The sequence below is a fragment of the Bacteroides sp. 14(A) genome (assembly GCF_000526555.1).
GTDB classification, from domain to species: Bacteria; Bacteroidota; Bacteroidia; order Bacteroidales; family Bacteroidaceae; genus Bacteroides; species Bacteroides cellulosilyticus.
On the sequence record NZ_JAGH01000004.1, the window covers coordinates 1 to 115,343 of the forward strand.

The window sequence follows — 115,343 nt, forward strand, 5'->3', positions numbered from 1 at the left end:
TGAAGACTTACAACCGGATGACCGGGAAGATAGAGGATTATAGCATCAATTCCGCACCGCTGGATTTTTCGGAAGGAAAGATACACGCTATCATGGAAGACCGGGACAAGAACCTGTGGGTAGGATTGTTTCAGAAAGGTATTGTACTGATGCCCAAGCAGGAGAATCCGTTTGAGTATTATGGCAACAGGTCCATTTATTATAATCCCATCGGACAAGGATGTGTAATGTCCATCTATCAGGATAGTAACCGTCACCTGTGGGTAGGGGCGGACAATGAGGGAATCTTTGAACTGGATGCGGAAGGAAAGAGGCTGCGGCATTATCAGCCCGGCAATAACCCGCGTTCGATGGCTAATACGATTATGTGTATGTACGAGGATACGAACGGAGATTTCTGGCTCGGCACGTACACCCGGGGACTGGCAAAACTAAACCGGAGAACCGGTGAGTGTGAATATCCGCTGCCGGTGGACAATGAGAAGATTTTCTCGATTACGGAAGATCGGCATAAGAACCTTTATATCGCTACTTTCGGTTCGGGTTTCTACCGCTATAATCTGGTGACAAGGGAGTTGAAACATTATGAGTCGTCTAAAGATGAGTCGGGCGACCTGACCCGGAATGAACTGGCAAATGATTGGGTGAACTACATCTTCTGTGATAGTGAGGGAATGATCTGGCTGGGACACTATAAAGGGATCAGTTGCTTCAATCCGGTGAATGAGAGTTTCATTAATTACCGCAATGTGAATACTCTGATTGAAGACCGGGTAGGGTATGTTTTGCAGGAAGACCATGCCGGAAATATTTGGGCAGGTACGACGGACGGACTTTATCGCTTCAATAAGAAGACCGAAGAACTGACCTGTTTTACGGTGGCGGATGGTTTGCCTAATAATGTAATCTGTGGAATTTGCGAAGACGAGGAACATAATATGTGGATCAGTACCTATATGGGTATCTGTAAGTATAATGTCGAGAACAACCGTTACATCAATTATTATGCGGGCGACGGATTGCAGGGAAACGAGTTCACGCACGGCGCATTCTATAAAGATCAGGCGGGAAAAGTCTATTTCGGCGGTATAAATGGTATTACCTATTTCCAGCCTTTATCCATAGGGAGTGTGCTGAAAGACACCAAGGTCTGGATTACGGACTTCTTTATCTTCAACCAGCCTGTGCGGAAAAATACGCGTTCGGGAAGGCATACCGTTATCTATACGTCTGTGCCGGATGCGAATATGTTCCAACTGGCTCATTACGATAATACGTTCAGTATCATCTTCTCCACGTTGCAGTATAACAATCCGGAGCAGATATCCTATCAGTATAAGATTGAGGAATTGAGCAACCAGTGGCTCAGCACCGAGCCGGGTGTGAACAGGGTGACTTACAATAATCTTCCGCCGGGCAAATATACTTTCCATGTGCGGGCACTGAGTCACGGCAATCTTTCGGAGATACGTACGGTTAAGATTCTGATTACTCCGCCTTGGTATGAGATGTGGTGGGCGTATTGCATTTATGTTTTTCTGCTCGGCTTGCTTGTATTGGGCATTGTGAATTACATCCTGTCGCGTATGCGCCATCGCCGTGAAATCATGAAGCGCGAACATGCCGAACAACTGAATGAAGCAAAGCTACAGTTCTTTATCAACATCTCGCATGAAATACGTACTCCGATGACGCTGATCATTAATCCCCTGGAGAAGTTGTTGGCCGAAAAGAAGGGAGGGGAAGTACAAAAGACTTATCTGATGATTTACCGGAATGCACAACGTATTCTTCGTCTGATAAATCAGTTGATGGACATCCGTAAACTGGATAAGGGACAGATGTTCATGAAGTTCCGTGAAACGGATATGGTTGGTTTCATTGATGATGTGATGCTTACCTTTGATTATATGGCGCGGAAGAAGAAGATACATTTCAGCTTCGAGCACGCTATGCCGCAGTTGAAGGTATGGGTGGATATGAATAACTTCGACAAGATATTGATGAATATCTTCTCCAATGCCTTCAAATATACACCGGAGCAGGGTGAAATTACGGTTTCGCTTTCTACCGGGCGCGATGCTACCCGTCGCGATCCTCTGAAGGAGTATTTTGAAATAACGGTCACGGATAGTGGTATCGGACTCGACCGGGAGAAGATAGAGCGCATATTCGAGCGTTTCTATCAGATAGATAATGATGTGACGAAATCGAATTTCGGTACGGGTATCGGTTTGCATTTGTCCCGTTCATTGGTGGAACTGCATCATGGCATTATCTTGGCAGAGAACAGGGAAGATGCTCCGGGCAGTCGTTTCGTGATCCGTATTCCTTTGGGTTCAGCACATCTGCGTACGGACGAACTGGAAGATGTGGAAGCACTCATCACCCCTCATGCCGTGCTGGTTAAACCGGAAAAGACGGACTTGGAGGAAGTTTTTGAAGAAGAAGAGGGTGAAGAGGATGAGGAAGGCAAGAAGATTGGTAAGGCAAAGAACCGTATGCGCATATTGATAGTGGAAGATGAGGAGGAGATTCTTTCTTATCTGAAAGAAGAATTGGAAGGGGACTATCGGATAATGACCCGGAAGAATGGCAGGGAGGCTTATGATACTATTCTTGCAGATACTCCTGATTTGGTAATCAGCGATATTATGATGCCGGAAATGGATGGTCTGTCACTTTGCCGGAAGATTAAGCAGAATACGAATGTCAATCATGTGCCTGTAATCTTATTGACTGCCAAGTCGAAACCCGAAGATACCATGGAGGGAATGGCAACCGGTGCGGATGCTTATATGGTGAAGCCTTTCAATACGGAGCTGCTGAAGAGTACGATTGCCAACTTGCTTGCTAACCGTAAACTGCTGAAGAGTAAATTCAGTGGTGCGCAACAGCAAGAGGACAAGGTGCAGAAGCTGAGCATGAAATCGGCGGATGAGATATTGATGAGCAAGATAATGAAGGTTATCAATGAAAACCTTTCCAATCCGGATCTGAATGTAGAGATGTTGGCGGCAAATGTCGGTCTAAGTCGCGTCCATGTACATCGGAAGCTGAAAGAACTGACAAACCTTTCGGCACGTGATTTTATCAAGAATATCCGTTTGCAACAGGCTGCCGCACTGCTGAAAGAGAAGAAACTGACAGTTTCCGAAGTAGCTTATGCTACGGGGTATACGAATCTGTCACATTTCTCCAGTTCTTTCAAAGAGGTGCATGGGATGTCGCCTAAGGAGTATATGTTGGCACATCAGGGGTAAGTTTTAGGAATTTATTTATTATGGATGGGTTATGAATTAATTCACCACAGAGTAACACAGAGTTTCACAGAGTTTAATCAATTTGAAATCAAAAGAATAGAACTCCGTGAAACTCTGTGTTACTCTGTGGTGAAAACTCATTACTTTCCCGTTTTGCTTTATTGCCAACTTTCACTGACGAAACTTGATTTAGCCACTCCTTTTAGTACCACATTATTAATATTTACCTGTGCCGCTTGTGCATCGGTTATCACTTCTTTCTTGGCTAATCTTTCCGCAATCAGGCGGAAGTAGCCTTCCTGGCTTTCTTGCAGCCGCCCATCTGCCGTAAATGAGTTTTTGAAGTGTTTCGGTTTAGGAACGATAGAAGCCAGGAAAATACTTTCTTCTAAACTTAACTGTGAGGGGCGTTTGTTAAAGTAGAAAGATGCCGCTTCGTGGATGCCGTAAACCATAGGCCCCCATTCCGCTATGTTCAGGTAAACTTCGTACATGCGTGCCTTCGGAGTGAGGTGCTCGGTTTCGATGAGCCAGACGATAAGCGCTTCTTCCAGTTTGCGGGCAATGTTTTTGTTACGGTTCAGGAAAACATTCTTCACCAATTGCATGGAAATCGTGCTACCTCCGCGGGCAAACTTGCGAACTTCCAGGTCATGAATCAGAGCTTCTCGCATGGCATCCGGCAGGAATCCCCGGTGATAGAAGAAAGCTCCGTCCTCACTCTGCATGACAGACATTTGCAGCAGAGGAGAGATACTGTCCAAGGGTGTGAAATTCTCCCATGACGGACCGACTGGGAAGGTGTATACGGGCTGTCCGTTCTCGTACGCTGTATAGATAAACTCATCGGACATCTTACCTAAATCCGTTTTTCCATAATGGAGAATACGGAAATCTTTTTCTTTCAGTTCCGACTCAAACTTCAAACTATCCAGTTGAGAGAAATCCACGTCCAATAGAAAGTGATAAGCTAATTGTCCGGTAGTGCCGAGACCTTCCAGGTTTTCGAAAAGTCCTTTGGGCAATGAACCGAACAACTCTTCCGAAGGGAACCAGGGTTTCCGGACAGAAGCTATAAAATGCCACTCTTTTTTGTCTGTACTTTTTCCGATACATTCTGCCTTTAAATAAGGATGGAAGGTCAGTGCATTGAAACGTACAAGGCTGGTACTGTCCAGTTCTACGGCTTGCGGACTGACATTTACGTGGAAATCCAGTTGTCCGCGATCCAGGTTGATCGTCTCGGGCGACAACCGCTTATGATATACCTGCAATCCCCGTACTTCCGACTGGCCAACCAGACATGTAAGCCCGTTGTTAGTTTTTTCCTGTGAGAAGTTGCACGTCAGACTGTCGAACTGTACTTCTGCACCGAATCGGCGGTGGATATAAGGAACAGCTAGTTGTGGAGCATGTAAAGTTGCATGCAATCGCCTTTCCGAAGGATTAAATTCTCCTTCGGTATTCCATTGTTGGTTCAGGCTATCTTCCAGAACTGTTATTTCTGATTGGAAATGATAGTCGTCAATCACAAAGCGGGGAATACGGAAACTGACGAAATTACGGTCTTTCCGCTCAGTGATTGTAAGATGGGTGAGTTCACCGTTTCCGGGTAACAGGCCGAAAAGGAGATTTAATGTTGTATTGATGCGACGGGTGTAATCGGTACTGGTATTGCTTTCATTGGAGGCAGTTACTTCGGAAGAGGGCAGGAAAAGGAAATCATAGTTGGCTGTAGAGTCTTTTTTTATGAAATTGAGTGAGAGTCCGTCCAGACGGACTTCTTTGATCTTGATATCTCCCCACAGCAGTTTCCAAAGACCGATACGGATATTGAGAGATTGAAGGGAAAGCAATGTATCTCTTTTCTGTGGAACCACATTCAGTCCGTCGATAGAGATCGTATTCAACCCCTTCATGTGGAGTTTGTTGTAACTGATGTCTAACCCGTAACGCTGTTCCAGTCTGACAATGCGTTTATCTGCGATATGGCGCAGTAGGCTTCCCCGGAAGATGAAAATACCTGTTGATAAAAGTAATAGCAGCATGAGACATGCTACTATTACTTTGGTTATTTTTCGTTTTATCATACTCTTTACTTTTCGGGCGCAAAGGTATGGATAAAAATGTAAGTTGCTACTCTTGGAGCCTAAAAACAGTAATCATTTATTTCCTTTCCAGATGGAGAGAACTTTCTTTCGTATCAGGAGGATGTTTAAAGCGGATACCACTAAAAATAAGATACTTCCGGCAAGGATACAGGGCAGAAGAGAGCCTGTTTCCAGTTGTGGAATAAGAGTTTGCAGGACTCCGGTGTAGTAAGATCTTAACCAGACTACACCAATGACGGCGAGGAGCAGTACCAGTAAATTCAGGCCTACGGTCAATACATGATAGGGCAATGCGACTTTAGAAGGACTGTAACCTATTAATAGCAGGTTTTCTAACTTTGCCGTATTCTTCTGAAGCAGCAAGAATACACTTAACATCAGGATATAAAAAGACAAGATACTGATAAATAGTCCTACTCCCGAAACAATGCCTGTGATGAGGCGGAGGAAATAGGTTGTTTTTCCGGCATCCAGATTGTCTCCTTCGGTTTCATAGTTCTTTTGTTGGAAGTAGTCGGTGATGGCTGTATCTGTGGGATTCTTCACTTCCACGATGAGGCGGGAGGGTTGCGCTTCCCGTTCGGGGGCGAAATTCTGATTTGCCCACTCCATAAAAGATTGAGGAACAAGGATGGTATTCAACCGGTTGGAGAAACCAACGATATTTCCTTTGTATTGTTCTACACGTCCGTTGCCACGCATGTTGATATCCATTTGTATCAGTCCCATCACACCTTCCGATAATTTCGGCAAGTTGCGGCTTTGCGCAAAACCAAAGTTGTAAAGGTTCAGATAATTGCGGGGAATGATGATAGGTATGGTTTGTGTACCTTCATCAAAGTGCCACTTGTCCAGGCTGACATCGACAAAAGCATCGGGAACAGATTCAAAAAACATATCCGTAGAAATACGGATACCGGCCTGTTGCATTCCCAACCCTGCCGACACTTTGAAAAGGGTAGGTGTGAAGGCGCCTACGCTGCGTGTAAAAGGTTGTGCTTCCAGTTCTTTGATTTCATCTTTGGAAAAAGTATTGCTTTGTCCGGTAATGCTGCCAAGAGTGCTGATCTTTTTGGTAGCGATGATATAATCTTTCTTCATGAAACTGTCTCCCTGCGTGAAGACGGGAAGAACATCCTTATAAAATTGCACGCTCAACAGTACAATCAGCATACCGAAGATGTTGGCGAGAAAAAAGCCACTTAATTGTCCGATGCTGATGTGCTGGCGAAGAAGTTTCCAAACAAGCTTGTTCATTGAAATTATATGTTTTTGTTAAATGATAATTTACCAGCGTAGCGCTGGAGCAAGGTTCTCCTTCGGCGTGCAAGTAATCTTTCAGACACGGATGACACGGATGACGCGGATTCTTTTTTCCTTCGGTGTGATATGCCGGTATGTATAGCGCAGCTTTAAAAATCCGCGTCATCCGTGTCATCCGCGTCTAAAAGATTAAAGTCCGCGTTCGTCCGCCTTATCCGCGTAGTCCGCGTACCCATTCCCTCGCCGCTAAATTATCATTTATAGTTTCATCACTTTATTATATTCTAATTCTATATGTTTTCCAATGGAAGTAACAATTATTCCTGCGCCTTGCCGTTCGGCTTCTTCGGTCAGCATGCGTCCCATAAGTGTGCCGTTATCATCATCCAGGTGGCTGATAGGTTCATCCAGAAAGATGAAATCGAACGGTTGGCAGAGGGCACGGATGAAGGCTACACGTTGCTGTTGTCCGAAAGATAACTTTCCGGCTTTCTCGTTTACTTTCTCAGCGATACCGAGTGTTTCAAAAAGCGCAAGGATTTCTTTTTTCTTCTTATAATTGGTGAGTCGGTTCTTCAACTGAACGTTTTCCAAAGCCGTCAGCTCCGGGAAGATGCGCAGCTCCTGGAACAGCATGCTCAGCGAATGTTTTCGCAGTTCCACCCACTCATGAATGGAGAGCGAGCGGATATTGCGTTCATCAAAGTTGATAATACCTTGGTAATCGCGACGATATCCGTAGATATAGCTGCACAGAGAAGATTTACCTGTGCCGGAAGCAGCTTCTATCAGATAACGCTCTCCTTTTCGTAGCACAAGGTCTTGATGCCACACGTCGGATGTGATGGCATCCCGGTCGGCAAACACTTGGGGAAGTGTTTGCCTTAGATGAATGATTTCCATTATTTATCGGGATTAGATGCCTGCAAACCCTTTGATGAAGTTTACGATCTGTTTCAATGCATTTACATTCTTGTCTTTCAGCTGAATGACCATGTCTGCATCATTATTGGAATTGCCGGTTGCTTCTACATAAGCTATCTTATCAACCAGAGCAAAAGCCGTTGCATATTGTGAACCACCGTATTCCGACAGCATTTTCACAATCGGCAAAGCGAGAACCGCTTCTGTATTAATAACGAAAGCACCATTCTTACCTTTGATATTAGATGCAAATTCGGTATCTTTGATTGAAGGATTAACTGTTTTATCTATGCTCTTGTACAACATCTCGTCATTCGTAGCATACAAACTATTATTGCGGACACCAAAGAATATATTCAGCATTCTGGACTTATATACATATTCGTTCTCACCCAGTTTCAGGATATCTTCTCCACGTTTCAAGCCCAGTTCATTCTTCTTTTCATACAGTAATTGTACGGGTGTCGCACTCTTTACGCTGGCGTACATCAGGAAAGTGGGAGCATTGTCCATTGTGAAGTTTATCAGTCCCATTGCCATATCTTTCTGGAATGTGCCGAACAACTCTTTTACTTCATTGGCCTTGGCAATGGAGAAGTTCTTTTGGAATTGCTCGTTCTCCAGTAGCAGGTTATAGAATTCCTCTCCGTTGATACCTGCGCTGATATACATCAGAGTCGATTTCGGGAAATATTTCAGGAAAGTATTCTCTATGGGGCAGGTTGCTTTCTTTTGCTTATCGAACAAGGCTTGCAGTTCAGGACTTTCAGTGAAGTTTTCATATTTCATGCTGATCTTACCTTTTTCGAAAGAAAGACTTCCCAACATCTTCAGATCCTTCATGTTAAAAGGCATATCACTTTCTTTGATCATATTGGCGTAAGGACCTATCAGACTTGCCGGAGAGAGCATAGCATCGATATCCCCACCCATTTTCTGCATTTTCTTGAAAACGGCAGTTGAAACAATACTGTTTTCATTGGTCTGTTTCAGCAGTGCAGGAATATCTTGCTTGATTTTTTCAAGTTGGGTAGTACCTTTGTAATTAGTTAGCATAAGTACTGAAGGAGTGTATGCCATGAATACCTGATTACCCATTTGCGTGAACTGAAAGCCATCTCCACTTGCCAGGGGCTGACAAACTTTCTCTTTCTCTAATGTTTCCAGCAGCGCGTGCAGGTCGTCCTCGTTGCTGACTTTTGCAATTACAGTAGTGGGAAATGTCTCAGTATTGAAAACGTATAAAGGTGCCGATACGTCGATTCCCGATTTCTTCGGATCTTTCATAATCATTTCCACTTGTTGGAATGTTGCGGCATTCATGCCACTCTTCATAGCATCCGTCAGCTTTTGCTGCGCTTCTTTGTTCTCCTTGTCATTGAGCCCTGCTTTATCAACCAATGATTTCATGTTGATACTGACTACCGTAGAGGCATTGGCAGGAATAACATTCGTATATTCGAACTTCTTCTCGGAACATGCGCTGACAAGAGCTACCACTACAGCCATCAACGCCAAACGGGGAAACAAACTTTTCTTCATACAATTCTTATTAAAATGTGATTATCATTGATTTTGCAAGTTCAGTGTATGGCAAGCCACCAGAGCAGCCGTCTCTGTGCGTAGCCTCGACTTACCCAGACTGATGGGAGTAAAGCCGTTTTCTATAGCCTTTTGTACTTCTTTTTCACTGAAATCCCCTTCCGGACCTATCAATACCAGTGCGTCTTCTCCTTTGCGGAACACATCTTTCAGCAGCGGCTTTTCTCCTTCGTAACAGTGCGCAATGAACTTTTGCCCTTTGAAGGGCTGTGTGATGAACTTATTGAAATCCGTCATCTCGTTCAGTTGTGGCAAACGTGCTTTGAGGGATTGTTTGATGGCAGATACCAAAATCTTGCTGATACGCTCTGTTTTGATGACTTTCCGTTCAGAGAAACGACAGTTCAGGAAAGTCAGTTCATCGAAGCCTATCTCAGTCGCTTTTTCTGCAAACCATTCTGTACGGTCCATATTCTTGGTAGGGGCCATTGCAATGTGCAGATGCCCGTTCCATAAAGGTTCCTGATAAATGGTTTCCAGGATGTTTACCATGCAACGTTTATTGGTGGCGGCACTGATTTCTGCGCGATAGAAATTACCTTTACCGTCCGTCAGCGTAATCTGATCACCGATATTAAGGCGCAGTACGCGGACACAGTGCTGGGCTTCTTCTTCGGGAAGTTCGGCACGGGTTTGTATGTCGGGTGTATAGAATACGTGCATAAGTTTATTACTGTTCTTTTCGTTTGGAAATTTCATCCCTGATGTGGGCGGCGCGTTCGTAATTCTCATTGGCTATAGCTTCCTGCAAAGCTTTTTGCAGCATTTCCATTGTATCTCCATGGAAGAATTCATCTTCGTGTGGAGAAGGATTCTCTCCCATGGGAGCTATGCTTCCCGCTTCGCTTTCCTTTCCGGTTTTAAGTTGTTCCGACTCCAGAATTTCTTCGTAGATAAAGATCGGAGCTTTCATCCGTAAAGCCATTGCGACTGCATCTGATGTACGGGCGTCCATACGAATGATAGCATCGTCTGCTTTCAGATAGATATAAGAATAGAATACACCGTTGTCTACCCTGTAGATAAGGGCACGCATCATGTTTACCCCTAATACTTCCAGACATGAAGCGAAAAGGTTGTGGGTCAACGGGCGTGGCGGAACAATTCCCTTCAGGCTGATTAACATCGCTTGTGCTTCTGCCGCACCGATGATAACCGGTAATTGACGGGCACCGTCCACTTCTCCCAATACGAGGGCATAAGCTCCTGCCTGTTCCTGACTGTTGGAGATGTTTAGTACTTCCAGTTCTATTTTTTTCTTTTTATCCATAATCTTTTTCCGAGTGGCGGCAACTGCCAACCACTTGCTTACTTACTTTTTATTTACTGCTTCTTCCGGTCGGTGCTTGTACTTGAACACCAAGGCGAACAATATACCGATGACCAGTGCGTAAGCAGCAAAAATAAGCCAAATCTCAGGCCACTCACGACTTACCAGTTTGCCGTCGGCGTATACTGAGAAAGCATCTACTACGGCACCGCTGGCGTATCCTCCAATAATGGCGCCCAAACCGTTGGTCATCATAAAGAATAATCCTTGGGCACTGGCGCGGATATTGGAACTGGTTTCTTGTTCAACAAACAACGAACCCGAAATGTTGAAGAAATCGAATGCCATGCCATAAACGATCATGGATAGGATTAACATCCACAAACCGGATCCCGGATCTCCAAAGCCGAACAATCCGAACCGGAATACCCATGCAAACATACTAATCAGCATTACCTGCTTGATTCCGAAATGTCTCAGGAAGAAAGGTATGGCAAGAATAAACAATGTTTCGGACATTTGTGAGATGGATAGCAGGATAACCGAATGTTTCACGCCAAAGGAATCTGCGTATTCCGGAATACTGGCAAAACTACCTAGGAAAAGGTCACCATACGTATTGGTAATCTGTAACGCTGCTCCCAGAAGCATGGAAAACAAGAAGAAAATAGCCATTTTCTTTCTTTTGAATAATACAAATGCATCCAGCCCTAAAGAAGAAAGCAGTGATTTGTTTCCGGTCTTGGCAGGTTTACATGCCGGCAGGGTGAAAGCATACAGGCCCAGCATTAATGCAGATGCACCACCTACATAAAGTTGGGCGCTTGAATTCTTGAATCCGGTAAGGTCTACTGCCCACATCGCACAGATAAATCCAATGGTTCCCCATACGCGAATGGGTGGAAAATCCTTGATCAGATCACACTTATATTGTTCAAGTGAATTGTATGAAACTGTATTGGCCAGTGATAAAGTAGGCATATATACCAATAAATTGAGTAACATTGCCCAATACATCTGGTCATATCCCGTAGCGGTAGAGGCATAGAAAAGGCATGCGGCTCCTATGATGTGGCAAAGTCCGTATAAACGTTCAGCATTGAACCATTTATCGGCAATGATACCAATGATGCCGGGCATAATTAGAGAGGCAATGCCCATGGTTGCGAAGATTGCGCCGATTTGGCCTCCTTCGAAGTGTAGTTCTCTACCCATGTAACCTCCTAATGAAATTAACCATGACCCCCATACGAAGAATTGCAGGAAGTTCATGATAATCAAACGAACTTTTATACTCATGACTTTTCTAATTTGTGTGTTTTCTTTTCACATTAAATAATAGATGCAAATATAATATTTTCGTTGATTGCGTGAGCAAGTTAATTAATAAAAAGCGCATAAAAGTGAAGAAAGGTGAAGAATAGATGATGAAAAGCGGAATGGCTAAGAGGTATATAAAAAAAAGAAGGCTATCTATCCCAGACAGCCAATCTTTATTAACCTTAAATCTAATACCATGAAAAACACAGTGCAAATGTAGAGGTTTTATGTTATACAACATAACGTTTTACTAATTTTCTTCTTTGGTTTAACATCTTTTAGATTATAGGGTAGCTTTTGTCCCATTTATGAGAGAGTAAAGTGCATTTTTGGCAAAGATAGTATTAGTTAATCTTCTATCCCTTGCTTACCTTTGCTTCATAAATCGAGAAATGATGAAAAACAGAATCTTATTGACTGCTGCGTTATGTATGAGCATGATGGCACAGATTACTGCACAAGGTTACACTTCTTTGCGGGAGCAAATCCAGTTAGCGGGAGAGTGGGAGAGTTCTTTAGGTACCTGTCGCCTGCCTGGTACGACAGATGAAAACCGACTGAGTGAAAGGAACCGGGATACGCTGGTGACGTATCAGTTAACACGTCTCTATCCTTATAGTGGTAAAGTGATTTATACCCGTGAAATAAATATCCCTGAGAGTTTCCGGGGTAAGAAACTGTTTTTGATGATGGAGCGTACCAAACCAAGTACTGTGTGGGTAGATGGTGACAGTATCGGTAGCTATGGTCATCTGTATGCGCCTCACCGGTATGAGCTGCCTGCCCTGGCAGTAGGGAAGCATCAGCTGAAAATCAGGATCGATAATTCACCGACTTCTGTCCCTAAAGAAATACAGGGCTCTCATGCCTGGACAGATGCTACGCAAACGAATTGGAACGGCATTCTGGGAGAATTTTATATCGAAGCAGTTCCGGTTTCTTATATCCAGTCGGTGCAGGTATATCCGGAAGTGGATAAGAAACAAGCATTAGTTATAGTGGAAGTCGATGCGGACAAAGACGGAAAAGCGATACTGGATGTCGATGGATATGCCTGGAATACTTCTGAAACACATACCTTGTCTCCCCAGCAACTTGCCGTGCGATTGAAGAAAGGACGAAATCGGATTGAGCTTCCTGTGAATATGGGTGATAAACCATTACTGTGGAGTGAATTTCATCCCGCACTTTACAAACTGAACATTACGCTCCGTGCCGGGAAAAACCGGGATAGCCGAATGGTAGATTTCGGTATGCGCAAGTTTGAAGTGGAGGGTACGCAATTTGTGATAAATGGTTATAAAACTTTTTTGCGTGGGAAACATGATGCCTGTGTTTTTCCCCTGACCGGTTACGGTCCGATGGATGTAGCGTCCTGGCAACGTGTATTCCGCGTGGCTAAACAATACGGTATTAATCATTATCGCTGTCATTCTTTCACTCCGCCGCGTGCTGCGCTGGAGGCTGCCGATATAGAAGGTATCTATTATCAGATTGAGTTGCCTTTGTGGGGGTATATCAAGCGTGAAAATACGGTCCTGAACGATTTTCTGAAAAGGGAAGGGGATATGTTGTTAGAACACTTTGGGAATCATCCTTCATTTATGATGCTGGGTTTGGGTAATGAACTGGATGCGGAGATAGATGTGGTGCGTGAATGGCTCGATGATTTCCGCAATCGGGATAATCGTCATTTGTATTGCTTCGGTTCCAATAATAACCTTGGTTGGAAAGGTCCGCAGGATGGAGAAGATTTCTTTGTGACCTGCCGTGTAGGTGGTGGAGACGGATATACGACTCATGTACGTACTTCCTTTGCGTACGTAGATGCTGAGAAGGGTGGTATTTTGAATAATACGCGTCCGGCTACGGATAAAGACTATTCCGGTGCCATTGCGCACTGTCCCCGTCCTGTAGTGGGGCATGAAAACTGTCAGTTTCAAATCTATCCCGATTACGGTCAGATAGAGAAATATACCGGGGTGCTTCATCCTTATAATCTTGAGATTTTTCGTGATCGTTTGAAAGAGAACCATCTTTCTTCTCAGGCAAAAACTTTTCACCAGGCTACCGGACACTTTTCCATTGAATGTTACAAGGCAGATATGGAATATGCTTTCCGTACTCCCGGTTTTGGTGGCTTCCAGTTGCTCGATTTGCAGGATTATCCCGGACAAGGTTCCGCATTAGTGGGGATTCTGGATGCTTTTATGGATAGTAAAGGTATCGTTGCCCCCGAAACTTTTTATGGTTTCTGTGCACCTCTTGTTTCTTTGGCATTGATGAAGGATCATTGTTGGCTGAATACTCAGCCGCTTCACATAGATGTTGCTCTTTCTAATTATGTGGAAGGCGATTGGAATGAGCCTGTTCGCTGGAGTTTAGTATCTGATAATGGGGTATGGAAACGTGATGGAGTACTCATGGCCTCCATTCCTCAGGGCAAAGTAGGAAAGGCGGGCAGTATTGATCTTTCACTTTCCGGACTGAAAGAAGCCCAACGCCTGACACTGACATTGACCACCGGTAAGTATCGCAACTATTATCATCTTTGGGTATATCCTGATGAAACTGCCGAGTCGGAAGGTTCTGTTCATGTGGCTTCTTTCCTGAACGATGATCTGCGAAAAAGGTTGGAAAGCGGAGCGTCCGTTCTGTTGATCCCCGATCATGATAGTATCGTAGCACAGAGTGTTGGAGGAATGTTTACCCCTGATTACTGGAATTACTCTATGTTTAAGACTATTTCGGAAAATGCCGGAAAAGAAGTTTCTCCCGGTACACTTTCCATATTGACTGATCCCGGACATCCGTTATTGAAATACTTTCCGACTGAATGTCACAGTGATTGGCAATGGTGGAGTATTACCCGTAATTCCCGTCCCATGATACTGAATGCAACCCGTGGTGAGTATCGTCCGCTTATTCAGGTGGTCGATAACATTGAGCGCAACCATAAACTGGGACTGGTCTTTGAATTTGCTGTAGGAAAGGGAAAGCTGTTAGTTTGCATGACCGATCTGCAAGCCATTGCAGGGACACCTGAAGGCAATCAGTTTCGTACATCCTTGCTTCGGTATATGAAGTCTGATGCTTTTCACCCTACCGAACAGTTGGCCTGGAAAGAACTGGACGCACTCTTCCATACCGATATCAATCAAAGACAGATTATTGGGGTGAAGAATGAGTCGGATTATACAGTAGGAGGGGAATAGAACGAAGAGTTCTGAAAATAAAATGTTCGCAATTTAGTGAACATTTTGTTTTAAATCTCTATCTTTGCAACGAACAAACTACTGCTTATGTTAGTTACATTTGATAAAGAATATCTCAAGGAACTCTATGTTTCCGGTAAATGTAGTGATAAGAAACATCGTTTTCAGCCGGATGTGATAAAACGATATAAAAGGTGTATTGATACACTGATTGCATCGAAGAATGCTGAATCCTTATATAAGCACAACTCTTTGAATTATGAGATTTTGGTGGGAGACAAGGAAGGGCTTTCTTCAATACGGGTAACTTCAAAATACCGCATAGAGTTTACTGTGAGAGTTGTAGCAGATGCTGAAACGATTATAAGTATATGTAATGTTATAGAATTGTCTAACCATTATAAATAAGTAGAGTATGACTATGCTTGCAAATGAACTCACTCCGTTTTGCCCTACGCATCCCGGTGAAATATTAAAAGACGAAGTTGAATACCGGAAGATTTCTCAGCGCGCCTTGGCACGCCAGATGGGAATTTCGTATTCACAGTTGAATGAGGTGCTGAACGGTAAGCGCCCGGTTAATACGGAACTTGCTTTGCTTTTTGAAGCAGCTTTGGGGCTTGATCCTGAGATGTTGCTCAATATGCAGACGCGATATAATATGCAGGTGGCGCGTGCCGATCAGCGCACGCAAGATCGCTGGAATGAAGTACGTAAGTTGTGTGCATCGTTCCTTTGATGCACACAACTGTATTATCTGTTATCAGAAGATTTATTCCACATACAGCACCAACCCTTTCAGGTATTCTCCTTCGGGGTGGTAAATACTTACCGGATGGTCAGCCGGTTGCGTCAGTTGGTGCAGAATACGCACACTGCGACCTGACATTGCGGCAGCCGTAAAGACCGCCGTACGGAAGTTTTCTTTGCTGACAGCTTGTGAGCAGGAGAAGGTGAATAGAATGCCGCCCGGTTTGATCTTTTCAAAAGCTTTCACATTCAGCTTGCGGTAACCTTGCAGCGCATTGCGCAGGGCATCGCGATGTTTGGCAAATGCGGGTGGATCCAGAACTATCAAGTCGTACTGGTCGCCCATACGATCCAGGTATTTGAAAGCATCTTCGGCAAAAGCGGCATGGCGGGTGTCACCGGGGAAATTCAGTTCTACATTCTTGTTCGTGAGGTCAATAGCCTTGGCGGAACTGTCTACAGAATGTACCAGTTCGGCATTACCACGCATACCATAAACAGAGAAGCCACCGGTATAACAGAACATATTCAGCACAGAACGTCCGTTAGCATAGCGTTCCAGCAGTGCGCGGTTCTCGCGTTGATCCACGAAGAAGCCCGTCTTTTGTCCTTTCAGCCAGTCGATATGGAATTTTAAGCCATATTCCATTGCCACATTGTCTGTGCTACCACCTTTCAGGAAGCCATTCTCAGGGTAGAGGTCGGCTTTGAAGGGGAGAGTCGTTTCTGATTTATAATAGATATTCTCTATTTTATCACCCATCACTTCACTCAGGGCATTGGCTATTTCCATACGGTCGAGGTGCATACCGGCAGAGTGTGCTTGCATTACGGCCGTGCGGGCATAAATATCAATGATCAAGCCGGGAAGGTTATCTCCCTCGCCATGTACCAGTCTGTAAGTGTTGTTAGTCGGATTTTCAGCAATACCAATGCTGCGACGCATCTCATAGGCAATACTGAGTTTGCGTTTCCAAAAATCAGAATCAATAGCTTCATCCTGATGAAAAGAAAGCACGCGCACGGCGATGCTGCCTATTTGGAAATGTCCCTTGGCTATGAATTCCTTCTTGGAAGTGTAGATTTCAACTACTTCACCTTCTTCGGGTTCACCGTCGAAATGAGCGATGGCACCTGAAAATACCCAGGGATGGAAACGTTTTAATGACTCTTCTTTGCCGGATTTGAGATATACTTTGTACATGCGATTAGTGATTAGCGATTATGGGTTAGTGATTAATGATTCTTGGTTGGTAAGCGGTTCATCCGGTTCCAATTCATAGTCACCGGTAACTTTTAATTCCTGTAATCGGTTATATATGTTGAGGCATGCCCATGCATCGGTGGCTGCATACTGCTTTTGAGGTTCGGTCAGATGCTCAGCTTCCCAGTTGGAGAGACGTTGTGATTTGGATATTTTCTCACCGAACAGGATACCATAGATTTTTTGCAGACTCTTGTCCTGTATGCCGAACATACGGACATATTCTTGCAACTCGATGCAGGAATGTTGTTCAAAAGGAGCGCGCTTGTGCAGCATCATAAAGTCGTCACGCAGCGAAAGGCCGACTTTGGTAACTGACGGACTTTCCAGCAATGAAATAATCGGAAGCGTCAGGCCGGTAAGGTTCAGGCGGAAAAGGAAGCAGTCTTCTTCAGAGGATACTTGCAGTAAGGCTACCTTATGTGATTGCCCTTTGGTGAATGACGGGCGGGTTTCGCTGTCAATTCCCAACAGAGAATACTTCTTAAGATAAGTCACTGCTTTTTCCGCTTCCCAGGGGGTTTGTACAAGATGTATTCGTCCCGGAAAGAGTACTTTGGGCATCTCTTTGATATCTTCCTTTTTAATCGTTTTTTTAATAACCATAATTTAAGTCTTTAGTCGTGATGGTGATGTCCATGACAGTGGCAATCATCATCATCGCAGTCATCTTCTTCCGGTTCGTCTTCTTCAGACTGGCGGTATTTTACGTCGTGCAATGCGCGAAGTGTGTTTACAAGGGTTTGCCCCCAGTATTCTTTGAACTGTTCCTGACAGATAGCCAGGGAGTCGTTCATTGTTTCGTTCAATCCCAACTGGAAGACGAAAATGAAATCTTTGATGGCCTGGTAAATATCTGCCAGGTCTTCGGAAATATTCTTCTTGATGGGCTGGTCGCTATAAACCATATCTTGTATGAACACGTCCAGATAGTCATCTTTTTCGGCAAGAATCCCGGCAAGGTTGATGCGGAGCACTTCATACGTTTCTTCCGTTACGTAGCTTTCAGGAGCGTCGTCGCCTATTATTTCTGTTTCGGGCAACATGGCTGCCTTGAGGTAGAGCAACGGAAGTATCTTTAATGAGGTATCGACAAATGTGTCACGTTTCATCGTTTCCGCCTGCTCCAGGAATTTGCAGAATTCAGCAGCTACGGTGACGAATTCCACTACATTACGGTCGAATATCACTTGGCTTTCTTTTTTCATATATACTCAGTTTGAAACGCAAAGATAGTGTAAACCGAGTGCAGTAGCAAATTTATTTGCATTTTACTGAAATGCCGTTTCATTTATTATTACGTGATATTCCGTTCCCCGGTTTCTTCTCCGGCTACTGATTCCAAGTTTGCGAAGTGCACGCCCGAAGTACGCGACTTTGCTGATGGCTAATCGGTCTTTGGTCTTTTTCTGGAGAAAAGAAAGTATTTCCATCGGTGTCATCCACGTTCCTTCGTCTTCTGTTTGTGCCGCCTGGAAGTGGCATAGGAAGAGTTGTTCCAATGGAGTAGGTTGTTCAAACTCTTGATTGCTCTGCTTCAGAATGGCTTCGTCGGTGTCGTCCAGCCAGTAGCGTTCACCTTGCGAAATGGCAGTCATGGCCTGGGCATAGAGTTGGCGGTAGTTGATGGTGACGTTGGTGTTGATGGGACCGGTTACTTCGATACAGATGAAGCGGCGACTGCCGCTGGGATCGGTCAGCAAGTCTTTTTGATTGCTGGTGCCTATGAAGGAGGCGTAGCGGCGTATCTCCTGAATGGCGGTTCCATAAGGTTTTCGCAGGTTGGCTACGGGTTTTTGCAACAGATGTTTCAGGAAACCTTGCTGGCTGACGCTGATCTGGTCGAACTCGTCGATGTTGATCAGAAAGAAACGTCCCAGGCTTCGTTCGGCATCCTGTTTGCTTTTGAAGTCGATGCTGTCTGTGTAGCCGAAACGCAGTTCCGGTGGTAAAAGAATGCGGCAAAACGTGGATTTTCGATACCCTTGGGCGCCTACCAGTAGGGGCGATGTACTGTTGCCGTGCTGCCGGTCAAGTCCACGCCAATGAGCCGTCATACTGAGAAACCAGCGGTAGAATAATTCCCGCCAATGCGGATTTTCGCAGGGAACGAGGTCGGCCAGGGCACGGATGCGGTCTTTTCCGTCCCAGCGCCCGGTGTCGTTGAGGTATTCTTCTACCGGATTATGTAGGGGGATATAGTCGGAAGTAAGGTAGCGTGCTATGTCGCGGTCCCATACCCGGATACCTTCTTTCAGGGCATTGAGCGCTATGCTGCTTCGTATCCGCTGGTCGGCGGGGCGGAATTGGAAGTGTATGGAGTCGCGCTGGCGGTATTCCAGCTCGCCCAACACGGTGTTGTAGCGGAATTCGTAGCGGCGGTTCATGAACTCTTCCAGGCGGAAGGCTGTGTCCTGTTCGGCGGTCATGCTGTTGCGGGTGCCGAAACCTTTACATTCACGGTAAATATTATGTATGGCGGCACGTATTACGGGCTCGTCCGCTTCGCGATAATAATGCATCAGGGTTTGCCGGACTACCTCTTCCTCGGGGATGCCTGCTTTGTAACAGTGCTCGGCAAGCCGTGTCAGTAACGGGCGTAGGTCGTCACCCCGCTTCCAGTTTGTCAGTCCGTCGAATGAACGGTTTAGTGCCGCTTCAAAGAGCATGGAAAAGGTGTCCGATGAACTATAACCGGGCTGCATACGCAATAGGGGATTGGTTTCCGCTTGCTTTTGTTCCTTGAAGGTGGTTTCGCCGGGTATGGCAAAGGGCTGTTCCAGGCAGAAGGTGGTGGCGGCAGGGTTGTAGTAAGGTTGCTCGTCCAGCGTCATGCGGCAACTTTGGTTGAGCGACGGTTCCTTCAGGGTGATGGAGTAGGGCAACAGAGGTTGGTAACAGTTCACTGCGAGGCGGTAGGCGTGGGCATGAAACAGGACCATTTCACTTTCGCGCTTGGGCAGTGAGCCGTCGGGCAGGGCGAAGAGTACCCATATTTTGACGCTACGTCCGCTGCTTCCGCAGAAGGCGGCAAAAGTCTGGGGTAATAGGGAGACTTGCTGTTTTATTTGTTCCACTTCGGTGCTACCTGTCAGGTGGTTGACTTCAATCTGCACCAGTCCGTTGTAAATCTTCACCCGATGTTCTCCGTCTTTGGTACGGGCATATTCCACGGCGGGGTAGATGCGAGGCAACTTGTCTATGTTCTGGTAGTGATTATTGGTTCCTTGCAGTATGGGGATGAGATGGCGCAGGGCTGATACATGCGCTGCTTTATTCTCTTTCTTTATTTTTGCTATCAAGTTTTCAGCTTCAAGGGTACTGAAAGATTCTTTACCGGTTTCACGGTCGGTGCGTATAAGGGTTAGTTTCATCGTGGTTATTTTTAGTTACTGTTTTCAAAAGACGGCGCAAGTTACGGCAAAAAGCCGGGGACACAAAGTCTTTCTTTATTTTTTATGTCTCTTACAAAAATACGGTTTCTTTTTTATCTGCAAACTACTTCTCTCCATTTATATTCTTCCATCTTCATCCTTCGCTTCATTCATTAAATACAAGGATGCAGAAGTACAGAAAAATAGATGAGTATAAACGCAGAAAACTTAGTTTCTTTGTATACAAACCTGTAGTATTAAATATTCTCTAGCTCTTTCTTTATTAAAACATCACCCTTTCCTTGCTTTTGCATTGCTTTTTCTTTATCTTTGCATTTGATATTTTGGCTTGTCCACAGCTGTGAATCGCGTGCTTCACAGTCGTGAAGCAGCAACACCACAGTTGTGAAGCACAAGATTCACAGCTGTGGGCAAGCCAAAAACATTGCTTGCCAATGAAAGAAACATAGGCAGTTAGCGAAAGAAACATAAGAGATTAACATAAGCAATCCCTGCTCTGAATATCACTGAAAGCGGGGAATGCAATAACAAAAGAACAATGGCGATATTATTTGATTGGTACGAGAATCCAAAAAACAAAGAGCGTCAGAACGAAGAACTGACCCTGCATCCGCGCATCCGGCTGAACGGCTCCACGGACACTGCCGCGTTGCGAAGGTTCATACAGGAATATTGTTCGCTGACCGAAACTGATGTTTTGGCCGTGCTCGATGCCCTGTCGCACTTTATGGGACGGGAATTGGGTGAAGGACGCCAGGTGCACCTGGATGGCATCGGCTATTTTCGCCCTACGCTGACCTGCACTGAACCGGTGAAGGTGGATACCAAACGGAAAAGCACCAAGGTAAAGCTGAAAAGCATCACCTTTCGTCCCGACATGGCACTGCGAAGCGAGGTAGGCAACATTAAAGTCCTACCGCTGAAACAACGGAATGTATTGCAAAAGCCACTGACCCCGGAAGAGATTGACAAACGGCTGGAGAAATTCTTCACTACGCACGACTTTATGACGAAAGGCGACTTCTATTCTCTCACCGGAATGACGAGAACTACAGCCACCCGGCATATTAGGCGTCTTTGTGATGAAGGAAAACTGGAAAATAAAGGGTTGCAGAAACAACCGATTTATGTGCAGAAAAAGGCGTAATAGGAAGATTATTAGCGGAATATGCGTGTTTGTATGGAGTGTAGGCAAATTGCTTGCACTTTATTTATATTTGCTGCCACCACCGCTGTGTTGCCGATGAATAGGGAGATGCGAAGCATGAGTGCAAGCGTGCAAGTAAAAGTGCATATAAACTTTTTGTACGCTGCACCTGGCTGATGCCTCTCTCCATTCAGAGAATCTTTAGAAGACTAAGGTTATAAAGAGAGCAATATTTTTATTACTTTTGCACCAATCTATCATTCATTTACTAAGGAATTCTATTTCATGGCTAAGAAAAATTCTACAAAAGATACAGAACAATCCCTTTCCCTGTTTGGTAAAATAAGGGCGATCTTCAAAAATGAAACCATTCACTTTGTTATTGGCTTGGTACTGGTCATTTTCTCTGTGTACTTGCTACTGGCCTTTTCTTCGTTTTTCTTTACGGGAGCGGCGGATCAAAGTATCATTGATTCGGGTAATGCACAGGAATTGGCTTCTACCAATAATGGGGTGAAGAATTATGCCGGTTCGCGCGGCGCTCAATTGGCAAGTTATCTGATTAATGACTGCTTCGGTATTTCCTCTTTCTTCATCCTTGTATTCCTTGCAGTGGCGGGGTTGAAATTGATGCGTGTACGGGTGGTTCGCCTCTGGAAGTGGTTTATCGGTTGTTCGTTGTTGTTGGTTTGGTTCTCTGTCTTCTTCGGCTTTGCCTTTGTGGAGCAGTATAAAGACTCTTTCCTGTATCTGGGCGGTATGCACGGATATAATGTCAGCAACTGGTTGGTATCGCAGGTAGGTGTTCCGGGCGTTTGGATGATTCTGTTGGTGACTGCTATCTGCTTCCTTATCTACCTCAGCGCACGTACAGTTATCTGGTTGCGCAGATTGTTCAGTCTTAGCTTCCTGAAGCGCAAACAGAAAGAGGAAGAAGAGAAAGGAGAAACACCGGAAGAGTTTACAGACTCCTGGACGGCAAAAGGCAAGAAAAAGCCGGTTTCTGTTCCTGATGTGGCAGATATAAAAGAAGAAGAGGCTCCCGTTGAAATTCCCGAACCTATAAAAGAACCGGAAAATGAAATTACATTGGATTTGGGTGGCGTTACGGAAACACAGCCTGCCAAGGTATCGGGTGAAGAAGTGTCTATGACTATTGAAACGCCTGTTCCTGACCCTGTACCTCCTTTCCATGAAAAAGCGGCGGAACCCGTATTCGAAATAGAAGCTACTGAAAATGATGACGAATATAAAGGTCCGGAAAAGGAACCCTATAATCCCCGTCTCGATCTGGAAAACTATCGTTATCCTACTGTCGACCTGATGAAGCATTATGATAATGCCGAGCCTACTATCGACATGGCGGAGCAGAATGCCAATAAAGATAAGATTATAAATACACTGCGCAGTTTCGGTATTGAAATCAGTACGATAAAGGCGACGGTGGGACCTACGGTGACGCTGTATGAAATTACCCCCGAGCAAGGGGTTCGTATTTCCAAGATTCGTGGTTTGGAAGATGATATCGCTCTCAGCCTTTCGGCATTGGGTATTCGTATCATTGCACCGATTCCGGGAAAAGGAACAATCGGTATTGAAGTACCGAACTCCAATCCGAAGATTGTTTCCGGACAGAGTATCATCGGTAGCAAGAAGTTCCAGGAGTCTACTTATGACTTGCCGGTAGCTTTGGGTAAGACGATTACCAATGAGGTTTTCATGGTTGATTTGTGCAAGATGCCGCATATGCTGGTGGCCGGTGCCACCGGTCAGGGTAAATCTGTCGGACTGAATGCCATCATCACTTCTTTGCTTTATAAGAAGCATCCGGCTGAACTGAAGTTTGTGCTGGTAGACCCTAAGAAAGTTGAATTCAGTATTTATTCGGTGATTGAACATCACTTCCTTGCCAAACTGCCCGATGGGGAAGATGCTATCATTACGGATGTAACCAAGGTAGTGCAGACGCTGAATTCTATCTGTGTGGAAATGGATACCCGTTACGACTTATTGAAAGCCGCGCATGTGCGCAATATTAAGGAGTATAACGAGAAGTTTATTAATCGTCAGCTGAATCCTGAAAAGGGACATAAGTTTATGCCTTACATTGTGGTGGTGATTGACGAGTTCGGTGACTTGATTATGACGGCGGGCAAAGAGGTAGAGCTGCCTATTGCCCGTATCGCTCAGTTGGCGCGTGCAGTGGGTATCCACATGATTATCGCTACGCAGCGTCCGACAACGAATATCATTACCGGTACAATCAAGGCGAACTTCCCGGCTCGTGTTGCCTTCCGTGTATCTGCCATGATAGACTCGCGTACTATTCTCGACCGTCCCGGAGCTAATCAGCTGATCGGACGTGGTGATATGTTGTTCCTGCAAGGGGCAGATCCTGTACGCGTGCAATGTGCCTTTATCGATACACCGGAGGTAGCGGAGATTACTAAGTTTATTGCCAAGCAACAAGGGTATCCTACCGCATTCTATTTGCCGGAGTATGTAGGTGAAGATGGTGGCGGAAACGATTTGGGAGATGTGGATATGGGACGTCTGGATCCATTGTTCGAAGATGCTGCCCGCCTGATTGTCATCCATCAGCAAGGTTCTACATCGTTGATCCAACGCAAGTTCGCTATCGGTTATAACCGTGCCGGGCGATTGATGGACCAATTGGAAAAAGCCGGTATTGTGGGACCTGCACAAGGCAGCAAAGCGCGCGAGGTGCTTTGTGTCGATGACAATGACCTGCAAATGCGCCTGAACAATTTACTATAAATCGTGTTAAACTAATGATGAAGAATCTTCTTTTTGTTTATATCTGCCTGTTCGGTCTGGCATTACCGCTTTCGGCACAGAAACTGGATGCCCAAGATATATTGGACCGTACAGCTACTGCCTTCCGTCAGGCGGGAGGTATTCAAGCGGATTTTACGGTTCAGACGTATGCGAAAGGTGTTTTGCAGGGGAGTTCTGTCGGGACTATCCGTCTGAAAGGAGAAAAGTTCCTGTTGGATGCCGACGGGGTGAAAACCTGGTTTGATGGTCGTACGCAATGGAGCTATCTCACTAACAGTGACGAAGTGAACGTTTCCGAACCTACTCCTGAAGAGTTGCAAAGTATCAATCCTTATGCCCTGCTGTCTATTTACAAGCAAGGGTATCACATGAAATTGGGCAAAACTGATGTTTATGGCGGTAAACCTGCTTATGAGGTGATATTAACTGCTTCTGATAGAAAGAAGGATTTGCAGTGCGTTATTATTTATGTAACGAAAGACACCTTTCAACCTTTATGTATCAGCATGACGCAAAAGGGTGGAAATAGCGTGGCTATTCGTATTACATCTTATAAAGCGGGAGAATCATACAACGATCATCTTTTCACTTTTGACAAGAAGGCGTATCCGACTGCTGAAGTGATTGATCTGAGATAGATAATAACTAAATATATAAATAACGATTATGGAAACAGAAAAAGTAAAATGTCTGATTATAGGTTCTGGTCCTGCCGGTTATACTGCTGCTATTTATGCAGGTCGTGCCAACCTTTCTCCGGTACTTTATGAAGGATTACAGCCGGGTGGTCAGTTGACAACAACTACAGATGTGGAGAACTTTCCCGGTTATCCGGAAGGTGTCAGTGGCCAGCAATTGATGGATGATTTACGCAAACAGGCAGAGCGTTTCGGTGCAGACCTGCGTTTTGGTATTGCAACCGCTTCTGACCTGAGTGCGGCTCCATACAAAGTAACGATTGACGAAGAGAAGGTGATTGAAACTGATACGTTGATAATTGCTACGGGCGCTACAGCCAAATATTTGGGATTGGATGATGAAAAGAAATATGCCGGTATGGGTGTCAGTGCTTGCGCTACTTGTGATGGTTTTTTCTATCGCAAGAAGGTGGTAGCAGTGGTCGGCGGCGGTGATACGGCTTGTGAAGAGGCTGTTTACCTGGCCGGACTGGCTAAGAAGGTTTATCTGATTGTGCGGAAGCCTTTCCTGCGTGCTTCCAAAATCATGCAGGAGCGTGTGATGAAGCATGAGAATATAGATGTGCTATTTGAGCACAATGCCGTGGGCTTGTTCGGAGAGAATGGTGTGGAAGGTGTTCATCTGGTGAAGCGTATGGGTGAATCGGATGAAGAACGCTACGACCTGGCTATTGATGGTTTCTTCCTGGCTATCGGTCATCAACCGAACTCAGATATCTTCAAGCCCTATCTGGATACAGACGAGACTGGTTATATCATTACAGAAGGCGACAGTCCTCGTACGAAAGTGCCGGGTGTGTTTGCCGCCGGTGACATTGCCGATCCGCATTATCGTCAGGCTATTACGGCAGCAGGAAGCGGCTGTAAGGCAGCACTTGAAGCGGAAAGGTATCTTTCATCCAAGTGCTTGATCTAAAATTGTGAGTAAAAGAGTATAAAAAGAAAACTCCGGATTGTGAATCATAATCCGGAGTTTTCTTTTTATTATTAATGTGAATCCGGAGTTGAATTTGCCTCATATTGGGAAAGAAAAGAACAAAAGTGATTAGTGTTTGGTGATAAGTGATTGGCGCCATTCGGTATATTATTTTTTAGACGCGGATGACACGGATAACGCGGATTTAAAAGGCTGCGCTATAAACGTGGATAAAAAAAAGATCCGCGTCATCCGTGTCATCCGCGTCTAAAAGATTATTTATCATTTAACTCATAACCGAAAAGAAAGGAACTTCTTTCAACCCCTGATTTGCATTATTAATATACTTCTATTTCATCTACATATAAGTCCGAAGGAATAATATCTCCCGGTGAATCTTTCCGGCAGTCAATGCCATTGCGCAATGTACCACCACTTTTTAAAGTCACTTTGATATAGCGCGCTTCGGTTGGCGTAAATTCCAGTACATCAGTGAACATCTTCCTGCCATGTTCAGGATATTCGCGGGTATAGGAGGTCTGAGCTACTTCCTTGAATTCTTTGCCATTAGTGGACACTTCCACACGAGCTGCGCTTGCGGGCAGTACACGGAAAGCGGGATTATAGAGTGTACCGAATATCACCTTACTGATAGTGGCCGGTTTTTCCAGATCAACGGAAAATACGAGTTCATTGTTATTCTTTTCATTTAGGCTGAAGGCTACCCATGGTGTGAAGGAAGCGATATTACCGCGTTTTCCATTGGTCAATCCCAACGTAGTGGTATCTGCGCCTAATATATCATTCTCTCCGAAAATGTCACCGCTCATCCAACCCCAATGAGGAGTGGTGGTGTATTGCTTTCCACTTATCAGGTTTGCATACAGTTTCTTGCCGTTCACTTTCCCCAGCATTTTACCGTTTTTGAAAGCTGCTGCCTGCAAATCAATGTAACCTTTCCAAGTGAATGGCTGAGTGTAAAGTTCAGACTTTGCAGTCGGTGCACTTCCATCTGTGGTATATCTGATTTCGGCATCCGGATAGAATGTTTCCAACACGGCTTTCAATGTGCCGTCGTACACGTGCGTATTGATATTGACATCGAAGAAATTGCGGCATGCTTTTACGTTCATGGCATCCATACGCTCAAAATCTTCTACCATGCGACTCCGGAAGCTGTTCCAGTTCTTTCGGTTGTTCTGTGTCCAGCCCGTCTCTGCCAGGGCGACGGCACGGGGGAATGCCTGATAGTCACGACGTTCATCACTTTGCATGTATTCGTTCCATATATTACCTTGCACACCGATGATATGTTTTTTCACCAGTTCGTCAGCGTCATCGGGAACAGGATTATAACTATAGGTCTTTTTCAGTGTCTGATATCCGCCGATGGTAGTCGGTGCGGTTTCGGGTTCTTCCTGATACTGGTCCAGGTAAGCATACGGGCTGGGAGTCATAATTGCGTCGTGTCCCGCTTTGGCGGCAGTGATACCGCCTTCCACACCACGCCAGGACATCACAGTTGCATTGGGTGCGAGTCCGCCTTCCAGGATTTCATCCCAACCGATGATATTCCGTCCTTTGCTGTTGAGATATTTCTCCATGCGGGTGATGAAGTAGCTTTGCAGCTTTTCTTCCTTTGTATGTTTCTTACCGTCAATGGCATTCGGAGTGGTATCATCTTTCAGACCTAATTTCTTAATCAGTCCTTGGCAATGTGCACACTTCATCCATGCATCTTTGGGACATTCGTCACCACCGATGTGAATGTATGAACTGGGGAATAATTCCATCACCTCATCCAGTACACCTTCCAGGAATTGGAACGTTTCTTCTTTGGGGCAGAAGACTTCTTCGAATACTCCCCATGTACCGGTAACTTCATACGTCGTATCCGGTCTGCAAGATAGTTCAGGGTAGGAGGCAAGTGCGGCAATGGCATGTCCCGGCATCTCTATTTCCGGAATTACGGTAATGTATTTGCTTGCTGCATAAGCCACTATATCTTTAATCTCTTCCTGTGTATAGTATCCTCCATGTTCTTTGCCGTCAAATATTTGCGGCCAGTTGACAAAATAGTAATCTATCAACGTTTCTTTCCGCTTCGAACCGACTTCCTGTAATTTCGGGTATTTCTTGATTTCTATCCTCCATCCCTGGTCATCAGTCAGGTGAAAGTGGAAGGTGTTCATCTTATGCATGGCAAGCATATCGATGAATTTATAAATGTAATCGGTCGTAGAGAAATGACGGCAGACATCCAGCATCAGGCCTCGGTAAGGAAAACGGGGAGCGTCTTCTACTTCAACAGCAGGCAGAGACCAGTTGGCACGTTTCACTGTTGCCTTTCCGTAGATGGCGGGTGGCAGCAGTTGGTACATGGTCTGTACTCCATAAAAGAAACCGTTGGGATGTGATGCCGAAAGGGTGATCTCATTCGGTGCGATGGAAAGCTTGTATCCTTCCTTGGGCATACCTTCTTCCGTAACGAAGCGTATGTCTGGTTGTTCCGGATTCTCCTGTGAACTGGTTTTCAGAGAAATACCGGAGGTCAACTGAATTTGCGCAATCAAGCTGTCCGCAATGGCTTCTACTTCCGGAGTGCAACCGGCTGTGACGACAGATACTTTATTGCTCAGTAAGAAACGTCCCTCTTGGGGGGTCATCTGATTAGGCATCGGAACGATGTTGTACTCGTTCACCACTTCTTTTTGATTTTGCTGACAGCCGGAAGAGGCACACAGCAGGCTTGCTAATAGCAAAGCACTTAATCCTTTTTTCATGACATAAATGTGTGTTAAGTTTATAAATCGGGCAAAACAGGGAAAAAGGGGGTAGCTGTCGTCAAGGGGGGGAGACGCTACTATTCTTTATCCTATTTTACTTATCTTTTTCAGCTTTTCTTCGTCGATGATCTTTATTTTTCGTCCGTCGATAGTGATTAAACGTTCAGTAGAGAATTGTGATAGCGTACGAATGGCATTGGAGGTTGTCATATTCGACAAATTTGCCAGATCTTCCCGCGAAAGGTATATACTGAGAGTTGAGCCATCTTCTTCCAATCCATAACTTTCTTTGAGGAAGAGCAGTGATTCTGCCAATCTGCCACGAATATGTTTCTGCGTCAGGTTGACAGTGCGCTCGTCAGCAACTCCCAGATCGAAGGATAGTTGCTTGATAAAGAACATGGCAAGATCATTGTTCTGCGTCACCAATGTAGTGATAGCACTCATCGGTATCAGGCAGATCAGAGAAGGTTCGAAAGCGGCGGCAGCAGTGACGTAGTCTTCTTTGGCGAAATAAGCACGGTAACCGAAATACTCGACGGGTTTAATCATGCGGATAATCTGGCTTCTGCCACCGACACCATCCTTATAAATCTTGACTTTTCCATTTAGAAGGCACATAAGGTATTTAGGGGTTTCACCTTCGCAATGAATGACTTCATTTTTCTTATAATTCTGGAGCGTAAAATGGTTAGCGAGAAATTCCCGCTGTTCTTCATTCAGGGGCTCCCACATATCGGCTATCAGCTCCGGAACATTCACGTCTGACAAATTCATTTTTACCATAACTGCTGCAAAACTGTGTTATACAGCACAAATGTAAAAAGAAAAAATTAAATATTGCACAAAAGACACGAAAAGATGCAGTCTGGGGGCAGGAAAATGATAATTTACCAGCGTAGCGCTGGAGCAAGGTTCTCCTTCGGCGTGCAAGTAATCTTTCAGACACGGATGACGCGGATTCTTTTTTCCTTCGGTGTGATATGCCGGTATGTATAGCGCAGCTTTAAAAATCCGCGTCATCCGTGTCATCCGCGTCTAAAAGATTAAAGTCCGCGTTCGTCCGCCTTATCCGCGTAGTCCGCGTACCCATTCCCTCGCCGCTAAATTATCATTTCGTGAACAGCAATTCCCTATATTTCGGCAACGGCCAGATCTCGTCGTCAACTTCCATTTCGAGGTGATCGATGTGGTCACGTATCTTTTCCAGATAAGGGCGGACATTTTCTTCGTAGGCGAAAGCCTTGTCCTTGTAGCTATCCATGTGATTGGCAACTTTACGGGCTTCGGTCATTTCGCGTACCAGAACCTTGATGGACGTTACTCGTTTGGATATTTCACGTATCAGTTCCTTGCGGTCAGCACTCAGTACTTCGTATTCTTCGGGAGAGAAGATTTCCTTGAGGCCACGTAAATTCTCTAACAGACGGTTTTGGTAGCTGACCGCAATGGGGACAATGTGATTGATGGCCAGATCACCCAGTACACGGCTTTCTATTTGCACTTTCATCGTGTACTTTTCCAGTTCCACTTCCAGGCGGCAGGCAAGCTCTGTTTCATTGAAGATGCGTTCACCTATCAGTACGGAACGAGACTGGTTATCCATATAATGCATCAGAGCTTCGGGGACGTGGCAGATGTTCGTCAATCCGCGACGGGCAGCTTCCTTTTTCCATTGATCTGAATAGCCGTCACCTTCGAATCGGATAGCTTCGGAAGCAATAATGGTTTCTTTCAAAACACGGAAGATGGCTTCATCTTTACCGATTCCTTCTTCCATCAACTTGTCGATAGAGGCTTTGAATTCATTTAACTGGTTTGCCATAGCTGCATTTATGGCAATCATGGCAGCGGCACAGTTGGAAGAAGAACCGGCAGCACGGAATTCAAAACGATTTCCGGTGAAAGCAAACGGAGAAGTACGGTTGCGGTCTGTCGTGTCGAGAAGGATTTCAGGAATACGTCCGATTCCTAATTTAAGGGTTGTCTTCTCTTCAGCCGTCATCTTGTCATCGCCTACCTGACGTACGATATCATCCAGAGTAGCTGATAATTGTCTGCCCAGGAATATGGATAGAATAGCGGGCGGTGCTTCATTGGCACCCAGACGGTGACTGTTGCCGGCACTCATGATAGAGGCGCGCAGCAAATTCTGATTCTTATAGACCATCATCAGTACATTCACCAGGAAAGTCAGGAAGAGCATGTTGCCTTTAGGATTCTTGCCGGGTGCAAAAAGATTGATGCCGGTATCAGTGCAGAGTGACCAGTTGTTGTGTTTTCCCGAACCGTTTACACCGCTGTATGGCTTTTCATGCAGCAATACGGCAAAGTTATGCTTACGGGCGATACGTTTCATCAGGTCCATTACTAACTGGTTATGATCGTTGGCAAGGTTGGCATTCTCAAAGATGGGAGCCAGTTCAAACTGGTTGGGTGCAACCTCGTTATGGCGTGTTTTTGCCGGAATACCCAGTTTGTGACATTCTATTTCCAGTTCTTTCATAAAGGCTGTTACCCGTGGCGGAATAGAACCGAAATAGTGGTCTTCCAACTGTTGGTCTTTGGCGGAAGAATGTCCCATTAGCGTGCGTCCGGTCAGGCAAAGGTCGGGGCGGGCGTTGTATAGGGCAGAGTCTACCAGGAAGTATTCCTGTTCCCAGCCTAAATTAGTGAACACGCGGGTTACATTTTTATCGAATAACTGGCATACTTCCGTGGCAGCTTTGTCTACGGCACCGAGTGCTTTCAGCAATGGAGTTTTGTAGTCCAGCGCTTCGCCGGTATATGAGATGAAGATTGTAGGGATACACAGAGTTGTATCTACCACGAAGGCGGGAGAGGAAACATCCCATGCTGTATATCCGCGTGCTTCAAATGTATTACGGATGCCTCCATTGGGGAAAGAAGAAGCGTCCGGTTCCTGTTGGATGAGCAATTTGCCGGAGAAGCGTTCAATTACATTTGAATTTTCTCCGAATTCGATGAATCCATCATGTTTCTCAGCTGTACCATCCGTTAGCGGTTGAAACCAGTGAGTGTAATGAGTAACGTTCAGGGATTTGGCCCAACTTTTCATGCCGTTTGCTATCAGGTCAGCTATCTCTCTACTGATGGGAGTTCCTTTTTCGATAGCATCTGTTACAGCTTTGTAAGCTTCTCTGGGTAGATATTCCTGCATTTTCTTGCGGTCGAACACGTGGCTTCCGTAGTAATCGGATAATTTGTTCGAAGGGGTTGTAACTTCAAGAGGGCGCCGGTTGGCAAGCTCTTGCAAGGCGTAAAATCTCATTTTTGACATATTTGTCCTTCTTTTGTTGGTTGTTGGGCGCAAAATTATATGTTTTTTTCGGAAGTACCCCTATTTTTTAGGGGGTATTATTGAAAATAATGTGTTTTTTATGCGGATACCCCCTAAAATATTCGGGGATGTTACAGAAAAAACTCTTTTAGGGGATTTTATCTCCGCTCTTTTCTATATTGAAGTTATATCTGGGCTGTAATGAAGAATCTTTCATCAGGTTTCTTAAAAAGAGAGGTATTTCGTCGTTTTACAACCTTTTTTTCTATATTTGTCCCTATATATTTGGAGGTATTGCCGTTGAAACGCGTCTTTTGTATAGGAACCTTGCTATGTCTTTTGCTTTCAGCTTGTCCGAAAGTGCAGGCAGCTTCTATCCCTGATCCTTACGATGCGAGCTTGCTTTCTGCGGACTCTATAATGAAGAAAGTCATCTTCTTTGCTCCTTTTTATGAAAGTATTATCGACGACTATAGAGCCGATCTTTATATTAAGGGAAAAGTGAATCTTCGCAAGAAAAATCACATCTTACGCTTTATTCCTACCATGTTCCGTATCCGGAAAGGAGTGAGGGAGTATATGATGGAAACTTATAGTGACTTGCATTTTACTGCTCCCGACATTTATGATCAGAAAGTAAAAGCCAGTGTCGGTACCACTTCCGAGTTTTGGGAACTGGACGGAAGGTTGCCGGAATATTTCCATGTTAATATCTACGCTTCTACCTTATTATATGATAAGCTTCTTTCGCCTCTGGCTCCAAATGCGATGAAATATTATTCTTATCATGTCGATTCGGTAATGGGTAAAGTGCATGATTTGCAATATAAGATTAGTTTCAAACCGAAAAGCAAAAGCTTTCAGTTGGTCAGCGGTCACATGGTGGTCAGTGAGAATGTCTGGAGTGTGCGTGAGATGCATTTTAGCGGACGTTCTGAAATGTTGCGTTTCAACAATATGATACGTATGGGAGATGTGGGTGAATCGGATGAGTTTTTGCCTGTACATTATGATGTGGATGCCACTTTCCGCTTTCTGGGCAATGTGGTCGATGCCAATTATATTGCTGCTCTCGATTATAAAACCATTATTCAGAAAGACCCTTCACGGATGGACCGGAAAAGATTGAAGAGCAAGTATGATCTGTCGGAGTCCTACACATTGCGCAGTGATACGAATGCCTACAAGAAGGATAGTTCTTATTTTGAGAGTATACGTCCCATTCCGTTGACTGTACATGAACAGGACTTATATAAAGATTTCTTTTTAAGCCGTGATACTTCATATCGATATAAGAAACCCAAAAATAAGAATCTGGAATTCTGGGGACAGATAGGTGATGCGCTTATCAGCCGCTATACAGTAGATCTTTCGAAACTGGGCAGTGTGCGCTGTTCACCGCTTATCAATCCATTCTTGTTGAGTTATAGCGGGAAGAATGGTTTTTCTTACCGGCAGGAATTTAAGTATAACCGTATTTTTACGGGCGACCGTTTGTTACGTATCGTTCCCAGATTGGGTTATAACTTCAAGTATAATGAGTTTTATTGGTCGATAAAGTCAGATTTTGATTACTGGCCACGTAAGCGCGCGGCCCTTCACGTTAACCTGGGTAACGGCCACCGCATTTATAGTAGTAGGATGCTGGATGAATTGAAAAACATTCCGGATAGTGTTTTCGATTTTGATCAGATACAACTGGATTACTTTAATGACTTATACTTGCAGGTGCGCCATAGCTGGGAGGTTGTGAACGGTCTGTCACTGGATGTCGGTTTCTCCATGCATAAGCGTACGGAGGCCAATCGTTCGATGTATGTATCCACGAGGGCGACTTCGCGAAGTGTAGGCTCTTCTTCAGAAGTTTATCCTGATTGGACAGAGAAAATGCGTCATTCTTACAATAGTTTTGCTCCGCGTGTACGTCTGACGTGGACGCCCGGTCAGTATTACTATATGAATGGGGATCGTAAAGTGAACTTACATTCCAAATATCCCAGTTTTTCAGTGGACTGGGAGCGGGGCATCAATGGGGTTTTTAAAAGTACCGGTACGTATGAGCGTGTAGAGGTGGATATTCAGCACTCCATTCCCTTGGGGTTGATGCGTGATTTTTATCTCCGCTTTGGATGGGGTGCTTTTACTAATCAAAAAGATATATACTTTGTGGATTTTGCCAATTTTACCCGTTCCAATCTTCCCGTGGGATGGAATGATGAAATTGGCGGTGTATTCCAGTTGCTTGACGGGCGGTGGTATAATTCCTCCCGTAAATATCTCCGTGGGCATTTGACGTATGAATCTCCCTTCCTGATGTTGCGTCATTTGGTGAAGTATACACAGCATGTGCTCAATGAGCGTCTTTATCTGAATGCTTTGGTTGTTCCGCATCTGAACCCTTATGTTGAGGTTGGTTATGGCATCGGCACCAATATTTTTGATTTCGGAGTCTTTGGCAGCTTTGCCAATTGGAAGTTTAAGGAGATAGGTTGCAAATTCACTTTTGAGTTATTCAACCGATAATCTTTAAGTTTTTCCTATATTTCTGTTATTAACTTCCTTTATAAATTACCCGGCTTTCGTGTTATTGTAGTTTAGAAAAACAGTGTTCTATGTTCTATAACATGCAATGACGTATTCGATGAAAGTATAGTGTTTTCTCTGATTATCAATTGTTTATTTGTTTTTGACGTATTGATAACGTATTCTGAATTTTGAATTGACGTATTTAAGAATGGGTACTTAGGGCTTCTTTTATTGCATTTTACTCTATGTTTGCAGTGTTCAATTGAGAACGAAACCGAGAATTGTTAATCTTAATTTAGTAAAACTTATGAAAAAGTTATTATCAGTTTTATTTTTACTGAGCTTTACCTTAGCTTCTGCTGTATATGCACAAGATATACAGATAAAAGGTACGGTGGTAAGTGGTGCGGACAATGAACCCTTACCTGGAGTAAATGTGGTGGTGAAAGGTAATGCCACTACGGGAACAATCACCGGTATAGACGGTGAATTCACCTTGTCGGTACCTTCCGGCGCAACCCTTTCCATTTCTTATATAGGATTTAAGTCACAGGATATTCCGGTGAACGGCAGACGTGAACTGAAAATTGTTCTACAAGAAGACTCTGAAGCGTTGGACGAAGTAGTGGTAGTAGGTTATGGTGTGCAAAAGAAGAGTGTGGTAACCGCTTCTATTGCCAAGGTAAGCAGCGAAGACATTGCCGGAAAAGCTCCCGTCCGCATGGATAATGCACTGAAAGGACTGGCTGCTGGTGTAGATGTAACTTCTGCTTCAGGACAACCGGGTGATTCTCCTCGCGTACGTATACGTGGTATCGGTACTATTAATAATAGTGATCCGCTATACATCGTAGACGGTATGCCTATTGGAGGTGGCCTTGACTTTGTGAATCCTAATGATATCGAATCCATTGAGGTTCTGAAAGATGCTGCATCCGGAGCTATCTATGGTGCACGTGCCGCCAATGGTGTTATCCTCGTTACTACTAAGAAGGGTAAAATGGGTAAAACTCAGATCAATTACAACTTCTCCTATGGCTGGCAGAGCGCATGGAAGCAACGTGACGTGACAAGCGCTACGGACTATGCTGTCTTGCAGAATGAGAGTCGTGTGAACGGCGGGCAGGCTCCGGCTTATGCTGACCCTTACAATTTGATAGATGGCAATGGACAGGCAATCAAGGGATTCGGTACAGATTGGCAGGATCTAGTGTTCAATGATAATGCGCCGGTGGTGAATCATGATGTAACTATCAGTGGAGCATCTGAGAAGATAAACTACTATCTCTCATTGGGATATTATACACAAGATGGTATTGTTGGCGGTAACTACGGACAATCTAATTATGACCGTCTGACCATTCGTTCTAACACACAGTACAATCTGATTGACGCTTCCAAGGAGCGCAGCTTCCTTAATAAACTAGATTTGGGCGTAAATATCGCTTATATGCGCACACACGCCACCGGTATCTCCACCAACTCAGAATTCGGTTCTGCTCTGGGATCCGCCTTGTATCTGTCTCCTATCTTGACACCTACATTGACCGGTGATGCGGCAACTGATATGATTGACTATTATAAGACTTATGACTTGCCTCGTGATGCAAACGGAAATCCCTATACTGTGCCCGGTTATGGTGGCGCTTATCAGGAGATGAATAATCCGCTGGCTATGATGACGTTGAGCCCTCAGAAAAACTGGTCGCATAAGTTTGTACCCAAGTTTTCTCTTGACTTGCAGTTATGGGATAATCTGAAATATCACTTCAGTTACAGTGCCGACATGGGCTTCTGGGGATATGACAAAGCCACGACTTCTCGCTTCTATCTTTCCGGCAATAATAATGCCTCACATACCAGTGTAGAAGCCAATAAGGAGCAGAATGTTACTTGGCAGTTGGAAAATACCTTGACTTATGATAAGACTATTGGCAAGCATACCTTTGGTGTGGTGTTGGGACAGTCTGCTTTAAAGTACAAGGGTGACTATTTGAAGGGTAATCGCTGGAATCTGGTGAATCCGGATAAACCTTCCATTGACTATGCTACGGGAAACATCGAATATACCTACAAGACAGATGGAAACGGTGACTATATATTGGATAAAGATGGAAACAAAATCATATCCTCTACTACTGTTCAGTATGGCACATCAGGTGCTCCCCGTGTGGAACACACAATGTCGTCCATGTTTGCACGCTTTAGTTATAACTACGACGAACGCTATATGATTCAGGCTACGATACGTCGTGATGGTTCAAGCCGTTTTGGTCCTAACAATAAGTATGGTACATTCCCTTCCGTATCGGCAGGCTGGAATGTGACGAATGAGGCATTTATGGAAAATACGCGCGCTTGGCTTACTAACTTAAAAATTCGTGCCAGTTGGGGTAAGAACGGTAATGATAATATTGCAGAGTTTGCTTATACTTCGCTTACGGCTATGGGTAATAATGTGCTTCTTGGTAAAGATGCCGTCAAGTATATCGGATCTAAGGCTCAACGACTGGCCAATCCTGATTTGAAGTGGGAAGAAAGTGAACAGACTGACTTTGGTATCGATATGGGATTCTTTAACAATGCATTGACATTCAGTGCCGATTATTATATAAAGAAGACCAATGGTATGATTATGGAGATGCCTATTCCGAGTTATGTAGGTGAAAGCAAGCCTTTGGGTAACGTGGGTGACATGGAAAATAGCGGCTTCGAGTTTGAACTTGGTTACAAATGGAATATTTCGGATGCCAAATTTGCTGTCAAGGGTAATGCCACTTATCTTAAAAACACATTGAAGAACTTAGGTAATGACACCGGTTATATGGATTTTGATGGTATTCAGGGATTGTCCGGCGGTGGTACACGTGGTTCAAACGGACAGCCTTTCCCGTACTTCTTCGGTTATAAGACTGATGGCGTGTTCCAAAATATGGATGAAGTCCGTGCTTACGTTAATAAGGATGGAGAGATGATAATGCCGAATGCGGTTCCTGGTGATACACGTTTTGTGGATGTGAATGGTGACGGAAGTATTTCTGCCGATGACCGTACCAATATCGGTAACGGTACGCCCGACTGGACTTATGGCTTGAACTTCAATGCCGACTGGAAGGGTTTCGACTTCAATATTTTCTTTCAGGGTGTAGCCGGTGCCGATGTTTTCGATGCCACTTATCGTACGGATGTTTCTTCCGGTAACTATCCTTCTTGGATGTTGGGTCGCTGGACCGGTGAGGGAACTTCCAACAAGTACCCCCGTCTGGCAGTGGGTGATGCCACAAACTGGATGGTATCCGACCTTTATGTATGCGATGGCTCTTACCTGCGTCTCAAGAATATCACTTTGGGTTATACATTACCCAAGGCTCTTACCCGTAAACTTACTATTGAACGTTTGCGCTTTTATGTGCAAGCTGAGAATCTTGTGACTTGGACGAAATATTGGGGTTTTGATCCTGAAATATCTTCCGGTCCCGACGGTATTAAATCTCTTGGTATCGATCGTGGTGTTTATCCGCAGGCTCGTACCTTTACAGTAGGTGTAAACGTTTCTTTCTAATCTAAAAATCAAGAAATATATGAAAACAAATAAGATATTAGCAATAGGCTTACTTTCTGTCGCCACGGTGCTGGCTACCGGTTGTAGTGACAGTTTCCTTGAAGTGGATAATCCCACAGGTGAACCATTGGAAGATTATTATACTACGGATGCGCATATTCAGGAGGCTCTGATTGCTGCTTATGATCCTATTCATTGGGCCGACTGGGGATTGGACCAGTACAATGCCCTGAACATTGATGCTGAAATCATGGGTGATAATTTCTGGGTAGGCGGTTCCACTAAAACGGATATGCAGAACTGGCACATGCTCTTCAATTATGAAGGCAATGAAAATTATACGCTTAGTTCTCTCTGGACAGTGGACTACTCGGGCGTCAAGCGTTGCAATGACTTGCTGAAATATCTGGATTGGGCTACTGATGTTACGGCGGAAAATCGCAAGAGCTATGAGATGCAAGCGCGTTGCCTGCGTGTGTTCTACTATAATATGTTGTGGCATTACTTCGGCAATGTTCCTTTCTATCTGGAGAATCTTTCCAAGCCTCCTTATACGGCTCCGCAATACACGGCCGATGATGTTTACAACGAGCTGATTGTGGAATTGGAAGCTGTGATAGATTCAAAAGTGCTGCCTTTGAAGTACTATAAGACTGCTAAGGGAGAAAATGATGACAGTCAATTGGGGCGCGTCACTCAGGCTATGGCTTATATGATGTATGCTGAAATGGTGATGTATCAGAACGACGAAGCTCGTTTTGCAAAGGCTCTCGGCTATATGAAAGAGATTATAGCAGACTCCAACTTTCAATTGGTGACCGATTATGCCTCCATCTGGGAAACAAACGGTGAATGGTGCAATGAGTCCATTTGGGAAATCAATTACGAACAGACTAACTCTGAACGTGGTTGGGGAAGTCCGTTGGCTGTTGGTGGTACTGTGCTTCCTACATTGATTTCGCCCAATACATTTACTGCTGATTCGGAATGGACCGGTGAAGGTTGGGGATTTTTACCTATGCGCCTCGAAACTTATGAGATGTTTAGCAGTACGGACAAACGTCGCGATGCTACTTGCTGGGACGTGCGCGGAACGACGTATAAAGACCGCTATCAGGATACCCATATCTGGTTGCAGAAATATCGTCCGTATGACCGGAACTTTAAGAGTGCCCCATTCGACCAGAACTTGAACTACAATAATAATTACCGTTATTATCGTTATGCTGAAACGTTGCTCAATGCAGCTGAATTATCTCTCCGCACCGGTGGCAGTGCAACTGGTGAAGCCAAGACGTGGCTGAATGCAGTCCGCACTCGTGCCGGACTGGCAGAACTCTCCACAGCTACCGTGGACGATATACTAACCGAACGTCGCCTTGAGTTTGTGGGTGAAGGTAAACGCTACTTTGACTTGGTACGTGCCGAGAACATCAGTGGAGTTTCATCCAAGAATAAGGCTACTACGGCACTTGTTCCCGATCAATATGGTTATCGCACCAATTCGTGGACTCTGAAGAAAAAGCATATTCCTATCGCGCAAGGTGAGTTGGATTCCGATCCGGCCTTGATTCAGAACGATTATAAATAGTTTCCCATAACTTTATTAAAGAATAAACGATATGAAAAATATTTTTAAATATATGGCAGGGGTGTTGATTGCAGGTTTTGCAATGACTGCATGTTCGCCCGAGGACTTTTCCGGTGCATCACAGGACGGTCTACCGAAATTGGCTGATTATAAGGCTGCTGTGACAGTTGACCAGGAAACCAATAGAGTAACATTCAATATTGTAGATGCCCAAGGTCAGAATCCTAAAGGTGTGTATCCTATATGGGTTATAAATATCTCTCCCATTGTCAAGACAACGGTTAACGGTTATCAGACTGGCTTAGTACCCCTTGCAGGCGAGTATTCTTACTCATTGCAGGTGGGAAATAAAAATGGTATCAGCGATGGTACTATAGAGGGAACATTCACTATTAATACAACCAGATACGATTTCTCTGATGTAGTTTCTAAACTAACCAATAAGGCTACAAAGGAATGGCGCGTTTACAGTGCCAAGGCTGGACACCTGGGTTGTGGCGAATCTCCAAAAGACCCGGCGGGATGGTGGTCTGCACCTGCTGAAGATAAAGTAAGTGAAGGTATTTATGATGATCGGATTACTTTCACGGCAGGCGAGAAACTTGCTGAAGGTGCTTATAAGTATAGTGCGGGTGAAGATGGACTCACATTCTGTAATAAAGGTGTTACCACTTTGGGTGTAACGGCCGCAGAAGCTGATTATAGCACTGCTTGTGTGGGTGTAAACGGTGCTTTGAGTGAGGCTACTTACAACTTGGGCTACAATGCCGAACTGGATTGCGTGACCATTACATTACCGGCTAAGACTTTGTTCCCGTATATGGCTGATGATGCGCAGATGAATGGGGCAATGACGTACATTATAACTGATCTGAACAGCAAGACCATGACTTTGGTTATTGAACTTTCCGGAATTTCCTGGCAGATTATTCTGGTGAACGGAGATGACGAGGCTGTAGAAGAGGCATTTGATCCGGAATTGGTGAACTGGTGTGCGGTAGACGCTCCTGAAAATCTGGGTGCCGGTTTCAATACAAAGGGGGAGATGACGTTCTGGTTTGCGGCTGCTGATTGGCAGCAGATAGGTGATCCTGAATTTTCTTATGCCGATGGCGTTTATACCGTTACTACAAAGGATGCTACTGTAGAACCATGGCAGGGGCAATGTGTAATCGGTGAAGTTCCTTTGACTATTGAAGGTGAAGAGTTTTATGACATTGCTTGCAAGGTGGTAGCAAGCGTGTCAGTAGATCGATTTACCGTTAAGGTAAACAAGGATCCGGATGTTGAGGGCGATCCTAATGCTCTTTTCGCTAAAGTGGATGTGGTTTTGAAGAAAGGAGAGAATATTCTTCGTTTTGCGAAAAGAACAGGTATTAATAGTGATGGAGATCCCGTTTCTTTTGAACAAGGCAAGTTTATCGTCGACTTAGGCGGTACTCCGGCAGGTGTTAAAATTGAAATCAGCGACATCATTATTCAGAAGCATAATCCGAAATAATGTATACTTAGATGATAGGAGGGGAGAAACTTCTTCCCTCCTATATATCATTAAAACATTCATTGTTTTTATAGAACACAGATGGATATAGTATTGCGTTATAAATAATAGATGTATAGATGAAGAAATTAAATATTATACTGCTGTTTTTATTGCTCTTCATATCTTGTAGTAATGAGGATGCTGGCAATTTGGTGACAGATGACGTGACTCTGGAATGTTCGCCGGAAAAGGTGGAAACATCAGGTGCTGGCGGAGTGTATACGCTGGACGTTACTTGTAGCGACAGTGAATGGACTGCTTTAGCCAGTGATGATTGCAGTTCATGGATCGCTGTAAAAGTGGCCGGTTCGCTTAGCAGCAAAGGAACGGCGACTGTTACCGTAAGTGCGAATACAAGTAAGGATTCCCGCAACGGCTCTGTTATCATTAAATCCGGAGCGAAGCGCGTTGTGATACCTGTGACGCAAGGGGCTCCAATGTCTGTCTCGCAGCGTGAGATATACTCTAATTCTCGTGGCGAGAACTTCACATTGTCCGTTGTGACCACGGGCGACTGGAGCGTAACGTTTAACGATAGCTGGATAAAGGTCGAAAAGAAAGATAGCAAGACAGTGAGTGTCACGACAGAACCCAATGAAAGCAAGACTTCCCGGAAGGGAACTTTGGATATTGTTTCGGGTGCGGAGAAGATTACGGTAAGCGTCGCTCAAGAGTCGGCAGAAGACCGTGAGATAAATACGCCCGAAGGATATCGCCTGGTTTGGCACGATGAGTTTAACGAAGGCGCTACTCTTGGCACCGGCTGGACCCACGAAGTGCAAAAGCCCGGTTGGGTGAACAATGAACTTCAGGAATATGTAAACGGTTCGGTAAGCGGTAAACGCGTAACGGAATTGGTAGATGGTAAACTGAACATCAACTGCTTTAAAGCTTCAGACGGCAAGATCTATTCGGGGCGTGTTTACGCTAATGTAAATACGGGATGGCTTTATGGCTATTTTGAAGCTCGTATCATGCTTCCCAAAGGCAAGGGTACTTGGCCTGCTTTCTGGATGATGCCGGTGGGCAATAATTACTCTACTAATCCTTGGCCGGGTTGTGGTGAAATTGACATCATGGAAGAAGTGGGCGTTGATGCGAATATCGTGTCGTCTTCCATTCATTGCGCGGCTTACAATCATACCATAAATACTCAGAAGACTGCATCTCGCAATATTGGTACGGCAGAGTCAGAGTTCCATGTCTATGCTTGTGAGTGGACACCCGACTATCTGAAATTCTTTGTAGATGGAACAGAATTGATGACATTCAAGAATGAAGGTTCCGGCAAAAATGTGTGGCCGTTCACTTATGCTTTCTATCCCATTCTCAACCTTGCATGGGGCGGTGATTGGGGAGGATATAAAGGTGTAGATGAGAGCGCCTTGCCTATAACGATGAAGGTGGATTATGTACGGGTATTCCAAAAGAAATAGTGTAACTAATAAAATAATCGTAATGAAAACTAAATATTTCCTTTTTATTTTTCTTCTTTGCTTCTTTTTTTCTTGTGCCGAAGAAGACAATATGGTAATTAGTAATGAAATGTTGACGGAGTCATCGTTACAAATGGAACAAGCCAAGATCGCTATTTATGCTATGGGACTTGACACAACATTTATTTCTGAATGGGACAGGTATTATGTTGTTGAAGAAGATATATTGGTATGTAAAGATAGCGTGAATTTATCTAGAACTCTTACCAGACAGTATAAAACGACTTACCATGTGGCTAATTTTCAGACAATCACTATTGGTGTTGATAATACTATCGCTTCAAATACTAATTGGAGAGAGGCTGTGCAAGAAGTCATTGTATTGTACAATAAATATACGGGATTAAAATTTGTATATACGGAGGATGATCCAGATATAAAAATTTCTAAAAAATATATTTCAGGAACAAATGTATGTGCAAGTGGTGTGTTTCCTTCATCTTCAAGAAAGCCAGGGGAAGCGATAATCATTAATAGTAATTTTTTTAAAGATATAGATTCTTTTTTATCTTTAAATCAAAAAATATTTTTATTGGCGCATGAGCTTGGACATAACTTGGGATTGCGGCATACTAATGGTGGATCTGAGGGTGCGGCTGGAGTAGGTTTAATTCAAATACCAGGAACGCCTACTACTGATTCAGACTCTTTTATGAATGCTGGCACATGTGGTAATTCTTGGACTAAGTTTTCACATTATGATATAGTTACTTTTAACTATCTGTGGCCTAAAGCTCGATATACAGTTTCTTTTGCAAATAATTGTTGTCCTTCAATAACAGTTGAAGTAGGCAGTCTATTAGAACGCTCTATTGCTCCTGAATCTGATTATCAAATCTTTTCCGGGTGGTATGAAGATAGAGAGCTAACCATTCCGTGGAATTATGGAAAACGAATCACGGGTAATCTTTATTTGTATCCAAAATGGAGATATAGAACATCACCATTAGTTACTTATCGAAAGGAGTCGTATAGTACTAGCCAGGTGTCTTTTACTTTGGAACAAACTACAGGGGTTACTCTAACAGGACAAGTTCGTCGTGGGTTTAATGAGTGGTGGGAAATTACTAAATATGGTGGTGATACTAATATAGCTGTTGGAAGGTCATCAACACTGATTAAAGTTATGTATGTGAACCAATGTATTCAAACTCCTAGTACTGCTGAATCTTTTGAGCGTACAGAGAAACTAGTGCTGGAGGCTGGAACTTATTGGTTATCTGCTTCCTTTCCATTGGGGTTAGGACCACAAAATGGAGCTTTTTTGAAACATGGAACTACAGTGGCTATGGTAAAATATTGATGTATATAAAATAACCTTGTATGAAAATAGTTAGATTGTCATTATTTTGCTTGCTTTTACTTCCTTTTGTCTCTTGTACGCAAGTAGCAAATAAAGGTAGTGATGCGGCAACCGAGAAAAAAGTAGAATCTCTCCTGTCTAAGATGACCCTTGAGGAGAAAATCGGTCAGATGAACCAGATTTCCTCTTACGGTAATATCGAGGATATGAGTGCTTTGATTAAGAAAGGTGAAATCGGTTCCATCTTGAATGAGGTGGATCCGGTGCGTATTAATGCGCTACAGCGCGTGGCAATGGAAGAATCCCGGTTGGGTATTCCTTTATTGATAGCGCGTGATGTCATTCACGGGTTTAAAACAATTTTCCCTATTCCCTTGGGACAAGCGGCTTCGTTCAATCCGCAGGTAGCGAAAGACGGTGCACGGGTAGCAGCTATTGAAGCTTCGTCTGTAGGTATTCGGTGGACTTTTGCGCCAATGATTGATATTGCCCGCGATCCTCGCTGGGGACGTATTGCCGAAGGGTGTGGTGAAGATACGTACCTTACTTCCGTAATGGGAGCTGCTATGGTAGAAGGTTTTCAGGGAGATTCGCTGAATAGTCCTACTTCAATTGCAGCTTGCCCTAAACATTTTGTAGGTTACGGTGCAGCCGAAGGAGGACGTGATTATAATTCCACGTTCATTCCCGAACGTCGTCTGCGCAATGTTTATTTGCCGCCTTTTGAAGCTGCCACCAAAGCGGGGGCAGCCACGTTTATGACTTCATTTAATGATAATGATGGAATCCCTTCTACCGGGAATGCTTTTATTTTGAAGAATGTACTCCGTGATGAGTGGGAATTCGATGGTTTTGTTGTGACGGACTGGGCTTCTGCCAGCGAAATGATAAGCCATGGTTTTGCAGCCGGTTCAAAAGAAGCGGCAATGAAATCTGTGAATGCAGGAGTAGATATGGAAATGGTGAGTTACACTTTTGTGAAGGAACTGCCGGAATTAGTGAAAGAGGGAAAGGTGAAGGAAAGCACTATCGATGAGGCTGTTCGTAATATTTTGCGTATCAAGTATCGTTTAGGATTGTTTGATACTCCTTATGTAGATGAACAACAAACATCTGTCATGTATGCTCCTTCTCATTTGGAAGCAGCTAAGCAAGCCGCTGTTGAATCGGCTATTCTGTTGAAGAATGATAAGGAAGTGTTGCCGTTACAACCATCTGTGAAAACTGTTGCAGTGGTAGGACCTATGGCTAATGCACCTTATGAACAGTTAGGTACTTGGATATTTGATGGTGAGAAAGCTCGTACTCAGACTCCGTTGAACGCTATTAAGGAAATGGTTGGCGATAAAGTACAGGTGATTTATGAACCGGGACTAGCATATAGTCGTGAGAAAAATCCGGCAAGTGTGGCTAAAGCAGCTGCCGCCGCTGCACGTGCAGATGTCATTCTTGCTTTTGTGGGTGAAGAATCTATTCTTTCGGGTGAAGCTCACTGTTTGGCTGATCTGGATTTGCAGGGTGATCAGGGAGCTTTGATTACAGCTTTGGCTAAGACGGGTAAACCTGTAGTGACTATTGTGATGGCGGGTCGTCCGTTGACTATCGGTAAAGAAGTCGAAGAGTCGACTGCTGTTCTCTATTCATTCCATCCGGGCACAATGGGCGGTCCTGCATTGGCTGATTTGCTTTGGGGGAAGGCTGTGCCGAGTGGAAAGGCGCCGGTCACTTTCCCGAGGATGGTGGGACAAATTCCTGTGTACTACGCTCATAATAATACCGGACGTCCGGCTACACGGAATGAAGTGTTGCTGAATGATATTGCTGTTGAGGCAGGACAGACTTCACTGGGCTGTACTTCCTTCTATATGGATGCGGGTTTTGATCCCTTGTTTCCGTTTGGTTATGGCTTGTCGTACACCACATTTAAGTATAGCAACATCAAACTGGCGTCTGATGTACTGAAAAAAGATGATGTGCTGACAGTGACATTCGATCTGGAAAATACCGGGAAATATGAAGGAACGGAAGTAGCTCAATTGTATATACAAGATAAGATTGGTTCCGTGACCCGTCCGGTGAAAGAACTGAAACGTTTCACTCGTGTGACATTGAAGCCGGGTGAGAAGAAAAGCGTTTCGTTTGAACTCCCTGTTAGTGAACTTGCATTTTGGAACATAGATATGGCTAAAGTTGTGGAACCCGGAGACTTTGGGCTTTGGGTGGCAACGGATAGTCAGTCCGGAGAAGAAGTTTTCTTCAAGGTAGTAGACTGATTGGTGATTTTAAGGTTAAAGTAGAAGAGGGGCGGTCCGTGATGGTTCGCCCCTCTTGATTATTTTATTTTTTGACACTTAAATAGAATTCATGGTTATTTTATACGTTTATAACCGTAAACAGCATTAGCGCCCAGTTCTTCTTCGATGCGAAGCAACTGATTATATTTTGCCATACGGTCGGAACGACTCAATGAACCGGTTTTGATTTGTCCGCTATTGGTGGCAACGGCGATGTCGGCAATCGTAGCGTCTTCCGTTTCCCCGGAGCGATGGGAGGTCACGGTAGTGTATCCGTGGCGGTGAGCCATTTCGATGGCATTCAATGTTTCGGTCAGGGAACCGATTTGGTTTACTTTAATTAGAATAGAGTTGGCACAACCTTTTTCAATACCCATGGCCAGGAAATCAACGTTAGTAACAAAAAGGTCGTCACCTACCAACTGGCAACGGTCGCCGATGCGGTCGGTAAGTTTCTTCCAGCCTTCCCAGTCATTTTCGCTCATGCCGTCTTCGATAGAGTCGATGGGGAATTGGTTGATAAGTTGTTCCAGATAGTCAATCTGTTCGTCAGCTGTGCGTTTCTTGCCTTTCTCGCCTTCGAACTTGGTATAATCGTAGATTCCGTCTTTATAGAATTCAGAAGAAGCGCAGTCCATGGCAATCATTACATCTTTGCCCGGTTCGTATCCGGCAGCTTTGATGGCGGCAATAATACTGTTCAGGGCATCTTCTGTACCTTCCAGATTTGGTGCAAAACCGCCTTCGTCACCTACAGCAGTGCTCAGACCACGATCTTTCAGTACTTTCTTTAAAGCGTGGAATACTTCGGCACCCATGCGCAGACCTTCACGGAAGGAAGTTGCACCTACAGGGCGTATCATGAATTCCTGGAAGGCAATAGGAGCGTCACTGTGTGAACCACCGTTGATGATATTCATCATCGGTACGGGCATTACGTATGTATTGGTACCACCGATGTAGCGGTACAGGGGTATATCGAGATAAGCGGCGGCAGCTTTTGCTACGGCGAGGGATACGCCGAGAATAGCATTTGCGCCCAGATTTGATTTCGTTTTTGTTCCATCCAATGCCAGCATGGTATGATCGATGCCCATCTGGTCGAGGGCTGACATTCCGACAAGTTTCGGAGCGATAATATCATTGATGTTTTCTACAGCTTTTAATACACCTTTGCCTCCATAGCGTCCTTTGTCGCCATCACGGAGTTCCAATGCTTCGTGTTCTCCCGTAGAAGCGCCGGAAGGAACGGAAGCACGGCCCATAAAGCCTGATTCCAACATTACATCTACTTCCACTGTGGGATTTCCTCTTGAATCGAGGATTTCACGTCCGATAATCTTTTCTATTTTCATAATTATGATATTATTTGTAATTATTTTAAATAGGAAACAAGAAGCAATCGGTTTTTGTTCAGAATATAGTTGTGTTTAGTGATTAGTGGTGAGTGATAAGTGATTAGTGCCGACTGCTCCTCCCGCCAATGCAGCCAATATTCCCAACGTGATGCTGATTAAGGTATATGCTATAAATGTTCCATAGAAACCACCTTTCAGCAAGGTCAGACCATCATTGGAAAAAGTAGAGAAAGTGGTGAATCCACCGCAGAAACCGGCTGTCAATAACAGACGCATTTCGGGTGAGAGATTAAAACGGGCGGAAAGGGCATAAAACAATCCGATGAGAAAACTGCCGAAGATATTGACTGTAAATGTTGCCCAAGGAAAGGAATAAGGGATGATCCGTTCGTGCAGTAGTTCCTGCACATAGTAACGGAGCACACTGCCTGTTCCGCCACCAAGGAAAATGTATATCAATTCTTTCATTTTTATTCTGTTATTATTCCGATAATGCCTGCAAAGGTACAATTTTTCATTTATATCGGGTTTATATTCCGGTTTTTCCCCTTAATGCTTAAAAATCAGAAACTAAACCAGTTATGCAAACGTTTGCCGGTAAATCATCTATATTTTCATTTTATTCCTTCGTTCACATGTCATTTCATCCTTATATTTGCATCACGATTATAATTCTCTAAAATAATTCAAATCATGAAAAACATGAAAGCAATCAAATTGTTCTGTCTCTTGCTCTTTTTGTTTGTAAGCAATTGGGCAATGGCTGAGAGTATCACCTCGCCGAACGGACAACTGCAACTGAACTTTTCAGTGAACGCACAAGGTGAACCGATCTATGAACTTTCCTACAAAGGAAAAGCTGTTATCAAACCTTCTAAACTCGGCTTGGAACTGAAAGATGCTCCGGGACTGATGAATGGATTTACACTGGCAAATACCCAAACTTCCACTTTTGATGAGACTTGGGAGCCGGTGTGGGGTGAAGTGAAACAAATTCGCAACCATTATAATGAGATGGCTGTAACGTTGAACCAGAAAGCGCAAGATCGCAATATGATCATCCGCTTCCGTCTGTTTGATGACGGTTTGGGTTTCCGTTACGAATTTCCTTTGTCTAAGAACCTGAATTACTTCGTTATCAAGGAAGAACGTACTCAGTTTGCCATGACAGGCGATCACACAGCTTTCTGGATACCGGGTGATTATGATACACAGGAATATGATTATACAGAATCTAAGCTTTCTGAAATCCGTGGCTTGATGGATGGTGCGATCACTCCTAATTCTTCACAGACTACGTTCTCTCCGACGGGTGTACAGACTTCTCTGCAAATGAAAACAGCTGACGGTCTTTATATTAACTTGCATGAGGCTGCTTTGGTGGATTACTCCTGTATGCATCTTAATCTGGATGATAAGAATTTTGTATTCGAATCCTGGCTTACCCCTGATGCAAAAGGAGATAAAGGATACCTGCAAGCTCCCTGTAAGTCTCCGTGGCGTACGGTTATCGTAAGTGATGACGCCCGTGATATTCTGAATTCCAAACTGACGTTGAATCTGAATGAGCCTTGTGCTTATGAAGATGTTTCCTGGATTAAGCCGGTGAAATATGTAGGCGTATGGTGGGAAATGATTGCCGGAAAGAGCACTTGGGCTTATACCGATGATCTGCCTTCTGTAAAATTGGGTGAAACGGACTATACCAAAACTAAACCTAACGGACGTCATGGTGCTACCAATGAAAACGTAAAACGTTATATAGACTTTGCAGCTGAAAATGGACTTGATCAAGTGCTGGTAGAAGGTTGGAACGAAGGATGGGAAGACTGGTTCGGTCATTCTAAAGATTATGTATTTGATTTTGTAACTCCATATCCTGACTTTGATGTAAAGATGTTGAACGCTTACGCTAAAAGTAAGGGTGTGAAATTGATGATGCATCATGAAACTTCGGCATCCGTACGCAATTATGAACGTCATATGGATAAAGCCTACCAGTTTATGGTAGACAATGGTTACAATGCAGTGAAGAGTGGTTATGTAGGCAATATGATTCCTCGTGGAGAGCATCACTACGGTCAGTGGATGAACAACCATTATCTGTACGCCGTGACTAAAGCTGCCGAGTATAAGATTTGCGTAAATGCCCATGAAGCTGTGCGTCCTACCGGACTTTGCCGTACTTATCCTAACCTGATTGGTAACGAGTCTGCCCGTGGTACGGAATATGAGGCTTTTGGTGGCAGTAAACCGTTCCACACTACCTTGCTTCCATTTAATCGCCTGATTGGTGGTCCGATGGATTATACTCCTGGTATCTTCGATACAAAACTTGATTTCATGGGCGATCTGCCTCATGGACAGGTACAGACCACTCTCTGTAAGCAGTTGGCTCTTTACGTGACATTATACAGTCCGTTGCAGATGGCTGCCGATTTAGTTGAGAATTATGAGAAGCACATGGATGCTTTCCAATTCATCAAAGATGTAGCGGTAGATTGGGATGATAGTAAATATCTGGAAGCGGAACCGGGTGATTATATTACGGCAGCTCGTAAGGCGAAAGGAACGAATAACTGGTTTGTAGGTGGCATCACAGATGAGAATGCACGTACTGCTAACTTTACTCTGGATTTTCTGGAACCTGGCAAGCAGTATGTAGCTACTCTTTATGCTGATGGTAAAGATGCTGATTACAAAGAGAATCCGACTTCTTATCAGATAAAGAAAGGTATTGTGACCAGTAAGACTAAGATGTCTGTGAAGTTGGCACGTAGTGGTGGCTTTGCCCTGAGTTTGATTGAGGCTACTCCGTCAGACAAGAAGGTTGTGAAGAAATGGAGATAGATAAGATTCATCGGAAACTCTCAGATTGAGAGCTACTCTAAAATTAGGGTAAAAAGAGGTTTTTATTAGGCATTAGGTAAATAAGGGGTGCACTTCAAAATTTGAAGTGCGCCCCTTTCTTTTTTCTTTGTATGACTTCTTGCTGAGTTTCTTAACTCAAGGGCCCAGGTTTGTTGCTGCAAAATAGAATCGATGCTTCCACAACTTAATAAGACGATTGAGCAAGAACTTGATGGTATGGCTTGATTACCCCTGAAATGGGAGGCTTTGCATTGACTCGATGGTTGCAGATAATGCACTGAATTATATCATTTGTCACTAAATTGGAATAAACTTTAGAAGTCTTGTGATGTAACAAAGTTTGTCCTGTTTTCAAGGTATTAAGAGCTTGTTTCCAAGAAGTTAAGAGTTTGTCGACAAAGAGTTAACTTCCTGTCGACAAACTCTTAACTTCTTGTAAGTGACTAATTCCCAGAGTGGTTTTAAAGTGCCTTTGTCGTTGAGGTAATGAGCGAAATAGTGTTGAATAAAATTCCTTATTGTCTGGTGTGTTAATCATAGCTTGTATAGGGCTACACCTTTTGCCGCAAAGGGTGTAGCCTTACATACAAAAGGGTGTAGTCATCCGGGGTAAATGGTGTAGCCCTTTTGGAAGTGCCCTTACAGGTACTTGTGGATAGGATTAAATGATATGATTAGAATTATTTTTATTAAACACTTTGTTCTTTCGAAAATCCCCCTTATCTTTGTGCCCATTAAACGAACGATTAATAGTATATTTTGTTCTATTAAGTCTTTTGTTTACAGTATATTAGAAGTCGAGAACTGTGCTTTTTCAGCAAAATCAGCTTTTCCAGTCTTCAAAAGTGCCTGTTTGCACTTCCTGCGATAGGGAGTCTGAATTTAGGCCGTTGAACGTAGCAAATTCACCATCACGGATTTACGTTTTAACCGGAAGGAATTTTCATTCCCCGGTGTCCCCAAGAAATATCCAGACGAGAACAGTTAATCATTCATGAGCTCTCAATCTTCCATTTTGAATTCTGAATATCATTGGTATGCTTTGCGTATCACCTATAGCCGGGAACTCGTTTTGAAAGAGTTTTTGGACAAGAATAATATCGAAAACTTCATTCCTATGCGTTATGAATATGTAACGCGGAAGGAGCAACGTATTCGTAAACTCGTTCCTGCCATACATAATCTGGTTTTCATTTATTCCACTCGTAAGAAGATTGACGAAATTAAGGAGGAAAATGCTGTTCTTCTACCTCTTCGCTATATCATGGATCGTGAGACGAAGCAGCCGATTATTGTTCCGGAAATCCAAATGCGCCACTTTATAGCCATTGCCGGCTCTTACGACCAACAAGTAATTTACTTGCCGCCTACGGAATATTCCATGCAGAAAGGAGATCGTGTCCGCATCACCGGTGGAGTTTTCGAAGGTGTCGAAGGTATATTTGTTCGTGTAAAAGGTGATCGTCGGGTAGTTGTTTCTATTCAGGGGGTTATGGCAGTAGCTACCACTTTTATTCATCCCTCTCTTATTGTTCCGATAACAGAAGAATAATTCATAATTCTGCACATTGTACTTTGTTACTTATACGCTTTGTAATTCATAATTTGTAATCTTAATTATATGAAGTCTCAAATCGATGCTTTGCGTCAACTCACGCATGAGCTTCTTTATCTTGGCATGGATGGTGAACCCATTTATGCGGATCGTTTTCGTCAACTAAATTCAGATGTTTATAACCAGGCGGAAGCCTTGTATCAGAAAAAAGCTCGGAATGATGAAGAAGAAGCGACTCTTTGTATTACTCTCTTGAAAGCTTATAGTGCTACGATTTATGATCGTGGCGATAAAGGAGGAAAAGTTCAAATACTGCTTGATCGTAGTTGGGAGGTTCTGAATAAAATATCTGATTCTTTGTTGAAATGCCAATTGTTGGTGGTTTGCTATGGAGAGACATCCGATGAGGAGTTGGCGAAAGAAGCACGTGCGATTATGAATGGTTGGGGTGATTCTCTAACTGTTGAACAACAAGAACTTCTAAATGAATTTATTCCCTAATATTTGTCCATAGTTTTATATGAAAATTCTTGTTACGGGGGCTGCTGGTTTCATTGGCTCGTATGTTTGTAAACGTCTACTTTCTCGTGGAGATGAGGTGGTAGGGCTTGATAATATCAACAGCTATTATGACGTCAATCTGAAGTATGGACGTTTGGGTACTTTAGGCATTGATAAAAATACAGTTGATTGGTATAAATTTGTCCAAAGTAATACATCTGAGCAGTTTCGGTTTGTTCGTATAAATCTGGAGGATAAACAGGCGATGAGAATGCTTTTTGCCAATGAGTCTTTTGACAAAGTTGTAAATTTAGCGGCTCAGGCTGGAGTACGTTATTCAATAGAAAATCCATATGCATACGTGGAAAGCAATATAGATGGTTTCTTGAATGTATTGGAAGGTTGCCGTCATTACAAAGTGAAGCATTTGGTTTACGCTAGCTCCAGTAGTGTTTATGGATTGAACGGAAAAGTTCCTTTTTCTGAAAAAGATAGTATCGCACATCCTGTAAGCCTTTATGCAGCGACAAAGAAATCAAATGAATTGATGGCTCATACTTATAGCCATTTATATGGCATTCCTTCTACTGGTTTGCGCTTCTTTACAGTTTATGGCCCTTGGGGGCGTCCGGATATGTCACCTTTCCTTTTTGCAGATGCCATGTTACACGGGAGGTCAATAAAGGTTTTCAATAATGGTGATATGTTGCGTGATTTTACTTATATTGATGATATTGTTGAAGGAATCCTTCGGGTGATAGATCATATTCCTACTTCTAATCAGGATTGGAGCGCTCAAAACCCTGATCCGAGTTCTTCCACTGCTCCATATAAAATATATAATATAGGTAATTCTCATCCAGTGAAACTTATGGACTTTATTCAGGCAATTGAAGAAGCTATTGGACATCCTGCAGAGAAAATATATCTTCCGATGCAACCGGGAGATGTTTATCAGACAAATGCAGATACTTCGGCTTTGCAGAATGAGTTAGGATTTAAGCCTGACAAACCTATTAAAGAGGGAGTTCAGGAAACGATAGACTGGTATCGTTCTTTTTATCAATTGTAATCAAAAGTAAACTAAGATAATATGAAAATAGCAATCGTTGGTACCGGCTATGTCGGTTTGGTGACAGGTACCTGTTTTTCGGAGATGGGGATTGACGTAACTTGTGTGGATGTGCAGGACAGTAAGATAGAAAAACTAAAGAAAGGTATTATTCCCATTTATGAGCCGGGCTTGGAAGATATGGTTCATCGTAACTATACTGCGGGTCGTCTGAAATTTACAACGGACTTGAAGGAGTGTCTGGATGATGTAGAGGTTGTGTTTAGTGCTGTTGGTACTCCTCCTGATGAGGATGGCAGTGCTGATTTGAAATATGTGGTGGAGGTAGCGCGTACCATTGGCTGTAATATGAATAAGTATGTGCTGGTTGTGACTAAGAGTACGGTTCCTGTGGGGACTGCACAAAAGGTAAAGTCTGCCATTCAGGAAGAACTTGACAAGCGTAATGTAAAGATAGAGTTTGATGTGGCTTCCAATCCCGAGTTTCTGAAAGAAGGTGATGCGGTAGATGATTTTATGAAGCCCGACCGTGTGGTAGTAGGTGTGGAGTCAGAAAAGGCTAAGGCTATAATGGAACGTCTTTATAAGCCTTTTATGATGAATAACTATCGGTTGATATTTACTGATATTCCAAGTGCCGAGATGATAAAATATGCTGCTAATTCTATGTTGGCTACACGGATTAGCTTTATGAATGATATCGCTAACCTCTGTGAACTGGTTGGTGCTGATGTAAATATGGTTCGCAAAGGTATTGGTGCGGATAGTCGTATTGGCAGTAAATTTCTGTATCCCGGTTGTGGATATGGTGGTTCTTGTTTTCCGAAAGATGTAAAGGCGTTGATAAAGACTGCTGAAAAGAACGGTTATCCGATGCGTGTGTTGAAGGCCGTGGAAGAGGTGAACGAGAAGCAAAAGAGTATTCTTTTTGAGAAATTATTGAAACATTATAATGGAGACTTGAAAGGTAAGCAAATCGCTTTATGGGGTTTGGCTTTCAAACCTGAAACGGATGATATGAGGGAGGCTCCGGCATTGGTTTTGATTGATAAGTTGATAGAGGCTGGTGCAAGCGTGAAGGTCTATGATCCGATTGCGATGGATGAATGTAAACGTAGGATAGGAGATAAGGTTGTCTATGCTACGGATATGTATGATGCGGTGCTGGATGCGGATGCGTTGTTGCTGGTGACGGAGTGGAAAGAGTTTAGGATGCCGAGTTGGGGGGTACTGAAGAAGACGATGAAGAAGGCAGTGGTGATTGATGGAAGAAATATATATGAGAAGTCTGAATTACAAGAGTTAGAGATTGTTTATGCTTGTATTGGTAGATAGCTATGGTTGATGGCTCATTTGTGTAATTTGATTTTTGTGTAAAATATTGTTAGAATTTATACTATTTGTGGAATTAATGTTTGTAGGCAGAGGTTTGGTAGAAGACATATTGTATAGAATGCTTGTAAGGAAAGTGATATTGCTTAATTTTTATGATAGGAAAAATTAAAAATATCTATAAGTATAATGAGAATGCAAAAGTTTTGGTAAATAACTTTGTTTTTCTTATTTTGTTGAAAGCTGCAAGCTTTATATTCCCATTAATAACATTACCTTATTTGTCTAAAGTAATAGGAGTTGAAAAATTTGGAGCAATAGCATTTGCTGCGGCTGTTATGACTTTTGTTGAGACAATTACTGATTGGGGATTTAACTATACAGCTACTCGTGATGTAGCAAAATGTCGTGATGATTTGCAACAAGTGTCTCGAATATTCAGTGAAGTTATGTGGTGTAAAATAATATTGACCACTATTTGCTTCTTTGTTTTATATTTGCTGTGCAATTGTATTCCTTATTTGGGAACTTATAAAAATCTTTTGTTCTTTACTTTTGCTTATATTCCTGGACATATCTTTTTCCCTGAATGGTTGTTTCAGGCTTTTGAACGTATGAAATATATTACAATATTGAGTCTTTTATCTAAATTGGTATTTACGATATTGATATTTGTATGTATTAGAAAGGATGTGGATTATATTTATCAACCTCTTCTTAATGCAGCAGGGTTTGGTGTCAGTGCATTTTTTGCTTTTTACATCATATTGAATAAGTTAAAAGTGCATTTTCTTATTCCCTCTCTCAATAGTATATATATGAGATTGAAGAGTAGTGTTGATATGTTTATTAGTTTGATTTTTCCAAACTTGTATACTAGTATGTCTACAGTTATTTTACAAACTTATTGTGGAAATACTGCTACGGGAATCTATTCTGGAGGGCAAAAAATGCAGAGTATAATAGATGAGTTTACTAAAGTTTTGTCAAGAACATTTTTCCCCTTTTTAGCTCGTCGCAAGGAAAAACATTATATATATGTTTGGATCAGTGCTATTATTAGTGTTTTGTCTTGTGTTCTAATGTTTTTGGGGGCTGACCTGTTTGTTGAGTATTTGTTAACGCCGGAATTTCATAATGCTGCTGTAGTAATTCGAATTTTTTCAATTTCTCCATTTTTTTTGTTTTTAATGAATACCTATGGTACTAATTATTTGGTTATTGTTGGTAAGGAAAATATACTTCGTAATATAATTGTTGGATGCTCTGCTTTAGGATTTGTATTAACTTGTTTTTTTACTATTCAATTCAGCTACATAGGTGCATCTATTACAGTAGTTTCAGTTTGGGGAATTCGAGGGATGCTGACGTATTATTATGCAATAAAATGTAAGAAAAATGGTTAATTTATTGATAGCAGGAGATTTTTGTCCTAATGATCGTGTGGCTAGATTAATAGAGCAAGAGGAATATTCAGATATATTAGGTGAGATAAAGCCTATAATTGCTCAAATGGATTATTCATTGATAAATTTGGAATGTCCTATAGTAGAATGTCCAATTAAACCCAAAGAGAAGCAAGGACCTAATTTGAAGGCATCTCAGTTAGCAGTTAAATTGATTAAATATGTTAATTTTAAATGTGTTACGCTTGCTAATAATCATTTTCTTGATTATGGAGATGAAGGAGTGTCTCATACATTAAATATTTTGCGATATGAGCATTTGGATTTTGTAGGAGGGGGCGAGGATTTGTCGAGAGCTTCTGGTATTTTATATAAAGATATAAATGGGAAAAAAATTGCTTTTATAAACTGTTGTGAACATGAATTTTCTATAGCTACAGAGCATTCGGCTGGCGCTAATCCTTTGAATCCAATACAACAATATTACGCGATTGTAGAAGCGAAAAATAAAGCTGATTATGTAATTATAGTTGTTCATGGTGGGCATGAATACTTTCAATTACCCAGTCCTCGTATGCAAGAAATATATCGCTTTTTTGTTGACATAGGTGCAGACGCTGTAATTAATCATCATCAGCATTGTTATAGTGGTTATGAGGTGTATAAAGAAAAGCCTATATTTTATGGGTTGGGTAATTTTTGCTTTGATAAAAATACTCAAAGAAATTCTATTTGGAATGAAGGGTATTTAGTTAAATTAGTACTGGATAATAAAATTCATTTTGAACTTTATCCATATATTCAATGTAATGATACTCCTAATGTTGTTTTAATGAAAAAGGATCGTGTTGATGATTTTTACTCTTCGATAAAATGCCTTAATGAAATAATTGCTGATAGTTGTAGGCTAAAATTGGAGCATCAACATTGGATGAAAGAGAGAGAGGGTAATTTGAAATTGGTGCTTTCTCCATATTCGAATCGTTGGTTTCGAATAATGGCAAGTCGAGGCTTATTACCAATGTTTTTGTCGAAAAAACGAAAATTGTCTTTGTTGAATTTTATTTACTGTGAGTCACATCGAGATAGAATTGTTTATCTGTTAAATGAGGGTGAAAGGAATGAATAGGTTTTTGAGAGGAATAAGGCGTCCTCATTTATTGTGTAATTATTTGATAAAGAAGATGTCATGGCTGTTTACAGATAAAATGTATTTACGACTTAGATTTTATTGTGAATTGGGATATTGGCTGGATTTTAATAATCCAAAGACTTTTAGTGAGAAACTTCAATGGCTCAAATTATATGATCGTAGACCTGAATATACAATAATGGTTGATAAAATAGAGGTCAAGAAGTATGTTGCGGAGAAGCTAGGACCTGAATATATTATTTCAACATTAGGCTTTTGGAATACGCCTGATGATATTGATTTCGAGGCTTTACCAAATCGATTTGTATTGAAGTGCAATCATAACTCTGGAGGGCTATATCTTTGTCGAGATAAAAGCACAATGGATGTTGAGGCGGTTAAGAAAAAGTTGCGTAAGAGTTTGCGCCAAAACTATTACTGGTTAGGGCGTGAATGGCCTTACAAATATGTAAAGCGACGTATTCTTGCTGAAGAGTATATGATAGATGAAAATAAAAAAGAATTGGTTGATTATAAATTTTTCTGTTTTCATGGAACTCCTATGTTGTGTCAAGTTATTTCTGATAGAAGTGAGGACGAAAAAATAGATTTCTATGATATGAACTGGAAAAGGCAGAATGGATTGATTGGGTTATCTTCTAATGTACGTAATGCTGAAGTTACAATGCCAAGCCCACATTCATTTGAACAAATGAAAAGAAATGCTGCTATTCTTTCGTGTGGTATCCCTTTTTCTCGCATTGATTTTTATGAAATAAATGGTCGTTGTTATTTTGGTGAAATCACATTATATCCTAATGCTGGCTTTGGAAAATTTCGTCCAAATGAATGGAATGAAGAAATCGGCAAATGGTTAAAATTACCTTCGTTGAAGAATAACAAAGTGAAAGGAGAGGTCGTAAACTAAGATTTGTTTACCAATGAAAATGCCGAAAAATGGTACTAATGTATGGATATGGATTCTGTTTTTATTGATAATACTGTATCAGCTGAAAGGAGTATTGTATCCAGAAGGAATTATAAGTGTAGGAATAGCAATGTTAGAGTTGCTTCTATGTTTTTTCTTTTTTTTAGGAGTTATTTTATCTAAACATGTTCCCAATATAGCTTTTTCTCTTGTTCTTTTAGTAGTTGTTGTTACTATATCCTTCTTATTTTCGCCTATGGTTTTGTATGGTTCAATAATTGGGAAAGTAAGTACATTCCCTATGTATAGAAATATCATTGGTGCTGTTCTACCTTTTTTCCCATTATATTATTGGGGCCGTAAAGGAGAGATAGGTGAAGGGATGTTGAAAACTTTCTTTTTTTGTGTGTTTGTTGTTACAATACTGGTTTTTATACGGGGAACGTTCCTTGCTGTAGATGAGAAAAATGCGGATACGACAATTAATGAAGCATACCGTTTTGTGTTCTTATTACCTTATGTTGCAATGCTAAAAAAAAAGTGGGCATTCATGTTTGTTGTTTTATCGCTTATTCTTATTCTTTTAAGTGCTAAACGAGGGGCATTGCTTGCTTATAGTATTGGTTTGGTAATCTATGCATATTACTTTCTAAAGTCAAATAAACATTTTGTTCGGAATATTATTATATTATTGTTAGTATTTACTTTAATAGTGTATATTGGTATAGAGATATATAATAATAATCCTTATTTGCAATTACGATTAGAAGATACATTGGAAGGGAATACTTCTTCACGAGATTATTTACTTGTGAAAATGCTTTCTCATTGGTGCAATAGTAATAGTGTCATGGATTACTTTATAGGAATTGGCTTTTGTCAAAGTGTTTGTATTGCTGGTAATTATGCTCATAATGATTGGGTTGAATTTTTGATAGGTATGGGTCTCATAGGAATAGTGATTTACTTCTTTTTCTATCTGTCTCTTTTTAGATATTTTCTTTTTAGGAAAAAAATATGTAATCTTTCTTCGTTTTCATTGATAGTGTATATGCTTTTTTTGACATCTTTATATTCAATGGCTTTCTTTAATGAGCCATCTTGTTTTTGTTTCATATTATTGGGATATTTGGCCGGAAAAAATGAATATCAGAGGTGTCTAGTTAGATGTTGATTTTCATCATATTTTATGTTCTCGGTTATAGATGACTGAAATATTACTATTTTTCATCTGTATGTGAGGCATCATTTTTTCCATCCGGTCTCTTATGATCCTTCATTAGTGAAGAATTCTCAAGATTAGAACACTAAGTTACAGTAATTGCTCCACAGAGTATTATGAAAATATTGATTTGGAGGAAAAATAGCATTTTATCATATTATAATGAAGCATGTGTTATCCTATAAAAGTAGTTGGAAAAAAGATATCTCATATTGATATTATACGTCTTGATTAGAAAATGAATTGTTTATTGGCAAGGAATGAAATATAGAATTGGTTATTTTGATTCGGCAAAAGGATTTGCTATATTTTCAGTTGTATTAGCTCATTTGAATACATTTTTAGATTGGAAAAATCTTCTTTTATCCTACGTGGTTCACAGCTATTTTATGTCGTTGTTTTTCTTTATAAGTGGCTATTTCTGTTATAGAGAGGTTCCGTTTCTACAGTTTTCTTTCCTTAAAGGGAAAATAAAGCAGTTGGTGATACCTTATTTGACGACTTGTCTGTTGGTGTGTTTTTTTTATTCATTATTATTTCAAACTAATTTACTTGATAGATACTTATTGGACTCTTCTAAAGGGGGGATATTGGTTCTTGTTGACTTTGTTTACATATTATTGCTTCTATTTATGTGTAAATAGAATTGCGCAGCTATTTAAGAAAGAGATTCAGAAGAAAAGTATATTTGTAATATTAATTATATTATTGGGAGTGGGGATTGTTTTTGTTACTTCTTCTGTTTCTGTACAAATATCATATTTACTCTCTCTTCCAGAACTAAGACGTTTTTTTCTGTCTTTTTCATTCGGTCTTATTGTAAGTTGTTTTGCATCCCATTTTAATGTTTGGAATAACAAAACTACTATATTGAGTGGCATTCTGTATTTTTCTATAATGCTGATGAACTATGATGATAAAACTTGTATAGGCTTTGTTTTATGGTTGACGGTATCTAATCTGGCTTGTCTGTTTATCATTAATATTTTTCGTCTTTTGGGAGATAATGTTTCGCGTTTGAGAACTTATGGAAATAACTCATTGGGTATTTATTTATATCATTATATATTCGTCTACTTTCTAAAATATTTTTTGCCTTCCTCTTGGTTTTATGGAACTTCTACTTGGGATATTATACTAATATTTTTATTGTTTTTTATATTTTCCATCATAGTACTAGAGTTAAGTTTATTACTCATTCGATTGACGAATAAACTTAAACTAAATTTTTTAATAGGTTCTTAACATTATGCGAATATGCTTATCAGTTGGTGCATATCCTACACCAGAACACCCGTTTGCAGCTTTTATATCTTCATTGGCAGAAGAATTCTCTAGATTTGGCCATCAAGTATTTGTTATTGCTCCACAGAGTATTACAAAAATACTGATTCGAAGGAAAGATAAAGCTTTACCATATTATATGGAGTATCGTACTGGTGGTTCGATAATAAGAGTGTTTCGTCCTAAGGTTTTGACATTTGGTGATAAACGATTACTGGGTCGAATAACCATGAAAATGAATCAGTGGGCTGTCTGTAGATGTTTCAAGAAAATAGAAGAGAGATTTGATATAGTATATGCTCATTTTTGGACTTCAGGCTACAATATAATGCCTTGTGCAATAAAATATCAGCTTCCTTTGTTTGTTGCATCTGGAGAAGATAAGATTTTTTTTACGCAATTGATATCTAGTAGAGAGGTTCTTCAATTGAAACGTGTAGTAAGAGGCGTTATTTGTGTTTCAACTAAAAATCTGAAAGAATGTATTGCTTTAAATTTAGTTGAAAAAGATACTTGTATCATACTTCCTAATGCCGTTAATTTAGATGAATTTTATCGGATGGAAAAAAGTATTGTTAGAGGGAGATTAGGATATGCTGTAAATGATTTTATTGTAGTATTTGTCGGACGATTTGTACATAGAAAAGGAGCTAAAAGAGTTTCAGATGCAATTGCTAGATTGAAAGATGATTCTATAAAATCCATTTTTATAGGTAGTACGATGTCTGATGAAACTAATGATGAAGAACCTAATTGTTCGGGAATTTTATTTAAAGGTAAATTAAAACATTCAGATATTCCATTATATTTGAATAGTGCAGATGTGTTTATTTTGCCATCATTGGCCGAAGGGTGTAGTAATTCTATAGTAGAGGCTTTAGCCTGTGGATTGCCTGTGATTTCATCGGATATGGAGTTTAATTATGATATTCTAAATACATCAAATGCTATCCTTATTAATCCTTTAGATGTAGAAGAAATAGCTAAATCTATTAAATATTTAAAGGAGGATAAGTCTCTTTGTAAGCAAATGTCATTTTCTGCAATAAAGACGGCTCAAACATTAAATTACTCAGATAGGGTATTGAAAATTCTTGAATTTATTGAAAATAAAAAATGAAAGTTGTTGCTTTTTTAATTAATCAATTGAGAAAATCAGGGCCTGTAAATGTTCTTTATGAATTGGTTGCTAACATTGACCGTACACGATATAAACCTATTGTAATAAAATTGATGACTGATGATCCAAATAAGAATATTACAACTAAATTTGAAGAAATTGGTATTGAAGTTATTGGTTTTAAATTCTCTTTTTGGGATTTAGAATTGAGAACAAAAAGGGTAGCGCATATCATTGGAGATTGTTTGTTGGAAAAAAGGGTTGTATTGTTGCATTCTCATGGTTATCATCCATTGTTGATTAGTTCTTATGTCAATTTGGATATTATAAAATTGGACACTCAACATTGTATTTCTATCGATTCTTTTAGGGCTTCAAGAGGGAGGATAATAGGTACGTATATGCACTATCGTTATGTATATCGATTAAAGAAAATATCTGCTGCTGTATCTATCTCGAAATCAGTTAAGGATTATTATTCTCATTTTAATTTTCCAATATTAATTCATATGATATATAATGGAGTTAATATGGAGCAATTTGTGTTGGGAGTTCATGATAAACAATATTGGAAAAAGAAGCTTGGATTTGCAAATGTAAATTTATTGATTGTTGTTGTAGGGCATTTAAGTAAACTAAAAGATCCACTGCTTGTTGTGAAAGCATATATTTCAATGGTTAATCAAGGTTATTTGAAAAATTCTTCGCTATTATTTTGTGGAGCAGGTTCGGAGGAAAAGGAATGTAAGGCTTTGGCTCAAAATTATTCTCAGATTATTTTTAAGGGGTATGTATTTAATGTTGCTGATTATTTAAGAGCAGCTGATGTTTCAATTTGTGCTTCGCATTCAGAAGGGTTTGGGCTTAATTATATTGAGGCATTAGCATCAGGAGCGTTAGTGTTGAGTAGTAAAATTTCGACTTTTAATGAGTTTTCACAAATTTATCCTTTATTACAGAAATATCAATTTGGTAAAGGAAATCAAAAGGAGTTGGAAGAAGTATTGATGCGTGTGGAAAAGAAAACGGAAAATATTGATAGCTTGATGGATGATGTAATTGCAAATTTTTCTTCAATTCGTATGGCTATGGAATATATGGATTTGTATGATGTATATTTGAATTCCCCTAATGTGTAAAATATGTATGATTTAAGTAATATTGCTGTACTTTTACCGGTTTATAAAAATGATAATGCTAATTACTTGTCTTTTTCAGTTGAAAGCATACTAAAACAGACTTATCGCAATATTATCATTTTCATCGGAATTGATGGGCCAATTGGAAATGAATTATATCGTTGTTTGCAAAAATATGAAAATCACTCTCAAATTAGAATCATTTATTTTCCTGAGAATAGAGGCTTGGCAATGGTTCTTAATGATTTAATTATGATGTGCCATAAAGAAAGTATTGATTTTATAGCTCGTATGGATGCAGATGATATTTCAGTACCTAATAGATTAGCGAATCAGGTGAATTATTTACTATTGCATCCTGAAGTTGATGTTGTAGGCGGTCGTATTGAGGAAATAAACGAACAATCTGAAAGAAATAGCAAGAGTGTTACATACCCTTTAACCCATCAAGAATGTTTTAAATTCTTTAGATATCGTGATCCATTAGCACATCCCGCCGTGATGTTTAGAAAATCCTTTTTTGATAAAGCCAAAGGCTATCGGAATGAATACCGTAAAAACCAAGATACCATGCTATGGTTTGATGGATTTATGAATGGATGTATTTTTGCAAATCTGGATGAAACGGTATTACTCTTTCGTGTCACTGACGATTTCTATAAGAACAGAAGAAATGGTTTTAAGCGGGCGAAGAAAATGTTGAAAGATCGATTTATGATAAATAAGGCTCTTCACTATGATTGGTCTGCTTACCTCTTTTCATTTTTTATGTTTATAATGACTCTTACTCCTCCATTTTTGAAGAAGTTCTTGTATCGGATTAGATGAAATTTAGAAATCTCTGTTTACTTCTGTTTTTTTGTAGTTATTCGGTATATCTATTTCCTCAATATTCTTACGGAGTTACAGGGTTGTTGCATTCTCCTTCGGCGGAAATGCAGCAAGATAAAACCGTTATGATTGGTGGCGGATTTTTAAATGAGAACTTAACTCCTCCTCGATTTAATTATAATACATATAATTACTACTTGAATGTAACCATTTTCCCCTGTTTGGAAATAGCATATACTTGTACCCTTTTTAAGGTAACTCCTCAATGGGGAGTGCAATCTCAAATGGGAAAGTTCACTAATCAGGATCGGTATTTCTCGCTTCGGTTAAGGGTTTTGAAAGAAGAACAATTCTTTAAATATATGCCAGCAGTAGTTTTAGGCACATCTGATCCGTTTACAGAAAGTAGGGGTGGAGAGATAATGCCTTCGGGCGATGGTGGTAATGGATATTTTTCTCGCTTTTATGTTGCAATGACAAAACATATTCCAGTAAATAAAGAAGAATTAGGACTACATGTATCTTATCTTTATAACCGCCGTAATGATTACCATCTGAATGGCATTGCCGGAGGGATAACTTATTCCCCTTCCATGTTATCTGATTTGAAATTAATAGCTGAATATGATTCACATGATATTTTGATAGGAATGAATTATCTTCTCTTTCATCATTTTTTGGTACAAGCAATGATGCAGAAAGGGAAATATTTCTCCTGCGGACTTACATATTTGATTCATTTAAAATAATTCGATATAGTAGATCATGAAAATTCCATTTTCGCCCCCTTATATTGACGAGGCGGTCATCAACGAAGTCGTTGATTCGTTACGTTCCGGCTGGATAACTTCCGGTCCTAAAGTAAAAGCATTGGAAGAAGAAATAAAAGTATTCTCTAATGCAAAAGAAGTGCTTTGTGTAAACTCATGGACTTCGGGAGCCATTATGATGCTTCGCTGGTTGGGAGTAACTGCTGAAGATGAAGTAATTGTGCCGGCGTATACATATAGTGCTACGGCATTAGCAGTCCTTCATGCGGGTGCAAAGCCTGTTATGGTAGATTCCGGAGAGGATTTCAATATCTCTGTGGATGCTATTCGAAAAGCAATTACGCCAAAGACCAAGGCTATTATTCCGGTAGATATTGCGGGCTTCCCTTGTGATTACGACCGTATCATGAGACTCGTTAATGAACCGGAAATACGCAACCTGTTTCATGCGGCGTCATTAGTACAGGAAAAATTGGGACGTATCCTTGTTATGAATGATGCGGCCCATTCTTTGGGTGCTTATTATAACAAGAATCAGCGTACAGGATGCGAAACGGATATTGCTATCTTCTCTCTTCACGCCGTAAAGAATGTGACGACGGCCGAAGGAGGAGCCATCTGCCTGAATTTGCCCGAACCGTTTGATAATGCGGAACTCTACAAAGAATTGCGTATGATGAGTTTGAATTGTCAAACTAAAGATGCTTTTTCCAAATCCAAAGCCGGTGGTTGGCGTTATGACATAGTCGGTCTGGGAATGAAAATAAATATGGCTGACGTAAATGCTGCTATCGGTTTGGCTCAGATACGGGAATATCCTGAACTACTGAAAGAACGTAAAAGAGTATTCAATACCTATTCTAAAGCATTTGCTGATTGTGATTGGGCTATTTTGCCACCTTCTGAAGATGGAGAAAAAGAAAGCTCATATCATATCTATGCATTGCGTATCAAAGATTTCACAGAGGAACAGCGTGATCGTATGATTGATGAAATCGCGAAAAGCGAGGTTGCCGTGAACGTTCATTTTATCCCGATGCCGATGCTTTCCTTCTTCAGCTCATTGGGATATGATATAAAGAACTATCCACAAGCTTATGAGAATTTTAAAGGTGAAATCTCCTTGCCCATTTATCCACAGTTGGATGAAGAAAAGCTGGACTTTATAATCAAAGCTGTAAAAGATGCATACCTTAAAGTGACTGTTGATAGGTGATGATTCGTTTTTTTGATATTTTATTTTCCTTTCTGGGCATTCTATTCTTATCTCCTGTTTTCCTTTTCCTGTATATTGCTATCCGTCTGGAAAGTAAAGGTGGTGGTTTCTATAAACAGCTACGTGTGGGACGTGGAGGGACGGATTTTTATGTCTATAAGTTCCGCTCAATGCGTATAGGAGCTGATAAGCAAGGTTTGATAACTGTAGGCGGACGAGATCCCCGGATTACCCGTATCGGGTATTTTATCCGCAAATATAAATTAGATGAACTACCTCAGTTATTCAATGTACTGAAAGGTGATATGAGTCTGGTAGGCCCGCGTCCGGAGGTTCGTAAATATGTGGAACTCTACACTGAAGAACAGCGGAGAGTGTTGTCTGTTCGTCCGGGAATTACGGATTATGCATCTATAGAATATGTAGATGAAAATACGATTTTAGGACAGGCTGAGGATGCGGACAAGGCATATGTAGAACAAATACTGCCGGATAAAATATGCTACAATATGAAATATATAGAGCATCGTTCGGTGAAGGAATATTTCAAGATTATATTTCTGACTATATGGAGTATTGTACATTGATCAAATCGGTAATAAAGGTTATGAGATGGTTGTTTATTCCATATTATGTTTGGAAAAAGTAGTTTAAAATAAGATATAGAAAAGGTCGAAGCTCAGTTTCGGCCTTTTTTATTCTTTCAACAACGACGTTTGTGACAACCTCAAACTACTATTCGGTGTCTGGAAAAGTCCGAAACCAATGCCGCAAAGGATTAATCGAAGCCTGATACAAAATATCCCCATACCGATACTTCCCGATATTCTCGGATGAATACATTCCATCAAATAACCGGCAACCAGTGCGGCAACTAAAGTTGCAAGAGGCCAGGGAATTAATAATAACCCGGTCATTACCTCGTTACAATAGCCAATTGATAACCATTGACAATCCAAGTAATCACAGAGTCCGAAGTTCCAAAATCATGTGCGAGGGTAGGGAGGATTACAGTATTTCCTGTGATTTTCCATCCTGAACCATATAATTTCTTTTATCTGCGAATTAAACAAAACGTTCAATCTGCTGTTCGGAAACCTGCATAAAAATAAGTTTTTTTAGAAATTGTCTCGTAGGAAAGTAACGTGGAGAAGAAACTTCTTTGTACCTTTGTGCCCGTCAATACTAAAATCAATAATAAATAATAGGATTTATGGGAGGATTTTTCGGGACAGTCTCCAAAGCGAGCTGTGTGACGGATTTATTTTATGGTACAGATTATAATTCACATTTAGGAACTAAGCGGGGCGGACTTGCCACGTATGATGCAGAAGAGGGCATGTTTGCCCGATCCATTCATAACCTGGAGAGCACTTATTTCCGAACCAAGTTTGAAGACGAACTGGATAAGTTTAAAGGAAATGTCGGAATAGGAATCATCAGCGACACAGACCCGCAACCCATCATCATTAACTCCCACCTCGGACGCTTCGCCATTGTAACAGTAGCCAAAATTGTGAATCTGGAAGAAATAGAAGCAGAGCTACTTTCCCAAAATATGCACTTCGCCGAACTGAGTTCAGGCAATACCAATCAAACCGAGCTTATCTCACTACTCATCATACAAGGAAAAACTTTTGTAGAAGGTATAGAAAATGTTTACCGCCGTGTCAAAGGCTCTTGCTCTATGCTGTTGTTATCAGAAGATGGCAGTATCATTGCGGCTCGTGACAAGTGGGGACGCACTCCGATTGTAATTGGCCGGAAAGAAGGGGCATACGCTGCAACCAGTGAGTCAAGCAGTTTCCCGAATCTGGATTATGAAATAGACCGCTATCTCGGTCCGGGAGAGATCGTTCGTATGACTGCCGATGGAGTGGAACAACTGCGGAAGCCGGAGGAAAAGATGCAGATTTGTTCTTTCCTGTGGGTATATTACGGTTTTCCCACTTCCTGCTATGAAGGTCGCAATGTAGAGGAAGTGCGTTTTACCAGTGGCTTGAAGATGGGGCAGAACGATGATTCTGAAGTAGATTGTGCTTGCGGTATTCCTGATTCCGGTGTGGGCATGGCTTTAGGATATGCCGAAGGAAAAGGAGTTCCTTATCACCGTGCCATTTCTAAATATACACCGACATGGCCGCGCAGTTTCACTCCCAGTAAGCAGGAGATGCGCTCATTGGTGGCAAAGATGAAACTGATACCGAACCGTGCCATGCTGGAAGGTAAGCGCTTATTGTTCTGTGACGACTCCATAGTACGGGGAACGCAACTACGGGATAATGTGAAGGTGCTGTATGAATATGGTGCCAAGGAAGTACATATCCGCATTGCTTGTCCGCCGTTGATTTATGCTTGTCCGTTTGTAGGTTTCACGGCATCCAAGAGTCCGTTGGAACTGATTACACGTCGCGTTATAGAAGAACTGGAGGGAGATGCAGACAAGAATCTGGAGAAATATGCCACTACCGGTTCTCCGGAATATGAGAAGATGGTCAGCATTATTGCCGAGCGCTTTGGTCTTACAACTTTGAAGTTTAATACTTTGGAAACTCTCATCGAGTCCATCGGATTGCCGAAATGTAAGGTTTGTACACATTGTTTTGATGGAAGTAGTTGCTTTTAAGTAACTCTAAATACTAACATTTTGTAAAAAGGGGCGTGAATTGCTTGGCAGTTCACGCCCCTTTTTCTACCTTTACGGCAGAACTATTGACTACTGTTGATAGACAATTGGTAGTTCATATTCTTAATCGTAAATTGAAAATTATTAAATCGTAAATATTATGGCTTTAGTAGAACGTTTTTTGAAGTATGTAAGCTTCGACACCCAGTCCAGTGAAGAGACAGAGGTGACTCCAAGTACTCCGGGGCAAATGGTATTTGCCAAATATCTGAAAGAAGAATTAGAGTCTTTAGGTTTGGAAGACATAACGCTGGATGAGCATGGCTATTTGTTTGCCACACTTCCGGCAAATATCGATAAACCGGTACCTACTATTGGTTTTATCGCCCACATGGACACCAGTCCCGATATGAGTGGCAAAGATGTGTCTCCTCGTATTGTTCAAAACTATGACGGCTCGGACATCGTGCTTTGTGCAGAAGAGAATGTAGTTCTTTCTCCGTCTCAGTTCCCCGAACTGTTGGATCATAAAGGGGAAGACCTGATCGTTACCAATGGTAAGACATTGTTGGGAGCAGATGATAAAGCAGGTATTGCCGAAATCGTTTCTGCGATAGTGTACCTGAAAGAGCATCCTGAAATCAAGCATGGCAAGATTCGTATTGGTTTCAATCCGGATGAGGAAATAGGATTGGGCGCACATAAATTCGATGTGGAGAAGTTCGGTTGCGACTGGGCTTACACAATGGATGGCGGTGAAGTAGGAGAGTTGGAGTTTGAAAACTTCAATGCGGCATCTGCCAAAATCACCTTCAAAGGTCGCAATGTACATCCGGGTTATGCCAAGAATAAGATGGTTAATTCAATTCGTGTGGCCAACCGTTTCTGTGCGATGTTACCTGCTCATGAAACACCCGAACATACTGAAGGTTACGAAGGCTTCTACCATCTCATCAGTTTCAACGGCGATGTAGAGCAGACTACAGTGGCCTATATTATCCGTGATCATGACCGTGCACGTTTCGAGAGCCGCAAGAAGAAAATAGAACGCTTTGTCAGTGAAATCAATGCCGAATATGGTGAAGGTACGGCAACGCTTGAACTCCGTGACCAATACTATAATATGCGTGAGAAGATTGAACCGGTAATGCATATCATTGATACGGCTTTTGCCGCAATGGAGGCTGTAGGTGTGAAACCGAATGTGAAACCTATCCGTGGTGGTACGGATGGCGCACAGCTTTCTTTCAAAGGTTTGCCTTGCCCCAATATCTTTGCAGGTGGTCTGAACTTCCATGGACGATATGAATTCGTTCCTATCCAGAATATGGAGAAAGCGATGAAGGTCATCGTGAAGATTGCCGAACTTGTTGCTATAAAATAATTTAATACCTTAAGACATGAAAACCACTCCGTTTACAGAAAAACATATCTCGCTGGGTGCTAAGATGCATGAGTTTGCGGGATATAATATGCCGATAGAATATTCCGGTATCATTGATGAACACCTCACCGTTTGTAATGCTGTGGGTGTATTCGACGTTTCCCACATGGGAGAATTCTGGGTGAAAGGCCCCAATGCGTTAGCTTTTCTTCAGAAAGTGACTTCCAATAATGTGGCTGCCCTGACTCCGGGCAAGGTGCAATATACCTGTTTCCCCAACGAAGAAGGCGGTATTGTAGATGACTTGCTGGTTTATCATTATGAACCGGAGAAATACCTGCTGGTAGTGAATGCTTCGAATATAGAAAAAGACTGGAACTGGTGCGTTTCGCACAATACCGAAGGTGCTGAGTTGGAAAATGCTTCCGACCACATGGCTCAACTTGCCGTACAGGGACCGAAAGCCATTCTTGCTTTGCAGAAACTGACGAGTATAAACTTGTCGGAACTGCCGTATTACACCTTTACGCATGGTGAGTTTGCCGGTGAGAAAGATGTGATTATTTCCAATACCGGCTATACCGGTGCAGGAGGTTTTGAGCTTTACTTCTATCCCGAAGCTGCCATGAAGATTTGGAATGCCGTGTTTGAGGCAGGTGAAGAATTTGGCATTAAGCCGATTGGCTTGGGGGCGCGCGATACGCTTCGTCTGGAAATGGGTTTCTGCCTGTATGGCAATGATCTGGATGATACGACATCTCCTATTGAAGCCGGTTTGGGATGGATTACCAAGTTTGCTGAAGGTAAGAACTTTATCAATCGTCCGATGCTTGAAAAGCAGAAAACGGAAGGTACTGTCCGTAAGTTGGTCGGTTTTGAAATGGTGGACCGTGGAATTCCCCGTCATGGATATGAACTGTTCAATACAGAGGGTGAAGCTATCGGAGTAGTAACCTCAGGTACTATGTCGCCTACTCGCAAGATTGGTATCGGTATGGGCTATGTAAAACCGGAATATAGCAAGATAGGTACGGAAATTTGCATTGATATGCGTGGACGCAAACTGAAAGCGGTAGTGGTTCGTCCGCCATTCCGTAAATAAGAGGAGTCTTTTTCACCACAGATTACACGGATTTACACAGATTAAATTATCAATATAAATATCTGTGTAAATCCGTGTAATCTGTGGTGAAAAAGACTTTATAACATTCTTTCCTTTATAGTCTGTTGATCTTATCTAATAATTGATTGGCCCAGGCTATTTCTTTGCTTGTCCATTCTTCCTCTTCTCCTTGCACTCCTTGTTCCTGATACCGGGAAAGTAATCCCAGATATTCCTTCAATGTGCCGGCGGCTTTAGCCTGTTTATTCATGCGCATTAGCAATAGAATCTCTTGTTTATATATGTCAAGATTTGGACTGTCTCCTGCTAATTCTTTGGCTTTCCAAAGCAGGGTGGCACATTCTTCATTTACCTCTTCTGTGTTGTAAAGCGCCATCCGTGATTTTGCTAAGATGACGTAATCGTGGTCGGTGGCCAGATTGTTATTGATATTCTTCTGTATTAACCTTCCAGCTTCTTCATACCGTTGGTCTGCTATATTCATGGCTGCGTTGAAAGTCACTACGTCCGATGTCGCTTTGAGATAAGGATGACTGATTTGATTTTCTGCCTCACCGGCTTTGTCTATTCGCTTTTTCAGGTTGTCGATGCTGCCGTAGCGAAGCAGCTTGTGACCGCGTTGCTGTATATTATAGTATCCGATGACTTTGGAAAGTGCAGACGCCAATCCATCGGGATTCATCCCCTTGAATTCCAATAACTCACGTGCAACCCGGTCAGCTGCGTATTCCTGGTTATTTTTGTAATTCATTCCCAGGCGATTCACTACATTTACATTCAGCAGGGCGGCAACGCTTCCGATGCTGGCAACAGCGCCTACACCTAAAGCCGTATCATCGTCATCCCAGTATGCCACTTCCAGAGCTACTTCGGCAGTGACGGCAAGAACCGTTCCCCAAAAAGCTGCCCGCTTGGCACGGCGTTCAGCACGGTAGATGTTATTAACCTGATGGTCCAGCACAAAATGAGACATCTCATTGGCAATAATGGCGGCAAGTTCATCCTCCGAATCAAGTGTGCAGAGCAGACCGGTACTAATCAGCATTGTGCCGTTGGGCAGCATGTAAGCATCAGGTTCGGGCGACTGGATGACGCGTACATTCAACCGTTCGCTGCGGTTGGGATCTATGCCGGTGGCAGTCAGTTTAGCAAAGATATTCTGTACATACGAAGTGATGAAATCATCCTCATAGCCGATCTCTTCCAGCTTGTACAGGTAATCCCGACATTCTTCGTCCACTTCCTTGCGCAACTTAGAGTTATATCCGCGTTCGCCGAAATACTCATATAGATGTTGTTTCAGATAAGTTTGCTGCCAAAACTCCTGATTGGTTTCGGGAGGTGAGAGTTTAATGGTTTTCAGAGCAGAAGAGGGTATTGCGAATTGTATACCATTGATTTCGGTTGCATAGAAAATGTCAGGACCTGCCTGGTCTGCCGATTTCATTTTCACTACCTTGCGGATCACTACGGGAGTGCCGGCAGGAAAATTCTCATACTGTTGTTGTAGTTCGCCTTTTATGGCAATCGGGCCGCTCAAGTCTTTCTGTCTGGCAGCAAATCCTGCCGTGGAGAGGAGGACGGCGAGGACAACGAAAGTGATAAGACGTTTCATATGGATTCGTTTATGGTTTGTACAATTGACTTGCAATCAAAATTGCTGATACAAAAATAGGAAAGAGTTTTCTCTCTTTCCCGTTCTTTTCCCTACAAAGTGATAGGGAATTTCCTATAATAAAAAAGGGAAGACTTCGTAAAAGTCTTCCCTTTTTTAACTTCAAAAGAAGTCAATTTTATTTCTTCTTACGGTCACCGTAGCGGCTCATGAACTTATCAACGCGACCAGCTGTATCCACCAGTGTAGATTTACCAGTATAGAACGGGTGAGAAGTGTTAGAGATTTCCATCTTTACCAACGGATAAGTTTCACCTTCAAACTCGATGGTTTCTTTCGTATTTACGGTTGAACGAGACAAGAACATGTCACCATTAGACATATCTTTGAATACTACCGGACGGTAATTTTCAGGATGAATACCTTTTTTCATTTCAATATTTGTTTTTTTAATTATTATATTCGGTTACTATTTTGGTAATAAATAGTGTAATGGTCTTATTTTTCAGAGCGCAAAGATAGTGCAAGTCGCAGATAATACAAAATAAATTCAGATTTATTTTTGCTTAAGGTACAGTCTACCTTTGTTTAAAGGCAGTGCATTTCTCCAATTTAGAAAAAAGTTCCCTCAAAAAATAGGTTTATCGCTTTTTATTTCAGATTTTTGCATAGTATTTTAATTTATATTCAGCATGAAGAAGCTACTTTTCTTAATTTCCCTATGGCTCTGCGTCACTACGGCAGGTGCCCAGCAGAACGAGCGGGATCTGTATAGTGTTGCGTTTTATAATCTTGAGAACCTGTTTGATACGATTCATGATGCAGGTAAGAACGACCTTGAATTTTTGCCTTCCGGCAGTTATGCATGGACGGCTGAGAAGTATGAGGCCAAGTTGAAGAACCTTGCCAAAGTTCTGAATGAAGTATCGCGCGATCGCATACCTGAAGGACCCGCCGTTATCGGTGTAGCCGAAGCTGAAAACAACCGGGTACTGACAGACTTGGTAAGCCAGCCGGCTATATCCAACTATAAATTCGTGCATTACGAAGGTCCGGATAAACGGGGTATTGATTGCGCTTTGCTTTATGATCCGGAACAATTCACCGTTACCAATTCCAAACTGGTGCTTTCCACTCCTTTTGAGGGGGACACTGTGCACCTGACGCGTGGTTTCCTTATTGTAGACGGGCAGATGGCGGGCGAACGCGTTTGCTTCATCGTCAATCACTGGCCTTCCCGTGGAGCTAAGTCTCCGGTACGTGTACATGCAGCCAAGCAGGTACGGGCATTGACAGACTCCCTGATGCGTACGGACAAGAAACTGAAACTGATAGTCATGGGTGATATGAACGACGATCCCATGGACGAAAGCATGGCTACACTGGGCGCACGCAAGTATACGAAGCAGGTGAAGAAGGGCGAATTCTATAATCCCTGGTGGGAAACCCTTGAAGATAAAGGCGTGGGAACATTGCTCTATCGTGGCAAGTGGAACTTGTTCGACCAGATTGTAGTCTCCCGTCCTTTGCTGAAAGCCAAGAAAGGTTTGAAGTACGATCATAATGAAGTCTTTATCCGTGAATACCTTTTTCAGCAGGATGGCAAGTATAAAGGTTCTCCCTTGCGCACGCATGGCGGACGTGTTTGGTTGAATGGCTACAGCGACCATTTGCCCACTATCATTTATTTGAAAAAGTAATATATAATAATGTGTAAACGAAGACCGGGAAGCTAAACTTGCTTTCCGGTTTTTTTGTTATCTATATAAAGGTATGCAGAAGAGGCTGATAAAGGCTACAGATGAAAAGAGTTTGTAACATAGAGATTACAATATTCTGTTAAAATCATCCAATAGCTTTAAAATAGAATTGTTTCAATGGGGATAATACGATAATTTATTCCCAACCTGTTCTTCCATTTGAAGGATAATGCTTACTTTTGCGTAGAATTTTTATTCACTAACAATAAACTTTAAACAAAATGATTAATTACAAAGATTTAGGGCTCGTAAACACAAGAGAAATGTTTGCGAAAGCTATTAAAGGTGGATATGCTATCCCGGCTTTCAACTTTAATAATATGGAACAGTTGCAGGCTATTGTAAAGGCTGCTGTTGAAACCAAATCTCCGGTAATCCTCCAAGTATCTAAAGGTGCCCGTCAATATGCTAACCAGACATTGTTGCGTTACATGGCAGAAGGTGCTGTAGAATATGCAAAGGAACTGGGTTGCAAACACCCTGAAATCGTTCTTCACCTCGACCACGGAGATACATTCGAAACTTGCAAGTCTTGTATCGATATGGGCTTCTCTTCAGTTATGATCGACGGTTCTCACCTGCCTTACGAAGAAAACGTTGCTTTGACGAAAAAGGTAGTTGACTACGCTCATCAATTTGATGTAACTGTAGAAGGCGAACTTGGTGTATTGGCTGGTGTAGAAGACGAAGTTTCTGCTGAACATCATACTTATACTGACCCTGAAGAAGTAATCGACTTTGCTACTCGCACAGGTTGTGACTCTTTGGCTATTTCTATCGGTACTTCTCACGGTGCATACAAGTTCAAACCCGAACAATGCCACGTAGATCCGAAGACTGGTCGTTTGGTACCTCCTCCTTTGGCATTCGAAGTATTGGACGCTGTAATGGAGAAACTTCCGGGATTCCCCATCGTACTGCACGGATCTTCTTCAGTTCCTCAGGAAGAAGTTGAAACTATCAACAAGTTTGGTGGCAAGCTGGAAGCTGCTATCGGTATTCCTGAAGAAGAACTGCGTAAGGCTGCTAAGTCTGCAGTTTGCAAGATCAACATCGACTCAGACTCTCGTCTGGCTATGACTGCTGCTATCCGTAAGGTATTCGCAGAAAAACCGGCTGAGTTTGACCCGCGTAAGTATCTTGGCCCGGCTCGTGACAACATGGAAAAGATGTACATGCATAAGATCATCAACGTGCTTGGTTCAGACGGTAAATTGGCTGAATAATCCACGGGATTTTAGACTGAATAGAAGGCTGCTCTTGAAAAAGGGCAGCCTTTTTTCGTGGTCAGTAGTCAAGCCGGTTTTTCATTTCCGGAGCAAGGCGGCATCTCGGGTCCGGATAGTCCCAACACTCTTTGCCGTATGCTTTGATGATATCGCTCCAACACCGGTTTCCGTATTCGAAGCATTCTTCAAAATAGGTACAGGCTTTGCATTTGCTTTGTCTGCTGAGGTCTTTGCGTGAAAGGTTACAGAGATGCAATGCTTCCGGAGACTGCCAGATCTCTTTTAAGCCGGATTTCTTAGCATCCCCGATGATGAACCGGGGATTCCAGTAAAGTTGTTCGCAGATAGTAACCTTTCCATCCGGAAGAATAAATAAATGGCTGCTCAGCGCGGAACAGACGGCGCCGTTGAAGTGCATACTTCCTCCCTCATCTGTATAATATTGCTTTTCTATGGCACTTTGGTTCAGGATAATCCGGAAATGCGCATTGGGTACGACCGCTTCCTGCAGAAATCTGAAAATATCACTGATCTTCTGATGGGAAGGTTTTAAATCCGCAAAACCCGGATACTTTGTTGTTGTGGAATTGCTGACAGGCGTAAGGCGCCAGTCATGCAGGTTTTTCAATGTGGATAGAAAGCGGAACAGATCGGTCAGGGTTCGAGGGTCACAATTGTAGGTGGTGAGGACAGAAGACACCTGATAAGGCAACCCGCTTTGATCCAGCATCCGGAGTCCACGCATCATTTCCGAGGCGTAGGAACTGTCGACGGATAAAGACTGTACTAATACCGTTGTGTCGATGGCATCCAGTGATACTTGTATCAGATTCTTATAATGGGTTTGTTTTAGCTTTCGCAGACATTCTGCGGTAAATGGTATTTTGGTAGAAATAAATTCCGGTTCTATACCGTGCCTTACCAGTTCCGCCAGAATGATATCCCAATCCTTATGCAGGAAGATTTCCCCGCCTATCAGGTTGATTTGTTGCACAGGCAGTTCTGCCGCTTCCCGTATCAATTCTAAAATGCGGGAGGTGGGCAACCAGTTTTGCACTTGCGTGCGGGTATCGGCATAGCAATACCGGCAGTGCGTCATACAGCGGTTGGTCAGCATCAGCGTCAATAGCAACGGACCGGAATATAACCGTCTGGTACACGTGTCGACGGTCATTCCTGTAGGAGTGCAGGGCGGTAATTTCTGAAAACGGTATTCCGTTCCTGCCTTTTCCACAGGTATAATCAATTGCCTGGGGAAACATATTCTCTTTCCGTGCCATGTCGTGAAGAATGCTTCCCGATTCTCCATAAAAGGGCGTATCAGCTTTTCCGCTTTCGATGCGTCACAGTGAAAGAAGAGAGCCAGCAATGGCCAGTTCTCATTCAGGCTTCGTTCGTGCGTGAAGAAGCTGAGCATGGCCGCATGGGCGGGATGTATGAACGACATCCAGTTCGGTGAGGCGTTTCCCTTTCGGTTTGCTTTGGAAAATAGAATGAAACGATGTATATCATCTCTCAGCCCGTAATCAGGATTGAGCACATAGACATCACTCATTCCTGATGGATTTGTCGCCGGTGTTTTCATTGAAAGTAGCACCTGAAAAGCATCCCAGCCCGCAACTTCCCAGTTGCTTGTCGTCTATGCCACCTTGCAGGTCGAACAATTCGTCCATATTCAGCAATTCTTCTTGAGAATAGTTCTCATCTTGAGGTATTCCCTGACGTTGATTGTCACCCTTAGCGGAATTTTTAGTTTTCATGATGTTGATTATTTAGAGGTTAATTGATAAAGCGGGGTGAATATGCGGCTCAGTATGCTCCGGTCCGATGTGATGATTTCGGCTTTCCCCGAGAGACCTATCTCATACTCTATTTCATCTTTGGTTGTGGTATTCAGTCCATAGGGGAAATTGATTTCCACTGCGTAGTTTTTGCTGTAAGGAACGTAGGCGATGGAAGCCACTTCGCCGGTGAGATATCCGTAAGTATGCACCGGATACTTCTTCAAAGCGATGTTCACTTTATCTCCGGTCCGTATTTCCGCAACCTCTTCCTGCGAGAGCTTGACGCGTCCTGTAGGCTGCCCTTTCTGTTCCGATACTACGGAGCATACGGTGTCACCTTCATTTATCACATTGCTTATTCCCCAGCTTTTCCCCAGAATCACGGTTCCGTTGCTGCTGCTTTTAATCAGGTATCTGGCTTCCCACATCTTCAGGCTGTTAATCATGTTCTCGTATGCCAGTTCCAGTGTTCTCCGGTTTAGTGCCACTTCTTTTTTATGTTCCATTCTCAGGTCGAAGAGTTGGCGCCTGACACTCAGAATATTCATTTCATTCTTTTCGGGCTGTTTCTCCAGTATGGCCAGTTCCTCTTTCAGGAATCTTTCTTTCTGCCGGAAGATGTCGAATTCATCATAAATCATGCACGTACGCACGGCATCTGTGAATTGTCCGTAAGCTCCGGTCATTTCACCCATGATGAGGTCGAACGGAAAACGGTTCAGGTACTTTATCTCGTTGGTGCGGTAATATGCCTCCACGTCTCCCAGCACACGGCTGAATTTCTTCACATCCTCCATAGAGGCTGCATTACGCAGAATACCCAACGTATCGTTGCGCTTCACCTGCTGCCGGTCTTCCACGAAGAACCGGTCTATGATTCCCGACTGTCCCACCGTTATCCATGCTGTTTTTGATAAGTCGTCGATGGTAACGCCTGTCTTCACGGTGTCCGGATAGGAGAACAGGGCGGCGAAGATGATTAATAATCCGATAAGCCCGTAGATGATATGACTTCCCGTATGTATCAGCCAGTTGGGCATATCGCCCAGTATGTCGTTATTTTCACGGTTGTACAGTTCCACTTTGTCCGCTTCCTTGTCTTCCGGTTTGTAGATTTCTTCCATGCGTGCTCCTCCTTTTAGGCGTTCAGTTCCAGTTGGTTTTTCACTAAGCGGTAGTAATCTCCCTGTTGGGATATCAGCGAGTCGTGGTTGCCCTGTTCGGTGATGTTGCCATCCTTTAGCACTACAATCTGGTCGGCATTGCGCACGGTGCTGAGGCGATGGGCTACGATTACTACTGTACGGTCTTTGAAAAACTGGTCCAGATTCCGCTGGATTGTTTTCTCATTGTCCGTGTCCAGTGCATTGGTGGCTTCGTCAAAGAAGAGGTAATCGGGGTTGCGGTAAATGGCTCTGGCTATCAGTATCCGCTGCTTCTGTCCCTGGCTCACACCTTGCCCGGTGTTACCTATCCGGGTGTTGTACTTCAGGGGCAGGGTCTCGATGAAGCTGCGTATATTTGCCATATCTACGGCATAAAGCAGTTTCTTTTTGTCCACGGTGTCATCTTCGGGAGCGATGTTGTTGGCTATGGTGTCGTTGAAGATAAATCCTTCCTGCATGACGACCCCGCAGTGCTTGCGCCATTGCTTGAAGCTCAGGTCTTGCAGCGACTGCCCGCCTATGCACACCTTTCCTTCCGTGGGTGGATAGAAACCCAGCATCAGTTTTATCAACGTTGTTTTTCCGCTTCCACTTAGCCCTACGATGGCGGTAGTCTTTCCGGCCGGAATGTCCAGTGATACCCCTTTGATAATCTTCTTCGACTTTTCCGAACCATACGTGAAGAACACATCTTGCAGTTGTATGGACTGGTTGCCGGATATTTGTTCGTCGCTGTCCGGTCCCTTGTCTTCCTCCTCGTTGGGCTTGCTGTGTATCTCTCCCAACCGTTCCAGACTGAGTTGGGCGTCCTGCGCTTGCTGCATGAAGGATACGAACTGTTCTATCGGGCCTTGCATCTGACCAATGATGTACTGTATGGATAACATGATACCCAATGTGATGTCTCCATTCAGTACGGCGGTGGCGGAGAGCACGGTAATAAGTATATTTTTTACCTCATTGATGAGCACGGCGCCCACTTGCTGCCATTGCCCCAGATTGAGCGATTTGATGTTGATATGAAACAGGGAAGCCTGTATGTTTTCCCATTCCCATCTTTTCTGCTGTTCGCATCCCAGCAATTTGATGTCCTGCATACCGTATATCATTTGCATCAGGTTGTCCTGATTGACGGACATCTGTTCGAAGTTCTTCCGGTTGAGGTCGGCACGCTTGCGCATGAAGAGCTTTACCCAGCCTACGTAGAGGATACTGAAAAGGAGAAAGAGCAGGAAAATTTTCAGGTTGTACACGGCAAGCACTCCACCGAAGATGATGATGGTGATAGTTGCAAACAGGATGCTCAGCACGGACTGGGTGAGGAACATCTCTATACGTTTATGATCTTCGATGCGGCGAATCAGGTCGCCGGCCAGCTTGCTGTCAAAGAACCGCATGGGCAGGCGCATCAGCTTGACGAGGAAGTCCGATATCAAGGCTACATTGACGCGCGTACTGATGTGCAGCAAGATGCAGCGGCGTATGACTTCAATCAGTGTGCGGCTGAATACCAGCATCAGTTGGGCTGCCAATATCAGTTGAATAAAGTTCAGGTTACGATGCCCGATACCCTGGTCTACGATGGTTTGTGTCAGGAAGGGGAAAGCGAGTTGCAATACACTGCCTGCCAACAGGCCTATAATCAACTGAACTATCATTTTCCGGTAAGGGTGTACGTAGCGCAGCAGATGCCATAGCGATATGCCTTCGTACTTGATGGGAGTTGTGTCATAGAATTGCGGGGTTACCTCAAGCAGCATGGCTATTCCTTTCTCTATGCCTCCTTGCGAGGTGCTTATCCAGCATTTCTTCAGTTCCTCTTCTTCATATTTCAGTAATCCGTAAGCCGGATCGGCAATATAAAAGTAGGTTTTCCCTTTCTTCTGAACAATATTGTAGAGCACCACGAAGTGTATCTGATTCCAGTGCAGTATGCACGGTAGTCTGGACTGCTGTTTCAGCTTGTCGATGGTGGTACGAATGCCTGTGGCACGCATACCGATGCTGGTGGCTGCTTCACTGATGCCTTGCATATTCACTCCGGTGCGTTGTATGAATGATTGTTCGCGCAGTTGTTGCACGGAGAATTTCTTTCCGTGATATCTGGCTATCATTCTCAAGCACGAGGGCCCGCAATCCATGCCGTCCAGTTGTTTATAGAAAGGGAATTTCATAGTAGGCTGGTTTTATTGATTCTGAAATCGCTGGCAATTGTTGCAACATTCTCCACCCATCAGGGCGCAGAAATCCTTCTCTCCATAGTAGTATGTCTGGCTATAGCAGCTATAGAGTATTTCTAACATCAAGTCTTTGCGCAGGAAAGTTAGATATTCGAAGAGGGCGGATCGGGATAGATTCAGCTTTTGGGCAAATACTTCCGGTGTACCTGTACGTCGATGTGCAATCAGCGTATTCATATAAATGATTTTCTGTAAGTCGACATTTTTCATAATGGTGTGTTTTTAGTATTGAATAAGAAGAGGTAGAAAAGAAAAAGGAGAGGCTTCATAAGTCTGTCTCTCCTTTTCCATAGTTAAAGCTGAAATGTACCTTGTAAGTAACCACCGTAATCATTGCTGATTTCAATCGTGTAACTACCTTGAGGTAAGCTGTCGAGAGGAATGGAAACAAAAGATGTTTCGGGTGCTGCAATATCACGCTGCCATACGGGTTGGCCATTGGCGTTGACAATGGTGATATTTATGTCATAGTCAGGGGAGGTACATTTCAAAGTTAGCTGGTCACCGCTGATGGAGGCGGTGAAGGGGATAGGGGAGAGGCTTCTTACTAATGTCCATTCTCCTCCAAAAATTATCTCTGATTCAGTATAAGAACCTCTGATTTCTGCCTGTATTGGCTGCGTTGGCAAGCTACTTATAATTAAGAGCATGCAGATTGATAAATAACATACATAGTTTCTCATAATTGTTTGTCTTTTGATTTTCTGAAAACAAATTTAGCGGTTAATTATTGGATTGTTATGGACACAATATGGACATGTTGATCTTGATAACTCGCTAATAAATAGAAAAGTATGAAAAAACTTTTATTCGAATCTGGACATGCTATGATTTAATACTCCCATATCCAGATATCAATGAGTTGTGATTTGTCGAAGTTGTCTCCAAGTTCCTTTATGATTTGCTCTTTTATCCGTTGTTTCCGTTTAGAGACAGAGGCCGGAGAAATATTCAGTATCTTTGCTATGTCAGATACAGTAATGCGCAATTTAATAAGGCAACATACTTGCAGGTCATTATTGGTAAACGATGGGAATTGTTCTTTTAGGCGGAGAGTGAAGTTGTTGTATAGCTTATTTATATTTTCTTCCACTTCTGCCCATTGAACGATTGTGAGTTGTTTGGGTGATTTTATGAGAGAATCCAATGGTTTTATATATGGAATTAGTAATTTGCACAGGAATTCTTCACGGTTACGCAAGCGTGTATTTTCTTCTGCCATAACATCGAAAGACATTAATTGCGTTTTGAGTTTTCCTTGCATGTTTTGTGAATATTCCGCCATGTTCTGTTGTAGTAGAATAGTTTCTTTTTGTAGATTCTCATTCCTTTTTTTGAGTTCATTCAATCCGTTTTGTTGCTCCATCATTGTTTCATGCAATCCTTCGTTTGCAGCCAACTGCTCAGAGAGTTGCATTATATGTACTTTATTCTGCGCCATTTGCATTTCATTTTCATGTATTTGCAGGCTGTAGATACGAAGCTGTTCTTCCTGCATCTGGATAGTACGTTCTTTTTGTATCAACTTACGCTGATAGAGGAAAATGAGGCATGCTATGACTATTACTATAAATAATAGAATATATAAGTTGTTTCGTATAATCTGTTCGTTTTCTATTTGCAATGTTTTTTTTTCGTTCAGTAGCTTTTCATGATCATACTTTTCTTTCATTGCTATGATTTCTTTGCCATGTTTTATTTTGGTAATTGAATCTATACATGTGTAGAACTTATCACAATATGTCATTGCTTTAGCATAATTCTGGGGTATAGTACGATTTAAATAATATAGTGATTGATATGCGCCACATACTGTATATATATTGTTTGATGTGGCAGCTCTGTTAAGATAGTATTGAGCGGAGTCGTTCATGTTTAGTTGCCGATAGATATCTCCCACTGTTAAGTAGTTTTGTAGAGATTCTTTCTCTTCGTTTATTCGTAGTGCTTCCAAGGCGTATATAAGAGCTTCTTTGTAATTTTTTAAAAAAACTCTATAAACAACTGCAAGCTCATTCAATGCAATAGTTATAGACGTTTTATCATCTATTTCTCTTGCGACTTCTAATGCTTTTTTATAATAACTGATGGATTTGTCTGCATCTGGTTTTATAGAATATGCTCTACCTAAATATGATAAAGATAGAGATATGTATGCTTTATTTTTAGATAACTGGGCAAAATTTTGTGCTTTCTGAAAGGCATCAATTGCATAATCGGGTAAGGAGCGAAACACATATATTTCTCCTATTCCGGCATATATAAAATATGCCAATTGATAATCTTCCGTCTTTTCTATCTCTGTAGCAGCTTCTAAATAATATTTCAGAGCAGTTTCAGCGTCGTGTTTTTCATCATTATGATATATACCTTCCAAATATCCTGCAAGTGCTTTTCTCTGTGGATTTTCTTTTTGTTGAAAATACTTATAGCCAATTGATATTAAGCTGTCAGATTCCAATTTCACATAATTCTTTATTTTCGCTTGCGATAGTAGCAGACACCGCGTTGCATATTGATATTTATCAGTAACCTTGGGTGGTGTCATTTTTTCAAGAATATGTAGTGCGCTGTCGGGATATGCATACATACAATTTTCTGCTTGCGCCAGTTCAGGAAGTAGAGTTGGTGAAGATTCTGTGTGGGTGTTTGTGCATGATAGTACAAGTAAAATTCCCCAGATACAAACAATATATTTATTAGATAAAAGCATAGTAGTAATCTATTTGAAAGCAAAAATAAATTATTTCTTTAAAAAAGCAAAATGTTGTACTACATTCTTTCGTCCGTCACTTCATTTTTTTGATATGTATAATGAATCGTTTATCACGGGGTAACGTTGGAACTACGAAGTTTAGTGAATTACTAATCCTCCCTTTTATTCCAATACATGTTATTAGACATAAAATAATATAATTCATCTAATAAAAATCCTTATTTTGAAAATTAAAGGATATATTTGTGATAATTTCTCAAATAAATCGGTTAAGATATGATTATTCAATTTACAATAGGGAACTTCCTGTCTTTCAAAGAACAATCTACATTGTCATTAGCAGCATCAGCTTTGAAAGAAATACAGGTTCCGGCTGAAGATATAATCTTTAGCGTAGGCGTCACCGGATTATCGTTGATGAAGAGTGTAGTTGTTTACGGTGCTAATGCATCCGGCAAATCCAATTTCATTAAGGCATTTGAATTCTTTAAGTGGTATGTGATAAACTCATCGAAGGATATTCAAGCAGGAGAACGTATTAATATAGAAAGTTTTCGGTTAAACTCGCTTACTGCGGGTGAACCGAGTTATTTTGAAGCAATATTCTGTGATGAAGATAATCAATATCGTTATGGGTTTGAAGCCGATAACTCATTGGTACATTCAGAATGGCTCTATCAAAAAGCTAATAAAAAGAGGGCTAAAGAGGTGGAGTTATTCTACCGGGAAAAAGATAGCTTCGACATTCATACTAAGTTTGTCGTTGGTAAAGAACTGGCAGGTAAACGAATGGTGAGAGCAAATGCATTATTGCTTTCTGTTGCAGCGCAATTCAATGATCCGATAGCAGTAGAGATCATGAAGTGGTTGAACGATACCACTATTATTTTAGGTTCCAATGATGAAAAAATATGGAGTACTGCAACCACCCAACTGGATGACATCAGGATGAAACAGAGAATTGTAGAGTTTTCCCGTTATGCTGATTTAGGTATTGAAAATATTGAAAAAATAGATAATACGATTGTTAGTACGCATACGCAATATGATGATGAAGGCCATGAGGTGAAAGCTATTACTTTTCCATTCAGGAAAAACGAATCGGAAGGCACGATAAAGTATTTCTCTTTGGCGTACCCTATCATTGATGCTTTGGATAATGGAAAGCGTCTTATTATAGATGAATTTGACTCTAAGATGCATCCACTTCTTACATGTAGAATTATTGCCCTGTTTAATTCAAAAGAAACCAATCCGAAAAATGCTCAATTAATATTCACTACTCACGATACAAACTTGCTGAGTGCTAATATATTCCGACGGGATCAGATTTGGTTTACACAAAAAGACCGTTATGGAGCAACCGAACTTTATTCGTTGGCAGAATATAAAGTACGCAATGATGCCTCGTTTGAAAAAGATTACCTATCCGGCAAGTATGGAGCAATTCCAATTGTCGGAGATTTAACCCGTTTGTTTAATACACAAGAAGAATAAATTATGACGGCTATAAGAAGGAAAAATATAAATCCATTCATGCGAAAGATTTTCTATTCGCGATGTGATTTCTTTTATAACTACCACCATTCATGAGCTAATAAATTACTATATTATAGTGTAAATATGGCTATAAATATCTATATATTACTACTATGATTGTGGTTTTAATTACTTTAAGTATTAGAACGGATAGCTTTTATCTACTTGATGGACTAATGTCAATATATCGGTTCGATGGTGATAAACTGGGAATCTTGAAAATATTTGCTTCGAGTACTTTCGGACGGAAAAAATGACGAGATAATCAATGTACTGATTTCATTTATAGTGAAGAGAAGTATAGAGAATTTTAGGTATAAATAGATAAGTAATAATTCAAGTCAATAACAAGTACCCTATTAATAACCGTAATCAGCGTTTTTAAAGAATAATAGCTACGTTTTTTAAGAATGTTCTCCGCTTTTATTAACAGCACAAAAACTGGTAATTACACCTGATTTGGATATATTTCAACAAAAAAGGCAGTAATCCTTGTGAGGAAATACTGCCTTTACTTCTTTTATACTCGTTACTATTTAGGGTGAAATTCACTCGGATTAGCTATAATCAGACTGAATAGCTTGGGAGTAAGTTATCAGTAATTATATATTTGATATCTGTTTTTTATGAAATATTGTCAGATTTATTCGCTTTATGATGCTTGGCTGTAAGAATATTACGGTGTTCTTTGGATTTTTCCATTTGCTAAAGTTTTAGGTTTATATTAGAGTTCTGTTCTTAAACTTCTACAAAGATACTACATCAGAAAGGTGAAGTCAAGTATTTCAGTCCTCATTTTAAAACGTTTTTCTATTTATGATGCTAATCTTTTGATTAATAGTATTTTTCAATTCCGCCAAATCCTACTATTGTTTTGTTTTCTTTTGTTTTGCTGATGAAGTTGTTTAACCGCTTCTCAAATTCTTCAGGACGTTTTCTCGCAGCTTCGATGTACGCTATTCGGATTCGCTTATATGCTTCGGAAAATGGTTGATAGTTTTTCCATACTGTTTCATCTTCTTTCAATTTATCAATTATATCATTGGGAAAAATGAAAGGCTCAGATAAAATACTTCGCGTTTTCTCCTCAAATTTCGGGTGTATCATTTTATTTTCCAATAGCCATTTAAGCCTTTCTTTGTTGGCTTGCGAGTAAGTGCTTTTAGGGTTTCTGGGTGTGAAACGCTGAATTTTATGATCTTTGTCAAGTGGTTTGGTTGTACTGTCAATCCAATCGAAGCAAAGGGCTTCTTCAACGGCATCATTGTATAAAATGCTTTTTTTGCCGGACGACTTATAGGGAAATACAAACCATATTTCACTGGAGGTTTCAAAGTTGTCCATTAACCACTTTCTCCAATCTTCTCGATTCTCAAAATACTTTATTTTATTTTCTGTAGTCATAGCAAGTTATTCAAACTAATCATTTTACTGCTTTACTTTCGTGGTAATGACGCATTTCGCAATTTAATTTTGCCTCAACAATTACTGTATGTAGCGCAGCTACCATTTTCTACGATATTAAAACATGTAGGCTTTGATAGCTTAACAGCTTATTATAGCTGCCAAAAATACTAAATCTTTGAGAAACAACTCCAATTATCTCTTAAAACCTTTATTCTGATTTATAGGGCTTACCTTATATATAGGAAATCGTGCGGACTTGATCTGTTCTTTAACTTCAGTATGACCAAGGTAATTCTTCACTAGAGCCTCCAAGCAGGGGATGCAGATGCCTCACAAGGAGTCTGATAATAGGATTAATGCGAAAATATATTTATTTTCTTAATATTTTATCCAGTCCTGTTAGAATGGACTGATATCGGTTAGTTTTGCAATGTGAGATAATTACCCCAATTACTAACTTAAGAAATAATTACTTATGGAAGAGAATGACAAAAAAAGTAAAGAACAGATCAAAGTAATCAAGGATCAAGATGAAACTTTAGGAAATGATCAACTGGAAAACGTTGAAGGTGGTGGAACAGAATGTGTTTGTGATTGTTGGAATAGAAATACTAACAGTGACAAAGATAAGCAGGAGACGCTTAAACCTAGTACATCCGACGACAAAGTACTGTAGTTTTCTATAGAAAACAGATTTAGAATGCTTAGCTATTACTAACTAAGCATTCTATGTTATTAATAATAAATCAACTTGTGATTCTATGGCTGAAAATTTAAGCATATCAAGATATACTTATTTATTTGTGTCTTCGAAAAAGAAGAATTTGGTATACAATTCGCGGACTAATACTTTTCTTGAAGTCAGTGACGATTTGTATAAAGAGCTATTGAAATGTAAAGATGATAAACGCAATATCAGGAAAATTGATATAGATGTTTTATCCTCTCTCTTAAAAAGAAAAATTATAGTGGAGGCTATGGAAGATGATGATTTTTTATTGGAGCATCAATATGAAACAGATCGTCGCAGTTATTCAAAATATGTACTGGGTTTGACTCTTGTGCCAACACTTGGATGTAATTTTTCTTGTTATTATTGCTTTGAAGAACATAAACGGATGGTAACAATGAATGAAGAGACTGAAGATGCTGTGATTGCATTTATAAATTCACATCATGAATCCCGTCAATTAGCTCTTAATTGGTATGGAGGAGAGCCATTGATGGCTATTAATACAATAGAACGTTTATTGGATAAGATCTCTCAAAAAACAACTCTCGAAATGACTAAGCATTCTCTTATTACTAATGGGTATTTTATTAATAATAGAGTGTTAGCTCTATTTAAGCGATATCCGTTGACTAAGATGCAAGTAACATTGGATGGTAGCAGAGAGCGGCATAACTCTATTCGAAAGACAAAGACTGATTTATATACTTATGATAAGATTATAGAAAATACGAGTCGTTTTATTGAAGAGTTTCCTAATACTTTGGTGGATATTCGCGTAAATATAGAAAGAAATAATAAGAATGATTATTACCAGGTTGCAGAAGAGCTACAAGAAAAATGGAAACAAAAAAATGTGAGAGTATATCCTGGATTTCTGCGAATTGATAATGAACAGAAAACAGAATATGCTTCTGAAACTTTAAACCATAAAGAAATAGAGGAGTTACTATGGGATGCAAGACAAAGAAACTTGTTGGAAATTCCGTTATATCCCCAAAGCTTTTGTTCAAAAAGTTGTGCTGCTAATCGTCAATGTGCATATATTGTAGGTCCTGAAGGAGAAGTTTATAAATGTTGGAATGATGTGAGTGATCCCCAAAAAATTGTAGGAAATATATTCACTAATAAAATGACCAATAAGACATTGTTGAATAGATATATTGTGGGCACTAAATGGTATAATGATCCTGTTTGCAAAAAATGTTTTTTCCTACCGATATGTAGTGGTGCATGTGCATGGTATACTTTACGGAATAAATATGAAAATGGTAAATATAATTTATGTACTTGTACACAGAAGGCTCCTGGTATGTTGGATAAATGTTTGGAAAGTTATTATGATTCTTTTTTATGATCAGTGGTGATACGTTGAATCAGTGTAATTGCTCGAAGCCGCTTTGAATTAATATATTAATTGTTAACTAATAACTGGATATTATGAAAAAAATAGCGATACTATATTTTCTATTTTCTATTTCTACAATCTTTTCTTCTTATGCTCAGATTAAGGGTAAAGTTGTTGATAAAAGTAATTCTGAACCTTTAGCATTTGCAAATATCGTTATCGTACAGGATAAGGACTCTACGACATTTGTCGGAACGGTTACAGATATGGAAGGAAACTTTATGCTCGAAACTACAAAAGAAAATCCGGTTATTAAGATCAGCTATCTGGGATATGTGACTACATCTGTGGCGGTAAAGCAGAATGTTCTGAATACAATAAAACTTGAAGAAGATGCCAACTTGTTGGGTGAAGTAGTTATCAAAGGGACTCGTCAGCATTTTAAGATGGAGAATGGTGGCATTGCTATGGATGTGGCAAACAGCCCGCTGAAGAATGTGGGTACGGCCAACGATGTTCTGGAAAAGCAACCTTTTATCGTGAAAAATGGAGATGCCATCAGTGTATTGGGTAAAGGTACTCCACTGATTTATATCAATAATCGTCTTGTAAGGAATGATAATGAATTGGAGAGGCTAAGCTCTACACATATTAAGAAAGTTACTGTGATTACTAACCCCGGACCGGAGTATGATGCTTCTGTTAGTGCAGTGGTTCTGATTGAAGCTATACGTCCACCCGGAGAGGGGATAGGCGGTGAGGTTTTCGGAAGAATGGATGTCAGGAGTAAAATTTCTGCCGATGGGGCGGTGGATCTGAATTACCGTAAGAATAAATTGGACCTGTTTGCTTATTACGGGTATAGTGAGAAACAACGTGAAATTGATATTAATTCGATGCAGACTTTGGAAGCGGAAGAAAACATAACGGCTGTACAACAGATTGCTATACAAAAGGTCCATAATAAGTTTCATTATCTGGAGGGAGGACTCAACTATGAATTAGACGAACGACATTCTATAGGTGCCAAGTATGTTTATACGCGTACTCCTTATTATAAAGGTGGAGTGGATATAGTATCGGCTGTAACAAAGGATCGTGTGTCAATAGAGGAGTTTCCAACGAACACTAAGGTAGATATGAATGCTAATTCTCACCTTCTGAATGCTTATTATACCGGTAATGTGTCCCCTTGGCTTAAAGTGCAGTTGGATATGGACTATGCTAAAGGCAGCAGTGAAAACCATGATTTTTCTGTTTCCGAAAGAGAAGATGAAGTGGAAGTGGGTACGCGCTCTTTACAGGACTATGATTTATATGCAGGCAAACTTACTTTATCTACACCTCTATTGGGAAGTAATTTTAATTATGGTATGGAATATAGCCATACGACCAATGAGCAGACTTATTGGGTGGATGAAAATGAGGGAGCTCCTTCGCTTGCGTCTAATGAGAATATGTCGAAACAGAAGTTGTTTGCGGCTTTTCTCAGTTATTTAAAAAGTATAGACAAGTGGATGTTTAATTTAGGACTGCGTTTTGAAAATGTCGGTTTCGATTATTTTGAGAATGGCAATAAAGTGGATGAACAAAGCCGTACATATAAAGATTTCTTTCCACAGGCTTCGGTGAGTTACCGGTCTGATAAGGTACAGATGATGTTGGGATATCGTGCTACGATTCAGCGGCCAAGTTATTATCAACTTCGGAACAGCATTCAATATGATGACCCTTACACTTATGAAACCGGTAATCCGTATCTGAAACCTACCCGAATAGATGATATCTCATATTCGTTGCTGTGGAAGAAAATTAAGTTGATGGTTTCGTATAAGATGTATGATAATATGTCACTATTGATACCGCATCCTTATGGTGAAAAACAAGATATCGTTATGTATATTCCGGAGAATATGGATCATACACAAAATCTGATGGCTATGGTTTACTATTCTCCCCGTTTAGGCTTTTGGGAACCGGTTGCAGGCTTAGGCGTATCGAAAGACTACTTCAAATATGGAGATACAGGACAGAAGTATGAAAAGCCCTTTTTACGTTATAGTTTGCAGAACACGTTCCGCCTGCCTGCCGGGTTTGTGGTGATGCTGGATTTTCAGGGCACATCAAAGGGGCACTCGAACCTGACTTACTTGTATGACCAGTTCCGGATGGATGTACGGGTGACGAAAACTTTCATGAAAGGTAATCTTATTCTGAACTTAAGGGGATATGATATACTGGGTACGTACAAACAGAAGAGGTTGATGGAGGTTAATCCAATAGTTTCCTTGATAGATAAGAACTTGGATACTCGTTCATGGCAGTTCTCCGTGCGATATAAATTTAATGCATCAAAGAGCAAGTATAAAGGGAAGTCGGCTTCTGAGGAAGAAAGACAGCGTATGTAATGGTTATACCGACCTGTTTTAGTTTTATTCTGACTGGAACTCTATATTGATAATAAGATTTGTGGTCATTGAAATACTGATTCAATTGTTGAATCAGTATTTTTTATATATCACAAAACTATTAGTGTCTTTATGCAGTATTTTACAATTTCTTGCATTTCTTAAAAGGTGAGACTGCTTACACACTAAAAAACTAAAATATGAAAAACAAGTTATCCGTTTTACTGGCACTACTTTTTTTGCTTTGTACGGCAATGTGCTGCGAGGAATTTGAAGAATACATTCCCTGTCAGGTGACCTTAACCGGAATAGGTAAGGTGGAACACTTGGATAATGCCGGAAGCGTGCCTGTTGCTCCGGTGGGTGGAGTGGTATCTCGCCAGGCATATATGTTGCGGATACCTTTGGACTTTGAATATGAGAAAGAGACTGTAGAGGGAACATATTATGAATACATCCTGACTGATACCATCGCCAATATACAGATTATCTCACTTACCGCTTATGATGAATCCCATCCTGCCGGTACGGATGTGAACGAACTTTTCATGGACTATCCTTTGCGTCAGGAGGACCAGTTGACAGATTATAAATACGGTTATATGTATGGGACTGTTTTTTATAAGATACCCCGTACACTTCCTCAAGCCGGAGTGCATCGGTTTAAAGTCGTAGTGACGACCCGCAAAGGGGAAGAGTTTACCAAAGAAACGGATGAGATCACCATGCAATAAATGAAGAGTCAATGAGAAAGCTATTTATCACTTTGCTGGCAGTGGGACTGCTGAGCATTATGGGCGGACAGGCACAAAATAGAAATTCACGTCATCAGCTTGACTTAACCACCGGAGTATCTTGTCATTTTCAGAGTGGAGAATCCTGGATTTCTTCTTCTCCTGTTCCCGTCATGAGCTTTGCTTATACTTTCTATGTATTTCCACACTGGGGAATCTTTTCTTCTATGAGTGTGGCCCCCCTCATCAGAGAAGGAAATGGGGATAAGTTGAGAAGACCTTATAAAAATGACCATTTTGTAAAGGATGCGTATGATTTTGATGATGAAATGGGTTTGTCTATGGCCTTTGGCATTGCCTATCGGCTGAATAAACCGGTATGGGATGTACAGTTGCGCTTGGGATATTACCTGGTTGATGCAGAGGAACATTCTTCTCATTTTTATGTGAAAGAAAAGAATTCCAATGTAGTACGTTGGATTAATTATGATCAGTCATTCTCCATAGAACCCGGTGGTTTAATGAGTGCTATTCAGACTTCGGCTATGTTGTCGAGGCGTATCTGGCGCAAACTCCATTTTTCGGTGGAGGCCAAATATCTCTTCCTCCCTGAACGGGCTACGCAGACTTTTGAAAAGAGAAACCTGTTGACAGGAGAGATTGAGGATAGCTACTCGAAACGTGTACGTGTGCACTATCTGGAGATGGCATGCGGAATTAGCTGGCATTTATAATCTTTATACCATATCGTCTCCCGTCTTCACCACAGCCACTTTCAGAGTCTTATGGAAAGGGATGAAAGCGGAAACCACTGCGATAACCAATGCGGCAATCAGCAGATAGCCGATTACAGTCTTGATGCCCAGTAGCAGGCTCTGTTGCTGAAGCGTGGAATAAAAGTTATTGGCGGCTAACTGGCTGGCTTCATCGTATCCGTGTCCCTGCGCCAAGGCACTGTTCATGGCTTGCGCATAGCGGGAGGAAGCCAGTGGATTGGTGAGCGTCATGTGCTCCGAAAGGGTGTTCATCCCCTTAATTTGTAAGTAATAGAGCAGGTTACTGAAAAAAGAAGCGGATATTGCCGGAGCCAGTACAGAGCGGAGGGATATCAGAAAGAAAGCGTTAGACAGCATGAGCTTAGGATCCAAATCTTCTACTACATATACACCGAAGGCTATGAAAAGAGTCATCATCCCCAGTCCGCGGAGGAAAACCGGAAAGTAAAGCATCTCGTAAGTGGAGTAGGGCGTGATGCCGAAGTAGAGGATGACCAGATAGATGACGTAGCAGAACATTCCTCCGGAAATGAGATAGCGGAACCGCCATCGCTGCCATCTGAACCACCAGAAACAGATGATGGCTCCCACAATGAATCCCGGTATAAGCATCAGACTGAGCGAATTGGCATGCACGCTGTCTACGCGGATAATGCTGTTCAGGTAATTGGTAATCAGGGAACTACTGGCACTGAAAAACATGACCAGTACCATGAAAGTGTATCCGATGATGGATTTATGGTGATGGAGTGGTTTCAGGCTGACGTACGGCTTCTCCTGGGTCCGTTGCCGATGGACGAAAAGGTAAATCAGTATGGGGATGGCAATCGTATAAATCCGTATTTTGGGAGAGGAGAACCAATCTAATGTCTTTCCGTAGGTAAATATGTAAATGCTGAAAAGCAATGCAGCAGCTATGATAAACATGCTTCTTCCGTCGATTTCTTTGTAAGGGATGCGCATGGGGCGCTTGGCATACCGGAAAAACAACAGGATAAAGATAATGGCAATCAGCATCAGCAGGATTGTAAAGTAATACATGTACTGCCACTGATAGTAATAGGCCAATTGTGCCGTCAGCGCCATGGATATTTGTCCGCCGGAAAATACGATGGGGTAGAAGTAGGCGTAGAACTCGCTACGCACATTCTTCGGACTGAAGAACGGGCGTACCTGAATAATAAACTCCAACATAATGAAAGCTTTCAGGAAGCCGATGAAGAAGCTGCATATAATGGTGATGTCCATATTGCCAACCTGGGCGCAGATGTAGCTGAGAAAGATTTGCAGGATCAGGTCGGTAAGCAGCATCGTTTTTGGAGTGGCGATCGCACGAATTTTAGGAATGATGGGATAAGCTACCGCCATACCTGCCGCTGCCGCATAATACCCCATTGTGATGTCTTCGCTGAGTATCCCGAGGGTACTGCTGACTTCCAGCATGCTTCCCGTATAGGTTCCGTTGAGCATAATGATAGGGAACATCACCACGAACATAGTGACGATACCCAGCCATTGCGGTACCCAGGGGCGGAGTGGAAGGTTCAGTTTTACCATCAGTGGACTTCCTTATTTTCTCAGTGCTTCGGTTTCTACCATCATGCCTGCGCGGAGGCTTTTCATCTCTTCGGGAGTGGCGTCGTCCAGCTCGATGCGAACGGGAATGCGTTGCTGCACTTTGACGAAGTTGCCGGCGGAGTTATCAGTCGGAACCAGGGCGTACTTGGAACCGGTTGCTTCGGATATGGCGGTAACAGTGCCGTGAAAGATATGCTCGCGGAAAGCATCGACCTTGATGCGTACTTTCTGCCCGATGTAGATGTGGGAAATCTGCGTTTCTTTGTAGTTGGCGGTGATCCATTTGTCGTTGCCTCGTACAAGATAGGAGATGGTTTGCCCGGCTTGTACGAATTGCCCCGGTTCGAGGGTGCGGCGCCCCATATATCCGTCGTAAGGAGCGGTGACTATCGTATAAGAGAGATTCAATTTTGCCATATCCAGATCTGCTTCTTTGCGAAGGATATTCGCTTCGATGCCGGTGGATTTTTTACTTGTTTCGGAGTATTGGGATTTTGCCGCTTCCTTTTGTTGCAGCAAGGCTTGATAGCGTGCTTGGGTTGCTTCGTAGGTCGTTTTTACCTGTTCATATTGTTGCTGGCTGACGGATTCTTCGGCAAGCAGGTTGGCATAGCGGCGATAATCCTGTTCCTGCTGCCAGAGCTTGGCCTTGGTTTCTGCAATGTTGGCTTCCTGAATGGCTACATTTACTTGCGAGGTCTGAATGCCGGAACTTAATACGTCTTTTGCACCTTTCGCATCCATCAGGGCAGCTTCCGCATCCTTTACTTTGATGAGGTATTCCCGGTTGTCAAGAATGAGAAGGGTGTCTCCGGCATGCACAGGCTGGTGCTCCGTGAAGCGGACTTCCTTGATATAACCCGAAGCGCGGATATTGAGCGGAGCTATATACTGGTCTACTACGGCATCATTGGTGATTTCGTAATGGACGTATTTCCAGAAATAATTGATTGTCAATGAAATTCCCGCCAATGCAAGGAGGATACATACCGTATTGAGGGTGATATTCCTTATTCTTAATCTCTTCAGTTGCTTATGTTTCTTTTGTAATTCGGACATAGATTACAATTGTAAATTAAAAATTAATAATTAAAAATTAAAGCATGCCGCAGGTTCGCTGTAATTCATAGTAAGTGTAAATGGCCTGCGTACGGGCAACGGTCAGTTGCAGTTCAGCATCCAGCCGCACGCTGCTTGCATCCAGCAGGTCGGTGAGGATGGAAAGCTGGTTCAAGTAGCGGTTTTGCACAATCCGGTAGTTTTCTTCTGCCTGGCTGACAGAGAGCTTCAGGGCTTCTATTCGGTTCAGAGCCTCTTTATGGCGGGTGTAGGCAGTTCGGATCTGAATACGGACGTTCTGCATCAGGAGTTCTTCGGCATACTTTTGAAGTTGTACCGTCTGCCGGGCTTCGTGCATCTTGTGCTTATTTTGATAAAGAGACGACAGGTTGTATGAGAGGCTGAGGCCGATGTTCCAATTGTTGTTGTACATGTCAGCCAGCGTAGTGCTGAGTGGGCGTGCAAGGGTGTTGCCCGCATGCAGTGACAGGCTGGGAAGGTAGTTTGCTTTAGTCAGCCGGATATCGTTTTCTGCCAGCAGGGTTTGTTGGCGGACAATCTGCATGCCCGGATAGTTGTTGTAGGCTAATTGTACATACGTATCATAATCAGACACACTGACGGCGGTATACAGTAAAGTGGTGTCCGGTGCTATCAGTTGTGATTCGTCCAGTCCCAGCAGAATATCGAGTTGCTGCGAAGCTATGGAGATGCTGTTGTCGGCTTCCTGATAGGCCAGGCGGTCGTTGGTCAGTTGCAGTTCACTGCGGATTTCATCATTGCGGGTGACTATGCCTTCTTTTTTCATCCGACGGATATCTTTCAGTCGGTGTTCGGACTCTTCGATGTTGCGTGCCAGCACTTCCCGCTGCTTGTAGTAACTGAAAAGCGTCATGTACTGTTGCAGCAGTGCCAGCTTGATTTCGGCTTCGTTGTCGGCACTGGTTAGGGCGGCTATTTGCTCTTTAAGTTCGGCCTGATGTATTTGGGCCTGTATCCTTCCTCCCTGGTAGAGGGGTTGCGTCAGGTTGATATTATAGTTTTGTGACCAGTCCGGCGTTTCGGGGCGCACGGGGTGTGAAAGTCCCCGCTGAAAGATGACAGGCTGGCCTATGATTCCGGCGCTGGCACCTACTTGGATATCTGGCAATCGGTCTGTGTATGCAGACTTCTTTTGGTCGTTATAAATAACCTCTTGTAGTTTGCTCTTTTTAAGTTGAAGACTGTTTTCTGTGCCCAGACGGAAAAGTTCGTCTACGGATAATAGATGTGCATTCTCCTGAGCGGTTAGCCACAGCGGAGCTACAGCAAGTATGTGAATGAGCAAGAGGCGAAGAAAATTAGAACTGGTTGAATATCTCATAGAGTGTCTCTAGTTGATTGGAACATGCGTTTAGGTTCTCTATTCCCATCAGTTGGCCCGTCTGGGTATAAAAATCCTTGATGAGCGGGCGTACACGGTCGGATATCTCTTCTCCTGCGGGAGTGAGGTACACAAGTCGGTTACGGCGGTCGTTAGGGTCTTCCTGGCGCATGATCCAGCCTTTCTTTTCGAGGTTTGCCATCAGATTAGTCATGCAAGCTTTGTCTTTGGCTGTCTTTTCGGCTAATGCCTGCTGGCTGATTCCTTGTTCCTGCCACAGGGAACTCAGTACTTGTAACATTTCAAAGGTGATATCTATGTTATTGCGTTTCAAAACGCGTTGCAGAGCTTGGCGGAATGCCATGCGGGTTCTTAGCATTTGCTGGATAAGCCCGCGGGATGAATTGTAATTCTCCATTGCTACGTTGCTTTTTATTTTTCGGGCGCAAAGGTAGAGCTTTTTATTGGAATTAGTCAAATGTTTGACTAATATTTGTGAGGGGAGGTTTGGAAGAAAGATTAGAGAATATACTTTTATGAATAAAGAAAGGGTATAGAAAGCTTATTTCTATACCCTTCTGTTATAATTGAAATACGATTTATAATTCGATAACCAATGATTCTCTTGGTCCCATTGTCAGCGATTCACCGAATGCAACTGTCTTTCCACTAAGAATATCTTTTCCTTGTTTGGAATCTTTCAATATTTCTTTGTAGAATTTCAAAGGAACAGTAGTTTCGGCATCTGTACCATTCAACATTACGAATACGGTTTTACCTTCGTGCTGGCGGGCATACGCGTAAACACCATTCTGTACCATGAATTGCACCATGCTACCTTTGGCGATAACATCGTTTCCTTTACGCCAGTTCAATAAGGTCTTGTAGAAGTTATAACATTCGTTCTGTATCTTGCTGCGTCCTGCGGCTGTCAGTGCAGTTTCTGTATCGCCAGTCCATCCACCGGGGAAGTCTTTACGAACGTATCCGTCACTCTTGCTCTTTACGCCGTTCATCATGATTTCCGTACCATAGTAGAGTTGCGGAATACGGCGGGTGGTAAGTAGCAAGGTAGAAGCTTGTTTCAGCATTGGCAGATTGTCGCCTTCACCCAGAAAGCGGTCGGTATCATGGTTTTCGATAAACGCCAGTACGGAAGCCGGGTTGGGGTAGAGAAAGTCGTATACGAAGCTATTGTACACGCGGTCCAGACCTTTGAACCATGTTTCGGTCTGCTCGTTCTTGGCAGTATTGATTTTATCGAAGAAGCTGAAGTCCATAACGGTTTTCAGGTTACTGTTCTTCGGGGCAGAGAGTTTGGAATCCATTTGCCACCAAGCTGTATAAGCCGGTTCGGTAACCCAGGTTTCGCCTACGGTGTTGTAGTTGGGGTATTCTTCGTTCAGCTCTTTCATCCAGTTGCTCATGGCGTCATAGTCGGCATACGGATAAGTGTCCATGCGGATACCGTCGATATTGGCGTACTCAATCCACCAGAAGCTATTCTGTACCAGGTAGCGATATACGTGCGGGTTCTTTTGGTTAAGGTCCGGCATAGCGGTAACAAACCAACCGTCGTTCATCTGGTCGAAGTCGTATTGTGAAGTATAAGGATCAACGTGCGGAGTCAGTTTGAAAGAAGTCTGCACAAAGTTCTTTTCATGATCGGGATTGTTGAACCAGTCTTTAGACGGCATATCTTTAATCCATGGATGTTCTACGCCGCAGTGGTTGAAGATCATATCCATTACAATCTTGATGCCGCGGTCGTGGCATTTGGATATCAGTTGCTGATACTCTTCGTTGGTGCCGAAACGCGGATCAACTTTATAGTAATCGGTAGTAGCATAGCCGTGGTACGAACCGCCGGTCATGTTGTTTTCTAGTACCGGAGTGAACCAAAGAGCGGTTATACCCAGGTCGGAGAAGTAATCCAGATTTTGCTCGATACCTGCAAGGTCACCACCATGGCGGGCGTTCGGATCATTGCGGTCTACTTTGTATTCGGCCATGCCGGGGATTTGGTCATTGTCCGGATTGCCGTTTGCAAAGCGGTCGGGCATCAACAGGTAGAGGGCGTCGGAAGCATCAAAACCTGTATGTTCACAGCTTTTCTTGCCGCGTGCTTTCAGTTCATACTCTTTGACGATTTTCTTTTTGCCTTGTGCAAAAGTGAGAGCTACTTTACCGGGTTTCACGTCTTTCTCCAGTCTCAGGTAGACAATCAGGTAGTTCGGGCTTTCCAGCTTGACAGTGCTGCTCAAAGAAACGCCGGGATAGTTGACAGTAACGGAAGAGTTACCGATGTCTTCACCGTAGACCATAAGTTGGAGTTCGGGATTTTGCATTCCGGCGTACCAAAACGGAGGGTCGATTTTGTTTACGTTCATAGCTGCATACGTACTAAGGGAAAGTAAAAACGTTCCCAGGATAAGGAATAATTTTTTCATGATATTAGCTTTTCGTTATTATATCCGTATTTTGGTGCTAATATAAGCAAATAGCGGAGAAAGCTGCCGCTACTCCGCTATTATATACTTTATAATGTTATGCAAACGTTTTCACTTCTTTACTGTGTCTCTGGAAGTTTCTGTCTTTTTCGTATTTGTTGGTACTGCAATCACTTTCCCCTGAAAGAAGTCATCCACTTTCTTTTTCTCGCGAAGATCTTTCAGCCAAGTTTCGGCCGCACCATAATAAGTACTTAATCCTAATATTACATTTCCTTTATCATCTGTTTCGGGTTGCTCACTGCTGTTTTTGGGACGCGTTTTAAGGAAAGCCTCCAGACAACGTTCTGTATTCTTTTTATCTTTCAACTGATATTGGTAAACATATGCCATGTCATACAAGAGCTTATGATTTTCTATATCATATTTATCATATCTGTCTTGCATCGTTTTGATTTGCTCTTTAGGCATTAGTGCCATTTTATAACAGTCTGTGAGGCCGACATAGAGGCGTACCATAGCACTATCGGGTGGGGTAGCATATGCCACAGCTTCTTCCAGATATGCAACTCCTTGATCCTTCCATGACGTTTTGGAACAGGAGCGTCCTAAATAATATAGCAGATTCACATTACGCTTATCATATTGGCGAGCTACTTCCAGTATATCATGTGCTTCATAAAACTTTTCTACTGCGTAGTAACTGACTCCTAAATAATAACAGGTGGTAAATGTACTGTCCCCTAGGCTTAGTAACTGTTCGTATCTCTGTATTGCGGTCTGATAATCTTTCATCAGGCAGTATGCCAATGCATTTTGTTGGTTTACAACCACGTTTGTACTGTCTATTTGGCGGTATTTTTCAGTAGCTTCTATAGCATAATTATAAAATGCTCCTTCGATGTGCAGTCTTGCTGCTTTGGCAGCAGCCAGAAAGTCGTTGGGATATTTTTCCTGTATGTTTTCATAGCATCCCAATGCTGCTAAAATGTCATCTACCCCTTCAAAACTTTGAGCTTGTAGATGTAATGCAACAGCCGAGCTATCTGTTTCTGTAAGTAGACTGCTCTCTCCCAATGCTTCATCGAATTTCCGCTGATTCAGTAATAGAGTAATGTATTGGATACGGGCATATTTATTATCCGGATTCAGGTCCACTGCCTTTTGATAATATTTTAATGCCTGTTTATTTTTTAATAATGACTTGCAGCACTCTGCTGCTTCAATATAAGCTCGTGGATTCAGAGAATCTTGCATCACGACTTCTTCATATACTTGAAGCGCTTCCCTGTTGTTGCCAAGACTTTTTAGCGCTTTCCCTTTTTGATAGAGTAGGGGAACAGTCGGCGTCTCCTTATCAATGAGCGTCAGTGCCGTCTCATAATCATAGTTTGCCATTGCTTCCTGAATAGGGTTGGTATTTTGTGCCATCAGCAATGAAGAGGCACTGAAAAAGAGTAGAATAAAGAGTTTCCGCATAGTCTTTTTATCTTTAAAGTATTGCTTAATTGGCTGCAAGTTACTAAAAAGATTTACTTTACGAAATATTCGTAGCTTCTTTTAGATAGATTAACGAATAAAAATAGCGCCCCTTCAACCGAAGGAGCGCTAAAATATACCGGATGTTTTGAATGGCAAAGATACCACTCAACGCACATATCTTTTACATCAAGAATCCCAGCAAGATACCGGCAGCTACTGCTGAACCGATTACACCTGCAACGTTCGGACCCATGGCGTGCATCAGCAGGTAGTTTGTAGGATCATATTCCAGACCTACTACCTGAGAGATACGTGCCGAATCAGGTACGGCAGATACACCTGCATTACCGATCAACGGGTTGATCTTATTATCTTTCTTCAGGAAGAGGTTGAAAATCTTCACGAAGATCACACCTGAAGCGGTAGCAATTACGAATGACAATGCACCCAGACCGAAGATCTTGATAGAGTCGAGTGTCAGGAACTCAGAAGCCTGAGTAGAGGCACCTACTGTCAAACCTAATAAGATAGTAATTGTATCAATCAGCGGACCACGTGCCGTTTCAGCCAAACGACGGGTTACTCCACTTTCTTTCAACAGGTTACCGAAGAACAGCATACCCAACAAAGGCAGACCGGACGGAACAAGGAAACAAGTCAGCAACAAACCGATAATCGGGAAGATAACTTTCTCCGTGTGAGAAACTACACGCGGCGGTTTCATACGGATCAGACGTTCGTGCTTGTTGGTCAACAGGCGCATGATAGGCGGCTGGATTACCGGTACCAACGCCATGTACGAATAGGCTGATACCGCAATCGCACCCATCAGATTAGGGGCCAGCTTGGATGAAAGGAAGATAGCCGTCGGACCGTCGGCACCACCGATGATACCGATTGCACCGGCTTGCATAGGATCGAAACCTATTTCCAAAGCGATCATGTAAGCACCGAAGATACCAAACTGAGCAGCAGCACCGATTAGTAACAACTTAGGATTGGATATCAGAGACGAGAAGTCCGTCATAGCACCAATGCCCAAGAAGATGAGCGGTGGATACCAACCGGAGGTTACTCCCTGATATAAGATGTTGAGTACAGAACCTTCCTCATAGATACCAACTTTCAGTCCGGCTTCCATGTTGAAAGGAATATTACCGATCAGCATACCGAATCCGATAGGAATCAGCAGCATCGGTTCAAATTCCTTGGCTACCGCCAAGTATATGAAGAACAAACCTACCAGGATCATAACAACGTGGCCTACCGTTGCATTGGCAAAACCCGTGTACGTCCAGAAGTCGGCAAGGTTGTTTCCTATAAATGTGATAAATTCTCCCATATTATTCAATAATTACAAGGTCATTACCTTCGAGAACGGAATCTCCTTTACTTACGTTGATCGCAGTAATTTTACCGTCTTTGTCGGCGTTGATATTGTTCTCCATCTTCATAGCCTCAAGGATAATAATGGTTTGTCCTCTCTTCACTGTATCACCCACATTGACTTTGATGTCGAGGATAACACCAGGAAGCGGTGATTTAACACCTGACTTGCCAGTAGAAGCAGCAGCCGGTTTCACTACCGGAGTTGCAGGAGCGGGAGCCGGAGTTGTAGGACGTACTACCGGTTTAACAACCACTTTCGGTGCCTTTTCCATTTCTACCTTGTAGGGAGTACCGTTCACTTCTACATGAGCGATATTTTCGTCGATATCTCCAATGGTAACTTTATATGTATTACCGTTGATTTTATATTTATATTCTTTCATTGTTTTATCAATTTATAGGTGATTACTTTTTCTGAGGAGTTTCACGCAATGTGTAAATCTTCGAACTCCATGGTGAATAGCTGCGTTTTACACGGGTGATAGTAAGAACGGTGTCTTCCACATCGTGTACATCGCTTTGCATCTCGTACATAGCCATGGCAATAGCAGCAAATATTTCTCCCGGAGCTTCGCCCAGTTTCTTTTCTTTAGCTTCCTGTTTGTCAGTAATACCTTTAGCCTTCATTGCATTACGCTTACTGAGGCTTACAGATACCCTGCCAACAATCTTGAAAGCAATGAAAAGCAGAATCAAACCGCAGAATACTACACTCATGGCAGAAATAGACATACCGATACCGTCGCTATCATGCTCTTCGAATTTCTCCATCTTAGCATTGCTGTCGATAGTTTTGTTGTTGGTACTCGGAGTTACGTATTTCTCTGCACTACCGTCTTTAACTTCCCATTTTTCGGCCGCATCACTTATGCGTGCATAAGATTGGTTAGCTTGTAATACGCCTGCCGGTATGACTATCGAATCCAATAAATTGCGTCCTGAATCATATAAGCCAATCCAGTTTGTGTCATCCGGATTCAAGGTGAAGTTTGTGTGGAATGTACCACGTCTTGCTTCTCCATCGGCCCAGAATAATGCATGCTGACGAGGTTTCACCAAAGTCAGAATATCACCTTTGGGGATAAAATAGCTGGCACTATCTCGACCATTTTTAAATTTCAGATAACAGCCTGCCAGGTCGGCGCTGCCGTATGATCTGTTGAATATTTCAATCCATGCGCTGTGCAGGCCGTAATCGTCCTGATAATTACCTTCGTTGGTAATCAGCACTTCATTCAGCACCAGCTTATTGTTCGATTTCTTCTCTCCGCAGGAAGAGCATACACCTAACACCAGCAGCAAGGTAAAGAATATTCCGATTTTTGTTTTATTCATAATCGTTCTTGTTTTTAGTGTTAAAAGCCTGATTACAAAGGAATATTACCATGCTTCTTAGCTGGGTTGGACAATTTCTTAGTCTGCAACTGTTGCAAAGCGCGGATAATGCGGAAACGTGTGTTACGCGGTTCAATCACATCATCGATGTAACCATACTTAGCTGCATTGTAAGGATTAGCAAACAGCTTGGTGTATTCAGCTTCTTTTTCTGCCAGGAATTGAGCAGGATTTTCCTGTTCCTTAGCTTCGCGGGCATACAATACCTCAACGGCACCGGCACCACCCATTACGGCGATTTCAGCAGTAGGCCATGCGTAGTTCATGTCACCGCGGAGTTGCTTACAGCTCATTACGATGTGTGAACCACCGTAAGACTTACGCAATGTTACTGTTACCTTAGGTACAGTAGCCTCACCGTAAGCATACAGCAACTTAGCGCCATGCAGAATTACACCATTGTATTCCTGGCCTGTTCCCGGAAGGAATCCCGGAACGTCTACCAATGAAACGATAGGAATATTGAAAGCATCGCAGAAACGAACGAAGCGGCCACCCTTACGAGATGCGTTGCTATCGAGCACACCTGCCAGATACTTCGGCTGGTTGGCAACGATACCTACGGACTGTCCGTTGAAACGTGCGAAACCAATAATGATATTCTTTGAGTAATCTTTCTGAACTTCGAGGAACTCACCGTTGTCAACAATAGCAGCAATTACTTCGTACATATCATACGGCTTGTTCGGGCTATCGGGGATGATTTCATTCAGAGAATCTTCCAGACGGTCGATAGGATCGGTGCAATCTACGTAAGGAGCTTCTTCCAGGTTGTTCTGGGGAATGTAGCTCAACAGCTTACGCAACAAAGCCAAACCTTCTTCTTCAGTCTTGGCAGTGAAGTGAGTTACACCTGATTTGGTAGAGTGAACACTTGCGCCACCCAGATTTTCCTGAGTTACGTCTTCACCTGTTACAGTCTTAACTACCTTCGGACCGGTAAGGAACATATAAGAAGTACCTTCCATCATCAACGTGAAGTCAGTCAGTGCAGGAGAGTAAACAGCACCACCGGCACAAGGACCGAAGATACCTGATATCTGCGGGATAACACCTGATGCCAGGATATTGCGCTGGAAGATTTCAGCATAACCAGCCAAAGCGTTGATACCTTCCTGGATACGTGCACCACCCGAGTCGTTGATACCGATACAAGGAGCACCCATTTTCATAGCCTGATCCATAATCTTACAGATCTTCAGAGACATCGTTTCAGACAAAGAACCGGCAGAAACTGTAAAGTCCTGTGCGAACAGATAAACCAAACGACCGTCGATAGTACCACAACCGGTCACAACACCATCACCGGGATAGTGTTTCTTTTCCATACCGAAGTTGGTACATCTGTGCTCTACAAACATATCCATTTCTTCGAAACTACCTTCGTCGAGAAGCATGGCTATGCGCTCACGAGCTGTATATTTACCTTTCTCATGCTGTTTGGCAATCGCTTTTTCACCACCACCCAGACGTGCAGCTGCGCGGCGATCTATAAGCTCTTTAATCTTTTCAAGTTGATTACTCATTTTATTAAATATAATGGGTTAATACTATTTTTTATTGTGAATTATGAATTACAAATGACGAACTGCCTGTAAAATAAGTAATTCGTCATTCCTAAATTCGTAATTAAAGCATATTATTCCGGCTTTTCGCAAAGTTCTGTCAATACGCCCAATGTTGATTTCGGGTGTAAGAAAGCAATGTTCAGACCTTCAGCACCTTTGCGCGGAGCCTTGTCGATTAAGCGAACGCCTGCAGCTTCTACTTCAGCTAATGCGTTTGCTACACCATCTTCGATAGCAAATGCCACGTGATGAACGCCTGCACCTTTGTTTTCGATGAACTTAGCAATAGTACTTTCGGGAGAGGTCGGTTCGAGAAGTTCGATTTTAGTGTCACCAACTTTCAGGAAAGCGGTTTTTACTTTCTGGTCTTCTACAGTTTCGATGTTGTAGCACTTCAGACCTAATACGTTCTCGTAATACGGCAGGGCTTCTTCAATGCTCTTAACAGCAATGCCCAGATGCTCAATGTGTGAAATCTTCATAACTATATTTATTAATGTTGGTATAATGTCTTAATCAAAGGCATAAAACAGCACAAAGAAAGAGATTTCTTCCTTAATAGAGAAATTTTTCGTCAATTAATTATTGGATATTTGAAGTTTAGAAAGGTTTTTTTAGACTTCTGTTCAGAAGTCGAGCAACAGGCGGACGTTAATCTGACGAGATGTCAGGTAATTGGGTACTGCAAACTGATTATTTCGGGTATCTGTCACCCAATAATAGGAGTTGACGTTGCTGATATTTAGCAAATTGAAAATATCCACCCCCAACCAAAGGCTGCGGATACCACGCTGATTTTCGCGTTCACTGCGGTCGATAATACAGCGGGACATACCTATATCCACACGTCGGTAAGGGGATGTACGGAACACGGCAGCCTCGCGTCCGCTATGTGGAGGGCCGAAGGGAAGACCTCCGGCAAGTGTACCTTTCAGGTTCATTTTCCACTTGCGGCTACCGGGAAAATAATCCGTAAAATAGAGCGAAAGACGGTAGCGCTGATCGGTGGGACGGGGGAGCCATTGTCCGTTTATTTTCTCTTCGGTTTTCATCAGAGAGAAGCTCAGCCAAGAGTCTGTTCCGGGAACAAATTCACCGAACAGTTTCATGTCGATACCGGTGGCGTAACCTTTGGAAAGGTTGCGTCCGTAATAACTAATCCGTACATTATCTATATTATAAGGTATGAGATTGCTCAATGCTTTGTAATACACTTCCATGGAGAAGCGGAACGGGCGGTCCATGGCACGGAAATTATAGTCGCCACCTGCCACGAAGTGCAGGGAGCGTTGCGAACGGATGTCACGGTTCAGAGATACGGTAGCTATCCCGTCCACCTGGGTGGTATCCCGGAATTCTTTATAGAATGGTGCCTGGTAATAGACTCCGGCAGCTACTCTCAGGGTGAATTTCTCATTGAATGCCGGAATCAGAGCCAGGGAGGCACGCGGGCTGAAAATGAATTCTTTGTTCCAGTCCCAGTAACTGCCTCGTATGCCGGCAGTCAGGGTGAATAGTCCGGCGGTGGAGCGGAAGCGGTATGTATCTTGCAGGTAAAATCCGTATCGTTTGCTGTCCGTTTCGTTGCGCGAACGGAGGGTGTAGAAGAGTTCTGGTCCTTCGGAAGTTTGTGGCATGGAGTATCCGGCAGAGTCGCGCATTTCCCATTCGCGCATCCGGTCTTTGATGCGCTCCCGTTTGAACTCCGCACCCCATTGCAGGGAGTGGCTTTTCAGTCGGTGGCGGCCTGTGATGGAATAACTTTGTACTTCTGCGGTAAGGTAATTGCGGGCATGTTCCATGTAAGTTCCCACGCCGATGGTTTCGGAAGTTTCCTCTTCGTTGGTAGTGCCGTCTACTTGCGTTCCGCTGTCCAGGGAGTTCAGCCAGTATTGCCCGGTGATGTCGTACGTTTCCTGTTCTTTCGTGTGGAAGGCGGAGGCTTGCAGGGTCAGACTGTTCTGTTCATTCAGTCGGTAGGTGGCGTAGGCGGTTCCGAACAGGGTGCGGAATAAATCTTTCTCCTGTCCTTCAAAATAGACTTTAAACTCACGTACATTGCTGAGAGTGCCGAAGCGGGTGTAGCGGTCTTCCGGCTGGAAGTTATAGCGGTTTTCTGAAATATTTCCGATGACACCTATTTCCCAACGCTTCGAAGGTGTCCAGTTCAGATAAGTCTGATAGTCGATATAACGCGGGTCGTATTCTCCTTTTGTATCCAGCGTGCCGAGCAGATATTGGTTGGTTTTATAACGGATGCCGTTTGTCCAGGTTAGCTTCTTGGTGGCAATTCCTACGTATGCCGAGGCTCCCAACAGGCTGACGGAGGCACTTCCTTCCAATCGTTCGGGTTTCTTGTAAGTGATGTCCAGCACGGATGACATCTTGTCCCCGTACTTGGCTTCATAGCCTCCCGTGGAGAAGCCGACGGATTGCACCATATCGGGATTGATGAAACTCAATCCTTCCTGTTGCCCGGAACGGATCAGCAAGGGACGGTATATTTCAATGCCGTTGACGTACACCATGTTCTCGTCGAAACTACCGCCGCGTACGTTGTATTGCGAGCTGAGCTCATTGTTGCTACTCACTCCGGCCTGCGTGGCTATCACGGCTTCTATGCTTCCGCCCGAAGCGTCGGGGGCCAGGCGGTTTTGTTTGGTTTCTATCTGTTGGATGGTTCCGGTTTGCCGGCGGCGCTCTGTTACGCTTACTTCGCCCAGTTCAAAGTTCATCGGGGGTAAGGTTATGTTCAGACTGATATTTCCCTGCGGGCGTACTAATTTTCGTTTGCGGGTTTGGTACCCCAGCATGGAGAAGATGACCGTTACGCTGTCCCGGCTTTCGAATTTCAGTGAATATCTCCCTTTCAGGTTGCTGACTGTGCCTATAGCCGTCCCTTCCAATCGTATTGTTGCCAATTCAATCGGATTGCCATTTTCATCCGTAACCGTTCCGCCTATCTTGACTGTTTTTTGGGCAAGGGCGGGAGTGGAGAATAGTATTATAAGAGCTGTCAGTAACCAAAAATGTCTCATACCTTTTCTATAACGGAGAAACTTCCCGAAACGTATATCAGGAGGTAAAAAAGAGCTTTTAACTTTGCTTCTTTATTTTTTATAGGTTCGTGTCACATATGTTACAACTCCAATCCGTGTTTCGTGCTATCTTTGCAGAAAAAATAGATTATGGAACAATTACATGCTCATGAAGTCCTTCACATGATGGAAGGCAACAGTTATTCGGAATCATCATTAAAAGAGGCAATCATCCAGAAATTCGGTGAGCATCAACATTTCTATACTTGCTCGGCAGAAGATATGGATGCGGATAAATTGATAGAGTTTCTGAAAGCGAAAGGTAAGTTTATGCCTGCTGACGATGGATTTACGGTGGATATAACGAAGGTTTGCAGTCATTGATGCTGATAACTTTAGTTCACAGTGGTATGAAATAGGTACGCGGATAAAGCGGACCTGTTTCATTATTACACCAGAAAGGACGGAAACCAGTCAACTTTCCCTCAAAATGGAAAAAATAGAATCCGTCTCTCTTTTTGTAAAATAATGGAAAAATCTTATATTCTCTGCTTACAGGAAGTTAAGAGTTTGTGAACAAGAAGTTAACTCCTTGTCGACAAACTTTTAACTTCTTGCTGACAGAAAACGGAATTCTTATACTTTTCTGATAATCAATAATTAAGCATCGACTTTGAAGTGCCGTTTTGTAATTATAGTTGCCCATGTATTTTGCATGCCCCTTCCACTTTGCATGTCTTTTTACTTTACGCTTCTTTCTGCTTTACATACTCTTTAACTAGCTCTTACATAGTACTTTCTTTAGCTTCGGATGCTTTACTTTTGTGTGCCTACAGATGTGGTTTATGTGCTTCACAATTGTGAGTGTGCTGCTTCACTAATGTGAAGCTCCTGAACCACATATGTGGACATACCGAAATATCGTTTGTCAGTGGAAGAAATATAGGTTGTAAACAGAAGAAACATAGGCGGTTAGTGAAAGAAATGTAGGCCGGTTGACGCAAGATTGTGATGTACTGAACGGATAAAGGCGTATACCAAGTAAAAAAATGGCATACCCTCCATACTTTTCCTCATAAAACGGCATGAAAATAGCTGGTTACCAAACAGCCATTTTAAGCATCTTACATGATGTATTTGACAGATTATAAGCGATATATATTCATTTTACTTGGTGCAAGCAAATTTGCCTACACTTTATTTCTATTTGCTGCCACCACCGCTCTAACCCCGATGAACAAGGAGATACAAGACATGAGTGCAAGCGTGTAGGGAAAGGTGTGAATAAACTTTTTGTAACGGGGCTTTATGTATGCAACAAAAAAGATTTGAATACACATCTACAATAAAACAATTTGTACCTTTGTAGCCGAATACAATATTGAAACTATGGGAATTGTAATAGGAATAGACGTTGGCGGAAGTACTACAAAAATTGTTGGAATCAACGGAGAACAGATACAGTCACCGATGTTTATCACTGCGACTGATCCGGTTACTTCTTTGTTCGGGGCTTTCGGGAAGTATATTTATGATAATGGTATTCAGCTTTCGGATATAGAGCAAGTGATGCTGACAGGTGTGGGTAGTGCATTTGTAGATAGTCCGTTGTATGGTTTACCCACGGATAAGGTCGATGAGTTTATAGCCAATGGGTTGGGTGCACGTCATGCCACGGATATTGACCAGCTGATCGTGGTAAGCATGGGAACGGGCACTTCTTTCGTAAGAATCAACGGAGAAAAGATAGATCATATTGGTGGTATGGCAATTGGTGGAGGTACTTTGCAGGGACTTTCCCGCTTGTTGCTGAAGACGCATGATTTCAGGCAGATTGCAGCAATTGCCGAGAAAGGCGACATTACCCGTGTAAACTTGCAGATTGGAGATATTTGCAATCGTCCTTTGCCGGATCTTCCGGTGCATGCTACTGCTTCGCTGTTCGGAAAAGCGGATAGTAACGCTTCGCAGGAAGATATTGCAAAAGGGATTATTTATATGGTGCTGCAAACGATAGGTGGTGCAGCTGTGTTGTCTGCGCTGAATGGTCCTATCAAAGATTTCGTCTTGATTGGTAATCTTACTAAATTTCCGCAGTGCCAGGAGGTTTTTCCGAATATGGAAAAGATATATGGGGTGCACTTCCATATTCCACCCTATGCGGAGTATAGGACGGCGATAGGGGCGGCACTGGCATATTTATCTAAGCATTAGCAGCCACTTCCATACAGGGATCACTTCTATTCTTGAATGATTATCCATTTGCAGCACACTTTCCTCATCGAAAGTGATAACGAGAAACCGTTTGCAAGGCAATACCTTGGACAGTTTTATTAATGCATCCGTTTCCCGTTCCCTGGTTTCCAAGTCTTTTATACTATATGATACCTGTATGGCCCATTCTTTTTCCGGAATATAGAAATCGACTTCTATCCCTTTATTATAAAAGAATACGGCATCTTCTTTCCCGAATTGGCGAATCAGGCTGATTGCTACCAGATTTTCAAGCAAAGATGTATTTCCGTCTATCAGGAATAAATTGAGTATTCCATTATCTGTGAAATAATATTTGCTGTTGCTTTCTTTTTCAGCCAGTTTAGCGGCAATATTATTGATGCGTTGAAGAAGCCAGGCCGACTCTGCATATTCAACGTATTTTATGGCAGAAGTTGTGCTGAGTTTGCTGCCCGTAGTGGATACTATATTGGCTATACGGTTGAAAGATATAGGTTGTTTTATGCTTTCCGCCAGTTTTTTAATCATAATCTTCAGCCCGAAAGTGTTCGTTATGGCATTTCTGGCAGCGATATCTCCTAAATATATCTTTTGATATACGCTGGTGAGATAGTTCCTTTTTGCTGCAAGAAGTGCACCTTCGGGGAAACCGCCATTATGGAAGTAGTCAATAAAACGGTTCATTACGGCAGCTCTGGATTCTGTACCCAATAGAGACAGCTCGTCATAAGCCGTGTGGTGGACTTCCAGAAATTCCGGGAAACTGTAAGGATATACATTGATTGTAATATACCTGCCTCCTAATGTCGTTTGTATGTCACTACTAAGCATTTTGGCATTGCTTCCGGTGATGTATACCTTATATTTTTCATCCGCTAAGCGTCGGGCAAACTTTTCCCAGCCTTCTATATTTTGTATTTCGTCGAGGAAAAGTATAGGCCTCTTTCCATACATTTCGAGGTGAGCTTCAATGATGAGGTTGAGCTCGGAAACTTGCAATCCGTCTAAGCGTTCATCTTCGAAGTTGATATATAGCATACTGTCCCATCCAACGCCTTCAGTGAGTAATTGCTGGATGCGTTGATAGATCAAGAAAGATTTTCCGGCGCGCCTGATGCCTATAAGTACATAATTACCGAAATCTTCAAAATGAAAGTCTCTCTTGAAGACCTCGTAACGCTGAACCTCTTTCTGATTGTCCAGCATGACTGATTTTAATAGTTGCTTATCCATACTGTTTAATCTGCTGGATAAAAAGCAAGGTGGTTTATCCAATCTTTTGGATGAAACGGTGGTGTTTTTATCCAATCGTTTGGACAAAGATACTTAAAATCCTTTTAGGAAGCAATAAAGCAGTCTAAAGTTTATGCTTATGTTTCAGAAAAATACGGTGAAAAGCTTGACTTCGGCTTTTGTATGTAGTATATTTGTATCCGTAATCTTAACTCATATTCAATTTTAAATTAGCATAAGAGGAGGAGCATTGCTTCTCTTCATTTCTGTATCCTCCCTTTTCATGCTTCCTGAATACCACACTCCAAATACTCCCGATGCCACACCTCAGTTTCCCGAATGCCACACCTCGGCAGGTGAAATGCCACAGGTTTCACCCACTAACATGTGGCATTTGGAGGATTAAAGTGTGGCATTTGTCTTGTTTACATGTGGCAAATGCATCGTCTGTTTGTGGCAAGCGCATCATCTGTTCCGTAAGTGTGCCAGCAATGCAGTCGGCTATCTAAATTCGCTTAGAGGAGTTAATAATATGTAAATCTGCTCTTGACAACAATTCGGTTTTCAAGTTCGCAACGGTTCCTCTTCCAACAGCCATTTCCAAACAGGAATCACATGAATAGAGACACCGCTTTCGTGAGTAATAATCCGTTCTTCATCCCGTGTGATAATACACATATTATCCATTGGAAAAACACGGTTTAGCTTGATGAGGCCTTCCACTTCTCGCCGACAGGTTGTTTCATCCATCAGAGAGTAGCTGACTTGAATAGCCGTTTTTGCTTCCGGTATGATGAAATCCACTTCTATGTTTTGGTTGTAGAAGTAGAGCTGGGCACCGTATCTCTTATATAAATGAATAGCGACGATGTTTTCTAAAAGAGAAGTATTGCCATCAAGCAAAAAGATACTCAGTAAGCCATTGTCTATAAAATAATGCTTCATGTTTGAATTGCGCTCGGCAAATTTGGCGGCATAATTCTCTATAGGGAATATGAGGCAGGATTCTTTTAAATAACGGATGAACTCGATGACGGTTGCTTTGCTTATTTTTATGCCAATAGAACTGATTAAGTTAGCCAATCGTGTATATGAAACAGGTTGCTTGACATTCTCGGCCAACCTTCGCACCAGTAATCCCAAAGCTTCTTCGTTTCGAACTTTGTTTCGCACAATTAAATCGCTGAAGAATATTTTACTGTAAATGTCATTCAGCCAGACTCTTTTAGCTATGACATCGGTTAATTCAGGAAAGCCCCCATACAGGAAGTAGTCATTGAAGGCCTTGCTTACTTCGGCAGCTTGTTTGCCATACATCCAGTTCTTGGATAAAATGATATCCCGGGCATTCAGATATTCAGCAAAGGAATAAGGATAGACATCTTTATTCCAGAAACGTCCCCCCAATGTAGTGGCAATTTCCCGGCTCAGCATTTTGGCATTGCTACCGGTGATGTAAATGTTATACTTCTGGTTTGCCAGGCGTCGGGCAAAGTGTTCCCAACCTTCGATATTCTGTATCTCATCAAAGAAAAGTAAAGGACGCAAATCAAACAGGCTATGATATGCTTGCAGGATTAGGTCTAAATCATCCGCTGTCATTTGTCGGAGGCGCTCATCGTCAAAATTGATATAAACAATTTCATTGATGTTATGCTCTTCGCGTAGTAGTTGCTGGATGCGCTGATAAAGTAAATAGGATTTTCCGGCTTGTCGGATACCTACGAATACGTAGTTCCCCTTCTGCTCAAAAAAGAACGGACGTTCTGTTAGAGAAATTTCATTCACGAACTCCTGACCCTCTATGATGATTCTGCGGATTACTTCTCTTTCTACCATAAGAACATGAATTATGTAAGAATTGATGGCAAATATAATACTTTTGTTTTGTATGCAGAACGAATTTTATGCTTTTTTGTTTCCTATACAAAACACCTTAGGCTATACTACCGATTGTTCTATACCGTTCGGATGTAAAAATACCTAGAAATTTCAGATGGAACTTTTTGCTCTTCAAGAAAATACTCCTATCTTTGCGCCCGAATTTATGAGCTAATATAATGTCTCACTCAATTAATTATTAAACAACTTATTTTATTTAATGGAAAACTTAAAAAATGTAGCGCCTGTTGAAGACTTCAACTGGGATGCTTATGAAAATGGCGAAACCTTCGGTGGTGCCAGCCACGAAGAGTTGGAAAAGGCTTACGACAGTACGCTTAACAAAGTTAACGACCGTGAGGTAGTTGACGGAACTGTAATCGCAATGAACAAACGTGAAGTTGTTGTGAACATCGGTTACAAATCAGACGGTATCATTCCTCTGAATGAATTCCGCTACAATCCTGACTTGAAGATCGGTGATACTGTAGAAGTATACATCGAAAACCAGGAAGACAAAAAAGGACAGTTGGTTCTGTCTCACCGTAAAGCTCGCGCTACTCGCTCTTGGGATCGTGTGAACGCTGCTTTGGAAAACGAAGAAATTATCAAGGGTTACATCAAGTGCCGCACAAAGGGTGGTATGATCGTAGACGTATTCGGTATCGAAGCTTTCTTGCCGGGTTCTCAGATCGACGTGAAACCTATCCGCGACTACGATGTATTCGTTGGCAAAACTATGGAATTCAAGGTTGTTAAGATCAACCAGGAATTCAAGAACGTGGTTGTTTCTCACAAGGCTCTTATCGAAGCTGAACTGGAACAACAGAAGAAAGAAATTATCGGTAAACTCGAAAAAGGACAAGTTCTTGAGGGTACCGTTAAGAATATCACATCTTATGGTGTATTCATCGACCTGGGTGGCGTAGACGGCTTGATTCACATCACTGACCTGTCTTGGGGCCGCGTAAGCGATCCGAAGGAAGTGGTTGAACTCGACCAGAAGCTCAACGTTGTTATCCTTGATTTCGACGATGAGAAGAAGCGTATCGCTCTCGGTCTGAAGCAACTCACTCCGCATCCTTGGGATGCTCTTAGCGCTGAACTGAAAGTGGGTGACAAGGTGAAGGGTAAAGTAGTGGTTATGGCTGACTACGGTGCATTCATCGAAATCGCTCCGGGCGTTGAAGGTTTGATCCACGTATCTGAAATGTCTTGGTCACAACACTTGCGTTCTGCACAAGACTTCATGAAGGTAGGTGACGAAGTGGAAGCAGTAGTTCTGACTCTGGACCGCGAAGAACGTAAGATGTCTTTGGGTATCAAACAACTGAAGCAAGATCCTTGGGAAACTATCGAAGAGAAGTATCCTGTAGGTTCTAAGCACACTGCTAAAGTTCGTAACTTCACTAACTTCGGTGTATTCGTTGAAATCGAAGAAGGTGTTGACGGCTTGATCCACATCTCTGACTTGTCTTGGACTAAGAAGGTTAAACATCCTTCTGAATTCACTCAGATCGGTGCAGACATCGAAGTTCAGGTACTGGAAATCGACAAAGAAAACCGTCGCTTGAGCCTTGGCCACAAGCAACTCGAAGAAAACCCCTGGGATGTATTCGAAACAGTATTCACTGTAGGTTCTGTACACGAAGGTACTATCATCGAAATGCTGGATAAGGGTGCTGTTGTTGCTCTGCCTTATGGCGTAGAAGGTTTCGCTACTCCGAAACACCTCGTTAAGGAAGATGGTTCTCAGGCTCAGATGGATGAGAAACTGTCATTCAAGGTTATCGAGTTCAACAAAGATGCTAAGCGTATCATCCTTTCTCACAGCCGTATCTTCGAAGATGCTGCAAAGGCAGAAGAAAGAGCTGAAAAGAAGGCTGCTGGTAAGAAGCCGGCTGGCAATAAGAGAGAAGACGCTCCGGCTATTCAAAACCAGGCTGCTTCTACTACTCTGGGCGACATCGACGCTCTGGCTGCTTTGAAAGAGCAAATGGAAGCTGGAAAG

The 115,343-nt window shown here is 42.2% G+C and carries 85 protein-coding genes and 2 pseudogenes (1 of these 87 running past the window's edge); 45 read left to right on the forward strand and 42 right to left on the reverse strand.

The features are described 5' to 3' along the window. On the forward strand, positions 1 to 3,263 hold a 3,263-nt coding region (locus K429_RS0118960; RefSeq protein ID WP_029327701.1), incomplete at its 5' end, for a hybrid sensor histidine kinase/response regulator transcription factor. 158 nt (positions 3,264 to 3,421) lie between these two features. Here the strand turns inward: K429_RS0118960 and K429_RS0118965 are convergent. From K429_RS0118965 to K429_RS0118995, 7 genes are all read right to left on the reverse strand, one after another. Further along, entirely contained in the window at positions 3,422 to 5,353 is a 1,932-nt protein-coding gene (locus K429_RS0118965) for a biosynthetic peptidoglycan transglycosylase (protein WP_029327703.1), read from the reverse strand. Positions 5,354 to 5,425: 72 nt separating this feature from the next. Then, positions 5,426 to 6,631, reverse strand: a complete 1,206-nt coding sequence (locus tag K429_RS0118970) for a hypothetical protein (protein ID WP_007215517.1) — start codon at positions 6,629 to 6,631, stop codon at positions 5,426 to 5,428. A 264-nt stretch (positions 6,632 to 6,895) separates the two neighbouring features. After that, the gene (locus K429_RS0118975; protein WP_007215518.1) at positions 6,896 to 7,540 is read right to left on the reverse strand and encodes an ATP-binding cassette domain-containing protein; all 645 of its coding nucleotides are present in this window, start codon (positions 7,538 to 7,540) and stop codon (positions 6,896 to 6,898) included. Positions 7,541 to 7,552: 12 nt separating this feature from the next. After that, positions 7,553 to 9,103: a DUF4836 family protein gene (locus K429_RS0118980; protein ID WP_007212807.1), complete on the reverse strand. Its 1,551-nt coding sequence runs from the start codon at positions 9,101 to 9,103 to the stop codon at positions 7,553 to 7,555. Positions 9,104 to 9,127: 24 nt separating this feature from the next. Beyond that, positions 9,128 to 9,826: a 16S rRNA (uracil(1498)-N(3))-methyltransferase gene (locus tag K429_RS0118985; RefSeq protein WP_007215519.1), complete on the reverse strand. Its 699-nt coding sequence runs from the start codon at positions 9,824 to 9,826 to the stop codon at positions 9,128 to 9,130. A 7-nt stretch (positions 9,827 to 9,833) separates the two neighbouring features. Next, on the reverse strand, positions 9,834 to 10,433 hold the full coding sequence (locus K429_RS0118990) for a bifunctional nuclease family protein (protein ID WP_007212809.1): 600 nt from the start codon (positions 10,431 to 10,433) through the stop codon (positions 9,834 to 9,836). Between the two features lie 42 nt (positions 10,434 to 10,475). Continuing rightward, positions 10,476 to 11,732 carry a nucleoside permease gene (locus tag K429_RS0118995; RefSeq protein ID WP_007212810.1) on the reverse strand — a complete coding sequence of 419 codons (1,257 nt, stop codon included), beginning with the start codon at positions 11,730 to 11,732 and terminating at the stop codon, positions 10,476 to 10,478. 416 nt (positions 11,733 to 12,148) lie between these two features. On the opposite strand from K429_RS0118995, the gene K429_RS0119000 reads away from it, so the two are divergent. The 3 genes from K429_RS0119000 to K429_RS0119010 all read left to right on the forward strand — a co-directional run bounded on the left by K429_RS0119000 (position 12,149) and on the right by K429_RS0119010 (position 15,707). After that, entirely contained in the window at positions 12,149 to 14,968 is a 2,820-nt protein-coding gene (locus K429_RS0119000) for a glycoside hydrolase (RefSeq protein WP_029327705.1), read from the forward strand. Positions 14,969 to 15,055: 87 nt separating this feature from the next. Further along, positions 15,056 to 15,376, forward strand: a complete 321-nt coding sequence (locus K429_RS0119005) for a type II toxin-antitoxin system RelE/ParE family toxin (protein WP_007215522.1) — start codon at positions 15,056 to 15,058, stop codon at positions 15,374 to 15,376. A gap of 7 nt (positions 15,377 to 15,383) precedes the next feature. Then, complete coding sequence (locus tag K429_RS0119010; protein ID WP_007215523.1) at positions 15,384 to 15,707, forward strand: HigA family addiction module antitoxin; 324 nt, start codon at positions 15,384 to 15,386, stop codon at positions 15,705 to 15,707. Positions 15,708 to 15,740: 33 nt separating this feature from the next. Here K429_RS0119010 and K429_RS0119015 read toward each other — a convergent pair whose 3' ends face one another. From K429_RS0119015 to K429_RS0119030, 4 genes are all read right to left on the reverse strand, one after another. Next, a complete protein-coding gene (locus K429_RS0119015) occupies positions 15,741 to 16,922 on the reverse strand; it encodes a class I SAM-dependent rRNA methyltransferase (protein ID WP_007215524.1) in 1,182 nt (393 codons plus the stop codon). Positions 16,923 to 16,940: 18 nt separating this feature from the next. Then, positions 16,941 to 17,588 (reverse strand): 3'-5' exonuclease, encoded by a 648-nt coding sequence (locus tag K429_RS0119020; protein WP_007212815.1) that lies wholly within the window; start codon positions 17,586 to 17,588, stop codon positions 16,941 to 16,943. An 11-nt stretch (positions 17,589 to 17,599) separates the two neighbouring features. Beyond that, entirely contained in the window at positions 17,600 to 18,190 is a 591-nt protein-coding gene (locus K429_RS0119025; protein ID WP_007212816.1) for a DUF5063 domain-containing protein, read from the reverse strand. A 63-nt stretch (positions 18,191 to 18,253) separates the two neighbouring features. Beyond that, positions 18,254 to 20,356 carry a BT4734/BF3469 family protein gene (locus K429_RS0119030; protein WP_029327706.1) on the reverse strand — a complete coding sequence of 701 codons (2,103 nt, stop codon included), beginning with the start codon at positions 20,354 to 20,356 and terminating at the stop codon, positions 18,254 to 18,256. Positions 20,357 to 20,915: 559 nt separating this feature from the next. Between K429_RS0119030 and K429_RS0119040 the strand changes: the two genes are divergently transcribed. The 4 genes from K429_RS0119040 to trxB all read left to right on the forward strand — a co-directional run bounded on the left by K429_RS0119040 (position 20,916) and on the right by trxB (position 25,937). After that, on the forward strand, positions 20,916 to 21,524 hold the full coding sequence (locus tag K429_RS0119040; protein WP_029327707.1) for a DNA-binding protein: 609 nt from the start codon (positions 20,916 to 20,918) through the stop codon (positions 21,522 to 21,524). 285 nt (positions 21,525 to 21,809) lie between these two features. After that, positions 21,810 to 24,302, forward strand: a complete 2,493-nt coding sequence (locus K429_RS0119050; protein WP_007215526.1) for a DNA translocase FtsK — start codon at positions 21,810 to 21,812, stop codon at positions 24,300 to 24,302. A 14-nt stretch (positions 24,303 to 24,316) separates the two neighbouring features. Beyond that, positions 24,317 to 24,961, forward strand: coding sequence for a LolA-like putative outer membrane lipoprotein chaperone (locus K429_RS0119055; protein WP_007212824.1), 645 nt, complete (start codon positions 24,317 to 24,319; stop codon positions 24,959 to 24,961). A gap of 28 nt (positions 24,962 to 24,989) precedes the next feature. Then, positions 24,990 to 25,937, forward strand: coding sequence for a thioredoxin-disulfide reductase (gene trxB / locus K429_RS0119060; protein ID WP_007212825.1), 948 nt, complete (start codon positions 24,990 to 24,992; stop codon positions 25,935 to 25,937). A gap of 338 nt (positions 25,938 to 26,275) precedes the next feature. Here trxB and K429_RS0119065 read toward each other — a convergent pair whose 3' ends face one another. The 3 genes from K429_RS0119065 to K429_RS0119075 all read right to left on the reverse strand — a co-directional run bounded on the left by K429_RS0119065 (position 26,276) and on the right by K429_RS0119075 (position 32,024). Continuing rightward, on the reverse strand, positions 26,276 to 28,720 hold the full coding sequence (locus K429_RS0119065; RefSeq protein ID WP_029327710.1) for a glycoside hydrolase family 20 protein: 2,445 nt from the start codon (positions 28,718 to 28,720) through the stop codon (positions 26,276 to 26,278). Positions 28,721 to 28,807: 87 nt separating this feature from the next. Next, the gene (locus K429_RS0119070) at positions 28,808 to 29,509 is read right to left on the reverse strand and encodes a Crp/Fnr family transcriptional regulator (protein WP_007212829.1); all 702 of its coding nucleotides are present in this window, start codon (positions 29,507 to 29,509) and stop codon (positions 28,808 to 28,810) included. 325 nt (positions 29,510 to 29,834) lie between these two features. Next, positions 29,835 to 32,024 (reverse strand): glutamine synthetase III, encoded by a 2,190-nt coding sequence (locus K429_RS0119075; protein ID WP_007212830.1) that lies wholly within the window; start codon positions 32,022 to 32,024, stop codon positions 29,835 to 29,837. Positions 32,025 to 32,444: 420 nt separating this feature from the next. On the opposite strand from K429_RS0119075, the gene K429_RS0119080 reads away from it, so the two are divergent. From K429_RS0119080 to bglX, 7 genes are all read left to right on the forward strand, one after another. Continuing rightward, positions 32,445 to 34,547: a DUF5686 family protein gene (locus K429_RS0119080; protein WP_226810821.1), complete on the forward strand. Its 2,103-nt coding sequence runs from the start codon at positions 32,445 to 32,447 to the stop codon at positions 34,545 to 34,547. 310 nt (positions 34,548 to 34,857) lie between these two features. After that, positions 34,858 to 38,112, forward strand: coding sequence for a TonB-dependent receptor (locus tag K429_RS0119085; protein WP_029327712.1), 3,255 nt, complete (start codon positions 34,858 to 34,860; stop codon positions 38,110 to 38,112). A 19-nt stretch (positions 38,113 to 38,131) separates the two neighbouring features. After that, positions 38,132 to 39,703 (forward strand): RagB/SusD family nutrient uptake outer membrane protein, encoded by a 1,572-nt coding sequence (locus K429_RS0119090; protein ID WP_007215533.1) that lies wholly within the window; start codon positions 38,132 to 38,134, stop codon positions 39,701 to 39,703. 31 nt (positions 39,704 to 39,734) lie between these two features. Then, a complete protein-coding gene (locus K429_RS0119095) occupies positions 39,735 to 41,204 on the forward strand; it encodes a hypothetical protein (protein WP_007215534.1) in 1,470 nt (489 codons plus the stop codon). Between the two features lie 119 nt (positions 41,205 to 41,323). Beyond that, the gene (locus tag K429_RS0119100; protein WP_029327714.1) at positions 41,324 to 42,682 is read left to right on the forward strand and encodes a family 16 glycosylhydrolase; all 1,359 of its coding nucleotides are present in this window, start codon (positions 41,324 to 41,326) and stop codon (positions 42,680 to 42,682) included. A gap of 22 nt (positions 42,683 to 42,704) precedes the next feature. Beyond that, complete coding sequence (locus K429_RS0119105) at positions 42,705 to 44,045, forward strand: M57 family metalloprotease (RefSeq protein WP_029327715.1); 1,341 nt, start codon at positions 42,705 to 42,707, stop codon at positions 44,043 to 44,045. 20 nt (positions 44,046 to 44,065) lie between these two features. Continuing rightward, complete coding sequence (gene bglX, locus K429_RS0119110) at positions 44,066 to 46,318, forward strand: beta-glucosidase BglX (RefSeq protein ID WP_029327717.1); 2,253 nt, start codon at positions 44,066 to 44,068, stop codon at positions 46,316 to 46,318. Between the two features lie 95 nt (positions 46,319 to 46,413). Here bglX and eno read toward each other — a convergent pair whose 3' ends face one another. Then, a complete protein-coding gene (gene eno, locus K429_RS0119115; protein WP_007212838.1) occupies positions 46,414 to 47,694 on the reverse strand; it encodes a phosphopyruvate hydratase in 1,281 nt (426 codons plus the stop codon). A gap of 75 nt (positions 47,695 to 47,769) precedes the next feature. Then, positions 47,770 to 48,165 carry a fluoride efflux transporter CrcB gene (gene crcB, locus K429_RS0119120; protein WP_007215538.1) on the reverse strand — a complete coding sequence of 132 codons (396 nt, stop codon included), beginning with the start codon at positions 48,163 to 48,165 and terminating at the stop codon, positions 47,770 to 47,772. A gap of 225 nt (positions 48,166 to 48,390) precedes the next feature. Between crcB and K429_RS0119125 the strand changes: the two genes are divergently transcribed. The 16 genes from K429_RS0119125 to K429_RS0119200 all read left to right on the forward strand — a co-directional run bounded on the left by K429_RS0119125 (position 48,391) and on the right by K429_RS0119200 (position 66,663). Beyond that, positions 48,391 to 50,547: a glycoside hydrolase family 97 protein gene (locus K429_RS0119125; RefSeq protein ID WP_007212840.1), complete on the forward strand. Its 2,157-nt coding sequence runs from the start codon at positions 48,391 to 48,393 to the stop codon at positions 50,545 to 50,547. A gap of 1,015 nt (positions 50,548 to 51,562) precedes the next feature. Next, complete coding sequence (locus tag K429_RS0119130; protein WP_007212841.1) at positions 51,563 to 52,120, forward strand: UpxY family transcription antiterminator; 558 nt, start codon at positions 51,563 to 51,565, stop codon at positions 52,118 to 52,120. 69 nt (positions 52,121 to 52,189) lie between these two features. Continuing rightward, positions 52,190 to 52,624, forward strand: coding sequence for a UpxZ family transcription anti-terminator antagonist (locus K429_RS0119135; RefSeq protein WP_029327719.1), 435 nt, complete (start codon positions 52,190 to 52,192; stop codon positions 52,622 to 52,624). A gap of 19 nt (positions 52,625 to 52,643) precedes the next feature. Beyond that, a complete protein-coding gene (locus K429_RS0119140) occupies positions 52,644 to 53,696 on the forward strand; it encodes an NAD-dependent epimerase (RefSeq protein ID WP_029327720.1) in 1,053 nt (350 codons plus the stop codon). 21 nt (positions 53,697 to 53,717) lie between these two features. Next, positions 53,718 to 55,031, forward strand: coding sequence for a UDP-glucose/GDP-mannose dehydrogenase family protein (locus tag K429_RS0119145; protein ID WP_029327721.1), 1,314 nt, complete (start codon positions 53,718 to 53,720; stop codon positions 55,029 to 55,031). Between the two features lie 152 nt (positions 55,032 to 55,183). After that, on the forward strand, positions 55,184 to 56,434 hold the full coding sequence (locus K429_RS0119150) for a flippase (RefSeq protein ID WP_007212845.1): 1,251 nt from the start codon (positions 55,184 to 55,186) through the stop codon (positions 56,432 to 56,434). After that, positions 56,427 to 57,563, forward strand: coding sequence for a CapA family protein (locus tag K429_RS0119155; protein WP_007212846.1), 1,137 nt, complete (start codon positions 56,427 to 56,429; stop codon positions 57,561 to 57,563). Before K429_RS0119150 ends, K429_RS0119155 begins: the two co-directional genes overlap by 8 nt. A 55-nt stretch (positions 57,564 to 57,618) precedes the next feature. Continuing rightward, positions 57,619 to 58,494, forward strand: coding sequence for an ATP-grasp fold amidoligase family protein (locus tag K429_RS0119160; RefSeq protein ID WP_229093782.1), 876 nt, complete (start codon positions 57,619 to 57,621; stop codon positions 58,492 to 58,494). A 13-nt stretch (positions 58,495 to 58,507) separates the two neighbouring features. After that, complete coding sequence (locus tag K429_RS0119165; RefSeq protein WP_007212848.1) at positions 58,508 to 59,668, forward strand: O-antigen ligase; 1,161 nt, start codon at positions 58,508 to 58,510, stop codon at positions 59,666 to 59,668. Positions 59,669 to 59,976: 308 nt separating this feature from the next. Next, positions 59,977 to 60,360 (forward strand): acyltransferase family protein, encoded by a 384-nt coding sequence (locus K429_RS31315; protein ID WP_044096986.1) that lies wholly within the window; start codon positions 59,977 to 59,979, stop codon positions 60,358 to 60,360. Positions 60,361 to 60,965: 605 nt separating this feature from the next. Beyond that, the gene (locus tag K429_RS0119175; RefSeq protein WP_029327726.1) at positions 60,966 to 62,120 is read left to right on the forward strand and encodes a glycosyltransferase family 4 protein; all 1,155 of its coding nucleotides are present in this window, start codon (positions 60,966 to 60,968) and stop codon (positions 62,118 to 62,120) included. Further along, positions 62,117 to 63,259, forward strand: a complete 1,143-nt coding sequence (locus tag K429_RS0119180; RefSeq protein ID WP_007212851.1) for a glycosyltransferase family 4 protein — start codon at positions 62,117 to 62,119, stop codon at positions 63,257 to 63,259. The genes K429_RS0119175 and K429_RS0119180 overlap by 4 nt, the downstream gene beginning before the upstream one ends. 3 nt (positions 63,260 to 63,262) lie before the next feature. Next, positions 63,263 to 64,087 (forward strand): glycosyltransferase, encoded by an 825-nt coding sequence (locus K429_RS0119185; protein ID WP_029327727.1) that lies wholly within the window; start codon positions 63,263 to 63,265, stop codon positions 64,085 to 64,087. Next, positions 64,084 to 64,839: a YjbH domain-containing protein gene (locus tag K429_RS0119190; RefSeq protein WP_029327728.1), complete on the forward strand. Its 756-nt coding sequence runs from the start codon at positions 64,084 to 64,086 to the stop codon at positions 64,837 to 64,839. The genes K429_RS0119185 and K429_RS0119190 overlap by 4 nt, the downstream gene beginning before the upstream one ends. Before the next feature lie 16 nt (positions 64,840 to 64,855). Continuing rightward, entirely contained in the window at positions 64,856 to 66,076 is a 1,221-nt protein-coding gene (locus tag K429_RS0119195; protein ID WP_029327729.1) for a DegT/DnrJ/EryC1/StrS aminotransferase family protein, read from the forward strand. Further along, positions 66,076 to 66,663 (forward strand): sugar transferase, encoded by a 588-nt coding sequence (locus K429_RS0119200; protein ID WP_007212854.1) that lies wholly within the window; start codon positions 66,076 to 66,078, stop codon positions 66,661 to 66,663. The genes K429_RS0119195 and K429_RS0119200 overlap by 1 nt, the downstream gene beginning before the upstream one ends. A 132-nt stretch (positions 66,664 to 66,795) precedes the next feature. On the opposite strand, the pseudogene K429_RS30000 reads toward K429_RS0119200, so the two are convergent. Together K429_RS30000 and K429_RS31320 are read right to left on the reverse strand one after the other, a co-directional pair. Continuing rightward, a pseudogene (locus K429_RS30000) lies at positions 66,796 to 67,002 on the reverse strand (MFS transporter); the annotation flags it as partial. Beyond that, positions 67,002 to 67,088: pseudogene (locus K429_RS31320) on the reverse strand (transporter); the annotation flags it as partial. The pseudogenes K429_RS30000 and K429_RS31320, both read right to left, overlap by 1 nt. A 201-nt stretch (positions 67,089 to 67,289) precedes the next feature. Here K429_RS31320 and K429_RS0119205 point away from each other — a divergent pair. The 3 genes from K429_RS0119205 to gcvT all read left to right on the forward strand — a co-directional run bounded on the left by K429_RS0119205 (position 67,290) and on the right by gcvT (position 71,188). After that, a complete protein-coding gene (locus K429_RS0119205) occupies positions 67,290 to 68,702 on the forward strand; it encodes an amidophosphoribosyltransferase (RefSeq protein WP_022394348.1) in 1,413 nt (470 codons plus the stop codon). Between the two features lie 160 nt (positions 68,703 to 68,862). Beyond that, positions 68,863 to 70,086 (forward strand): peptidase T, encoded by a 1,224-nt coding sequence (gene pepT / locus K429_RS0119210; RefSeq protein ID WP_029327730.1) that lies wholly within the window; start codon positions 68,863 to 68,865, stop codon positions 70,084 to 70,086. 16 nt (positions 70,087 to 70,102) lie between these two features. Further along, positions 70,103 to 71,188: a glycine cleavage system aminomethyltransferase GcvT gene (gcvT, locus tag K429_RS0119215; RefSeq protein WP_007212859.1), complete on the forward strand. Its 1,086-nt coding sequence runs from the start codon at positions 70,103 to 70,105 to the stop codon at positions 71,186 to 71,188. Positions 71,189 to 71,303: 115 nt separating this feature from the next. Here gcvT and K429_RS0119220 read toward each other — a convergent pair whose 3' ends face one another. Further along, positions 71,304 to 72,824 carry a M48 family metallopeptidase gene (locus K429_RS0119220; protein ID WP_029327731.1) on the reverse strand — a complete coding sequence of 507 codons (1,521 nt, stop codon included), beginning with the start codon at positions 72,822 to 72,824 and terminating at the stop codon, positions 71,304 to 71,306. A gap of 178 nt (positions 72,825 to 73,002) precedes the next feature. Beyond that, positions 73,003 to 73,257: a type B 50S ribosomal protein L31 gene (locus K429_RS0119225; RefSeq protein ID WP_007212861.1), complete on the reverse strand. Its 255-nt coding sequence runs from the start codon at positions 73,255 to 73,257 to the stop codon at positions 73,003 to 73,005. A 259-nt stretch (positions 73,258 to 73,516) separates the two neighbouring features. Between K429_RS0119225 and K429_RS0119230 the strand changes: the two genes are divergently transcribed. After that, positions 73,517 to 74,524, forward strand: a complete 1,008-nt coding sequence (locus K429_RS0119230; RefSeq protein ID WP_029327732.1) for an endonuclease — start codon at positions 73,517 to 73,519, stop codon at positions 74,522 to 74,524. A gap of 281 nt (positions 74,525 to 74,805) precedes the next feature. Then, complete coding sequence (locus tag K429_RS0119235) at positions 74,806 to 75,810, forward strand: class II fructose-bisphosphate aldolase (RefSeq protein WP_007212863.1); 1,005 nt, start codon at positions 74,806 to 74,808, stop codon at positions 75,808 to 75,810. A 61-nt stretch (positions 75,811 to 75,871) separates the two neighbouring features. Here K429_RS0119235 and K429_RS0119240 read toward each other — a convergent pair whose 3' ends face one another. The 7 genes from K429_RS0119240 to K429_RS0119270 all read right to left on the reverse strand — a co-directional run bounded on the left by K429_RS0119240 (position 75,872) and on the right by K429_RS0119270 (position 83,716). After that, a complete protein-coding gene (locus tag K429_RS0119240) occupies positions 75,872 to 77,368 on the reverse strand; it encodes a radical SAM protein (protein WP_029327733.1) in 1,497 nt (498 codons plus the stop codon). Continuing rightward, entirely contained in the window at positions 77,361 to 77,573 is a 213-nt protein-coding gene (locus K429_RS0119245) for a hypothetical protein (RefSeq protein ID WP_029327734.1), read from the reverse strand. The genes K429_RS0119240 and K429_RS0119245 overlap by 8 nt, the downstream gene beginning before the upstream one ends. Positions 77,574 to 77,581: 8 nt before the next feature. Next, complete coding sequence (locus tag K429_RS0119250) at positions 77,582 to 78,721, reverse strand: hypothetical protein (protein WP_029327736.1); 1,140 nt, start codon at positions 78,719 to 78,721, stop codon at positions 77,582 to 77,584. Between the two features lie 14 nt (positions 78,722 to 78,735). Continuing rightward, the gene (locus K429_RS0119255) at positions 78,736 to 80,937 is read right to left on the reverse strand and encodes a peptidase domain-containing ABC transporter (protein WP_029327737.1); all 2,202 of its coding nucleotides are present in this window, start codon (positions 80,935 to 80,937) and stop codon (positions 78,736 to 78,738) included. A gap of 12 nt (positions 80,938 to 80,949) precedes the next feature. Continuing rightward, a complete protein-coding gene (locus K429_RS0119260) occupies positions 80,950 to 81,213 on the reverse strand; it encodes a hypothetical protein (protein WP_029327738.1) in 264 nt (87 codons plus the stop codon). Between the two features lie 83 nt (positions 81,214 to 81,296). Further along, positions 81,297 to 81,653, reverse strand: a complete 357-nt coding sequence (locus K429_RS0119265) for a DUF3244 domain-containing protein (protein WP_029327739.1) — start codon at positions 81,651 to 81,653, stop codon at positions 81,297 to 81,299. A gap of 182 nt (positions 81,654 to 81,835) precedes the next feature. Then, on the reverse strand, positions 81,836 to 83,716 hold the full coding sequence (locus K429_RS0119270; RefSeq protein ID WP_029327740.1) for a tetratricopeptide repeat protein: 1,881 nt from the start codon (positions 83,714 to 83,716) through the stop codon (positions 81,836 to 81,838). A gap of 279 nt (positions 83,717 to 83,995) precedes the next feature. Here K429_RS0119270 and K429_RS0119275 point away from each other — a divergent pair, with 279 nt between their 5' ends. Then, complete coding sequence (locus tag K429_RS0119275) at positions 83,996 to 85,216, forward strand: ATP/GTP-binding protein (RefSeq protein ID WP_029327741.1); 1,221 nt, start codon at positions 83,996 to 83,998, stop codon at positions 85,214 to 85,216. Between the two features lie 876 nt (positions 85,217 to 86,092). Here K429_RS0119275 and K429_RS0119280 read toward each other — a convergent pair. After that, positions 86,093 to 86,662, reverse strand: a complete 570-nt coding sequence (locus tag K429_RS0119280) for a YdeI family protein (protein ID WP_029327742.1) — start codon at positions 86,660 to 86,662, stop codon at positions 86,093 to 86,095. Between the two features lie 478 nt (positions 86,663 to 87,140). On the opposite strand from K429_RS0119280, the gene K429_RS0119285 reads away from it, so the two are divergent. The 5 genes from K429_RS0119285 to K429_RS0119305 all read left to right on the forward strand — a co-directional run bounded on the left by K429_RS0119285 (position 87,141) and on the right by K429_RS0119305 (position 92,619). After that, positions 87,141 to 87,341, forward strand: coding sequence for a hypothetical protein (locus K429_RS0119285; RefSeq protein WP_029327743.1), 201 nt, complete (start codon positions 87,141 to 87,143; stop codon positions 87,339 to 87,341). Between the two features lie 85 nt (positions 87,342 to 87,426). Further along, positions 87,427 to 88,752, forward strand: a complete 1,326-nt coding sequence (locus K429_RS0119290) for a radical SAM protein (RefSeq protein ID WP_029327744.1) — start codon at positions 87,427 to 87,429, stop codon at positions 88,750 to 88,752. An 83-nt stretch (positions 88,753 to 88,835) separates the two neighbouring features. Beyond that, positions 88,836 to 91,151, forward strand: a complete 2,316-nt coding sequence (locus K429_RS0119295; RefSeq protein WP_029327745.1) for a TonB-dependent receptor domain-containing protein — start codon at positions 88,836 to 88,838, stop codon at positions 91,149 to 91,151. Positions 91,152 to 91,351: 200 nt separating this feature from the next. Further along, positions 91,352 to 91,885 (forward strand): DUF5034 domain-containing protein, encoded by a 534-nt coding sequence (locus K429_RS0119300; protein ID WP_007212883.1) that lies wholly within the window; start codon positions 91,352 to 91,354, stop codon positions 91,883 to 91,885. Between the two features lie 11 nt (positions 91,886 to 91,896). After that, positions 91,897 to 92,619 (forward strand): hypothetical protein, encoded by a 723-nt coding sequence (locus tag K429_RS0119305; RefSeq protein ID WP_007212884.1) that lies wholly within the window; start codon positions 91,897 to 91,899, stop codon positions 92,617 to 92,619. Positions 92,620 to 92,622: 3 nt separating this feature from the next. On the opposite strand, the gene K429_RS0119310 is transcribed toward K429_RS0119305, so the two are convergent. The 12 genes from K429_RS0119310 to K429_RS0119365 form a co-directional block, all read right to left on the reverse strand. Then, complete coding sequence (locus K429_RS0119310; RefSeq protein ID WP_022394340.1) at positions 92,623 to 94,218, reverse strand: MFS transporter; 1,596 nt, start codon at positions 94,216 to 94,218, stop codon at positions 92,623 to 92,625. Between the two features lie 12 nt (positions 94,219 to 94,230). Continuing rightward, positions 94,231 to 95,298 carry an HlyD family secretion protein gene (locus tag K429_RS0119315; protein ID WP_029327746.1) on the reverse strand — a complete coding sequence of 356 codons (1,068 nt, stop codon included), beginning with the start codon at positions 95,296 to 95,298 and terminating at the stop codon, positions 94,231 to 94,233. A gap of 37 nt (positions 95,299 to 95,335) precedes the next feature. Beyond that, positions 95,336 to 96,661 carry a TolC family protein gene (locus tag K429_RS0119320; protein ID WP_029327747.1) on the reverse strand — a complete coding sequence of 442 codons (1,326 nt, stop codon included), beginning with the start codon at positions 96,659 to 96,661 and terminating at the stop codon, positions 95,336 to 95,338. Next, positions 96,639 to 97,079: a MarR family winged helix-turn-helix transcriptional regulator gene (locus K429_RS0119325; RefSeq protein WP_007215588.1), complete on the reverse strand. Its 441-nt coding sequence runs from the start codon at positions 97,077 to 97,079 to the stop codon at positions 96,639 to 96,641. The genes K429_RS0119320 and K429_RS0119325 overlap by 23 nt, the downstream gene beginning before the upstream one ends. Positions 97,080 to 97,260: 181 nt before the next feature. After that, positions 97,261 to 99,111 (reverse strand): glycoside hydrolase family 13 protein, encoded by a 1,851-nt coding sequence (locus K429_RS0119330; RefSeq protein WP_029327748.1) that lies wholly within the window; start codon positions 99,109 to 99,111, stop codon positions 97,261 to 97,263. A gap of 111 nt (positions 99,112 to 99,222) precedes the next feature. Then, the gene (locus K429_RS0119335) at positions 99,223 to 100,590 is read right to left on the reverse strand and encodes a tetratricopeptide repeat protein (protein ID WP_029327749.1); all 1,368 of its coding nucleotides are present in this window, start codon (positions 100,588 to 100,590) and stop codon (positions 99,223 to 99,225) included. Between the two features lie 184 nt (positions 100,591 to 100,774). Continuing rightward, entirely contained in the window at positions 100,775 to 101,935 is a 1,161-nt protein-coding gene (locus K429_RS0119340; protein ID WP_007215594.1) for a sodium ion-translocating decarboxylase subunit beta, read from the reverse strand. A gap of 1 nt (position 101,936) precedes the next feature. Next, positions 101,937 to 102,365: a biotin/lipoyl-containing protein gene (locus K429_RS0119345; RefSeq protein ID WP_007215595.1), complete on the reverse strand. Its 429-nt coding sequence runs from the start codon at positions 102,363 to 102,365 to the stop codon at positions 101,937 to 101,939. A gap of 22 nt (positions 102,366 to 102,387) precedes the next feature. Next, positions 102,388 to 103,317, reverse strand: a complete 930-nt coding sequence (locus tag K429_RS0119350) for an OadG family transporter subunit (protein WP_029327750.1) — start codon at positions 103,315 to 103,317, stop codon at positions 102,388 to 102,390. A 32-nt stretch (positions 103,318 to 103,349) separates the two neighbouring features. Further along, on the reverse strand, positions 103,350 to 104,903 hold the full coding sequence (locus K429_RS0119355; RefSeq protein ID WP_007212903.1) for an acyl-CoA carboxylase subunit beta: 1,554 nt from the start codon (positions 104,901 to 104,903) through the stop codon (positions 103,350 to 103,352). Between the two features lie 113 nt (positions 104,904 to 105,016). Next, entirely contained in the window at positions 105,017 to 105,427 is a 411-nt protein-coding gene (gene mce / locus K429_RS0119360; protein ID WP_007212904.1) for a methylmalonyl-CoA epimerase, read from the reverse strand. 144 nt (positions 105,428 to 105,571) lie between these two features. Next, entirely contained in the window at positions 105,572 to 107,983 is a 2,412-nt protein-coding gene (locus K429_RS0119365; protein WP_029327751.1) for a TonB-dependent receptor, read from the reverse strand. Positions 107,984 to 108,133: 150 nt separating this feature from the next. Between K429_RS0119365 and K429_RS0119370 the strand changes: the two genes are divergently transcribed. Together K429_RS0119370 and coaW are read left to right on the forward strand one after the other, a co-directional pair. Beyond that, positions 108,134 to 108,367 carry a YecH family metal-binding protein gene (locus K429_RS0119370; protein ID WP_007212906.1) on the forward strand — a complete coding sequence of 78 codons (234 nt, stop codon included), beginning with the start codon at positions 108,134 to 108,136 and terminating at the stop codon, positions 108,365 to 108,367. Between the two features lie 1,005 nt (positions 108,368 to 109,372). Then, positions 109,373 to 110,197, forward strand: coding sequence for a type II pantothenate kinase (coaW, locus tag K429_RS0119375; protein WP_029327752.1), 825 nt, complete (start codon positions 109,373 to 109,375; stop codon positions 110,195 to 110,197). Here coaW and K429_RS0119380 read toward each other — a convergent pair. Together K429_RS0119380 and K429_RS0119385 are read right to left on the reverse strand one after the other, a co-directional pair. After that, positions 110,183 to 111,451 (reverse strand): ATP-binding protein, encoded by a 1,269-nt coding sequence (locus K429_RS0119380; RefSeq protein WP_029327753.1) that lies wholly within the window; start codon positions 111,449 to 111,451, stop codon positions 110,183 to 110,185. The genes coaW and K429_RS0119380 overlap by 15 nt on opposite strands. 564 nt (positions 111,452 to 112,015) lie before the next feature. Further along, on the reverse strand, positions 112,016 to 113,290 hold the full coding sequence (locus K429_RS0119385; protein WP_029327754.1) for an ATP-binding protein: 1,275 nt from the start codon (positions 113,288 to 113,290) through the stop codon (positions 112,016 to 112,018). A 262-nt stretch (positions 113,291 to 113,552) separates the two neighbouring features. Here K429_RS0119385 and rpsA point away from each other — a divergent pair, with 262 nt between their 5' ends. Beyond that, on the forward strand, positions 113,553 to 115,343 hold the 5' portion of the coding sequence (gene rpsA / locus K429_RS0119390) for a 30S ribosomal protein S1 (protein WP_007212914.1). The gene runs 6 nt beyond the window's last position; the window shows 1,791 of its 1,797 coding nt (coding positions 1-1,791); the start codon lies at positions 113,553 to 113,555; its stop codon lies off the right edge, out of view.

Coding starts and splice junctions, on each gene's coding strand:
- K429_RS0118965 (WP_029327703.1), bottom strand. CDS start 5,353: ATGATAAAACGAAAAATAACCAAAGTAATAGTAGCATGTCTCATGCTG.
- K429_RS0118970 (WP_007215517.1), bottom strand. CDS start 6,631: ATGAACAAGCTTGTTTGGAAACTTCTTCGCCAGCACATCAGCATCGGA.
- K429_RS0118975 (WP_007215518.1), bottom strand. CDS start 7,540: ATGGAAATCATTCATCTAAGGCAAACACTTCCCCAAGTGTTTGCCGAC.
- K429_RS0118980 (WP_007212807.1), bottom strand. CDS start 9,103: ATGAAGAAAAGTTTGTTTCCCCGTTTGGCGTTGATGGCTGTAGTGGTA.
- K429_RS0118985 (WP_007215519.1), bottom strand. CDS start 9,826: ATGCACGTATTCTATACACCCGACATACAAACCCGTGCCGAACTTCCC.
- K429_RS0118990 (WP_007212809.1), bottom strand. CDS start 10,433: ATGGATAAAAAGAAAAAAATAGAACTGGAAGTACTAAACATCTCCAAC.
- K429_RS0118995 (WP_007212810.1), bottom strand. CDS start 11,732: ATGAGTATAAAAGTTCGTTTGATTATCATGAACTTCCTGCAATTCTTC.
- K429_RS0119000 (WP_029327705.1), top strand. CDS start 12,149: ATGAAAAACAGAATCTTATTGACTGCTGCGTTATGTATGAGCATGATG.
- K429_RS0119005 (WP_007215522.1), top strand. CDS start 15,056: ATGTTAGTTACATTTGATAAAGAATATCTCAAGGAACTCTATGTTTCC.
- K429_RS0119010 (WP_007215523.1), top strand. CDS start 15,384: ATGACTATGCTTGCAAATGAACTCACTCCGTTTTGCCCTACGCATCCC.
- K429_RS0119015 (WP_007215524.1), bottom strand. CDS start 16,922: ATGTACAAAGTATATCTCAAATCCGGCAAAGAAGAGTCATTAAAACGT.
- K429_RS0119020 (WP_007212815.1), bottom strand. CDS start 17,588: ATGGTTATTAAAAAAACGATTAAAAAGGAAGATATCAAAGAGATGCCC.
- K429_RS0119025 (WP_007212816.1), bottom strand. CDS start 18,190: ATGAAAAAAGAAAGCCAAGTGATATTCGACCGTAATGTAGTGGAATTC.
- K429_RS0119030 (WP_029327706.1), bottom strand. CDS start 20,356: ATGAAACTAACCCTTATACGCACCGACCGTGAAACCGGTAAAGAATCT.
- K429_RS0119040 (WP_029327707.1), top strand. CDS start 20,916: ATGGCGATATTATTTGATTGGTACGAGAATCCAAAAAACAAAGAGCGT.
- K429_RS0119050 (WP_007215526.1), top strand. CDS start 21,810: ATGGCTAAGAAAAATTCTACAAAAGATACAGAACAATCCCTTTCCCTG.
- K429_RS0119055 (WP_007212824.1), top strand. CDS start 24,317: ATGATGAAGAATCTTCTTTTTGTTTATATCTGCCTGTTCGGTCTGGCA.
- trxB (WP_007212825.1), top strand. CDS start 24,990: ATGGAAACAGAAAAAGTAAAATGTCTGATTATAGGTTCTGGTCCTGCC.
- K429_RS0119065 (WP_029327710.1), bottom strand. CDS start 28,720: ATGAAAAAAGGATTAAGTGCTTTGCTATTAGCAAGCCTGCTGTGTGCC.
- K429_RS0119070 (WP_007212829.1), bottom strand. CDS start 29,509: ATGGTAAAAATGAATTTGTCAGACGTGAATGTTCCGGAGCTGATAGCC.
- K429_RS0119075 (WP_007212830.1), bottom strand. CDS start 32,024: ATGTCAAAAATGAGATTTTACGCCTTGCAAGAGCTTGCCAACCGGCGC.
- K429_RS0119080 (WP_226810821.1), top strand. CDS start 32,445: ATGAAGAAAGTCATCTTCTTTGCTCCTTTTTATGAAAGTATTATCGAC.
- K429_RS0119085 (WP_029327712.1), top strand. CDS start 34,858: ATGAAAAAGTTATTATCAGTTTTATTTTTACTGAGCTTTACCTTAGCT.
- K429_RS0119090 (WP_007215533.1), top strand. CDS start 38,132: ATGAAAACAAATAAGATATTAGCAATAGGCTTACTTTCTGTCGCCACG.
- K429_RS0119095 (WP_007215534.1), top strand. CDS start 39,735: ATGAAAAATATTTTTAAATATATGGCAGGGGTGTTGATTGCAGGTTTT.
- K429_RS0119100 (WP_029327714.1), top strand. CDS start 41,324: ATGAAGAAATTAAATATTATACTGCTGTTTTTATTGCTCTTCATATCT.
- K429_RS0119105 (WP_029327715.1), top strand. CDS start 42,705: ATGAAAACTAAATATTTCCTTTTTATTTTTCTTCTTTGCTTCTTTTTT.
- bglX (WP_029327717.1), top strand. CDS start 44,066: ATGAAAATAGTTAGATTGTCATTATTTTGCTTGCTTTTACTTCCTTTT.
- eno (WP_007212838.1), bottom strand. CDS start 47,694: ATGAAAATAGAAAAGATTATCGGACGTGAAATCCTCGATTCAAGAGGA.
- crcB (WP_007215538.1), bottom strand. CDS start 48,165: ATGAAAGAATTGATATACATTTTCCTTGGTGGCGGAACAGGCAGTGTG.
- K429_RS0119125 (WP_007212840.1), top strand. CDS start 48,391: ATGAAAAACATGAAAGCAATCAAATTGTTCTGTCTCTTGCTCTTTTTG.
- K429_RS0119130 (WP_007212841.1), top strand. CDS start 51,563: ATGAGCTCTCAATCTTCCATTTTGAATTCTGAATATCATTGGTATGCT.
- K429_RS0119135 (WP_029327719.1), top strand. CDS start 52,190: ATGAAGTCTCAAATCGATGCTTTGCGTCAACTCACGCATGAGCTTCTT.
- K429_RS0119140 (WP_029327720.1), top strand. CDS start 52,644: ATGAAAATTCTTGTTACGGGGGCTGCTGGTTTCATTGGCTCGTATGTT.
- K429_RS0119145 (WP_029327721.1), top strand. CDS start 53,718: ATGAAAATAGCAATCGTTGGTACCGGCTATGTCGGTTTGGTGACAGGT.
- K429_RS0119150 (WP_007212845.1), top strand. CDS start 55,184: ATGATAGGAAAAATTAAAAATATCTATAAGTATAATGAGAATGCAAAA.
- K429_RS0119155 (WP_007212846.1), top strand. CDS start 56,427: ATGGTTAATTTATTGATAGCAGGAGATTTTTGTCCTAATGATCGTGTG.
- K429_RS0119160 (WP_229093782.1), top strand. CDS start 57,619: ATGTCATGGCTGTTTACAGATAAAATGTATTTACGACTTAGATTTTAT.
- K429_RS0119165 (WP_007212848.1), top strand. CDS start 58,508: ATGAAAATGCCGAAAAATGGTACTAATGTATGGATATGGATTCTGTTT.
- K429_RS31315 (WP_044096986.1), top strand. CDS start 59,977: ATGAAATATAGAATTGGTTATTTTGATTCGGCAAAAGGATTTGCTATA.
- K429_RS0119175 (WP_029327726.1), top strand. CDS start 60,966: ATGCGAATATGCTTATCAGTTGGTGCATATCCTACACCAGAACACCCG.
- K429_RS0119180 (WP_007212851.1), top strand. CDS start 62,117: ATGAAAGTTGTTGCTTTTTTAATTAATCAATTGAGAAAATCAGGGCCT.
- K429_RS0119185 (WP_029327727.1), top strand. CDS start 63,263: ATGTATGATTTAAGTAATATTGCTGTACTTTTACCGGTTTATAAAAAT.
- K429_RS0119190 (WP_029327728.1), top strand. CDS start 64,084: ATGAAATTTAGAAATCTCTGTTTACTTCTGTTTTTTTGTAGTTATTCG.
- K429_RS0119195 (WP_029327729.1), top strand. CDS start 64,856: ATGAAAATTCCATTTTCGCCCCCTTATATTGACGAGGCGGTCATCAAC.
- K429_RS0119200 (WP_007212854.1), top strand. CDS start 66,076: ATGATTCGTTTTTTTGATATTTTATTTTCCTTTCTGGGCATTCTATTC.
- K429_RS0119205 (WP_022394348.1), top strand. CDS start 67,290: ATGGGAGGATTTTTCGGGACAGTCTCCAAAGCGAGCTGTGTGACGGAT.
- pepT (WP_029327730.1), top strand. CDS start 68,863: ATGGCTTTAGTAGAACGTTTTTTGAAGTATGTAAGCTTCGACACCCAG.
- gcvT (WP_007212859.1), top strand. CDS start 70,103: ATGAAAACCACTCCGTTTACAGAAAAACATATCTCGCTGGGTGCTAAG.
- K429_RS0119220 (WP_029327731.1), bottom strand. CDS start 72,824: ATGAAACGTCTTATCACTTTCGTTGTCCTCGCCGTCCTCCTCTCCACG.
- K429_RS0119225 (WP_007212861.1), bottom strand. CDS start 73,257: ATGAAAAAAGGTATTCATCCTGAAAATTACCGTCCGGTAGTATTCAAA.
- K429_RS0119230 (WP_029327732.1), top strand. CDS start 73,517: ATGAAGAAGCTACTTTTCTTAATTTCCCTATGGCTCTGCGTCACTACG.
- K429_RS0119235 (WP_007212863.1), top strand. CDS start 74,806: ATGATTAATTACAAAGATTTAGGGCTCGTAAACACAAGAGAAATGTTT.
- K429_RS0119240 (WP_029327733.1), bottom strand. CDS start 77,368: ATGAGTGATGTCTATGTGCTCAATCCTGATTACGGGCTGAGAGATGAT.
- K429_RS0119245 (WP_029327734.1), bottom strand. CDS start 77,573: ATGAAAACTAAAAATTCCGCTAAGGGTGACAATCAACGTCAGGGAATA.
- K429_RS0119250 (WP_029327736.1), bottom strand. CDS start 78,721: ATGGAAGAAATCTACAAACCGGAAGACAAGGAAGCGGACAAAGTGGAA.
- K429_RS0119255 (WP_029327737.1), bottom strand. CDS start 80,937: ATGAAATTCCCTTTCTATAAACAACTGGACGGCATGGATTGCGGGCCC.
- K429_RS0119260 (WP_029327738.1), bottom strand. CDS start 81,213: ATGAAAAATGTCGACTTACAGAAAATCATTTATATGAATACGCTGATT.
- K429_RS0119265 (WP_029327739.1), bottom strand. CDS start 81,653: ATGCTCTTAATTATAAGTAGCTTGCCAACGCAGCCAATACAGGCAGAA.
- K429_RS0119270 (WP_029327740.1), bottom strand. CDS start 83,716: ATGCTTTTATCTAATAAATATATTGTTTGTATCTGGGGAATTTTACTT.
- K429_RS0119275 (WP_029327741.1), top strand. CDS start 83,996: ATGATTATTCAATTTACAATAGGGAACTTCCTGTCTTTCAAAGAACAA.
- K429_RS0119280 (WP_029327742.1), bottom strand. CDS start 86,662: ATGACTACAGAAAATAAAATAAAGTATTTTGAGAATCGAGAAGATTGG.
- K429_RS0119285 (WP_029327743.1), top strand. CDS start 87,141: ATGGAAGAGAATGACAAAAAAAGTAAAGAACAGATCAAAGTAATCAAG.
- K429_RS0119290 (WP_029327744.1), top strand. CDS start 87,427: ATGGCTGAAAATTTAAGCATATCAAGATATACTTATTTATTTGTGTCT.
- K429_RS0119295 (WP_029327745.1), top strand. CDS start 88,836: ATGAAAAAAATAGCGATACTATATTTTCTATTTTCTATTTCTACAATC.
- K429_RS0119300 (WP_007212883.1), top strand. CDS start 91,352: ATGAAAAACAAGTTATCCGTTTTACTGGCACTACTTTTTTTGCTTTGT.
- K429_RS0119305 (WP_007212884.1), top strand. CDS start 91,897: ATGAGAAAGCTATTTATCACTTTGCTGGCAGTGGGACTGCTGAGCATT.
- K429_RS0119310 (WP_022394340.1), bottom strand. CDS start 94,218: ATGGTAAAACTGAACCTTCCACTCCGCCCCTGGGTACCGCAATGGCTG.
- K429_RS0119315 (WP_029327746.1), bottom strand. CDS start 95,298: ATGTCCGAATTACAAAAGAAACATAAGCAACTGAAGAGATTAAGAATA.
- K429_RS0119320 (WP_029327747.1), bottom strand. CDS start 96,661: ATGAGATATTCAACCAGTTCTAATTTTCTTCGCCTCTTGCTCATTCAC.
- K429_RS0119325 (WP_007215588.1), bottom strand. CDS start 97,079: ATGGAGAATTACAATTCATCCCGCGGGCTTATCCAGCAAATGCTAAGA.
- K429_RS0119330 (WP_029327748.1), bottom strand. CDS start 99,111: ATGAAAAAATTATTCCTTATCCTGGGAACGTTTTTACTTTCCCTTAGT.
- K429_RS0119335 (WP_029327749.1), bottom strand. CDS start 100,590: ATGCGGAAACTCTTTATTCTACTCTTTTTCAGTGCCTCTTCATTGCTG.
- K429_RS0119340 (WP_007215594.1), bottom strand. CDS start 101,935: ATGGGAGAATTTATCACATTTATAGGAAACAACCTTGCCGACTTCTGG.
- K429_RS0119345 (WP_007215595.1), bottom strand. CDS start 102,365: ATGAAAGAATATAAATATAAAATCAACGGTAATACATATAAAGTTACC.
- K429_RS0119350 (WP_029327750.1), bottom strand. CDS start 103,317: ATGAATAAAACAAAAATCGGAATATTCTTTACCTTGCTGCTGGTGTTA.
- K429_RS0119355 (WP_007212903.1), bottom strand. CDS start 104,903: ATGAGTAATCAACTTGAAAAGATTAAAGAGCTTATAGATCGCCGCGCA.
- mce (WP_007212904.1), bottom strand. CDS start 105,427: ATGAAGATTTCACACATTGAGCATCTGGGCATTGCTGTTAAGAGCATT.
- K429_RS0119365 (WP_029327751.1), bottom strand. CDS start 107,983: ATGAGACATTTTTGGTTACTGACAGCTCTTATAATACTATTCTCCACT.
- K429_RS0119370 (WP_007212906.1), top strand. CDS start 108,134: ATGGAACAATTACATGCTCATGAAGTCCTTCACATGATGGAAGGCAAC.
- coaW (WP_029327752.1), top strand. CDS start 109,373: ATGGGAATTGTAATAGGAATAGACGTTGGCGGAAGTACTACAAAAATT.
- K429_RS0119380 (WP_029327753.1), bottom strand. CDS start 111,451: ATGGATAAGCAACTATTAAAATCAGTCATGCTGGACAATCAGAAAGAG.
- K429_RS0119385 (WP_029327754.1), bottom strand. CDS start 113,290: ATGGTAGAAAGAGAAGTAATCCGCAGAATCATCATAGAGGGTCAGGAG.